General features: G+C 30.8%; 116 protein-coding genes, 2 tRNA genes, 1 other RNA gene, 1 pseudogene and 1 riboswitch. Of the genes and pseudogenes, 107 read left to right on the top strand and 13 right to left on the bottom strand.

Features of this window, described 5'->3' with window-relative positions:
- Nucleotides 1–97: 97 nt before the first annotated feature.
- From ACREVX_RS17000 to folK, 5 genes and pseudogenes are all read left to right on the top strand, one after another.
- Nucleotides 98–187, top strand: a pseudogene (locus ACREVX_RS17000) (chorismate-binding protein); the annotation flags it as partial.
- A 72-nt stretch (nt 188–259) separates the two neighbouring features.
- Nucleotides 260–382 carry a hypothetical protein gene (locus ACREVX_RS06860; RefSeq protein ID WP_431543421.1) on the top strand — a complete coding sequence of 41 codons (123 nt, stop codon included), beginning with the start codon at nt 260–262 and terminating at the stop codon, nt 380–382.
- A 33-nt stretch (nt 383–415) separates the two neighbouring features.
- A complete protein-coding gene (locus ACREVX_RS06855) occupies nt 416–898 on the top strand; it encodes an HD domain-containing protein (RefSeq protein ID WP_431543420.1) in 483 nt (160 codons plus the stop codon).
- Nucleotides 899–947: 49 nt separating this feature from the next.
- The gene (gene folP / locus ACREVX_RS06850) at nt 948–1,778 is read left to right on the top strand and encodes a dihydropteroate synthase (RefSeq protein ID WP_431543419.1); all 831 of its coding nucleotides are present in this window, start codon (nt 948–950) and stop codon (nt 1,776–1,778) included.
- 15 nt (nt 1,779–1,793) lie between these two features.
- Entirely contained in the window at nt 1,794–2,609 is an 816-nt protein-coding gene (gene folK / locus ACREVX_RS06845) for a 2-amino-4-hydroxy-6-hydroxymethyldihydropteridine diphosphokinase (protein ID WP_431543418.1), read from the top strand.
- 138 nt (nt 2,610–2,747) lie between these two features.
- On the opposite strand, the gene ACREVX_RS06840 is transcribed toward folK, so the two are convergent.
- Nucleotides 2,748–3,206, bottom strand: coding sequence for a DUF4883 family protein (locus ACREVX_RS06840; protein ID WP_431543474.1), 459 nt, complete (start codon nt 3,204–3,206; stop codon nt 2,748–2,750).
- A 251-nt stretch (nt 3,207–3,457) separates the two neighbouring features.
- Between ACREVX_RS06840 and ACREVX_RS06835 the strand changes: the two genes are divergently transcribed.
- A complete protein-coding gene (locus ACREVX_RS06835; protein ID WP_431543417.1) occupies nt 3,458–3,970 on the top strand; it encodes an N-acetylmuramoyl-L-alanine amidase in 513 nt (170 codons plus the stop codon).
- Between the two features lie 53 nt (nt 3,971–4,023).
- Here the strand turns inward: ACREVX_RS06835 and fliB are convergent, their stop codons facing one another.
- Entirely contained in the window at nt 4,024–5,247 is a 1,224-nt protein-coding gene (gene fliB, locus ACREVX_RS06830; RefSeq protein ID WP_431543416.1) for a flagellin lysine-N-methylase, read from the bottom strand.
- 231 nt (nt 5,248–5,478) lie between these two features.
- On the opposite strand from fliB, the gene ACREVX_RS06825 reads away from it, so the two are divergent.
- Complete coding sequence (locus tag ACREVX_RS06825) at nt 5,479–5,688, top strand: aspartyl-phosphate phosphatase Spo0E family protein (protein WP_431543415.1); 210 nt, start codon at nt 5,479–5,481, stop codon at nt 5,686–5,688.
- 380 nt (nt 5,689–6,068) lie between these two features.
- On the opposite strand, the gene ACREVX_RS06820 is transcribed toward ACREVX_RS06825, so the two are convergent.
- Nucleotides 6,069–7,847: a methyl-accepting chemotaxis protein gene (locus ACREVX_RS06820; RefSeq protein WP_431543413.1), complete on the bottom strand. Its 1,779-nt coding sequence runs from the start codon at nt 7,845–7,847 to the stop codon at nt 6,069–6,071.
- 806 nt (nt 7,848–8,653) lie between these two features.
- Nucleotides 8,654–8,740, bottom strand: a tRNA-Leu gene (locus ACREVX_RS06815).
- Nucleotides 8,741–9,140: 400 nt separating this feature from the next.
- On the opposite strand from ACREVX_RS06815, the gene polA reads away from it, so the two are divergent.
- The 35 genes from polA (at nt 9,141) to ACREVX_RS06640 (ending at nt 36,677) form a co-directional block, all read left to right on the top strand.
- Nucleotides 9,141–11,756 carry a DNA polymerase I gene (gene polA / locus ACREVX_RS06810; protein WP_431543412.1) on the top strand — a complete coding sequence of 872 codons (2,616 nt, stop codon included), beginning with the start codon at nt 9,141–9,143 and terminating at the stop codon, nt 11,754–11,756.
- 49 nt (nt 11,757–11,805) lie between these two features.
- A complete protein-coding gene (gene coaE, locus ACREVX_RS06805; RefSeq protein WP_431543411.1) occupies nt 11,806–12,420 on the top strand; it encodes a dephospho-CoA kinase in 615 nt (204 codons plus the stop codon).
- Nucleotides 12,413–12,985, top strand: coding sequence for a lytic transglycosylase domain-containing protein (locus ACREVX_RS06800; protein ID WP_431543410.1), 573 nt, complete (start codon nt 12,413–12,415; stop codon nt 12,983–12,985). Before coaE ends, ACREVX_RS06800 begins: the two co-directional genes overlap by 8 nt.
- A gap of 121 nt (nt 12,986–13,106) precedes the next feature.
- A tRNA-Leu gene (locus ACREVX_RS06795) sits at nt 13,107–13,188 on the top strand.
- A gap of 127 nt (nt 13,189–13,315) precedes the next feature.
- Nucleotides 13,316–13,447 (top strand): hypothetical protein, encoded by a 132-nt coding sequence (locus ACREVX_RS06790; RefSeq protein ID WP_431543409.1) that lies wholly within the window; start codon nt 13,316–13,318, stop codon nt 13,445–13,447.
- A 168-nt stretch (nt 13,448–13,615) separates the two neighbouring features.
- Complete coding sequence (locus ACREVX_RS06785; protein WP_431543408.1) at nt 13,616–14,116, top strand: hypothetical protein; 501 nt, start codon at nt 13,616–13,618, stop codon at nt 14,114–14,116.
- A gap of 222 nt (nt 14,117–14,338) precedes the next feature.
- Complete coding sequence (locus ACREVX_RS06780) at nt 14,339–14,851, top strand: GNAT family N-acetyltransferase (RefSeq protein WP_431543407.1); 513 nt, start codon at nt 14,339–14,341, stop codon at nt 14,849–14,851.
- A gap of 94 nt (nt 14,852–14,945) precedes the next feature.
- A complete protein-coding gene (locus ACREVX_RS06775; protein ID WP_431543406.1) occupies nt 14,946–15,656 on the top strand; it encodes a hypothetical protein in 711 nt (236 codons plus the stop codon).
- A 270-nt stretch (nt 15,657–15,926) separates the two neighbouring features.
- On the top strand, nt 15,927–16,187 hold the full coding sequence (locus ACREVX_RS06770) for a DUF4321 domain-containing protein (protein ID WP_431543405.1): 261 nt from the start codon (nt 15,927–15,929) through the stop codon (nt 16,185–16,187).
- 10 nt (nt 16,188–16,197) lie between these two features.
- Complete coding sequence (locus tag ACREVX_RS06765; protein WP_431543404.1) at nt 16,198–16,773, top strand: Maf-like protein; 576 nt, start codon at nt 16,198–16,200, stop codon at nt 16,771–16,773.
- A gap of 17 nt (nt 16,774–16,790) precedes the next feature.
- Nucleotides 16,791–17,471: a RadC family protein gene (gene radC / locus ACREVX_RS06760; protein ID WP_431543403.1), complete on the top strand. Its 681-nt coding sequence runs from the start codon at nt 16,791–16,793 to the stop codon at nt 17,469–17,471.
- A 20-nt stretch (nt 17,472–17,491) separates the two neighbouring features.
- Nucleotides 17,492–18,499, top strand: coding sequence for a rod shape-determining protein (locus tag ACREVX_RS06755; protein ID WP_431543402.1), 1,008 nt, complete (start codon nt 17,492–17,494; stop codon nt 18,497–18,499).
- A gap of 1 nt (nt 18,500) precedes the next feature.
- Nucleotides 18,501–19,349, top strand: a complete 849-nt coding sequence (gene mreC / locus ACREVX_RS06750) for a rod shape-determining protein MreC (protein ID WP_431543401.1) — start codon at nt 18,501–18,503, stop codon at nt 19,347–19,349.
- A gap of 23 nt (nt 19,350–19,372) precedes the next feature.
- Complete coding sequence (gene mreD / locus ACREVX_RS06745) at nt 19,373–19,864, top strand: rod shape-determining protein MreD (protein WP_431543400.1); 492 nt, start codon at nt 19,373–19,375, stop codon at nt 19,862–19,864.
- A 263-nt stretch (nt 19,865–20,127) separates the two neighbouring features.
- A complete protein-coding gene (gene minC, locus ACREVX_RS06740; protein WP_431543399.1) occupies nt 20,128–20,760 on the top strand; it encodes a septum site-determining protein MinC in 633 nt (210 codons plus the stop codon).
- Nucleotides 20,761–20,774: 14 nt separating this feature from the next.
- Entirely contained in the window at nt 20,775–21,581 is an 807-nt protein-coding gene (gene minD, locus ACREVX_RS06735; RefSeq protein WP_431543398.1) for a septum site-determining protein MinD, read from the top strand.
- A gap of 12 nt (nt 21,582–21,593) precedes the next feature.
- Complete coding sequence (gene minE, locus ACREVX_RS06730; RefSeq protein WP_431543397.1) at nt 21,594–21,857, top strand: cell division topological specificity factor MinE; 264 nt, start codon at nt 21,594–21,596, stop codon at nt 21,855–21,857.
- A 115-nt stretch (nt 21,858–21,972) separates the two neighbouring features.
- The gene (gene rodA / locus ACREVX_RS06725; RefSeq protein WP_431543396.1) at nt 21,973–23,088 is read left to right on the top strand and encodes a rod shape-determining protein RodA; all 1,116 of its coding nucleotides are present in this window, start codon (nt 21,973–21,975) and stop codon (nt 23,086–23,088) included.
- A gap of 54 nt (nt 23,089–23,142) precedes the next feature.
- The gene (mgsA, locus tag ACREVX_RS06720) at nt 23,143–23,517 is read left to right on the top strand and encodes a methylglyoxal synthase (RefSeq protein WP_431543395.1); all 375 of its coding nucleotides are present in this window, start codon (nt 23,143–23,145) and stop codon (nt 23,515–23,517) included.
- A gap of 146 nt (nt 23,518–23,663) precedes the next feature.
- On the top strand, nt 23,664–24,053 hold the full coding sequence (locus tag ACREVX_RS06715) for a hypothetical protein (RefSeq protein WP_431543394.1): 390 nt from the start codon (nt 23,664–23,666) through the stop codon (nt 24,051–24,053).
- Between the two features lie 62 nt (nt 24,054–24,115).
- The gene (locus ACREVX_RS06710; RefSeq protein ID WP_431543393.1) at nt 24,116–24,973 is read left to right on the top strand and encodes a M50 family metallopeptidase; all 858 of its coding nucleotides are present in this window, start codon (nt 24,116–24,118) and stop codon (nt 24,971–24,973) included.
- 269 nt (nt 24,974–25,242) lie between these two features.
- The gene (locus tag ACREVX_RS06705; RefSeq protein ID WP_431543392.1) at nt 25,243–27,087 is read left to right on the top strand and encodes a TIGR03960 family B12-binding radical SAM protein; all 1,845 of its coding nucleotides are present in this window, start codon (nt 25,243–25,245) and stop codon (nt 27,085–27,087) included.
- A gap of 50 nt (nt 27,088–27,137) precedes the next feature.
- A complete protein-coding gene (locus ACREVX_RS06700; RefSeq protein WP_431543391.1) occupies nt 27,138–27,782 on the top strand; it encodes a TIGR03936 family radical SAM-associated protein in 645 nt (214 codons plus the stop codon).
- Nucleotides 27,783–27,802: 20 nt separating this feature from the next.
- Complete coding sequence (locus ACREVX_RS06695; RefSeq protein ID WP_431543390.1) at nt 27,803–29,245, top strand: ribonuclease E/G; 1,443 nt, start codon at nt 27,803–27,805, stop codon at nt 29,243–29,245.
- 145 nt (nt 29,246–29,390) lie between these two features.
- A complete protein-coding gene (gene rplU, locus ACREVX_RS06690; RefSeq protein ID WP_431543389.1) occupies nt 29,391–29,702 on the top strand; it encodes a 50S ribosomal protein L21 in 312 nt (103 codons plus the stop codon).
- 2 nt (nt 29,703–29,704) lie between these two features.
- A complete protein-coding gene (locus tag ACREVX_RS06685) occupies nt 29,705–30,037 on the top strand; it encodes a ribosomal-processing cysteine protease Prp (protein WP_431543388.1) in 333 nt (110 codons plus the stop codon).
- A 4-nt stretch (nt 30,038–30,041) separates the two neighbouring features.
- A complete protein-coding gene (gene rpmA, locus ACREVX_RS06680; RefSeq protein ID WP_431543387.1) occupies nt 30,042–30,344 on the top strand; it encodes a 50S ribosomal protein L27 in 303 nt (100 codons plus the stop codon).
- Nucleotides 30,345–30,396: 52 nt separating this feature from the next.
- Nucleotides 30,397–30,993 carry a Spo0B domain-containing protein gene (locus tag ACREVX_RS06675; RefSeq protein ID WP_431543386.1) on the top strand — a complete coding sequence of 199 codons (597 nt, stop codon included), beginning with the start codon at nt 30,397–30,399 and terminating at the stop codon, nt 30,991–30,993.
- Between the two features lie 49 nt (nt 30,994–31,042).
- Nucleotides 31,043–32,326: a GTPase ObgE gene (gene obgE / locus ACREVX_RS06670; RefSeq protein ID WP_431543385.1), complete on the top strand. Its 1,284-nt coding sequence runs from the start codon at nt 31,043–31,045 to the stop codon at nt 32,324–32,326.
- A gap of 103 nt (nt 32,327–32,429) precedes the next feature.
- Nucleotides 32,430–32,720 (top strand): YhbY family RNA-binding protein, encoded by a 291-nt coding sequence (locus ACREVX_RS06665; protein ID WP_431543384.1) that lies wholly within the window; start codon nt 32,430–32,432, stop codon nt 32,718–32,720.
- A 92-nt stretch (nt 32,721–32,812) separates the two neighbouring features.
- Nucleotides 32,813–33,415, top strand: a complete 603-nt coding sequence (gene nadD / locus ACREVX_RS06660) for a nicotinate-nucleotide adenylyltransferase (protein WP_431543473.1) — start codon at nt 32,813–32,815, stop codon at nt 33,413–33,415.
- A 54-nt stretch (nt 33,416–33,469) separates the two neighbouring features.
- Nucleotides 33,470–34,042, top strand: coding sequence for a bis(5'-nucleosyl)-tetraphosphatase (symmetrical) YqeK (gene yqeK / locus ACREVX_RS06655; RefSeq protein WP_431543383.1), 573 nt, complete (start codon nt 33,470–33,472; stop codon nt 34,040–34,042).
- A gap of 4 nt (nt 34,043–34,046) precedes the next feature.
- Nucleotides 34,047–35,318, top strand: a complete 1,272-nt coding sequence (locus ACREVX_RS06650; RefSeq protein WP_431543382.1) for an LCP family protein — start codon at nt 34,047–34,049, stop codon at nt 35,316–35,318.
- 29 nt (nt 35,319–35,347) lie between these two features.
- Nucleotides 35,348–35,728, top strand: a complete 381-nt coding sequence (locus tag ACREVX_RS06645; protein WP_431543381.1) for a RidA family protein — start codon at nt 35,348–35,350, stop codon at nt 35,726–35,728.
- Nucleotides 35,721–36,677, top strand: coding sequence for an RluA family pseudouridine synthase (locus ACREVX_RS06640; RefSeq protein ID WP_431543380.1), 957 nt, complete (start codon nt 35,721–35,723; stop codon nt 36,675–36,677). Before ACREVX_RS06645 ends, ACREVX_RS06640 begins: the two co-directional genes overlap by 8 nt.
- A gap of 102 nt (nt 36,678–36,779) precedes the next feature.
- Here ACREVX_RS06640 and ACREVX_RS06635 read toward each other — a convergent pair whose 3' ends face one another.
- Entirely contained in the window at nt 36,780–38,048 is a 1,269-nt protein-coding gene (locus ACREVX_RS06635) for a serine hydrolase (protein WP_431543379.1), read from the bottom strand.
- A 146-nt stretch (nt 38,049–38,194) separates the two neighbouring features.
- Between ACREVX_RS06635 and ACREVX_RS06630 the strand changes: the two genes are divergently transcribed.
- On the top strand, nt 38,195–38,872 hold the full coding sequence (locus ACREVX_RS06630) for a helix-hairpin-helix domain-containing protein (RefSeq protein WP_431543378.1): 678 nt from the start codon (nt 38,195–38,197) through the stop codon (nt 38,870–38,872).
- A 347-nt stretch (nt 38,873–39,219) separates the two neighbouring features.
- Here ACREVX_RS06630 and ACREVX_RS06625 read toward each other — a convergent pair whose 3' ends face one another.
- Complete coding sequence (locus tag ACREVX_RS06625) at nt 39,220–39,480, bottom strand: hypothetical protein (RefSeq protein WP_431543377.1); 261 nt, start codon at nt 39,478–39,480, stop codon at nt 39,220–39,222.
- Nucleotides 39,481–39,701: 221 nt separating this feature from the next.
- Between ACREVX_RS06625 and ACREVX_RS06620 the strand changes: the two genes are divergently transcribed.
- The 14 genes from ACREVX_RS06620 (at nt 39,702) to holA (ending at nt 52,539) form a co-directional block, all read left to right on the top strand.
- Nucleotides 39,702–40,025 (top strand): hypothetical protein, encoded by a 324-nt coding sequence (locus ACREVX_RS06620; RefSeq protein ID WP_431543376.1) that lies wholly within the window; start codon nt 39,702–39,704, stop codon nt 40,023–40,025.
- Nucleotides 40,026–40,059: 34 nt separating this feature from the next.
- Nucleotides 40,060–41,100, top strand: a complete 1,041-nt coding sequence (locus ACREVX_RS06615) for a V-type ATPase subunit (RefSeq protein WP_431543375.1) — start codon at nt 40,060–40,062, stop codon at nt 41,098–41,100.
- A gap of 36 nt (nt 41,101–41,136) precedes the next feature.
- A complete protein-coding gene (locus ACREVX_RS06610; protein WP_431543374.1) occupies nt 41,137–43,104 on the top strand; it encodes a V-type ATP synthase subunit I in 1,968 nt (655 codons plus the stop codon).
- 36 nt (nt 43,105–43,140) lie between these two features.
- Nucleotides 43,141–43,566 (top strand): ATP synthase subunit C, encoded by a 426-nt coding sequence (locus ACREVX_RS06605; protein ID WP_431543373.1) that lies wholly within the window; start codon nt 43,141–43,143, stop codon nt 43,564–43,566.
- Nucleotides 43,567–43,585: 19 nt separating this feature from the next.
- Nucleotides 43,586–43,894 carry a V-type ATP synthase subunit F gene (locus ACREVX_RS06600; protein WP_431543372.1) on the top strand — a complete coding sequence of 103 codons (309 nt, stop codon included), beginning with the start codon at nt 43,586–43,588 and terminating at the stop codon, nt 43,892–43,894.
- A gap of 42 nt (nt 43,895–43,936) precedes the next feature.
- The gene (locus tag ACREVX_RS06595; protein ID WP_431543371.1) at nt 43,937–44,548 is read left to right on the top strand and encodes a V-type ATP synthase subunit E; all 612 of its coding nucleotides are present in this window, start codon (nt 43,937–43,939) and stop codon (nt 44,546–44,548) included.
- Between the two features lie 47 nt (nt 44,549–44,595).
- Nucleotides 44,596–46,362 carry a V-type ATP synthase subunit A gene (locus ACREVX_RS06590; protein ID WP_431543370.1) on the top strand — a complete coding sequence of 589 codons (1,767 nt, stop codon included), beginning with the start codon at nt 44,596–44,598 and terminating at the stop codon, nt 46,360–46,362.
- A 42-nt stretch (nt 46,363–46,404) separates the two neighbouring features.
- Entirely contained in the window at nt 46,405–47,787 is a 1,383-nt protein-coding gene (locus tag ACREVX_RS06585) for a V-type ATP synthase subunit B (protein WP_431543369.1), read from the top strand.
- Between the two features lies 1 nt (nt 47,788).
- A complete protein-coding gene (locus ACREVX_RS06580; protein WP_431543368.1) occupies nt 47,789–48,409 on the top strand; it encodes a V-type ATP synthase subunit D in 621 nt (206 codons plus the stop codon).
- A 206-nt stretch (nt 48,410–48,615) separates the two neighbouring features.
- Nucleotides 48,616–48,798, top strand: a complete 183-nt coding sequence (locus ACREVX_RS06575; protein ID WP_431543367.1) for a hypothetical protein — start codon at nt 48,616–48,618, stop codon at nt 48,796–48,798.
- Nucleotides 48,799–49,002: 204 nt separating this feature from the next.
- Nucleotides 49,003–49,167 (top strand): zinc-ribbon domain-containing protein, encoded by a 165-nt coding sequence (locus ACREVX_RS06570; RefSeq protein ID WP_165413721.1) that lies wholly within the window; start codon nt 49,003–49,005, stop codon nt 49,165–49,167.
- 228 nt (nt 49,168–49,395) lie between these two features.
- Entirely contained in the window at nt 49,396–49,572 is a 177-nt protein-coding gene (locus ACREVX_RS06565; protein WP_431543366.1) for a hypothetical protein, read from the top strand.
- 151 nt (nt 49,573–49,723) lie between these two features.
- Entirely contained in the window at nt 49,724–51,508 is a 1,785-nt protein-coding gene (locus ACREVX_RS06560; RefSeq protein WP_431543365.1) for a ComEC/Rec2 family competence protein, read from the top strand.
- Nucleotides 51,505–52,539: a DNA polymerase III subunit delta gene (holA, locus tag ACREVX_RS06555; protein ID WP_431543364.1), complete on the top strand. Its 1,035-nt coding sequence runs from the start codon at nt 51,505–51,507 to the stop codon at nt 52,537–52,539. The genes ACREVX_RS06560 and holA overlap by 4 nt, the downstream gene beginning before the upstream one ends.
- 66 nt (nt 52,540–52,605) lie before the next feature.
- Here holA and rpsT read toward each other — a convergent pair whose 3' ends face one another.
- Nucleotides 52,606–52,878: a 30S ribosomal protein S20 gene (rpsT, locus tag ACREVX_RS06550; protein ID WP_431543363.1), complete on the bottom strand. Its 273-nt coding sequence runs from the start codon at nt 52,876–52,878 to the stop codon at nt 52,606–52,608.
- A gap of 260 nt (nt 52,879–53,138) precedes the next feature.
- Between rpsT and gpr the strand changes: the two genes are divergently transcribed.
- The 23 genes from gpr (at nt 53,139) to ppdK (ending at nt 78,234) form a co-directional block, all read left to right on the top strand.
- A complete protein-coding gene (gpr, locus tag ACREVX_RS06545; protein WP_431543362.1) occupies nt 53,139–54,113 on the top strand; it encodes a GPR endopeptidase in 975 nt (324 codons plus the stop codon).
- Nucleotides 54,114–54,388: 275 nt separating this feature from the next.
- Nucleotides 54,389–54,646 (top strand): hypothetical protein, encoded by a 258-nt coding sequence (locus tag ACREVX_RS06540; protein WP_431543361.1) that lies wholly within the window; start codon nt 54,389–54,391, stop codon nt 54,644–54,646.
- A 204-nt stretch (nt 54,647–54,850) separates the two neighbouring features.
- Complete coding sequence (lepA, locus tag ACREVX_RS06535) at nt 54,851–56,656, top strand: translation elongation factor 4 (RefSeq protein WP_431543360.1); 1,806 nt, start codon at nt 54,851–54,853, stop codon at nt 56,654–56,656.
- Nucleotides 56,657–56,735: 79 nt separating this feature from the next.
- The gene (gene hemW / locus ACREVX_RS06530) at nt 56,736–57,857 is read left to right on the top strand and encodes a radical SAM family heme chaperone HemW (protein WP_431543359.1); all 1,122 of its coding nucleotides are present in this window, start codon (nt 56,736–56,738) and stop codon (nt 57,855–57,857) included.
- Between the two features lie 248 nt (nt 57,858–58,105).
- Nucleotides 58,106–59,149: a heat-inducible transcriptional repressor HrcA gene (hrcA, locus tag ACREVX_RS06525; protein ID WP_431543358.1), complete on the top strand. Its 1,044-nt coding sequence runs from the start codon at nt 58,106–58,108 to the stop codon at nt 59,147–59,149.
- A gap of 134 nt (nt 59,150–59,283) precedes the next feature.
- Nucleotides 59,284–59,901, top strand: a complete 618-nt coding sequence (grpE, locus tag ACREVX_RS06520; RefSeq protein ID WP_431543472.1) for a nucleotide exchange factor GrpE — start codon at nt 59,284–59,286, stop codon at nt 59,899–59,901.
- Between the two features lie 80 nt (nt 59,902–59,981).
- Nucleotides 59,982–61,850, top strand: coding sequence for a molecular chaperone DnaK (gene dnaK, locus ACREVX_RS06515; RefSeq protein WP_431543357.1), 1,869 nt, complete (start codon nt 59,982–59,984; stop codon nt 61,848–61,850).
- Between the two features lie 105 nt (nt 61,851–61,955).
- Nucleotides 61,956–63,074, top strand: coding sequence for a molecular chaperone DnaJ (gene dnaJ / locus ACREVX_RS06510; protein ID WP_431543356.1), 1,119 nt, complete (start codon nt 61,956–61,958; stop codon nt 63,072–63,074).
- 58 nt (nt 63,075–63,132) lie between these two features.
- Nucleotides 63,133–64,068: a 50S ribosomal protein L11 methyltransferase gene (gene prmA, locus ACREVX_RS06505; RefSeq protein WP_431543355.1), complete on the top strand. Its 936-nt coding sequence runs from the start codon at nt 63,133–63,135 to the stop codon at nt 64,066–64,068.
- A 72-nt stretch (nt 64,069–64,140) separates the two neighbouring features.
- The gene (locus ACREVX_RS06500) at nt 64,141–64,896 is read left to right on the top strand and encodes a 16S rRNA (uracil(1498)-N(3))-methyltransferase (RefSeq protein ID WP_431543354.1); all 756 of its coding nucleotides are present in this window, start codon (nt 64,141–64,143) and stop codon (nt 64,894–64,896) included.
- Nucleotides 64,893–66,191, top strand: a complete 1,299-nt coding sequence (gene mtaB / locus ACREVX_RS06495) for a tRNA (N(6)-L-threonylcarbamoyladenosine(37)-C(2))-methylthiotransferase MtaB (RefSeq protein ID WP_431543353.1) — start codon at nt 64,893–64,895, stop codon at nt 66,189–66,191. Before ACREVX_RS06500 ends, mtaB begins: the two co-directional genes overlap by 4 nt.
- A 66-nt stretch (nt 66,192–66,257) precedes the next feature.
- On the top strand, nt 66,258–66,608 hold the full coding sequence (locus tag ACREVX_RS06490; RefSeq protein ID WP_431543352.1) for a histidine triad nucleotide-binding protein: 351 nt from the start codon (nt 66,258–66,260) through the stop codon (nt 66,606–66,608).
- A gap of 190 nt (nt 66,609–66,798) precedes the next feature.
- The gene (gene rpsU, locus ACREVX_RS06485; protein WP_216305181.1) at nt 66,799–66,975 is read left to right on the top strand and encodes a 30S ribosomal protein S21; all 177 of its coding nucleotides are present in this window, start codon (nt 66,799–66,801) and stop codon (nt 66,973–66,975) included.
- Nucleotides 66,976–67,333: 358 nt separating this feature from the next.
- Nucleotides 67,334–67,618 carry a sporulation protein YqfC gene (gene yqfC / locus ACREVX_RS06480; RefSeq protein ID WP_431543351.1) on the top strand — a complete coding sequence of 95 codons (285 nt, stop codon included), beginning with the start codon at nt 67,334–67,336 and terminating at the stop codon, nt 67,616–67,618.
- On the top strand, nt 67,611–68,777 hold the full coding sequence (gene yqfD / locus ACREVX_RS06475; RefSeq protein WP_431543350.1) for a sporulation protein YqfD: 1,167 nt from the start codon (nt 67,611–67,613) through the stop codon (nt 68,775–68,777). The genes yqfC and yqfD overlap by 8 nt, the downstream gene beginning before the upstream one ends.
- A gap of 41 nt (nt 68,778–68,818) precedes the next feature.
- Nucleotides 68,819–70,948, top strand: a complete 2,130-nt coding sequence (locus tag ACREVX_RS06470; RefSeq protein WP_431543349.1) for an HD family phosphohydrolase — start codon at nt 68,819–68,821, stop codon at nt 70,946–70,948.
- A 53-nt stretch (nt 70,949–71,001) separates the two neighbouring features.
- Nucleotides 71,002–71,502, top strand: a complete 501-nt coding sequence (gene ybeY, locus ACREVX_RS06465; RefSeq protein WP_431543348.1) for an rRNA maturation RNase YbeY — start codon at nt 71,002–71,004, stop codon at nt 71,500–71,502.
- Between the two features lie 64 nt (nt 71,503–71,566).
- Nucleotides 71,567–72,265 carry a diacylglycerol kinase gene (locus ACREVX_RS06460; RefSeq protein WP_431543347.1) on the top strand — a complete coding sequence of 233 codons (699 nt, stop codon included), beginning with the start codon at nt 71,567–71,569 and terminating at the stop codon, nt 72,263–72,265.
- Nucleotides 72,266–72,438: 173 nt separating this feature from the next.
- Nucleotides 72,439–72,837 (top strand): cytidine deaminase, encoded by a 399-nt coding sequence (locus tag ACREVX_RS06455; RefSeq protein ID WP_431543346.1) that lies wholly within the window; start codon nt 72,439–72,441, stop codon nt 72,835–72,837.
- Nucleotides 72,838–72,885: 48 nt separating this feature from the next.
- Nucleotides 72,886–73,767: a GTPase Era gene (era, locus tag ACREVX_RS06450; protein ID WP_431543345.1), complete on the top strand. Its 882-nt coding sequence runs from the start codon at nt 72,886–72,888 to the stop codon at nt 73,765–73,767.
- A gap of 11 nt (nt 73,768–73,778) precedes the next feature.
- Nucleotides 73,779–74,543, top strand: coding sequence for a DNA repair protein RecO (recO, locus tag ACREVX_RS06445; protein WP_431543344.1), 765 nt, complete (start codon nt 73,779–73,781; stop codon nt 74,541–74,543).
- Nucleotides 74,544–74,698: 155 nt separating this feature from the next.
- Complete coding sequence (locus tag ACREVX_RS06440) at nt 74,699–75,331, top strand: DUF4342 domain-containing protein (RefSeq protein WP_431543343.1); 633 nt, start codon at nt 74,699–74,701, stop codon at nt 75,329–75,331.
- A 266-nt stretch (nt 75,332–75,597) separates the two neighbouring features.
- The gene (ppdK, locus tag ACREVX_RS06435; protein WP_431543342.1) at nt 75,598–78,234 is read left to right on the top strand and encodes a pyruvate, phosphate dikinase; all 2,637 of its coding nucleotides are present in this window, start codon (nt 75,598–75,600) and stop codon (nt 78,232–78,234) included.
- A 70-nt stretch (nt 78,235–78,304) separates the two neighbouring features.
- Here ppdK and ACREVX_RS06430 read toward each other — a convergent pair whose 3' ends face one another.
- A complete protein-coding gene (locus ACREVX_RS06430) occupies nt 78,305–79,384 on the bottom strand; it encodes a CotS family spore coat protein (protein WP_431543341.1) in 1,080 nt (359 codons plus the stop codon).
- A 208-nt stretch (nt 79,385–79,592) separates the two neighbouring features.
- Between ACREVX_RS06430 and ACREVX_RS06425 the strand changes: the two genes are divergently transcribed.
- From ACREVX_RS06425 to ACREVX_RS06315, 23 genes are all read left to right on the top strand, one after another.
- A complete protein-coding gene (locus tag ACREVX_RS06425; protein WP_431543340.1) occupies nt 79,593–80,621 on the top strand; it encodes a deoxyguanosinetriphosphate triphosphohydrolase in 1,029 nt (342 codons plus the stop codon).
- 227 nt (nt 80,622–80,848) lie between these two features.
- Nucleotides 80,849–82,618, top strand: coding sequence for a DNA primase (gene dnaG / locus ACREVX_RS06420; RefSeq protein ID WP_431543339.1), 1,770 nt, complete (start codon nt 80,849–80,851; stop codon nt 82,616–82,618).
- A 22-nt stretch (nt 82,619–82,640) separates the two neighbouring features.
- Nucleotides 82,641–83,738 (top strand): RNA polymerase sigma factor RpoD, encoded by a 1,098-nt coding sequence (gene rpoD / locus ACREVX_RS06415; protein ID WP_431543471.1) that lies wholly within the window; start codon nt 82,641–82,643, stop codon nt 83,736–83,738.
- 167 nt (nt 83,739–83,905) lie between these two features.
- Nucleotides 83,906–84,793, top strand: a complete 888-nt coding sequence (locus ACREVX_RS06410) for a PH domain-containing protein (RefSeq protein WP_431543338.1) — start codon at nt 83,906–83,908, stop codon at nt 84,791–84,793.
- A gap of 11 nt (nt 84,794–84,804) precedes the next feature.
- Nucleotides 84,805–85,494: a tRNA (adenine(22)-N(1))-methyltransferase gene (locus ACREVX_RS06405; RefSeq protein ID WP_431543337.1), complete on the top strand. Its 690-nt coding sequence runs from the start codon at nt 84,805–84,807 to the stop codon at nt 85,492–85,494.
- Complete coding sequence (locus ACREVX_RS06400; RefSeq protein ID WP_431543336.1) at nt 85,485–86,300, top strand: Nif3-like dinuclear metal center hexameric protein; 816 nt, start codon at nt 85,485–85,487, stop codon at nt 86,298–86,300. The genes ACREVX_RS06405 and ACREVX_RS06400 overlap by 10 nt, the downstream gene beginning before the upstream one ends.
- A 51-nt stretch (nt 86,301–86,351) precedes the next feature.
- An RNA gene (gene rnpB, locus ACREVX_RS06395) (RNase P RNA component class A) lies at nt 86,352–86,738 on the top strand.
- Between the two features lie 211 nt (nt 86,739–86,949).
- Nucleotides 86,950–90,777, top strand: a complete 3,828-nt coding sequence (locus tag ACREVX_RS06390) for a phosphoribosylformylglycinamidine synthase (protein ID WP_431543335.1) — start codon at nt 86,950–86,952, stop codon at nt 90,775–90,777.
- Nucleotides 90,778–90,915: 138 nt separating this feature from the next.
- Nucleotides 90,916–91,015, top strand: a riboswitch (purine riboswitch).
- A gap of 129 nt (nt 91,016–91,144) precedes the next feature.
- Nucleotides 91,145–91,624 (top strand): 5-(carboxyamino)imidazole ribonucleotide mutase, encoded by a 480-nt coding sequence (gene purE, locus ACREVX_RS06385; RefSeq protein WP_431543334.1) that lies wholly within the window; start codon nt 91,145–91,147, stop codon nt 91,622–91,624.
- A 53-nt stretch (nt 91,625–91,677) separates the two neighbouring features.
- Entirely contained in the window at nt 91,678–92,385 is a 708-nt protein-coding gene (gene purC / locus ACREVX_RS06380) for a phosphoribosylaminoimidazolesuccinocarboxamide synthase (RefSeq protein ID WP_431543333.1), read from the top strand.
- A 36-nt stretch (nt 92,386–92,421) separates the two neighbouring features.
- Nucleotides 92,422–93,855 carry an amidophosphoribosyltransferase gene (gene purF, locus ACREVX_RS06375; protein WP_431543332.1) on the top strand — a complete coding sequence of 478 codons (1,434 nt, stop codon included), beginning with the start codon at nt 92,422–92,424 and terminating at the stop codon, nt 93,853–93,855.
- Between the two features lie 9 nt (nt 93,856–93,864).
- Nucleotides 93,865–94,863, top strand: coding sequence for a phosphoribosylformylglycinamidine cyclo-ligase (gene purM / locus ACREVX_RS06370; RefSeq protein WP_431543331.1), 999 nt, complete (start codon nt 93,865–93,867; stop codon nt 94,861–94,863).
- Entirely contained in the window at nt 94,851–95,471 is a 621-nt protein-coding gene (purN, locus tag ACREVX_RS06365) for a phosphoribosylglycinamide formyltransferase (RefSeq protein WP_431543330.1), read from the top strand. The genes purM and purN overlap by 13 nt, the downstream gene beginning before the upstream one ends.
- Nucleotides 95,472–95,473: 2 nt before the next feature.
- Nucleotides 95,474–96,976: a bifunctional phosphoribosylaminoimidazolecarboxamide formyltransferase/IMP cyclohydrolase gene (gene purH, locus ACREVX_RS06360; RefSeq protein WP_431543329.1), complete on the top strand. Its 1,503-nt coding sequence runs from the start codon at nt 95,474–95,476 to the stop codon at nt 96,974–96,976.
- A gap of 105 nt (nt 96,977–97,081) precedes the next feature.
- Complete coding sequence (gene purD / locus ACREVX_RS06355; RefSeq protein WP_431543328.1) at nt 97,082–98,326, top strand: phosphoribosylamine--glycine ligase; 1,245 nt, start codon at nt 97,082–97,084, stop codon at nt 98,324–98,326.
- Nucleotides 98,327–98,559: 233 nt separating this feature from the next.
- Complete coding sequence (locus ACREVX_RS06350; protein WP_431543327.1) at nt 98,560–98,826, top strand: ATP cone domain-containing protein; 267 nt, start codon at nt 98,560–98,562, stop codon at nt 98,824–98,826.
- Nucleotides 98,827–99,066: 240 nt separating this feature from the next.
- The gene (locus ACREVX_RS06345) at nt 99,067–99,438 is read left to right on the top strand and encodes an RDD family protein (protein ID WP_431543326.1); all 372 of its coding nucleotides are present in this window, start codon (nt 99,067–99,069) and stop codon (nt 99,436–99,438) included.
- A 17-nt stretch (nt 99,439–99,455) separates the two neighbouring features.
- Nucleotides 99,456–100,811 (top strand): 23S rRNA (uracil(1939)-C(5))-methyltransferase RlmD, encoded by a 1,356-nt coding sequence (gene rlmD, locus ACREVX_RS06340; RefSeq protein ID WP_431543325.1) that lies wholly within the window; start codon nt 99,456–99,458, stop codon nt 100,809–100,811.
- 264 nt (nt 100,812–101,075) lie between these two features.
- Nucleotides 101,076–101,873: a thymidylate synthase gene (locus ACREVX_RS06335; RefSeq protein ID WP_431543324.1), complete on the top strand. Its 798-nt coding sequence runs from the start codon at nt 101,076–101,078 to the stop codon at nt 101,871–101,873.
- On the top strand, nt 101,873–102,370 hold the full coding sequence (locus ACREVX_RS06330) for a dihydrofolate reductase (RefSeq protein ID WP_431543323.1): 498 nt from the start codon (nt 101,873–101,875) through the stop codon (nt 102,368–102,370). The genes ACREVX_RS06335 and ACREVX_RS06330 overlap by 1 nt, the downstream gene beginning before the upstream one ends.
- 87 nt (nt 102,371–102,457) lie before the next feature.
- Nucleotides 102,458–102,868, top strand: a complete 411-nt coding sequence (locus ACREVX_RS06325; protein ID WP_431543322.1) for a hypothetical protein — start codon at nt 102,458–102,460, stop codon at nt 102,866–102,868.
- Between the two features lie 203 nt (nt 102,869–103,071).
- Nucleotides 103,072–105,045, top strand: coding sequence for a DNA gyrase/topoisomerase IV subunit B (locus ACREVX_RS06320; RefSeq protein WP_431543321.1), 1,974 nt, complete (start codon nt 103,072–103,074; stop codon nt 105,043–105,045).
- Between the two features lie 25 nt (nt 105,046–105,070).
- Entirely contained in the window at nt 105,071–108,010 is a 2,940-nt protein-coding gene (locus ACREVX_RS06315) for a DNA topoisomerase IV subunit A (RefSeq protein WP_431543320.1), read from the top strand.
- Nucleotides 108,011–108,064: 54 nt separating this feature from the next.
- Here ACREVX_RS06315 and ACREVX_RS06310 read toward each other — a convergent pair whose 3' ends face one another.
- Complete coding sequence (locus ACREVX_RS06310; RefSeq protein WP_431543319.1) at nt 108,065–108,532, bottom strand: GtrA family protein; 468 nt, start codon at nt 108,530–108,532, stop codon at nt 108,065–108,067.
- Between the two features lie 186 nt (nt 108,533–108,718).
- On the opposite strand from ACREVX_RS06310, the gene ACREVX_RS06305 reads away from it, so the two are divergent.
- Nucleotides 108,719–109,963, top strand: coding sequence for a M16 family metallopeptidase (locus tag ACREVX_RS06305; protein ID WP_431543318.1), 1,245 nt, complete (start codon nt 108,719–108,721; stop codon nt 109,961–109,963).
- Between the two features lie 2 nt (nt 109,964–109,965).
- Nucleotides 109,966–111,735 (top strand): single-stranded-DNA-specific exonuclease RecJ, encoded by a 1,770-nt coding sequence (gene recJ, locus ACREVX_RS06300; protein WP_431543317.1) that lies wholly within the window; start codon nt 109,966–109,968, stop codon nt 111,733–111,735.
- A 69-nt stretch (nt 111,736–111,804) separates the two neighbouring features.
- On the opposite strand, the gene ACREVX_RS06295 is transcribed toward recJ, so the two are convergent.
- The 4 genes from ACREVX_RS06295 to ACREVX_RS06280 all read right to left on the bottom strand — a co-directional run bounded on the left by ACREVX_RS06295 (nt 111,805) and on the right by ACREVX_RS06280 (nt 113,121).
- Nucleotides 111,805–111,987: an alpha/beta-type small acid-soluble spore protein gene (locus ACREVX_RS06295; protein ID WP_431543316.1), complete on the bottom strand. Its 183-nt coding sequence runs from the start codon at nt 111,985–111,987 to the stop codon at nt 111,805–111,807.
- 285 nt (nt 111,988–112,272) lie between these two features.
- Nucleotides 112,273–112,458, bottom strand: a complete 186-nt coding sequence (locus tag ACREVX_RS06290) for an alpha/beta-type small acid-soluble spore protein (RefSeq protein WP_431543315.1) — start codon at nt 112,456–112,458, stop codon at nt 112,273–112,275.
- Between the two features lie 51 nt (nt 112,459–112,509).
- Nucleotides 112,510–112,695, bottom strand: a complete 186-nt coding sequence (locus tag ACREVX_RS06285) for an alpha/beta-type small acid-soluble spore protein (RefSeq protein ID WP_216146287.1) — start codon at nt 112,693–112,695, stop codon at nt 112,510–112,512.
- Between the two features lie 234 nt (nt 112,696–112,929).
- Entirely contained in the window at nt 112,930–113,121 is a 192-nt protein-coding gene (locus tag ACREVX_RS06280; protein ID WP_431543314.1) for an alpha/beta-type small acid-soluble spore protein, read from the bottom strand.
- Between the two features lie 222 nt (nt 113,122–113,343).
- Here ACREVX_RS06280 and murG point away from each other — a divergent pair, with 222 nt between their 5' ends.
- Nucleotides 113,344–114,417, top strand: coding sequence for an undecaprenyldiphospho-muramoylpentapeptide beta-N-acetylglucosaminyltransferase (gene murG, locus ACREVX_RS06275; RefSeq protein ID WP_431543313.1), 1,074 nt, complete (start codon nt 113,344–113,346; stop codon nt 114,415–114,417).
- Nucleotides 114,418–114,610: 193 nt separating this feature from the next.
- Complete coding sequence (locus ACREVX_RS06270; RefSeq protein ID WP_431543312.1) at nt 114,611–115,036, top strand: flavodoxin domain-containing protein; 426 nt, start codon at nt 114,611–114,613, stop codon at nt 115,034–115,036.
- Nucleotides 115,037–115,343 lie beyond the last annotated feature (307 nt).

Here is a 115,343-nt window from a genome sequence, read left to right as displayed (position 1 = left end):
ATTTGCTTGAAGGGGTATAATTCCATCCTGAAGCAGGACTTACAGAACATGGACATGAACTTCTTAAAAATTTTATTAATGAAGTTAAGATTTAAGGGTAGGTGGTGGGATAACTTGGGATTCAAAAAAAGACTTTGAATATGACGAGACCTTAGACAAAGCAAGGGCACTTATACGAGTTCTATAAGATGGTAAATAAATCTATATAATTCATCGCGAAGTTTTACAATTGCGATGAGGGTGCATCTGGGAGGGTATTATGATATTGTTGAATGGTAACTTAAGTCAGGAAAAAATATATTTAGATAGACAAAGTCAGATGATATCACAAATAAAAAGGTATTATGATAGATATGTAGAAAATTATAAGGAAGACGAATAGAGATTACTCTAAAGGGGTGGAAACAAAAATCCGATGAATAATAAAATAGATTTCATTATAGAAAACCATAGCTTCCAGTATAATTTAAGGAAGATTGAAACATTAGAAATAAATAGAGAATTTTGCAAACATGATATGCAGCATTTTTTAGATGTGGCAAGGCTCATGTACATAATAAATTTAGAAAATAATTTAGGTTTGCCTAAATACATAATTTATACTGCGGCGCTTTTGCATGATATAGGTCGTGGAGAAGAGTATGAAAATGGGATTGATCACAATATAGCTAGTGTGCACATTGCTAAAAAAATATTACTAGAGTGCGAATATGATGTAAGTGAAATAGATGAAATTTTGAAGGCTATAGGTGACCATAGAAATGATAATGGAGAGCTTAATACTTTAAGTGATGTATTATATAAGTGTGATAAGCTTTCAAGAAATTGTATTTACTGTGGTGCTACAGATAAATGTAAATGGTCCATGGAGAAGAGAAATTCTAAAATAACATACTGAAAGTTTTAAGTTACATAAAATAAAAAATGACATAGAGAGGACAAAATATATGAGAATAGGCAGCAAGGAGTTTGAGATAGGTAAAAGAACTTACATAATGGGTATTTTAAATGTTACACCTGATTCTTTTTCAGATGGTGGGAAATTCAATGATATTATTTTAGCGGTAAATCACGCGAAGCTAATGGTTGCAGAGGGCGCAGACATTATTGATATTGGTGGGGAATCTACAAGACCAGGACATGATGTAGTTAGCGAGGAAGAAGAAATTAAAAGAGTAATCCCGGTTATAGAGGCTTTAAAGAGGGAAATAAGCGTTCCAATTTCTGTTGATACATATAAAGGCAGAGTTGCAGAGCTTGCCTTAGAGGCAGGGGCAGATATGATTAATGATATCTGGGGATTTAAGAAGGACGCATATATTGCAAAGGTTGCAGCTAAGTACAATGTACCTTGTTGCTTAATGCACAATAGAGATAATAAAAATTATAATAACCTAATAGAAGATGTGTTAAAGGATTTAGAGGAAAGTATAATAATTGCATTAGATGCAGGAGTTAAAAGAGAAAATATAATGTTAGATCCAGGTATTGGGTTTGCAAAAAGCTATGAGGATAATTTAAAAACTATGAACAACTTAGAACAGCTAAATACTTTTGGGTTCCCGATATTACTTGGAACTTCAAGAAAATCCATGATAGGAATTGCACAGGGACTAGATACTAGCGAAAGGCTTGAGGGAACACTCGCAACTACGACTATTGGAATAATGAAGGGATGTCAATTTATAAGGGTACATGATATTAAAGAGAATAAAAGGGTTTGCGTCTTAACAGATGCTATTTTTAGAAGAGAACCTAAGAAAATACCTTATTTGTAAAAAGGAGAGAATACTATGGACAAAATGTACATAAAAGATTTAGAAGTTTACGCTAACCATGGTGTTTTTCAAGAGGAAAAGACCTTAGGACAACGTTTCTTAATTTCACTGGAACTTTTCGTAAGTTTAAGAGAAGCAGGAATCACTGATAACATAACTAAAACTGTTCATTATGGTGAACTTTGCCATAAGGTAGAGGAAGAATTTAAAAAGGAAAGTTATGATTTAATAGAAAAAGCTACAGAAAAAGTAGCCGAATTTATACTTCTAAATTATGATTTAGTTCAAAGAGTAAAAGTTAAAATAAAAAAACCTTGGGCTCCTATTGGTAGGCCCTTGCAATACGCCGCGGTAGAAATTGATAGAGGTTGGCACGTTGCATATATTGGTATAGGTGGAAATATGGGTGACAAGGAGAAGAATGTTAAAATGGCCTTAGAACTTATAAGCAATTCATATCATAGCAAAATAACAAAAATATCAAAACTTTATGAAACTAAGCCAGTAGGATATTTAGAACAGGATGATTTTTTAAATTGCGCAGCGAAGGTGAAAACACTTTTGAGTTCATTAGAGCTTGTAAGATTTCTGTTATCTATAGAAAAGGATTTGAAACGTGAGAGGGTCATAAGATGGGGTCCTAGAACAGTTGATGTGGATGTGCTATTATACGATAATGTTATTAGTTCAATAGACGAGATAATATTGCCTCATCCAAGAATGCATGAGCGGATGTTTGTGTTACAACCACTTAGCGATATAGCTCCATATGTTATTCATCCAATTTTAAATAAAACTATAATTCAATTGAAGGAAGCTTTAATAAAATAATAACATCTTCGAACTAGTTTTGAAGATGAATGAAAGGAGATAAAAGCGCATCATGCTTTTATCTCCTTTTAAAATTCTAAACAAAGAGATTTAAGGAAACAAGGAATTAAATATACATTAAGACTTCTAAATTATAACTTATTCAGGCATAAGATATTTACAAAGGCCATAAAGATTATAGGCTTTGTACATTTTACTTGTGTCAATGTAATCTATAATGAAGTCACCATCCCAAGGAGATATAGATATATATTTTTCATCATAAATATTTACCACATATTTGTTTTCGCTAAAGGTTATGAATATTTTATATATTGGTTTAGCTGGAATTCCTTCCGGTTTAGTTATAAAACTTTCATTAGTTAATGAATTGAAAAATTGTGATACAGTAGTTAAATCTTCTTTTGAAAAATCTTCTTTTCTATAAAAATTCATATATAAGGCATAAAGCTGCGTAGGTGTTTCAAGGGATAAATCTTTCATTAATAGTTGAGTGTAATAATAATTCGTTGGTTTACTTTTATTGAAAATATTACTCTTTAAATTACTTTTATTTAAATTGTAGTTACAACCGAAAAGACTTATAGAAAAAAGCATACACATTATAAGCAAAATAAATTTATTTTTATTAATATTCAAACAAACACATCCTTTAACAACATTGCAAATCTGCAGGTAATCTGTAGCTCTGCAAACAATGAATAACACAGCAGATGATTGACAGCTCTTGTAAATAAAATATGTTGAATAATTAATTTTTAGTACACAAAATCACCACATTTGCATATTTTAAAGTAAGAGCCAAAAATCTGCTTACAATTAATGGTTAAAGTAGAGGAGGGATTATTTTGAAATATGGAATTGATATTGGTCATAACTGTCCACCAGCAGACATGGGATATGTTGGCATTAAAAAAGAAGATGAGTTAAATAGAGAAGTTGGAACGATGGTTATGGAAAAGCTAAAATTACTTAAGCACCAGGTTGTTAAGTGTACTCCTAGAGGTGATTCTAGTTTGACTAATTCTCTTTATAGGAGAGTAATGAGTGCAAATGAAGAAGAAGTAGATGTTTATGTATCTATCCATTTTAGCGGCGGACGAGGACACGGAACGGAAGTATTTGCAATATCAAAAGAGAGCAGAGCAATTGCTAAAAGAGTTGCCATAGAGATTGCAAAATTAGGTTATAATAATCGAGGGGTAAAGAACGGCAGCTTTTTATATGTGCTAAAAAATACAAAAATGCCTGCAATTCTTGTTGAAGGTGGATTTTTAGATTCTAAAGAAGATATGGAGAGATTTAATGCTGGGAACATTGCAGATGCTATTGTAAATGGTTTAATAGGAAGTGTTGTATAACTATATAAAATTAAAATCCTTAGTAGATTAAGATCTATTAAGGATTTTGTACTTTATATAAGTATTTTAGCAAATTCCAGATTATCCAATTTATTTTTTTTAATATAATCTAGAGAGTTAACTAAATAAGTTTTGTGATGTTCTATGGTCTTTGAGAAGGATTGGATAAATTCAACTATATTTTCGCGGCTATCATTTTTATTATATAGACACATCCCAGTTAAATAAAATCTAATAAATGAATATCTTGTTAAAAGCATAATATACCCATCAAATATAGATTCTGTTTCAGAAAATGGAAACATATTGTTATAGATGAAATTCACCAAATAATTTTCGAAAATATAGCTATATTTATTCATGGGATTTTCAGTATAATTCTCAAATGCTTTTATGTATAATTCTGAATTAATATTTCGGTCCTCTCCTTCATCAAACTTGAATGCAGTTATAATTTGATTAGTATATTCTTTAAAAGAGGGACTATCCACTTCTTTAGATACATTTAATAAACCCATCATTATTTTGAAAAAATCTATTTGAGAAATATAATCTAATTTATTCTTTTTATAAGAATGACTAAACGAATTCATGTTATATTCCTTAATAAATTTAGGGATATTATTATTCTTATTTTTAAGTTCTTTTTCTAATATTTTTAAAAAATCACCTAATATATAAAGTCTTTGATTTAAATCGAATTTTCTGTTTTGTATTATTTTAATACTTAAATCTCTAATTTCTTTAAAATATTTTACAGGTGAATTACTATATTTTTTAGATTTAGTATCGATATCACTTGATATTATATGTTTTCCTAAAGGTTCAACACTTTCTTTAAATTCTATTCCTTCTTCTTTTAACAAAAGAATTCGTGCAGCTTCAGGACAAGCAACGTCTAGGGATATTTCATACCATCCATCTATTTTATTTGTTATTCTAGGAAAAGATGTGCAAACATTTGATAGATATTCTTCTCCCAGCTTAGAATAAATTATACAATAATTTTCTTCATCTAAAAAAGGACATCTTCTCGTTCCTTTCTTTAATTTTACTTTTCCGTAATCTACATCGGCACTTAGGTAATCTTCATTATTATGGACGTTTTTTTGAAACATACGCTTCATTTCTTTGTCCTGAACTTTATAATACTGTCTAAATGTAGTCTTATCAATATCGATATCCCATCCAATGCAACAGCTGTCAGTGCAAGTTCCACCTATACATTTAAATTCTTTAAGATATCCTGGATATTTCATTTTTATAATTTTCCCCATTGTATACTTCCTTTACATATGAATTACTTCAAGTTTTTCGCTCCATATACAGTTTACTATAGTATATTAAGTTTGTCAGATGAATTATCATTACCGGTGTATTAAGTTTAATTTTAATAGGAATATTTTTCTGTGTATAATATATTTATTATTGAAATATAAAATTAACCCTTCCAATTTGAGTAAAATGATGTATAATGTAGATACGAACATATGTTTTGGAGGGGTAGTATGAAAATTGTAGTAAAACCAATTGAGGTTATATTTGTAAGGAACACTAAGAGCAGTATTGCACCTTTGTTGAGTACACAAATTGAATTACTTAGAAATAAATTAGAAAAATTAATAGAAGTTACAGAAAGTCTTATCGATAGTGAAGTAATTTCTTTAAGTCAAGAATTGGACAAGCTTATTTTACGGTATTATTTAAGTATAAATTAGCAGGTATGATCATATATGATAGAAACTAAAAAAGTCTATTAATATAGGATCTATTTTTTTATACTTTTAACATATAATAAAAACTGACAAGTTTCATCAAAAAAGCTAAAGTTATTTTATTAAAGATAGATAATATAATAGAAATACTTTTAAAATTATTAATTAAAGGTAGTATTTATAAATTTAAACGGAGGAAAAAAATGAAATTAAGGAAAAAAGTAAAATTGGTTCAGGGAACTCTAGCATTGGTATTGGTAGCATTTGTGGCTATCAAAAGTTTATGACAGGCCAGAAAAAATAAGTCTACATTTCCTTAATTAATATAAAAGGAGTGTAGACTTATTTTATTGCTCTAATTGCTTTAATAAGGTTCTTACAAGTTACATTTTAAATTTGTTTACCAATGCTTCAAGCCCATATGATATATCCTTAAGTTCTTCACTAGAAGTGGATACACCCTTCATACTTTCAAGTTGTTCATCCATAGATGCTGAAACCTCTTGCGTAGCAGCAGCGGCTTCTTGTGATACTGCTGAAATAGATTCAAACGAAATAACAATTTTATTCTTATCCCCATCTACTTTTGAAATATTCTCAGTTAGTTCGCTGATCTTTACTAATGTATTATCAATAGAGGTTTCAATAATCTTAAACGATTGATCTGTTTCCTTTAAAGCTTCTTCTACCTCTTTGACTATTTGATTTCCGATATTCATGTTACTTGTTGCGCTATCTATCTCATTTTGAATTTCATCAATTACCTTACCTATTTCCTGAGCTGAAATAGCAGTTTGTTCAGCAAGTTTTCTTACTTCGTCTGCAACTACTGCAAATCCTCTTCCAGACTCTCCAGCCCTGGCTGCTTCTATAGCTGCATTTAATGCCAAAAGGTTAGTCTGTGCTGCTATTGCTTGAATAGAACTTACAATTTTACCAATTGAACTTGATTTTGTTGAAAGAGTACCAATATTCCTTGAGACTTCCTGCGATGCTGCATTATTCTTTTCAAGTTTATTTTTTAAAACTTTAAAAGTAGCCTCACTACTTTGATTCACTAATTTTACCTCTTTAGAAAACTTTTTTACCTGCGAAGAGCTTTCTACTGAGATATCTATTTCATTTGCGAGGCTAGATAGATTTTCTGCTATTTCTTGAGAATCACTTGCTTGTGTTACAGAACCTTTAGCTAATTCTTCTACAGTTTGTGTAACAGCTTCAATTGAAATAACAGTCTCTCCTGTAGATTGAGACAACTGGTCTGTAAAAGTTAATATCTCATTTGAGTTGTTTTTAATAAGTGTAATAATATTTCTAAGGTCTTCTCTTAAGTTAGTTACAGATTTTCCTATCTGGCCAGTTTCGTCTTTATATGAATTAATTTGTTCAGATAATTCTTTATCGATAACTAAATCAAGATTTGCCATTTTATCTAAAAGTTTTGTAATAAGTAAAATGGGTTTTGTTATCTTTCTACTAAAATACCATGCAAAAGCTGAAGAAATAACTACTAGAAATATGATAATGCCTAGAAGTAAAATTAAGCTTTTTATAAATTGATCATTAAGGTCGTTTTGTTTTGCATTTACAACATTATCAATATCATTAGTATAATTTCCTGTACCAACAATCCACTTGAAAGGTTTAAATTCTAAACTATAACCCCTTTTAGGGAGTGCAATAGTTTCACCTTTTTTAGGATACCAGAAATCAGTAAATCCTCCGCCATCTTTCATGCCATTTGAGATAATATCTTTTATGAGAAATTTACCCTTTACATCTTTAGTATTGTATCTATTTGTTCCTTCTGTACTAGTACCATTTAAAACAACATTTATACCATCTTCAGTATCTGCCCAAAAATATCCATCAGTACCAAAGCTTAATCCTCTTAATTGATTTGCTCCAAGTTTTTTAGCTTGATCAATGGTGATCTCTTTGTTAGTAACTCTTTTATTTATGCCCTCGAGCATTGAAATTGCATTTTGAACTTGATACTTAATTTGGGAATCAAAGTTATCCCTCAGTGTTTTATCTAAACTTGACACCATAGCTTTATTGGTATTGTTATTTTGTATTATTACGTAGGTACCTATAATTGCTGCTGTTAAAATTACTATAGATACAGTCATTAATATTATCTTTGTACTGATTTTTTTCATATTAATCCCCCCATAATTTTTTAAAAACAAATTATAACTTTAACAATTATGTAAAAAGCGAAATAGATTATATTATATTTGGGTATGAGCATTGGACCTATTGCTAATTTAGTAATCAGTAACCTGTTATCAATGCTTCTATCCGATTAATTGATAACAATAACTTAAATTAATACAGCTCCTCTCATTCTTAAACTGTTTCATTTATATTATCGAAACTAAAAGGTCAAATCTTTAGGGTTTTTGTAGAAATTAATTTATAATCTTACAAATAATTAAAGATGGATATTTTATTTTTTTGTATTTGGCGTAGAGCCAACATTTACGATTTAACTATACTAGTAAAATAGATAGTTGAAAAAAATTTAAAATAACGTATAATTGCTTTAACACATATACTGCATCTTAAAATAAGTGAAGAATATTTGTTGAAGAGGTGAGAATATGAATGAAATAATAAAAGAAGAAATATCAGGCAAGGGTATAAATAGATACTATGTTAGAACCCTTGAAAAATTAGGTAAATAGTTTATATTTTAGAACTTAAATCCTGAATTTTAATATTAGCGAGTTTGTCATATAGTATTACATGACAAACTTGACTAAAGGGCTACAATCATTACAATAATATCGATACAAGGCATTGTTGAAAATTAATGTCTTGTTTTTTATTTATATATTTTTTGAAATAGTAAACATGCCGGAGATGATTTAATCTAGTAGTACCAATTATAGTACCAAAACAATAAAAAAGACTGTATCACATAGCTGTTAAACTAAGTGATACAGTCTTTCTTTAAACTATATGGTGCCGAAGGCGGGAATCGAACCCGCACGGTATTGCTACCTCTGGATTTTGAGTCCAGCGCGTCTGCCAGTTCCACCACTTCGGCATGCCTGACAAAAAATATTTTACCATATATTTATAATTAATGCAATAGAAATATATATATTTATTATAAATGTGTATATTTTAAGATTTTATGGTTCTTTTTTACTTGTAAAATTATTTAAAAGGTTTGTTAGTTTTTAGGTCGTAATATGGGCATAATATAGTAGAATCATTTTTAAATGAAAATAAGGGTAAATTTTACTAGAAATTAAGGATATAATATGCTAAAATTTTTAAATGGGGAAAGTCTCATAAAAGAGCCTAGACTGGCATAAAAGTTAGAATAAAAGGCAACATGTAAGTAACACGGAAGTTGATATTTTTAATTACCCAGTATATTATAAAATAGAACATAACGTTAAATATAAAATTATAAACATAGCAGAAAGAAGGGATTTACAATGTCTAAAGAAAGACTTTTAATTTTAGATGGTCATAGTCTTATGTATAGAGCCTTTTATGCATTACCAGCTTTAACAAATTCGGATGGAATATATACTAATGCAGTTTATGGGTTTACATCTATGCTTTTAAAGATGAAAGAGGAATTTGAGCCAGACTATATTGTTACAACATTTGATAGGCGAGCACCTACATTTCGTCATGAGGAATACACAGAATATAAGGCAGGCAGGAAAAAAATGCCTGATGAATTGCAAGGACAGTTCGCTCTAGTTAGGGAACTTTTAGAGAAAATGGCTATAGATATTTTTGAATTAGATGGTTACGAGGCAGATGATTTAATAGGTACATTATCTGTAATTGCAGAAAAAGAAGGCCTTGAGGTTTATATAGTAACAGGAGATCGAGATGCGCTTCAGCTTGCTACAGATAATGTTAAAGTTGTAATAAATAAAAAAGGAATGTCTGAGAAAGAAATATATGATAGAAAACGAATGATAGATGAATTTGGAGTAACTCCTTCAGAATTTATTGATGTAAAAGGATTAATGGGAGATGCTTCAGACAATATTCCAGGGGTACCAGGAGTGGGTGAAAAAACTGCTTATAAGCTTATTAAAGAATATAAGAGTATAGAAAATGTTCTTATGAATATTAATAAAATTAAGGGCAAAAAACTTGTGGAGAATTTAACAACTTACAGTGAACAGGCTATTTTTAGTAAAAAATTAGCTACTATTATTACATGTGTTCCTATGGAAATAGATTTAGAGTCAATTAAATCAAAAGAAAATTACGATGTGCGAGCTGTAAAAGATTTGTTTTATAGATTACAATTTAAATCTTTGATAGATAAAATAGCAGATGATGAAAATTCCACAGAGGAGGTGTTTTCTGCGGATTTTGAAGTAATAGATAAGTTAGAGGGCCTCGAGGCCATAACTCGCGATATTAAGGACACTATTTATATAATTTTTGATATATCTTTTGCCAATGTGTTTTCTAAAATGTGTGTAGATAACATATATATTAATTACAAGGAAAAAAACTATATTGTAAAGGTTAATGAATTATTTGAAGAAAATGAAGAAAAAACTATAAATAATTTAAAAGCAATATTTGAGAGCACTGATATTAAAAAAGTGACTCATAACGTAAAAAGTGCTTATACTGCTCTTAATAAAAAGGGAATTAAATTGCATGGAATGCAATTTGATACGGAGCTCGCAGCTTATTTGCTGGACTCTGCTAAAAAAGAGTATAGCCTAGAAACTCTTATTGATACTAATCTTAGAATTAGTATTAAGGGAGAGGGATTTGAAAAAGAAATTAATAAAGTAGCATTACTAAAAAGACTTTATGAGATATTAGAGGGGAAAATTAAAGAGTATGAAATGGAAGAACTTTTATACAAGGTTGAACAGCCTTTAACAGAAGCTATTTCATATATGGAGGCTGAAGGGTTCACAATTGACAAAGATAAACTAGCAGAACTTGGCGTTAAATTTGCAGTCGATATAAAAGAAATGGAAAGCACTATTTTTGATTTAGCTGGAGAAGAATTTAATATAAAATCTCCAAAGCAATTAGGGAAAATATTATTTGAAAAGTTAGATTTACCTGTAATAAAGAAGACAAAGACAGGATATTCAACTAATGCTGAAGTTTTAGAGGCACTAGTAGATAAACATCCCATTATCACAGAAATTACTAGGTATAGAGGACTCACAAAGATTTTTTCTACGTATATTGAGGGTCTACAAGCGGTTATTGATACAGATTGTAGAATACATTCAAACTTTACACAAACAGTCACCACAACGGGAAGACTCTCAAGTACAGAACCTAATTTGCAAAATATACCCATAAGAAATGAAATGGGCAGAGCTATAAGACATGTATTTATCCCACATAATGATCAGTGCGTTATTTTGTCTGCAGATTATTCACAAATAGAACTTAGAGTACTAGCTCATATAGCTAAGGATGACAATTTAATTGAAGCTTTTATAGAGCATAGTGATATTCATACTAAAACAGCATCTGAGGTGTTTAACGTTCCTATAGATGAGGTTACAAAGCAGATGAGAAGTAATGCTAAAGCTGTAAACTTTGGAATAGTATATGGTATTGGAGAATTTAGTTTGGCAAAGGATTTAAATATATCTAGGAAAGAAGCTAAAACATATATAGAGACCTATTTTGAAAGGTATCCGAATGTTAAAAAATACATGAAAGATATAGTAACTCAAGCTGAGGAAAACAGTAGCGTGACTACAATATTGAATAGGCGTAGATTTATCCCTGAAATAGTATCAACAAATAAAATGGTGAAGGCGTTTGGGGTAAGACTTGCGATGAACACACCTATACAAGGTAGTGCAGCAGATATTATAAAACTTGCTATGCTAAATGTATTTGATAAATTAAAGGATGAGGGACTTAAAAGTACCTTGATTTTGCAAGTACACGATGAACTAATATTAAACGTGTATAAAGATGAACTTAAGCAAGTTGAGGATTTAGTAAAGGATCAAATGGAAAATGTTATTAAGCTTTTAGTACCTTTAGAGGTAGAGATAAGTACTGGAGAAACTTGGTATGATGCTAAATAACTTAGTGTTGACATTTTTAAAATCAACTATAAAAGTGGAGGATAAGAAAATGTTAAAGGTTGGAATAACTGGTGGAATAGGTAGTGGAAAGAGCACTATAACAAATATGTTAAAAGAAAAATGTTTTCCTATAGTTGATGCAGATATTGTAGCAAGAGAGGTTTTTGAAATCTACCCTGAGATGGTTAGCGCAATTAAAAAAGAATTCGGTTGTGAGTTTTTTGATAAAAGTGGAGAACTTAATAGGAAAGAATTTGGAAATTATATATTTAAGTGTGAGATTTTAAGGAAAAAGCTTGAAAATATTATGATGCCTTACATAAGACGAGAAATAAATCATAGAATGAAAATATGTGAGGATGAAAGTTTAAGGCTTTGTTTTTTAGATGCTCCTACTTTAATAGAAAACAATTTTCAAACTAGTATGGATATAACTATATTAGTTTGGGCGAGCAAAGAAGTTCAAATAAAAAGGGTCATGGACAGGGATAAATTAAGCCTAGATGAAACAATGGATAGAATAAGAGCTCAAATGCCAATGGATGAAAAAAAGAAGTTTGTTGATTTGATTATTGATAATGATGGAAGTATTCAAAATACAATGTCACAGTTAGATTCAATTATTACGCAACTAGAAAGGTTAGATGTGGAAAATTATGTTTAAAAAAGTAATAAGTGTTTTATGTATAGTTATTTTGGCTCTTGTTTTAATTAATATAAAAACTATTTTTAAAATGTTTTACCCAGTAAAATATGAAGAGCAGATATTCAAGTATTCAGAGAAGTATAATGTAGACCCTGCATTGGTTATAGCTGTAATAAGAGCAGAAAGCAATTTTGATGAAAAAGCCACTTCTCATAGAGGGGCATATGGGCTTATGCAGATAATGCCTGATACTGCAACTTGGATTGCAGAAAGTATGAAATTAAAAGATTTTAATGTTGAAGAATTACATGATAAGGAAATTAATGTAGATATGGGATGTTGGTACATTAACAATTTAAATACTGAATTTAATGGTAATATAGACTTGGTACTTGCAGCTTATAATGGAGGGCGTGGTAATGTTCAAAAGTGGCTTAAAAATGCAGAGTACTCAAGTGATGGAAAAACATTAAATACAATACCTTATGAAGAAACAGATAAATATGTTAAGAAAGTTAAAACAAATTATAATGTTTATGTGAAAATATATGGTGAGAAGTTAAATAATCTACAAGTTAAGTAGCAATAGTGTATAAAAATATTGACAATTTATATTAAACTGATATATAATCAATCTTGTAGTCATAAGGGTTGCAAATACATATGACTATGAGATTAATCCCTTGTAGTAAAAAAACATATATGCGATAGTGGCGGAATGGCAGACGCGCACGTTTAAGGGACGTGTGGGAGACCATACGGGTTCAAGTCCCGTCTGTCGCACCAAAGATTTTTATTTTTGGATAATTAAGCAAAGGCGGGAACGCCTTTTTTTAGTTAGCTAGATTTATTATTAAAAATATGAATGTTTAAAAGGAATACGGGGAAAATAACATTTAAAGAGGTGTTATTTATGAAAAACAAAAATGTTAATGTTAATGATAAGCAGGATGAGTCAATTAAGAATAAAAAGAGCAAAGAAAGCAATCCAGTAATTATGAATGGTGACAGTAACATGAGAAAACCGGTAAGAGGATTAAAGTAGTTAGAATTATAAATAGCGAGAGTTATAAAGGGGTTGTCTCTTAAAATGATTTTATAATCATTTAGGGTCAGTCCCTTTCTAATATTTACTTGTAAAAATTAGTATCAAAACACGACTTCTAGCATAAATTGATAATGTATTAGTAATATCAGAATAGGGAGGGCAATTATGAAGCTAGAGGATGGAAATATTGAAGATATAGACATGGAGGATGAATATGATATGGTTCCACTAGAACCTATGATGTATGGATGTGGTCAAATGAATATGATGCCAAATATGGAAATGGGTAGGCAGGATTCGAATTTCGGTATGAGGAACTCATGTTGGGGGATGAATCAAAGTGCACCAGTAGATCCATGGGCGAGAGTGAGTCAATTTGATAATGAAATGTTTGAAAGTGGTTTTAATCCAATGGGAACGATTTATGATGAGAAAACTGAAAGTGACTACGAATATGAGAGTGAAGATTCCATGCAACTAGATAAGTATCAAAATAGAGTACCTGTGCAGGGTCAATATAATGATGTCGAATCCATAGTATTTAGAATTGAAAAATATAATCCAATAATATTTAAACGTTTGACTAGATGTGGTATACCATATACAGAGGTGAAACAGATAGTTAGAAGAATTGTTAAATTATCACTTATGCATAGAGATGAATAAAAAGTAGTCTGTGAACAACATAAAAAAAATACACAAAGCATTTATTAAATAACCCTATAAACTTATGGGGTTATTTAATTATAATATTGAAGGAAATTTAGAACAAACGTAGAATCTAATTACTTATAAGGCTGAGTATTAATATTGTAGCTCCGCAGGATATAATTTAATAGTAACAAAAGAAGAAAATTTTAGAAGGAGCAAAAATAAAGAGGTGTAAACATGTTTAACATAGATATTAAGTTTGACGATATTAGTATAGTAAATGTTGAAAAAGAAGATGTGGTTAAAATTAAAAATTGGATTAATAATCAATATGTACATAACATAGATGATGGGCTAAAATATGATATTCATGAATTTTATGAAAGATATCTCGAATATTATGTAAGTGAAGGCGAATTTTTTCTTAAAGTACTATTTACTGGTGAACTTGTAGGAATTATAAAAGGCAGGATAGAGTTTAAAAATCCCAATGAAGTTTGGATTATGTGTTATTTGATAGAACCTAGAATGCATGAGGCTGATGTATCAAGTAGAATCATTAATGAATTTTCAAGGCATTTATATAATAATTATGGGATGTATAATTTCTATGCTTTTGAAAAAGTTAATAATAATGAAATGCTAAAATTATGGAAAAATAATAATTTCAAAATAAGCAGGGTCACAAGTAACTTTTTAGAGATAGATAGCAAAAATAAGGACCTGTTAATATTAAAGAAAATAATTTGACTCAAATATAATATATTTTTGATTTTTCATTCTAAAATGTCTTTATTAGCAATAATATTCTAAATAGAGATCTATTAAGTTAGGGGATGATAAAGTGAGATATACTAGATATAATTATAAGGCACCTAAAAAAAGAAATAATAATTTTATAATTATTATTACATTAACATTAATAGTAGCTATTGCGTTGGGAACGATTTTTTCTAAACTACTACCTAATAACGCAACAAGTGCCGAGGGAAATAGTACCAAAGTAAGTTTGGAAAATGACAGTGTAGATGATTCTAAAACGGCGACCACTAATGTAAAAGATTATGTAGCCTTGCAATGTGGCGTTTTTAGCGTTAAAGCTAGCGCGGTGTTACTAAAAAATAGCTTAACGGAATTTGGTACACCATTTATAATTGAGGAAAATAATATGAGTAGAGTTATATTGGGTATTTACCCAAAAGATGGTATAGATAGCGTGGTTAAGGAACTTAACGCAAAAAAAATAAGTTTTGCTAAAATTAATTATAAATTAAGTGCTGCTGATTCAACTAGTGCTTTAACCAATGAACTTATAAGTGCAGACATAAAAATATTAAACAAACTTTCAGAGAAAAACACTGGAGCGTATACAACCGATGCACTTAAAAAGTGGATGCTAACGCTAAAAGGTGCTGATGAAAAAAGTGGGAATTATAGTAATATGAACGAGCTAAAAGTATATTTAACGGCACTTCCTGTGAAAATTGAAAAGGGAAAAACAGAAGAGGGATATATTTACATTTATAATTTTGTAAAAAAACTAGTGAAAACATAGAAAATCTTTTATTTTTTATAATAATTTTCAAATTAATTTAATTATGATTGAAATTGATGGTAAATGACATAGAATTCTTCAAATTCATAAAAATGCAAATAGATTATTTTAATCTATTTGCATTTTGTGTATTGAAAAAATAGATATTACCTTAATAATTTCATGAAATTAAATTATTAACTTTTTTTGAATAATAATTTTATACACTTGTGCAACAATTTATTAAATGTTAAAATGTATAAGATATATAAGTAAAGTGGGGGGTACAAATTGAAAAGTGCAGAAAAAAGAAATCCGTATTTTATTTTTTTTATAATGATAGGAGCTATTTCTGGAAGTTTTATAGGGGAACTAGTGGGGAATAATATCGGTGCACTCAAATTTTTAAAGAGTACCTTTACCATAGGGATGAGTAATCCTATGCTTATAGATCTGAAAGTGCTTGCAATAAATTTCGGTATAAATTTTAATATTAATATTATGTCTATAATAGGTATTATTTTGGCAATAATATTATATAAGAAATATTAGGAGTGATGTAGTGGATATAATTTTAGCTTCTGCATCGCAGCAAAGAGCTGAACTTTTAAAAAGAATAACTAGTAATTTTAAGGTAATGGCAAGTGATTTTGAAGAGAGTGACATAATATTTTCTGGAAATTGTGGAGATTATGTTATGACTTTAGCAAAAGGAAAAGCTTGGGCTATTAGTAGTAACGTAAAAAAAGCATCTATTATAATAGGGTGCGATACTATTGTTTACTTGCGAGGCAAAGTGCTTGGGAAGCCTAAAGATAATCTTGAAGCTTTTAAAATGCTTAGTGATTTAAGTGGGAATACGCATGAGGTATATACCGGGATTGCTTTAATAAATACTGTAACTCAAGAAATTAGTACTGAATATGTTTGTACACATGTGAAATTTTCAAAATTATCAGAAAAAGAAATAAATAATTACATAGAAACAGGAGAAGCGCGTGGAATGGCTGGAGCTTATGGAATACAAGGAGCAGCATCTTTATTTGTTGAAGAATTAAGAGGTTGCTATTATAGTGTTGTGGGGCTACCAGTGAACAAATTGTATTACATGTTAAGGGAGATGGGGGTCAATCTATAAAGGAGTTGCTTATAGTTATGACTTATAAAATTATGGATTTACCCCAAAATGAAAGACCAAGAGAAAAATTATTAAGATATGGAGCTGAGAATTTATCCAACAATGAATTATTGGCTATAATACTTAGAATTGGCTCAAAAAACGAAAATATCATAAATCTTTGCAGCAGAATAATTTCTGAGTGTGGCGGTCTTAATGGACTTTACAGCTCAAGTGCAGAAGAATTTATGCAGCTTAAGGGTGTTGGAAATGCCAAAGCAACACAACTTTTAGCTCTTATAGAAATTTCAAAAAGATTTAGAAGTTTTAAATCAGGTGAAGAGTATAAAATTACTTCACCAAAAGATATTGCACAGTATCTAATGGAAGAAATGAGATACTTAAAAAAAGAATATCTAAAGTTAATTATGCTAAATACAAAAAACGTAATTATAAGTATAAAAGATATATCTATAGGCAATTTAAATACATCGATAGTTCATCCAAGAGAAGTTTTTTACGAAGCGATTAAGAAGTGTAGTGCTTCCGTGGTTATTTGTCACAATCACCCTTCTGGAGATCCAACTCCTAGCAAGGAAGATATAAATATCACTATAAGACTTAAAGAATGTGGCAAATTACTAGGAATAGAAGTGCTTGATCATATAATTATTGGTAATGGTACTTATACGAGTTTAAAAGAAAAAGGAATGCTTTAGATACGAAAGGAGAAATTATAATGGGAATATTCGGAACGTCTCGTGATATGGGAATAGATTTAGGAACAGCAAATACGTTAATTTACTTGAAGGGGAAAGGAATTGTACTAAGAGAACCTTCGGTTGTAGCTATAAATATAAATACTAATAAGGTATTAGCTGTTGGTGAAGAAGCAAAGCAGATGATAGGTAGAACACCTGGGAATATTATTGCAATTCGTCCTATGAAAGATGGTGTGATTGCAGATTTTGATATTACTGAAAAGATGCTTAGACACTTTATAAATAAAGTTAGTCCAAAAGGTTTTACAAGTCCAAGAATTGTAGTTGGATATCCATCTGGGGTAACTGAAGTTGAGAAAAGAGCAATCGAGGGAGCGACTAAAAGTGCAGGTGCAAGGGATGCATACCTAATGGAAGAACCAATGGCAGCAGCAATTGGCGCTGGGCTTCCTGTAGATGAGCCAACTGGAAGCATGATAGTTGATATCGGAGGTGGAACTACAGAGGTTGCAATAATATCATTAGGCGGTATTGTTACATGCAAGTCGCTAAGAGTTGCAGGGGATGAGTTTGATCAATCAATAATAGCATTTGTTAAAAAACAACACAGCCTAATGATTGGAGAGAGAACGGCAGAAAACATTAAAATGGAGCTTGGGTCAGTATTTGTACTAGAAGATGATGAAATGAGCATGGAAATAACAGGTAGAGATTTAATAACTGGGTTACCAAAAGTTATTGAAGTTTCGCAAAAAGAAGTAAGAGAAGCACTAAGTGAGCCAGTTCAATCAATAATTGAAGCAATAATAACAACCCTTGAAAAAACTCCACCTGAGCTCGCATCAGATATAATGGAAAAAGGTATTATGTTAACTGGAGGCGGAGCACTTCTAAAAGGAATAGATTCACTTATAAACCGCGAAACTCATATGCCAGTGCATATATCTGAGAACCCACTTGATTGTGTTGCTATAGGTGCAGGCAAAGCTCTCGGGAATATAGACGTTATGAGTAAGAGAAGATAATATGAAATTTATAAAAAACAAACTGGCAGTAGTTATCATAATACTGTCAGTTGCCTTTTTATCATTAATTGGGTATAGTGCTAATCGAGAAAAAATGTCTTTCGTGGAGAATGGTGTGGGTGTAACAATAAATTCAGTGCAGGGTGTACTTTATAACGGCTTTTATAAAATAACAAATTCTTTAAAATTTATAACAAATATTTCAGATGTCAAGATAGAAAATGAAAAGCTTAAAAAAGAAAATAGCGAATATAAAAGTAAGGCATTAGATTATGATACCTCTATAAAAGAAAATGTAAGGTTAAGAAAAATTGTAAACTTTTCAGAGCAAAGAGACGAATACAATTATGTTGGGGCTAACATAAAAGGAATTAGTGGAACCAGCTTTTTGGACGGATTTATAATCAACAAGGGTGAAAATAAAGGCATAAAAAAAGGTATGATAGCTATGACTGGGGATGGGCTTGTAGGTCAGGTTACATCTGTTGGTGATAACTCTGCTATAGTTTATTGTTTATCTAACGAAAATATTGCAGTTGCAGCACTTGTTAAAAGTTCGAGAGACAATAATGGTATTGTTAAAGGGTATAAAGATGAAAACAATAAATTGCTGGCACAAATAGAGAATCTGTCTTTAGATTCGGATATAAAAAAAGGTGACGTAATATTAACATCGGGTCTTGGAGGCAATTATCCTGCTGATATTCAAATAGGAAAGGTACTAAGTGTTCATGAGGATAAAAGTAAGGTAATGAAAAGTGCTATAATAGAGCCTTACGTCAACTTCTCAAAGATTGAAGAAGTTTTTATAGTAGTGCCAAAAGACACAAGCGAAGTAAAATACAAGTGAAGTAAAATATTAGGAGCTGTATTATGAAGAAAATATTAACCATAGTGTTTTTATGTATTCTATTTTTAATATTGGATAATACTCTAATGCCTTTATTTAAGATTTTCGGCACATATCCAAGTTTATTATTTATATTTGCAATATGTTATTCAATTGTAAGTTCACCAAAAAACGCAATAATAGTTGGAATTTTTACTGGTGCACTTCAAGATTTGTATTTTTTTAATGGGTTTGGAATTAATACTTTAAGCAATATGCTTATATGTTTAATAGCTGCTAATATTGGTAAAAATATATTTATTGAAAAATCATTTTTGCCAATAATATCATCTTTTATATTAAGTGTTGTAAAAGGGTTATCAGTATTTTGTCTATTGTTTTTGGTAAAACGATATACAGACATTGGGACAATATTTTATCAAGGAATATATAACTTAATAGTCTGTCTTTTTATGTATAGATTTACATACAAACTTTCTCAAAAGGAATACATGAAGACAAATTGGAAATTTTAGTAAAGCGTATTTATGTTAAAATACTAAATAAATAAGAATGTTAAATAAACTCTGGCAAATTTATTTGTTAGAGTTTATTTAGTTATTTTTGGCTAATTGTAAAAATAAAAAAAATTATATTGAAATTAAGCAGGAATTTACATATAATATGTTGAAATAGTAGTTTAGTCACTTTCAAAATTTGAAGGTGCCTTAAGTTCAATTATGGAGCAAAACAATTAATAATTGCTTTTCACCCCAGAGGAGAGCTAGGAGGTAAAAAAATGGTTGCAGATAAAATAATCGTTAAGGGAAATAAAGAGGGATTAAATGTAGTTATAAATATGAATCATTTCAGTGATTTTGATGATATGTTAGAGTCTTTAATTGAAAAGCTTGCGCAAGGAAGACGATTTTATAAAGGTAGCACACTTAAAATTACTACAGAACTTAAATACATAAATGAACGAGAAAGTAGGAAATTAAAGGAAATATTATTTGATGAATTTTTAATTAGTGATTGTATTTTCCAAAATACTGAAGAATCATCTGCAAAAGTATTTAATGGCATATATGAGGGTAAAACAAAATTTTTAAGAAAAACCATAAGAAGTGGACAAAGCATAAATTATCCAGGTAATGTAGTGATAATTGGTGATGTGAATCCAGGATCCGAAATATATGCAGCAGGAAACATAATTGTAATGGGTACGCTTAGAGGGATTGTTCATGCAGGAACAAATGGTAATGAAAAAGCCATAATTGCGGCAGTTAAGCTAGAACCTCAGATACTTCAGATTGGAAGTATTGTGACGAGGTCTCCAGAAGACGAAGATAAACCTCGATATCCTGAGGTAGCAAAAATTAAAAATGGCAATATTATTGTAGAACCATATTTAGCGAACAAATATATATAATGGAGGAATTCAACATGGGAGAATCTATAGTTATAACATCGGGCAAGGGTGGAGTAGGTAAAACAACTACCACAGCAAATATTGGAACAGCTATTGCATCTATGGATAAAAAGGTAGTAGTTATTGATGGAGATACGGGACTTCGTAACCTGGACGTTTTGATGGGACTTGAGAATAGGGTGGTATTTACATTAGTAGATGTTATTGAAAAAAGATGTAGATTAAAACAAGCATTAATAAAGGATAAAAGATTTAGTAACTTATATTTGTTACCAACAGCCCAAACAAGAGATAAAAATGATATAAATATAAAGGACATGCTTTTAGTTGTAAATGAGTTAAAGGAAGAGTTTGATTATGTTATTATAGACTGCCCTGCAGGTATTGAACAAGGATTTGAAAATGCTATAGTGGGAGCAGATAGGGCTATAATAGTTGTTAATCCAGAGCTCACGTCTGTTAGAGATGCTGATAGAGTTATAGGAAAATTAGATTCTAAAGGTATTGAAAGGCATGAGGTTATAATAAACAGAATGGATTATGAAATGACAAGAAATGGAGATATGTTATCTGTAGATGATATTATAGAATGTTTGGCAATTAAATTAATAGGGGTTGTTCCAAATGATAGAAAGGTCACAATATCTACCAATAAGGGTGAACCAATTGTGCTAGATGACAAGTCACTAGCCGGTATGGCATTTAAAAACATTGCAAGGCGAATAATGGGAGACGAAGTATCTTACGCAACACTAGATGGATCATCAGCTAGTGATAGAGGATTCTTCGCTTCTATAAAAAGAATATTTAAAGGATTATAGGAGGGTAAAGTAATGAATTTATTTAAAATGTTTTCGAATAAAATTTTCTCGAAAGATATTGCAAGTGATAGATTGAAACTAATTTTAATACATGATAGAGCAGACTTTTCACCTGATTTCTTAGAACTTATTAAGGCTGACATATTAAAAGTAATTTCAAAATATGCTGAGGTAGAAACCGGAGAAATTGAAGTTAGATTAACAACAACGGAAGAATATGAAGGAAATTCACCAGCACTAATAGCTAACATACCAATAAGGAAAATAAAAAGATAGTATTTCAAAAGCTATGTATAATTAATAAGTTAAACATAGTTTTTTCTTCTTAATATGATATAATCATATTTGGTACGGGTTGCGAAGCAACACGCATATGGAGGTAGGTTAGAACATGAAATTTTTACAAAACCTAAGACTTAATAAAAAACTTTTACGAGAACTAGATTATAGTGCAATTATATTTGCAATTATTATTGTTATTTACGGATGTTTAAACATCTATAGTGCAAAAAAAAGTTCGAGTGGAATTTACTACCCTAAAATGCAAATCGCATTTATGATATTAGGTCTTATTACTGTGTATCTTCTTTTAGTATTTGACTATATGTTAATAGAAAATTATGCTGTAATAATATATTGGGCAGGAATTGCACTGCTAATAATTGGAAGAATTACTGGGCAGGCTACTAATGGTGCAAATTCTTGGATAAGATTTGGAAGTATAGGAATGCAACCATCTGAATTTGCCAAAATTGGGATGATAATAATGCTTGCTAAGAAGTTAGATGAAATGGATGGGAAAATTAATGATTCCAGGAATCTGATTGAGTTATTGTTTTATGCAGCAATTCCAATGATTTTAATTGTTATTCAACCGGATATGGGTATGACAATGGTAAGCTTTTTTATAGTACTAGGAGTATTATATTGTATGGGACTAAATTATAAAATTATACTTGGCGGCATGGCTTCGATTTTAATCTTAGTTGTAGGCGTATGGAATTCACCAATTATGCAAACTTATTGGAAAGGTAGACTCACATCTTTTCTAGACCCTGAGAAAAATAAATTAGGATCTGGTCTTCAACTTGCTCAGTCAAAGCTTTCCATAGGGTCTGGTGGAATTTTTGGAAGAGGATTTGGACATGGAACACAATTTAATTCTGTTCCAGAAAATCATACAGATTTTATTTTCTCGGTTTTAGCTGAAGAATGGGGACTTATTGGTGCATTAGTATTATTATTATTATATGGACTGCTTATATACAGGTTAATAAAAATTGCAAAAGAATCTAAAGATATTTTTGGAACTGTATTATGTGTGGGATTTGTATCTAATTTATTATTTTCAATAATGCAAAATATTGGTATGACATTGGGACTTATGCCTATTACAGGAATAACACTTCCATTTATGAGTTATGGTGGAAGTTCACTTTTAACAAGTTTTATAGCGCTAGGACTAGTGCTTAATGTGGGTATGAGAAGAAAAAAAATAAATTTTTAAATGATAACTTTAAATAATATAATTATGTTTAAGATTACATAGGGGGATAAAAAAATGAGAATAGCATTAGTAGCACATGATAAAAAAAAGGATGATATAATTGATTTTACAAAACGTTATAAGAATATTTTAGAAAAACATGAGTTGTATGGAACGGGAACTACGGGAAAATTAATTAATGAACAAGTTGGGCTTAATGTTACTAGATTTCTATCAGGTCCACTTGGTGGTGATCAGCAAATAGGTGCTAAACTTGCACAAGGTGAAATGGATATGATAATTTTCTTAAGAGATCCACTTACACCTCAACCTCATGAACCAGATATTTCTGCACTTCTTAGATTATGTGATGTGCATTGTGTTCCGCTTGCTACTAACTTAGGGACCGCAGAAGTTTTAATGAGAAGTCTTAAAGATCGTGAATATTAATATTTTGTATTAAAAGCACACTGGAAGCACTGCATATTATGCAGTGCTTCTTTTACGATTAATATATATATTTTATTATTATAGGTAATATAAAGGAGGAAAATTTAATATATATAGATAGTAAAAGAATGTATGGGAGGCAAAGTATGGGTAATTATAATACGCAATATCAAAGCTATTATAATAATTTAGCTAAAAAACAAAGGGGCTCAAATAGTTTTTATAGTGAAAGTAATAAACAAAATAAAATATCAAATTTTTATATAAAAAGATTAACTAGAGAGTTAATAGGGATATTGGTATTGTTTATTGTCGTTTTAATTCTTAAAGTAGTAGTTACACCAAAAACGCAATATGCCTATAATTATTCTAAAGAGGTAATAAATAAACAATATAATTATAATGAATTATATGGCAAGGTAAAGGACATTAAATTTAATGAGGTAGGAGTTATTACTGGTAATTTTTTTGAAAAAGTCAAAAACTCAATTTCTAATGTAAATGGAATAAATAACTCGGATATTAATTTTAAATAATTCAAGTAATTTTGGACAACTTTAGTAATTTCTAGCAACTTAGCAATGGCTTGGAGGATTAATTGATAAGAATAAGTAAGTTATTTATACCATACATTATTTTATTAATAATATTAGGGTTTAAGGGAGAAATAGTCATAGCCTTTATTTTTGTATTTTTACACGAGTTAATGCATTATTTAGCTGCTAGAATCTTAGGATTTTCGGGTTTTGATATAGAAATACTTCCAATTGGAGCTGTACTTAAGGTAAAAGATTTAGATGAGGCAAGCGCTATGGAGGACTTGATAATTTCTTTAGCGGGCCCAATGTTTAATTTATTGATAGCAGTTATTTTTTATATTTTATTTATGGCTTATAATATGCCTTATTTACATTTGATTTATAAAACAAATTTAGCTTTAGGCATTTTCAATCTAATACCAGCTTTTCCTCTAGATGGAGGTAGGGTATTGCGAGATATTCTGAGTATTAAAACTATATATAGAAAAGCTAATCAAATTTCTATTAGAGTTAGTATGGTCCTTGGAAGTATTTTTATGTTTATTTATTTTGTAAGTGTTTCCGCAAATAAAAGCAATTTTAATTTAGGACTAATTTCTATATTTATTTTAATATCTTCAGTTAAAGAGAAGGAAAGGATAGTATATTTGATTATGGGTTATATTATTAAGAAGAAATATAGATTTATTAAAAGAGGATATGTTGAAAATAGAAGTATATCTATTTTTTGTGAAAAAAATTTATTATCAGTACTTGGAATAATTGATAAAAACAAGTATAATTTGTTTACAATACTCGATGAAAATATGAGTGTGCTTGAAACTTTGTATGAGGAAGAAATTATAGAGGCAATAAAAGCATATGGTAATATAAGTTTAATTGAGTACATTAATATTAAAAAATTAAAAGGAATTTAAAATGATTACATCACGATCAGTAATGATTAAATATTTAATATGGCATACTACTAATGACTTCGGAGGGGAATTACATTCCAGCTGAAGTTTTTTTCTATTATATAAAATATATCCTATATAAAGTACTTTAGCTTTGAAATGTGTTTTAAGATATTTTTAATTTTGAAATTTAATGTTCATGTGGTAAAATAAAATAATGTGTTATATGAAATGGTCAAAGCGTCAATGATTGGTATTTATCCTAGAGGAAAAAATGAGGAGTGGTTTTTATGAATAAAATTTGCGATGATATCTTATTTAAGGTCGAAAAGCCTGCTAGATACATAGGTGGAGAACTTAATTGTTGTTATAAAGAAATAGACAAAATTGATATAAGATTTGCTTTTTGCTTTCCAGATGTGTATGAAGTGGGAATGTCACATTTAGGTAGTAGAATACTTTATCATGTATTGAATGAAAGAAGTGATACTTATTGCGAAAGAGCGTTTGCTCCATGGCCAGATATGGAAAAACAAATGAGAGATAATGACATAGAACTATATGCACTTGAGAGCAAAGATTCACTTAAGAAATTTGATATTTTAGGTTTTACTCTGCAATATGAGATGAGCTACACCAATATACTCAACATGCTTGATATGTCTGGCATTACTATAAGAGCCTCACAAAGGGGCGAAAATGAACCTATAATTATGGCAGGGGGCCCATGTGCATATAATCCTGAACCTTTGCACGATATAGTGGATTTTTTTGAGCTTGGTGAAGGTGAAGAAATAATGAATGATGTATTAGATGTTTATAAAAAATTCAAGGGACGTAAAAAAGAGTTTTTACGTGAAATATCCAAAATAAGAGGAGTATACGTACCCTCATTGTATGAAGTATCTTACAATGAGGATAACACTATTCGCGAATTTAGTCCTAAATATGATGATGTTCCGAGTAAAATTCGAAAAAGATTCGTAGTCAATCTTGACGAAGTTGCTTTTCCAGAAAAAATGGTAGTTCCGTATACTGAAATAGTACATGATAGGGTAATACTTGAGACATTTAGAGGATGTACAAATGGATGCAGATTTTGCCAAGCAGGCATGATATATAGACCAGTTAGAGAAAAGAGTACAGCGACTCTTATTGATGATGCTGATAAATTATTAAAAAGTACAGGATATAGAGAAATATCTTTAAGTTCTTTAAGCATATGTGATTATTCAGATATACGAAACCTTATAACGACGCTAATTGAAAAACATAAGGAAGACCATGTGAGTGTATCGCTACCATCAATTAGAATAAATTCTTTCTCTGTGGATTTAATTAAGGAAATACAAAAGGTTAAAAAAACTGGTATAACTTTTGCACCAGAAGCTGGCACCCAAAGAATGCGCGACATTATAAATAAGGGAGTTACAGAGGAGGAAATATTAGAAGCTGCCAGCAGTGTTTTTGCTTCAGGTTGGTCAACTATAAAGCTTTATTTCATGGTTGGTCTTCCTTATGAAACTATGGATGATGTACGAGGTATTGCAGAGCTTTCTGATAAAGTTGTAGCAGAGTACTTTAAAATACCTAAGGAAACGCGTAAAAGGGGACTAAGAGTTACTTCAAGTTCCGCTATATTTGTACCAAAACCATTTACTCCATTTCAATGGGCACCGCAAGCAACAATGGAAGAGGTAGTGGAAAAAATAAAAGCTGTTAAGTATGCTATAACAAGTAAGGCAGTTATTTATAACTATCATGAATCTGTAGTTTCATTTTTAGAGGCAGTAATTGCTAGAGGAGATAGAAGAGTTTGTGATGTTATAATTAGGGCATTTGAAAAGGGTGCAAAATTTGATGGTTGGTCTGAATATTTTAATTTTGAAATATGGAAAGAAGCAATGGAGGAATGTGGCGTTTCAGGAGAATTTTATGCTTATCGTGAGCGAAGTTACGATGAAATACTTCCATGGGACTTCATAGATATTGGTGTTAATAAAGAGTATTTAATTTCCGAGAATGAAAAAGCAAAAAAAGTAGAATTAACTCAAAATTGTATGCTAGGATGTACGGAGTGTGGAGTTAATGTTAATTTTAAAGAAGGGACGTGTTTTAAGGGTTGCGTTATTTAATTAAGTATACTAAAGATAGTGAGATTAAATTTGTTGCTCATCTAGACCTGATGAGAACACTACAAAAGGTAATTAAGAGATCTGAGCTTCCAATAGAATATTCAAAAGGATTTAATCCTCATATGGCAGTGTCCATTGCGCAACCATTGTCAGTGGGAGCACATTCAAATGGAGAATATATGGATGTAGTTTTAGTAAGAGAGTTAGAGGAAAACTACATTATGGTAAAGATGAATGAAAATACACCACGTGGAATCAAGATTTTAGATGTAGTAAAAGTTATTCCAGTAGAAGGCGTAAAGAAGCCATCGCAAGCTATGGCAATTATTGATGCAGCAAAATACACAATTAAATTAAAATGTTTTGATGAAGAGGATATTTTAATATCTATTAAGGGTATTTGTAGCAAGGACGAGTGGAATATTATTAAGAAGACTAAAAGTGGAGAAAAGATGGTCAACATAAAACCATTGGTGTATGAGTTTGATTATACCGTAGATAATTCTATATTTAATATATCCACTCTTATTGCTTGTGGAAGTCGTGACAATTTGTCAGCGAGACTTCTAGCAGATTACATGAGTGAAAATATAGAGTCTATTAATAAGGAGTCTTTTGTTGATATAAACAGGGAAGAACTTTATGCAACTAAAGAGGCTAAGTTAGTTACTCTTAGTGAGTTTTTCAAAAAATAGTACAATAGGAGTAGGTTAAAGTGAAAGAGATATATATTGAAAGACAAGAGGAATTTTTAAGGATAGCTATAAAAGAAAATAATAAATTAAAGGAATGTTTTATAGAACAGGAGTATAGTGGCCCTATTCCCGGGGAAATATATAAAGGTGTAGTAAAAAATATTGTTCCTGCAATTAAGTGTGCTTTTGTAGATATTGGACATAATAAAGATTGTTATATGTATATTGACGCGCGATTTAATAATACTAAGATAAGAAAAGGCGATGAAATCATTGTTGAAGTTTTAAAAGAAGAAATAAATAAAAAAGGTGCTAAAGTTACTAGTGCTTTTGGCATTCCAGGAACGTACTCCGTGGTTGTAAATATAAACAAAGACATCAGCTTTTCTAAAAAAATAAACAATAAAAAATTTGAGGACATGGTGGTAAGTACGTTACATAAACCCTTAGATATAGGGGTTATGATTAGGACAAACGCCTTTGATGTGAGCATTGATATTCTAAATGATGAAGTTAGCGCTTTATATGAAATATATAAAGATATTATTAATCGTGCTAAATATTCATTAAATCCTATGTTGCTATATAGTGATGCTGGGGCACTTAACAGAACTTTGCGAGATATATTAGATAAAAGTACATCGAATATAGTATTAAATGATGAAAGTGATTTTGCATATGCTAAAAAATATACGCAAAGCAGGTCTGATATTGATGTGAAAGTTGAACTCCATAATGAAAGTAGAAATCTTATGGGCTATTATGGAATAGAAAAGGAAATACTAAGTCTTCGTAATCATAGAATATCACTAAAATGTGGTGGGAATATTGTAATTGAGAAAACTGAGGCAATGTATGTAATTGATGTTAACTCTGGTAAAAATGTAAAAAGTCATTCATTACAAAAAACTGCCCAGAGTACAAATATTGATGCTGCAAAAGAGATAACAAGACAAATAAGGCTTCGAAATCTAAGCGGTATTATTATAATAGATTTTATAGATATTGAAGACTTAGATGTGAGAAGAAAAATATTAGATGCTTTAAGAGAAGGTTTTGCAGATGATAAAAATAAGACTGTAATTTATCCTTTTACGCAACTTAATTTAGTTCAAATTGCAAGGCGTAGACGAGGAAAGTCTATATATGAGTTTATTGAGGAACCATGCAAACATTGTTTGGGAAAGAGTACTAGGGTTAAATTATCGTATATAGAGTTTTTAATTAAAAACGAAATAGCTAAGATGCAAGAAGAACAGGGACTAAAAGATATTTATATTGAAATTGATCAGATTTACCAAAATGATATTGCTCTGGACATTTTAGAATTTGTTAAACAAATAGGAGCTCTAGATAGTAAAATTTATGTAAAATATGTTCCTCATTTAGAAAAATTCAAGGTGGAATCGCTAATTTTTGCAAACCAAATAAGGAATTTGTTAGCATTTAAGATATATGGGTAAATGTGCTTTACAAACATATAAATATATGGTAGAATGGCTTTTGTAGGCCGCACACACAAGGTTATAAAACATATTTGCTTTTAAAATAGATATACATAAAAGTATGTACCTGGGATGGCGAGACTGGATCAAGGAGGTGTATTTTATGTACGCAGTTTTAGTTACTGGTGGAAAACAATACAGAATTCAAGAAGGAGACGTTTTATTCGTTGAAAAATTGAATGCTGAAGTTGAAACAACTGTTGAATTTAATGAAATTCTTGCAGTAGGAAAAGAAGATGGTTTAGTAGTTGGGAAACCTCTAGTTGAAGGAGCTACAGTTGTTGCTAAAGTATTAGCACAAGGAAAAGCTAAAAAAGTAGTAGTTTTTAAGTTTAAGAGAAAGTTAGATTACAGAAAGAAACAAGGACACAGACAAGCATATACTAAGATTCAAATTGAGAAGATACAGGCTTAATTATGGTCAAAGTTAAATTTGTCCGCAGGTCTGGTAAAATAATTTCTTTTAAAATAAAAGGTCATGCATTGCCTAAGGAAAAACAGTTGGATATAGATTTAATATGTTGTGCTATTTCAACAATTTCTCAAACTACAGTTATTGGAATTGAGGAAGTTTTAAAAATTAAGGTAAAGTATGTTATAGATGATGGGTTTTTAAATTTAAATTTAGAAGATCAAATTCTAGAAGATATCGAAAGATGTCAAGTTTTACTTGAAACAATGATACTTGGACTTAAGAGTTTAGAAATTACTTACGGTAAATATATAAAAGTAGAAATAGAGGAGGTGTAATACTATGTTAGTTATGAACCTTCAGTTATTTGCTCATAAAAAAGGAGTAGGTAGCTCAAGAAATGGTAGAGATAGTGATTCTAAAAGACTTGGAACAAAACGTGCAGATGGACAATTTGTTCTTTCAGGTAATATCTTAGTAAGACAAAGAGGAACAAAAATTCATCCAGGAAACAATGTTGGAATAGGTGGAGATGACACTCTTTTTGCTAAAATTGATGGAATTGTAAAATTCGAAAGAATGGGAAAAATGAAGAAAAAAGCAAGCGTTTATCCTGTTGAAGTAGAAATGTCTATTGCTGAATAATTTAAGGCACCCTTAAAGGGTGCTTTTTTAAAATTCTCTTTTGGAGGATATAATGGTTAAATTAGATACAGATAGATTACATGAAAATGTATTAGATAAGGACAAATTAGGTAAGAATGACTTAGATAAAGATATAATTTTACTAAGAAAACAAAGACATGATTTTATGAATGATTTACAAGTTATATATGGATATTTGCAAATAAAGAGGCCAAAAGGTGCTTTAGAATATATAGAGAAATTAGCTAAGCAAAATGAGATTATTAGTGAAATTTACAAATTGAAAGATAATAGATTTTCATTATGCCTTGAAACAAACATTAAAAAATTATGGTCAAATGATATAAAAGTAGAAATAGATATCGAGATTGATAGTTTTAGAAATAGAATTTTTCAAAATGAATACAATAATAAAAATAATTTAGTTAATGCTATATTTATGGAACTTGAAGATACTAATCAGAATTTTGTTTATATTTACATATTTGAAGATGAACTAGGTGAAAGTCTACTTATTGCTAATGATGAATCCATGGTAGGCGATATGAGTTGGATGGATGAATGGCAACAAATAGATGGAGATATAGATGATTTAAGAATTTATAAATGCAGTTTTGATAATAACATAGCTTATAGAATTATATTTTAAAAAATTAAAGTTAAAAAAATAGAAAATGCGCTAAGGTAAGGTGAAATATATGTTTATTGATACAGCTAGGATTTTTGTTAAATCTGGGAATGGTGGTAATGGAGCCGTTTCTTTTAGAACAGAAAAGTATATACCACTGGGTGGACCAGATGGTGGAGATGGTGGAAATGGTGGAGATGTAACATTCGTGGTTGATGCGAGTATGACAACTTTATTAGATTTTTCATATGCAAGAAAATTTGTAGCAAAAAATGGAATAGCAGGTTCAGGTTCTAAGTGCTATGGAAAAGCTGGAGAACATCTTTATGTTAAAGTACCAATGGGAACTATTGTACGTGATCTAGAAACAAATAAAATAATGTGTGATTTAGCTCATGATGGTGAAACTTATAGAGTATGCAAAGCTGGACAAGGCGGAAAAGGTAATGTTAAATTTTGTACGCCTACAAGGCAAGCACCTAATTTTGCAGAACCTGGAATGCCAGGAGAAGAGCGATGGATTAAGCTTGAACTTAAGATTTTAGCTGATGTTGGATTATTAGGTTTTCCAAATGTAGGAAAGTCAACATTGCTCTCAGTAGTGTCAAAAGCAAGACCTAAAATTGCTAATTATCATTTTACTACATTGAAACCAAATTTAGGAGTAGTAAGTGTTAAGGGTGCACAACATTTCGTTATGGCTGATATACCTGGAATAATTGAAGGAGCAGCTGAGGGAGTAGGTCTTGGAATAGGATTCTTAAGACATATTGAGCGAACTAGAATGCTTATTCATGTAGTTGATATTTCAGGAATTGAAGGCAGAGATCCTGTAGATGATTTTATGAAAATAAATGAAGAACTTAGGAAATATAGCGTTAAGTTATGGGATAGACCTCAAATAATAGCTGCTAATAAAAGTGATCTGCTATTTGATGATGAAGCATTTGAAAACTTTAAGAAAAAATTGAATGAATTGGGATATGATGATAGCAAAATATTTAAAATATCGGCAGCTACAAATCAGGGTGTAGAAGATTTGATGAAAGAAGCAGCTAGAATGTTATCTACCATTCCGGTTACAGAACTAGTAATTGCGGATGAAGACAAATTCATAATAGAAGAGAAAAGATTTACATACACTATTGAAGTGGATGACCAAGGAACTTTTGTTGTTGAAGGAAGTTTTGTTGAAAGATTGCTTAATGCAGTTAATATAAACGAACCAGATTCTCTCAAATATTTCCACAAGGTATTAAAGAATAAAGGCGTATTTGATGCTTTAGTTGCAAAAGGAATTCAAGATGGTGATTTAGTAAGACTACAGAAATTCGAATTTGAATTCTTATTATAAAATATAAGTAGTGAAAATTCTTATAAGTTGCCAGGCATGTAAATACAGGAACATCAGATTGTTATTTATTTACATGGGGCAAACATGTAGCTAGGAGGATATTATGATTACAAGTAAACAAAGAAGTTATTTAAGAACTATTGCAAACCCATTACAACCTATATTTCAGCTTGGGAAAGCGGGAGTAGAATCAAATTTTTTAAAGCAAGTAGGGGAAGCATTAGAATCTAGAGAGATAATTAAAATTAAAGTACTGAACAATAGCGGGATAACTGCGAGAGAAGCTTCAGATATAATTTGTGAAGCAATAGGAGCAGAGGGAGTTCAATCTATCGGAAGTAAATGTGTACTATATAAAAGGTCAATAAATAAGCCTAGAATTGAATTACCATAAAAGCATGTAATCTTACATGCTTTTTCCTCTATACAAATTAGAAATTGTTCTGTTTTTTTCTTTGGGGGGTATTATAATATAAAGAAGGTGTTATAGTGAAAAAGGCTATTTTTGGAGGAACATTTGACCCTATTCATATAGGTCATGTTCACATTGCCTATGAAGCATTATATAATCTACATTTGGATAAAGTTATATTTATGCCAGCGGGTAATCCACCTAATAAACTCAATAAAAATATTACAGATGCTCAAATTAGATATGATCTAGTTGAAAAGGCTGTGATAAACGAAGAAAAATTTGAAATAAGTGATTATGAAATAAATAAAAAAGAAAATAGTTATACCTATGAAACTCTGGAGCTTTTTAATAATTTGCAAAGTGATGTAGAATGGTATTTTTTAATTGGTACAGATAGCTTAATGGATTTAAGAAATTGGAAAAATGTAGAAAGAATACTTGATAATTGTAAACTAGTAGTTTACAACAGGGCAGGATTCGAAGTAAAAAAAGTGTTAAGACAGAAAAAATATTTAGAAGAAAAATTTAATAATAAAATATTTTTTTTGAATATGCCAATTATAGATATATCATCTACTAATATTCGAAGTAACATAAAACAAGGTAGAAAAGTTGATTATCTTCTTCCTAGAGGCGTAAAGGGAATCATTGACAAAAATCATTTGTATAAATAGGAACTAAATAATCCGTAGCTATTTTCTAAGATTTAGAAGTATAGGAGGATTTTAATGTGGAATGAAAAACAAATGCTTGATTATATAAAAGTGAATTTAAAAGAAAGTAGATTTAATCATAGTTTAAGCGTTAGTGATACTGCGGCACTACTTGCGAAAAGATACCATCAGAATATAGAAAAAGCGCATATAGCAGGTTTAGTACATGATTGTGCTAAGAATTTGACAAATATCCAGCTTATAAAAGTTGTGAGTGATCATAAAATAGAGATAAGTGATATAGAAATTCAAAATCCATCTATTTTGCATGGACTAGTGGCAAGCATAATAGCTAAAGATGAAATGGGAATAAATGATGAGGATATTTTAATGTCAATTAGATATCATACTACTGGCAGGAAAAATATGAGCACTTTAGAGAAGATAATTTACATTGCAGATTATATAGAACCTTTAAGGGCATTTAGTGGGGTAGAAGAGCTGCGAAGTTTAACTCAAATAGATTTAGATGCTGCTATATTAAAATCATTTGACAACACCATAAAATATATTATAAGTAAAAGTGGATTATTGCATATGAATACAATAGATGCAAGAAATTATTTATTAAGTAAAAGCAGAAGGTGAGATTATGAGTAATAATAAAAAACACAAAAGAATAGTAAACTATAAAAGATTTGTAATTGTTACAACTACTGTTATAGTGGCGACTTTTCTATTAGTTTTTGGGTGCTTTTATTTCTATTTAGCTAATTTAAATAACGATGCAGTAGATTTATCAAAACATGACACAACATCTGGACTTAGTGCAGAGCAGCTTGAAAATATTAAAAAAAATGGTGAATCATGCAACATACTGGTTATGGGTGTGGATGTGGGGACTGTTGGTTCTACCAGTGCTGATAATCGTGCGAGGACAGATACAATGATACTTGCACATTATAATGCAGATGACAAAAAAATTAGTATGGTATCCATTCCTAGAGATACCTTAGTTAGTGTTAATGGGAAAAATCAAAAGATTAATGCTGCTCATGCTATAGGTGGGGTTGATTATGCTGTTGCTGCAGTCGAAACTATCTTGGACGTACATATTGATTATTATGGCAAAATTAATTATGAGGGATTTGATAAGGTAATTAATGCTATTGGTGGAGTGGATATGGAGATAACAAGGCAAATGGATTATGAGGATCCTACTCAAGACTTAAGCATTCATTTTGACAAAGGTACAACAGTTCACTTAGATGGTAAAAAAGCTGAGGAATTTTTTAGGTGGAGAAAAAATACAGATGGTTCTGGTTTTGAAAATGGTGACCTTGGTAGAATAGAAAATCAACATTTATTTATATCTAAAGTGATGGATAAAGTAAAAAGTCCTATTATAGTAATTAAAATTCCAAGTATTTTATCAGCAATTAAAAGTTCTGTAGAAACTAATATGGATGCTAATGAAATAATTAAATATGGTTATATATTTGCAACTATTGGTGATGGTAAACTTACTATGGAGACTATTAAAGGTGACTTAAAGGATATAAAAGGTATATCATATGTAGTATATGAAGATGCCAAAAACGAGAAAATTATTTCAGAATTAAATAATGGTCATGTTACTATTAATAAATCAAAACTAAAGATAAAGGTTAATAACGGTACAAAAATATCAGGACTTGCAAGTGATTTTAACACTTATCTTATGGAAAATGACTATAGTAAAGCTATAACGGGAAATGGTGAGGCAACTAGCAAAAGTAAAATTACGGTATATAATGGAGATGAAAGCATGAAAGATGATCTACAAAAAGATTTTAAAATAGATAATATTGAATTTCTAGAATCTAGTAATAAAGAATTTGATATAATAGTTTTATTAGGTGAAGATCATGAACTCATGCATTAATTATAAGGACTTATAAGGGAGAGATAAAAATGGAAAAACAAATAATAAGCACTAAAAATGCACCAGCAGCGCTTGGGCCATATTCTCAGGCTGTAAAAGTAGGTAATTTAATATATACATCGGGGCAACTAGCGATAAATGTGGTTACTGGTGAATTTATAAATGATAATATAAAAAAAGCTACTGCGTTATCTTTAGAGAATGTAAAGGCTGTATTAGAAGAAGCTGGAACAACTATGGATAAGGTAGTGAAAACTTTAGTATTTTTAAAGGATATTAATGATTTTGATCTTATGAATGAAGTGTATGCTAAATATTTTAGCATAAATCCTCCAGCTAGATCTTGTGTCCAGGCAGCTAAACTTCCTAAGGATGCTTTAATTGAAATAGAAGTAATTGCTATTGCTTAATGATAAATTAACCTATATAGTTGGAGCAGATGTTTCTGATGTAAAAATACGGGATTATTTAAAATATTCAGAAAACTTATCTGGTAGATTTATAAAAAGTTCAGGGCTTAGTGGTAAAATAAATGTAAATGATAAGCTAGCTAAGTTAAATTTGAGAATAAATTCCGGAGATAAAATAGAAATTGACATGAAGCGGGATGAACATCAAAACATCGAGCCAGAGAAGATGGAATTAGACATTGTATATGAGGATATAGATCTTATTGTTATTAATAAGAGTCCTGGCATAGTGGTTCATCCGACTCATGGTCATCCTTATGGAACTCTGGCAAATGGAGTTTTATATTATTTTAAGGAAAAAGGGGAAAATTGCATTGTTAGATTAGTTAGTAGACTAGATAGAGACACTTCAGGTCTTATAATAATTGCAAAAAACCAATTTTCACATATGGCGTTAGCTAGAGACATGCATGGAAACGATGTAAATATTAGTAGCAATATGAAAAACAATGATAAAGGCAAAATATTTGAAAAAAGTTATATGGCTGTTGTACATGGTAATATGGAAAATAAGACAGGGACTATAGATCTACCTATTGGAAACCCAAATAAAGATAGTGCAAAAAGAGAAGTTTGGGAAGATGGACAAAGAAGTATAACTCATTATGAGGTTATTGATTCTTTTGAAAATGGGGATTTACTAAAAGTTACTTTAGAAACTGGTAGAACTCATCAAATTCGTGTTCATTTAAGTCATATTGGTCATCCGCTTTATGGGGACAGTCTTTATGGAACTTGTGAGGGGGAGTATATAGATAGGCAGGCACTACATGCTTATAAATTAATCATCCCACACCCTAGGACAGGTGATTCGCTTATATTAGAATCAAAACTTCCTAATGATATAGAAGATTTGGTTAGCAACCTAAAAGCTGAAAGTAACATATAAAAAAGCATGGAATATAAACTAAATTTAGTTTATATTCCATGCTTTTTAATTGCAGCTCCGCAGGAGATGATTTAATCAAGGTGTTACAAATATCGACGTTTACTATCTTTTATTATTTAAGTTACGTACAAATCTATTAAGTCTTTTTTTCCTTCTTCTTTTCTTCTTTATTCCTCTTATAAAAAAGAATAATAATACTAAGATAATCGCAAGATATTTTAGTATATTAAAAAATGGTTTTGAGCCATTTTTAAATGTATTACTTAGTGGAACAATCTTTTTAGTATAATCTATCCCACTAGCTAAATCTAAATTGTAGGAATCATCGCCTAAAGCGATTACAGCCTTACTTATTAAATCACCTTTTTTAACTGACGATATGTTTGGCACTATTTGCTCAGTTTTAACATCTGGGGTCAAAGTAGAATTTTTTTCTTTAACTATATACAGATCTTTTGAGGCTAGTAGTGGAAGCACCGTGCCATCGTCTAAGGTTAAGTTTGATACAACATCATTCTTTTTAAACTGTTTCATAAGCTTAAAATTATCAAATCCATAATTAAGTAATTTTATACTGTCTGGAAAAAATGTTTTTTTAGAGTCATGTATAAGCGAAACTATGATTTTTTGACCATTTTTATGAGCTACAGCGATATAAGAATGTTTTGACTGTATAGTATAGCCTGTCTTGCCACCGATGCTATAAGGATAATAGTACGGGTCGGATTTTTGTATTAGTCTATTCTCATTCCAAAGAGGTCGCTGAAGCTTGGATTTATTTGTTGCCGCCATTAAATATGTAGGAGTTGTTGCTATTACCCTGTACTCATCATGTTTTGTAAGTTCCTGCATAATTAAAGCTAAATCATAGGCAGAAGTTTTATGATTAACATCATATAGACCATTAGGGTTCACAAAATTAGTGTTTTTGCAACCTAAAGAAGCTGCTCTTTTATTCATAAGATCTGCAAACTTATCTGTTGAACCACTTATATATTCAGCTAGAGCGACGGCACAGTCGTTAGCTGAAGGTAATATTAGTCCATATAATAATTCTTTTACAGTTATTTTTTCACCCTCAAAAATATATATTTTTGAACCATCAGTAATTTCTGCATTTTTGCTTACGGTTACCACATCGTCTAAATTAGAGTTTTCTAAGACTAGAAGGATAGTCATTATCTTAGTGGTGGAAGCAGGGGGGTAAGCAGTATCTTTGTTTTTCTCATAAAGTATTCTACCAGTAGTGGCATCTATTAGTGCTACACTATCAGCGGAGACTGTAGGCGCGGCTTCGAGGGCCCTGACTGCTGGGAATGTGTTAAAAATTAAAAAAAGTGACGTTAGTATTAGTGTAATTAACTTCTTCATGTAGTACCTCCAAGTTTTCAACATCTATAGTATATCAAAAAAATCCTTTCTTAGCGATAGTATTTATGTAAAGTTGTCAATAATTCTATATATAGATGAATAATTAGTAAGTGTATGAATGTCACGAAGATTAGCAAGGAGGATTTATGAAAAATAAAGAAAAAATAATTGGATCTATAGTTATTTTGTTCGTAATTATTGTATTTTTAATTGTTGGATATGTTATGTCAAAGCCAAAAGAAAATATTAATGTTACTGATTATGAGAATATGTTTGTAGAAACTGCTAAAACACCAGAAACAAAAGTTGCAGCAGTACAGTCGCAGGTTGAATCTAAGAAAAGTAATAATGCTTTCGTGGAAGAAATTAATATTAAGGTGGATATAAAAGGTGCAGTAAAAAATCCTGGTGTTTATGAAATAAAACAAGGAAGCAGAGTAACTGATCTTATAGAACTAGCAGGTGGGGGAACTAGTGACGCAGATCTTGATGCTACAAACCTTTCCGCAAAACTAAATGATGAGGACTGCATTGTTATTGCACGAAAAGGTGAGGAAGCTAAAACACAAATTATTCAGAATAGTCCTGGAGGTGGAGCTACTTCAACCTCTAAAACAAATGAGAAGGACTCTATCATTAATATAAATACTGCAAGTGAGGAAGAACTTATGACTCTTACAGGCATAGGAGAGGCAAAAGCAGGTGTTATAATTGAGTATAGAGAGCAAAATGGAGGATTTAAGTCTGTAGATGAATTGACGAAAGTAGGTGGCATCGGTGAAAAGACATTAAGTAAGTTTATAGATAAAATAGATATAAAGTAAATAATATACTGAAATGATATGGGGAAATTGTATATTTATATAAATTTAGGATAAGATATATAAATGAGGAACAACAATTTAAATTATGAAACCTAGGAATAAAGAATTCGACAAAATTATCTATATTATTATTGAATAGAGCATTGAAATATGTTATAATCATAATTGTTTACGGGGTTCAGGTAGGTAATGATATTTTTTATTTTTTTTAAATTTTATTGCCTCAATGGACCATAATGAATTATAATTAAACATGTTTTACAATTAAATAGACATATTGCGGCTTAGATACATATTTTTATGTTATCTGAGCCGCTTTTTTATATTAATTCACATAAAAAAAGAGCCTAAAGCTCTTTTTTTTCATTTTCTTCGATAAATTCTATTCCGCTAGGTTCAATTTTATAATTTCCTCTGACTGCTTGTTTAGTTATAAATCTCTTTTTCATTAGAGATTCAAGGGATGATTTTAATAATCTAAGATTACCTTTACCATTTCCTAAATTAATAGCAAGCTTTATTTTGGCAATGCTTTGTGGGGATGATGTTCTATTTTCATAAAGATACTTTATTATGTTATCTTCAATTTCTTTGATGTCATCTTTCATGGGGATCCTCCTTTAATAATATATTTAACCATAGTCTATAAGTATACTACATGAGTTAAAGAAAAAAAAGAAAAAATATTTATTGTACACACGAATATAATGTCGAAAATCGCTTTCGACATTATGGACTAAGGGTAATATAATAAGAGAATAATTATTATGTACAATTATAAGTAAAATTCAAAATAATATATTATTTCTAAAATATTGGGGGTGATGCTTTGAAATTTGTAATGAACAAAATAATGAGTATAGACAAAGATGCTCAAAACTTTAGAAAGAACATTGATGAACTACTTAGTGAAAAACAAGATGAGCTTGAAGCTGAGATAAATAATTTAACGAACAGATTTAACGAAGATTGCAAAAATATTAAGCAAGTTATAGGTAATGAAAAAATAATGGAAGCTCAAAATTTAGCTGAAAACATAAAAAAAGAAAAAGAAAAGGAGTTAGATAAGATTAATACCAAATATAAAGCTAATAAATTAGCTATAGTTGATGAAATATTTAATGACATTTCAGATCCGCAGGAGATGATTTAATAGGGTAATAAAGCTATAATAGGAGTGGAGTTATATGGGAAGTATTGTTGAGTTTAGTGCTATAAATTCAAAAATAAAGGCTTTGATTGGAAAGATGCTAAGTCAAGATCAATATATTAAGCTATTAAATTGTAAAGACTTTATAAGCACTGTTAAGGTATTAAAAGATGAAACGAGTTATAGTGAACTTCTACGCGATTGCAACTTAGATAAACTGCATCGAAGTAACTTAGAAAACATTCTACATAAGCACTACATAAGTACTTATAACACATTTATAAAATATTTTTCAGGTGAATATAGGAAACTTATAAAGGTTCTGTTTCTAAGATGGGAGATAGAAGATTTAAAAGTGATTATTAGAGGCAAATATCTTAATCGAAGTAGTGAGGAAATAAACAGCAGATTAATAGCCAGAAGTTCATTAAATACAATAAACTATGATTATTTATTAGCATTTAAAAATGTAGAAGAAGTAATAGATGGTCTCAAAGGAAGTATATATTATAAGTATCTAAAAAATTTAGCTAAGGACATAAGTGAAAAAGGTTTGTTTAGAATTGAAACAGAACTTGATTTTGTCTATTTTACATCTATTAGGAGTGAACTTAAACATTTAAATACTGAAAATAAAGAAGTGGTTCAAAATATTATAGGTATGGGAGTTGATATTTTAAATTTAGGGTGGATATATAGGGGGAAGACTTTTTATAAGATATCTCCTGAAGAATTATTTAATTATACTATATATAATGGTCATAAGCTTTCAAAGCAAACGATTAGAAAACTTTGTTATGTAAGAGATATGGCAGACTTTCGAGATCTAATAGAAAACACTCCTTATGCATATATATACGAAAAGGATGACTCAATAATTATTGAAAAACACGAACGTGAATTTCGAAAAATATATTTCAAGAAAATTATTAAAGAAAATAAAAATAATATAAGTTTGGTTATGAGCTTTTTTATGATTTATAGGATTGAAATAAGCGATATTATATCTATAATAGAACAAAAACGGTATTCTATTGATATAAAAGAAGGTACAAAGTATATTTCACTTACATTATAATTTATTATTTACAAATTGATTGCAGGAGGTGATTTTTTGTCTATAGAAAAGATGAATATGATTAATTTAGTAGGAGTAATGTCTGATTTTGATAAGATAACTAAAATGCTTGCTTTAAACGGATGCATGCAGCCAGTAAATGCTCTTCAAGAAATAAATTCGTCTGATTTTGTATTAAAAACCACGGATGATAATATAGAAGCTTTAATGGATGTAAACTATATAAGACCTTACGTATCAGATAAAGATTATAATATAAGTTTAAAACATATTGATGTGCTTGAAGGAGCTCAGAACCTCATTGGTATAAAAGGTGAATATATTAAAGAAACTATTTTTGATTTTGAATGCTCCGAAAAAGAACTATCAAGGGTTTATGATGAATATATGGTAATGAATAAAAAGATGGAGGAGTTACAAGAAAAAGAAGAGTATCTTAAAAATACCTATGAGGCATTGGGGTTCTTAAAGAATGTAACTGTCCCTATGGAAGAATTTACTGCTATGAAAAATTTTCGAGTTGATCTATACAAAGTGACTGAGCAAAGCATGATTAAATTAAAAGCAAATTATGAAAATATACCCTCAATAATTGAATCTGTATACACTAAAGATGATTTTGTAATATTTTTATCATTTACGCCTTTGCTTTTGCTAACAGAAACTGAGAGGATTTTTAAATCTGCAAATTGCGAAAAAATATTAGTGCCTGACCATTATATTGGGTTACCAAAGGATGTGGCAGGTGTTATTCGTTCTGAAATAAATGAGATACAAAAGTTGCTGATGAATATTCAAGTTGAACTTAATGTTTTTTTAAGGGTAAATTATAAAACTATAAAAAACATAATAAATAGTTATGATCTAGAACAAAAATCTGAGGAGATTAAAAAAAGTTCAGCTTGCACTAATGAATTCTTTTATCTTTCTGGTTGGATACCTATAAGTTTTATGGAGACTTTAGACAATTTGCTTTTAAGTTTTGACGATAGAATATTAATTATTAAAAAAGAAGCTAATGAAATAACTAATAAAGCAATTACTCCACCAACTATGATTTTAAATAATAGATTATTTAAACCTTTTGAAAGTATGGTTCTAATGTATGGGGTTCCTAGCTACGATGAAATCGATCCTACCATATTTTTGGCAATAACATATACTCTAATGTTTGGTGCTATGTTTGGAGATGTGGGACAGGGGCTAGTGATTCTTTTAGTAGGATTTTTGCTTAAGAATAAGGCAGGTAGAGTTAATTTAGGTGGAGTGCTAGAAACGCTTGGTATAAGTTCAATAGTATTTGGATTTTTATATGGAAGTGTATTTGGATCGGAGACTGTAATTAATGCGTTACTTATTAGACCTATGGAAAATATAAATGATGTTCTTATTGGAGCTATAATATTTGGATGTGGGTTCTTGATTTTTGGTTTTATATTAGGAATTACTAATAGTTTAAGAAGAAAAGATATAGAGCGAGGATTTTTTGGAAAAGATGGGCTAGCCGGATTTATGTTTTATATTGGAGCTATAATACTAATAGTCTCGATAATATATAAAAAACCATTGTTGCCAATAGCTATTTGGATGATATATTTTATTTTCTGGTTATTACTAATACTACTAAAGCAGCCGTTAGCTAATAGTATAAAAGGCAATAAAATATTATTTGAAGAGGGAGCTAAGGATTATTTTATAGAATCAGGTTTTGAAGTAGTAGAAACGTTACTATCAATGTTTTCAAATACACTCTCATTTATAAGAGTGGGAGCATTTGCCTTAAACCATGTAGGTTTATTTGTTGCATTTGCATCTATGGCCTCTATGACTAAAAGCGGGACTGCTTCAGTATTAATATTAGTAATTGGTAATATAGTAATCATAGCCCTTGAAGGATTGATTGTGTTTATACAAGGATTAAGGCTGCAGTATTATGAATTATTTAGTAAGTATTATGAAGGAGCAGGGGTTAGTTATGAACCTGTAAGGGTTAAATTCAAGTAAAATGTATATCACTTATTAGAAGGAGGAATAAATATTATGACTATGTTATTAATGTTAACATTTTGCGTTGTTATAGTTACTATTACTTATGGAGTAGTAGTCCAAAGTAGAATAGAACTATTAGGAAAACAAAAAATTAAAAAGGCACTTAAAATAAATTTAAGTGTGTTTATACCGGTTATGATGGGTGCTTTAATTGTAAATATACCAAGTGTAGCACGTGGTGCAGTGGAGGTTTCCACAAATCCAGCTGCTGGGCTTGGATATTTAGCAGCTGGACTTTCAACAGGACTTGCAACTATTGGGGCAGGGTTTGCTGTAGGCTCTGTTGGGTCCTCAGCCCTGGGCGCAGTATCTGAAAATCCTAAGATTTTAGGAAAAACTCTTATATTTGTTGGACTTGGAGAAGGAATTGCTATATATGGCCTTATTATATCTATAATGATACTTTCAAAATTATAATTTTTTAAGGGAGAGGTACATGAGAAGTTATTTAATAAGTGATAATATAGATACATTTGTAGGTATGAAAATGGTAGGTATCGAAAGTATTGTTCTTCATCAAAAAGAAGAAATAATTGAAACGATTAGGAAAATAAAAAAAGATCCGGAAATAGGAATAATAATATTAACAGAAGCAATAGCTCTGTTAATACCTGATGAGGTTGATAGTATAAAATTATCAAAGGAGAGTCCGCTTATAGTAGAAATTCCTGATAGGCATGGATGGAGTAAGGGTAGTGATTCTATTTTAAAATATGTTAAAGAGGCGATAGGACTAAAATTATAATCAGTATATTAGTAATGAGAAGAAAGTGCAGGAGGATTAGTTATGACCACTATTGAAGATAAAATAAATTTGTTTTCAAAAATAATATATGACAAAGTAAATGAAGAAAAAAAACAAAGGTTAGATGCCTTTAACTTAGATGCCAAGAAAAAAATAACTTTTGAAAAAACAAGATTAGATGATTTAAAGAAAAGTTTACAAAAGGAAGCTAAAAAAAAATCAAATATTAAATCAAATGCAATAGTTGCAAAAGAAAATCTTAATAAGCAAAGAGAAGTGCTCGCACTTAAAGATAATCTAATAAAAGATGCTTTAGAAAGTGTACGCGAAAGATTAGTAAAATTTACTAGCACGATTGAGTATAAAGAGTACTTCATAAGCAGTATAGAAAAAACTTTAAAGGCTGTAGATAAGGGGAGCTATTATATTGAAGTATTAAAAAAAGATTATGATAAATTTAAAAGTGAAATGGAAGTTATTTTAAGAGGGTGCATTGATTATAATATAGAAATAAAGATCTTAGACGATGATTTTATAGGCGGTCATGTGCTAAAAGATCATGAAGGTAAATTTAGAATAGATAGTAGTATTTATTCTGCATTACAAGCAAATAAAGAAAAAATCGGTGTTAGAGTTATGGAAATGCTATCTTAACAAATAGAGTGGAGTTGCTATGTAGCATAATTTAGAGGGAGGAAAACATGGAAGGAAGCATAATCGGAGTAAACGGCCCTGTTATAAAAGCTGAGAATATGCGCGGCTTTAAAATGAGAGAAATGGTTATGGTAGGTTTTAAAAAACTTATCGGTGAAATTATAATACTCGAAGAAGATTACGCAACTATTCAAGTTTATGAAGAAACAAGTGGGCTTAAAATAGGTGAGAGTGTAACATCAACTGGTAGTCCATTATCACTTAAACTTGGACCAGGAATACTTGGAAATATATTCGATGGAATTGAAAGGCCTCTTGAAAAAATAAATAAAATGTCATATGGATTTTTACCAGAAGGCATAGGCCTAATTTCTCTTGACGAGGAAAAACTTTGGGATGTAGATATTAATGTAAAGATTGGTGATGAACTAAAAGAAGGGAATGTATATGCAAGTGTGCAAGAAACCGAATCTATTAAACATAAAATAATGGTTCCACCAGGTGTATCTGGAGTTGTAACATGGACAAACGAAAATGCAGAATATAATATAGAAACCATAATAGTTAAACTAAAGAAAGGCGTAACCGAATACGAACTTAAACTTTATCAAGAATGGCCAGTAAGAACGCCAAGACCTATTAAGGATAAAAAAACTATTTTTAAACCTCTTATTACGGGGCAAAGAATAATAGACATATTTTTTCCACTGGCTAAAGGAGGAACCTGTGCCATTCCTGGTGGGTTCGGTACTGGAAAGACTATAACCCAACATCAACTTGCAAAGTGGTCTGATGCAGACATTATAGTATACATAGGTTGCGGTGAGCGGGGGAATGAAATGACTGAAGTTCTAGAAGATTTCCCTAAACTTATAGATCCTAGAACAAATTTGCCACTTATGAATAGGACTGTGCTTATAGCAAATACATCTAATATGCCCGTAGCTGCAAGGGAAGCAAGTATTTATACTGGCATAACAATAGCCGAATATTTTAGAGATATGGGATATCATGTTGCTATAATGGCAGATTCCACTTCTAGATGGGCAGAGGCACTACGTGAAATTTCTGGAAGACTTGAAGAGATGCCTGCAGAAGAGGGGTATCCAGCATATCTTCCATCAAGAATTGCGGAGTTCTATGAAAGAGCAGGTTATGTAGAAACTCTAAACTCAGAGGAAGGTTCTGTTACTGTAATTGGAGCAGTGTCACCTGCGGGTGGAGATTTTTCAGAACCAGTTACTCAAAATACTAAAAGATTTGTATCTGTATTTTTAGGACTTGATAAAAACTTGGCTTATGCAAGGCATTATCCTGCAATAAACTGGCTAAATAGTTATAGTGGGTACTTATCACTTTTGAAAGAGTGGTATGAGGAAAATGTTGCTGAGGGAATAATAGATTTAAGAGCAAAGATGCTTAAGCTTTTGTATGAGGAGAGTAAACTTTTAGAAATAGTTAAATTGGTGGGCGAAGATGTTCTGCCAGACTCGCAACGGTTAATTATAGAAGTGTCTAAATGTCTTAAAATAGCGTTTCTTCAACAAAATGCCTATAATGATATAGATACCTATGCACCACTTGATAAACAATATAAGATGCTTAAAGTTATAGAATCGCTTTATGACAATGGAAGCGTCGCTGTAAAATATGGAATACCTATTTCTGTAATAATAGACAAAGAATTAATGGAAAAACTATACAAAATGAAATATAATGTACCAAATGATAAACTTTCAATAATAGATGATTTAGAGAAGGAATTAGAAAATCATTTCAAGAAACTTATAGAAAAATATAAGCAAGGTAGATAATAATAATTATCTACCTTAATTTTACAAGTTGGGAGGACCAATATGAAAAAAGAATATTTAATGTTAAATAAAATTCAAGGACCTTTAGTTATACTTTCTAATGTGGAAGATGTAGCTTATGATGAAATTGTTGACATAGTAGTGGATGGAAAGTATAACAAAAGAGGAAAGGTTGTTCAAATTTATAAAGATAAGGCCATAATTCAAGTTTTTGAGACAACAACTGGGATGTCTGTAGACAATACATCAGTTCATTTTAGAGGTGAATCATTTAAAATTGCGCTTAATAAAGATATATTAGGAAGAGAATTTAATGGGATAGGCGATCCAAAAGATAATGGTGGGGAAGTTTATTCACTAAAAAAATATGATGTAAATGGAAGGCCTATTAATCCGGTAGCTAGAAGATATCCTAGAAACTATATACAAACAGGGATATCATCTATTGACTGCCTTGCAACATTAATAAGGGGACAAAAGCTACCTATATTTTCTGGAAATGGAATGCCGCATAATGAACTAGCGGCTCAAATCGTGCGTCAGGCCAAAATATCTAGTTTTGCGTCAGAAGAATTTTGCATTGTGTTTGCAGCTATGGGTATTAAATATGATGATGCTAACTTCTTCAAAAAAAGCTTTGAAGAAGCGGGGGTGCTAGAAAAGGTGGTTATGTTTACCAACTTAGCTGATGATCCCATAGTTGAAAGAATAATAACTCCAAGATGTGCACTAAGTGCTGCTGAATATTTAGCATTTGAAGAGGATATGCATGTACTCGTAATTCTTACAGATATGACTAATTATTGTGAAGCATTAAGAGAACTTTCATCATTAAAAGAAGAGGTTCCAAGTAGAAAGGGCTACCCAGGATATTTATATTCGGATCTAGCTTCGTTATATGAAAGAGCTGGAATGATGAAAGGTAAAAAAGGCAGTATAACGCAAATACCAATACTCACTATGCCTAATGATGATATAACGCACCCAGTGCCGGATCTTACAGGGTTCATAACTGAGGGACAAATTGTTTTGAGTCGGGGGATACAGCAAAGGGGTTATTACCCACCAGTTAACATACTTCCGTCTCTGTCAAGGCTTATGAAAGATGGAATAGGCGCGGGATTTACAAGGGAAGATCATGCGGACGTTTCGAATCAAATATTTGCAGCCTATTCTAGGGTGCAAGATGTAATAGCACTAGCACAGGTTATAGGTGAAGATGAGCTATCTGAGGCAGATAAAATATATATGGATTTTGGTCGCGCTTTTGAAGGGGAATTTTTAAAACAGGATTATGATGAAAATAGGGATATGGAAGAAACTTTAGATTTAGCATGGGAAATTCTTAGCATATTGCCCAAAAATGAATTAGATAGAGTGTCTCCTAAGATTTTAGAAAAATATTATAAATCGGTGGTGAAATAATATGGAGACATTTGCACCAACTAAATCTACGTTAATGGAGGCTAAAAGCTCACTCGATTTTTCTCAAAAAGGATTTGAATTATTAGATAAAAAGAGGAATGTACTTATAAGAGAAATGATGTCTTACGTATCTAAAGCAAGGCATCTTCAAGATGAGGTAAACGTAACTTTTACAAAGGCTTATAAAGCCCTAGAAGCTGCAAATATTAATTCAGGAATAACTATTACAGAAGACATAGCAATGTCGGTAGATGAAGCTAAAGACTATGAAATTTTGTTTAAAAGTGTAATGGGGGTAGAAGTCCCTAAAATTATATTTGACAGAAAAGAAATAAAACCGAAATATGGGTTTTACAGAAGTAGTGCTTCAATTGATGAAGCAATGAAAGGATTTAATGATGTGAAATATTTAACCTATGAGCTAGCAGAAGTAGAAAATGCTGTTTATAAATTGGCTATGGAAGTAAAGAAAACTCAAAAAAGAGCAAATGCTCTTCAAAATATACAGATTCCTAAATTTAAAGAAATAGTAAAATTTATTACAGAGGTTCTGGAAGAGAAAGAAAGAGAAGATTTTTTCAGGTTAAAAGTGGTAAAAAAGAAACATAAAAAAGAAGATTAAAAGAATATTCAAATTATTATAAATGTGGTATAATGATTTTAGAAGAGGAGGAAATCAAAGGGAGTTGTAACTAGATTTAGAGATAATAGTAAAATGATAAAGTTAAGTAAAGGTTTAAGTTAGATAAGATTAGTGTTTAGTTTTAAGCAATATATGTCAAATATATAATTAGAAGTAGCATTTAAATAAATTAAAAGAGGTGGAGTATGGAAGAATACAGGGGTTACCTAATAGAAGTTCTAGAAAACAATGAAAAAGAATATCCATATAAAGCGATAGCAAGAAAAGAAGAAGAGCAAATAAAACACAAGGGATATAGCAAACTAGAGGTTATTGATCTTGTGAAAGGTACTATTAATTTAGCATTAGCTAGGGCATGTAAACAATAAGTAATTCATATTGGTTAAAAGTAATTATTAAAAAGTATTTTGAAAAAAGTATTGCATAATATTAATAATTATGGTATTCTTAACGAGTTGGGATTGCAAAATCAACAACAACAAGATTTGATATGATTAAAACATTACCTTTTTAGGCATATAAAGTAAATCAGATCTTAATCTTAATATAAATAAAAAGGAGAAATGTTTAACATGGCAGATAAAACTATTGTATGTAAAGATTGTTCACAAGAATTCGTATTCACTGAGGGTGAACAAGAATTTTATAAAGAAAAAGGATTCGAAAATGAACCACAAAGATGTCCTGATTGTAGAAGAGCTAAAAAACAACAAAACAATAGAGGATTTCAAAGATAATATTATCTTAGAAAAATTACCTGTAGGAATTTATTCCTACAGGTTTTATTTTTGTGGAAATTTATTGGTTATTGGAATATAAAATGAAAGATACGCAATAATAGGAACATTTTTAGTACAAGCTTAATAATATATACTAACAAAAGAAGTATAATGGAAATAACTTATGAAAAATGATTTAAATGTAAAATATTTGCCTTCAAAGAGAGAGAAAGGGGGGAAATATATATGTGCTTTTGGTGGTTAATTTTATTGCTTGCAGTAGAAGATGATGGATTTGGTGGTAATGGTTGCTGTAACAATAGATGTTGTAACAATGATTGCTGTTGCAACACTATTATTATTAATAACAGAAAACATCACAAAAAATGTCATAAGGGAAATAGAAACGTATGTGGTAACTAAGAATATCATAATATATTTTTAATATACAAATTAAATTTAATAATAAAAGTTATGGAGACTTTGGCAAGTTTTGTTAAAGTCTCCTATTTAATTAGCCAAGCTGATTAATATAAATATTTATTGGATAAGATATTATTATGGGGGTGCATAGATGGCTAGACCTTTAGTATATTATGCAGTAACAATATTTATAGGATGTTTTACTTGTTTGATTTTAATAAATAATCCTATTTTTGGTGTTATTATAGCAACGTTATTTTTAACTGTTATGTATTTTAATATAAGCAGGAACTTTTTTTATATAGTATTATGTTTTTTTCTTATTGGAGTAATAAATTATTACTGTTATTTTAATGTTAACATGCCAACGCAGCAAAAAATAAAAGTGCGAATATCACAAAAAAGTGTTTATTATTGTACCGCAAAGTATGGTAACAAGATAATTGTATTGGAAGGGAACTCTGAGGGACTTATTTTGGGGAGAAATGTTTATCTAAGTGGTAGTTTTATAAAAGTTCCAGAATATGAGCGCGGAATAGTTGGATCATATACAGTTAAAAATTATGAAATCTGTAAAGTTGATCTAACATCGAGGATTGAAGTTTTTAGAAGCAGTCTATATGAAAAATTTTTAAAGTTACTGGGAGAGGAAAAAGCAGCTTTAGTTATGGCTGTGTGTTTTGGAGACAGTACATACATAGAAAAAGCTCAAAAGGAAGATTTCAAAAAGTTGGGTATAAGTCATGTCATAAGCGTATCAGGACTACATATGTCAATAGTATATAAAGTTTTAGAAAGTATTATTGGTTATAAGATTGCTATATTATGTTCCTTTGGATATATGATATTTACAGGAGGCAAGTCATCTACAATGAGGGCATTTATAATGATTTTTATATTAAAGATATCAAGTAAAGTCTATAAAAAATATGACAGCTTATCATCACTTAGTTTAGCCGCAATTATACTACTAATATTTAGACCTTTTTATATTCTAGACATAGGATTTATGTTGTCTTTTCTTTGTGTTCTGGGAATTGTAGTGTATAATAAAAAAATGAAAAAGGTGTTATATAAATTACCCTCTAAACTAAATGAATCTTTTAGTTTAAGTTTGAGTTCTCAAATATTTTCTATGCCATATGCAGTTGTAGCCCTTAAAACGTTTAGTTTAGGATTCCTTTTTAGTAACTTGGTGTTATTGCCATTTTACACAATAGTTGTAGTACTAGGGAATATAGGCATGGTGATTGGGTCTATACATGGATTGTTTAGTTTGGTGAATTACGGGTTGTATACAACGCTTACGATTATAGAATTTATTCAAGAAATTCTTGACCAGGTGCTTCCAGAAATGATTTATTTTTCGTATATAGAAGGTTTAGTTGTATTTGCACTATATTTATGTTATGTTGGAATTAAAAAAGGATATGGACAATTTAGGTATGTTCCATTTTTAATTATTTTCGTAATTGCTTTCCAAAATTATAAGGTTTTTACTGAAATTAGCTATATAAATGTAAATAAGTGTAATATAGTATTAATACAATATAAAAAAACTACAATTGCAGTTACCACAGGTAATGTTGATGTTAAGGATTTAAAAGTGCCTGTTAGAATAGATAAAGTTTTTCAAGATTTTTCTGGTGATTCAACTATAAGGCTAACAGATGGATATGCTATTGAATTAATTAGTCGTGGTAATAAATTAGAAGCTCAGGTATGTTTTTCAGAGGCACTAAATAAAAAACAAATCATGGGATATAATGATGATGCTATATTAGTAAGTGATATGCAAGAGACTTTATCACGTGTAGAGAATGTAGTACTTAAAAATGACGAAACATATGTGCCAGCGGGCACAATAATAAATAAATACATAATTATAGGCAACAAGATTTTTAAATTTGCGCAAGGGCTGGAGGAAATACTTTGATAAACTATGTTGAACTTCAAAAAAAAATTAATAAACATCAGATAGATAATTGTTATATATTTTGCGGATCGGATGAAAAATTAATAAAAGAGAATGTTGCATATATAACTAAAAATGTATTAAAGGAAGATTTTATTGATTTAAACTATTCGAAATTTGATGGTAGCAAAACTGATTTTGAGACAGTTAGTGATGCTTGTGAAACCATGCCGTTTATGAGTGATAAAAAGGTAGTAGTTGTATATAGAGCCTCCTTTTTAGATGATACTTCTGGAACTAAAAAATTAGGGGATTTAAAAAATAAGAATTTTGTTATGCTAAATGAATACTTAAGCAATCCCTCACCCCATTGCATTTTGATTATATATTATACTTTTTTAAGTGACAGAGAAAAACCAAGCAATAAAATTAAAAAATTGGATAAAAAGGCATGTGTTATAAAGGTTGATAAATTAAAAGGCGAATTACTACAAAAGAAGTGTAGGGGGTTATTTGAAAGTGCAGGCGCGAAAATAGGGAAGGTAGAACTAACTTTATTTTGTAGCAGTGTTGATAATAATATGGAGATTATACAAAATGAAGTAGAAAAATTGATATCATATGCATTCGGAAGGGACATTACTAAAGAAGATATTTTCGCAATGTTACCTCAAAAAAGTGACAATGATATTTTTAATTTAGTTGATTACTTGTCTCAAAAAAATATTAAGAGGGCTCTAGATATTTTAAATGAACTTATATATAAAGGGGAGAAGATTCCACTTATATTATTTATGATAGGACGACAATTTAATCTTTTATTTAATATTAAATTAGGAATTGATAGTGGAAAATCAAAAGATGTTTTGGCAAGAGAATTAAGGCTTCATCCGTTTATATGTGAAAAAATGATTTCTCAAAGTATGAAGTTTACAATAAAGACGCTAAAAAGAAATATTGAATTATGTGTAGAGCTAGAAAAAACGTTAAAAAGTACATCTACTGACGACAAGATAAATATTGAAGTTTTTATGATAAAAACAGTTATGTAGCAATAGAATATAAAATTTTTATAATCCCAAAAAATAAAAAACCGGTATAAACCACCGGTTTTTTTATTATGCTGTTACACTTAAAGTGTTTAATTTTGCAGCTAGTCTTGATTTTCTTCTTGCTGCCTTGTTAATGTGAAGTATTCCTTTTGTTACAGCCATATCTAAAGCTTTAACAACGGTTGCATATGTAACCTTAGCATCTTCAACATTACCAGTAACGATAGCTGTCTCAAATTTCTTTACCTTAGTTTTTAAAGCTGATTTAATCATAGTATTTCTAAGTGTTTTAACTGCAGTAACTTTAATTCTTTTTTTTGCTGATTTAATATTTGCCATTCATTTTCACCACCCTTTATTTTAATAACGGTTAACAGTCTTTGGGAAAACTGCATACGAATCTATTTAATTAATCAATTAGTATTATAGCATTAAAATTTAAGTACTTCAAGTAAATTAAGTTATATGTATAAAATTTATTTGAATTTATGCATTAATTAGGTCGTTAAATCATCTCCTGCGGAGCTGCAATATTATTATAAGAATAGAAAACAACTATTAGGAAAAGATAATATTAAAAATTTAGTTGAGGTGAAACTATGATAAATGTAAGAACGGATTTAGCTGTAGAAGCTAAAGAGATATACAAGTCAGAAAACAATGGCGAGATGCCTGGTGTTGATGTAGATGAGTACAGTGATGGCGACATTAAAATTACTAATGTTAGAATAGTAAGTGATGTGGGCGAAAAAATGATGCGAAAACCAAAAGGTACTTATATTACAATTGATATTCCTGAATTTGTTCATTATGATGGTGATGCTATGGATAGAGTTAGTATTGTGATGGGTAAAGTACTAACGCCGCTTATAAAACTAGATGATAGTATGACAGCTTTAGTAGTTGGACTTGGTAATTGGAATGTTACTCCTGATGCTGTAGGACCAAAAGTTGTTTCAAAGATAATGGTAACAAGGCATTTGAAAGAGCTTGTGCCAGACTCGATAGATGAAGGAATTAGACCAGTATGCGCTATATCCCCTGGGGTACTTGGAATAACTGGTATGGAAACTGGCGAAATTATTCGTGGAATAGTTGAGAGGATTAAACCTAATTTAGTAATTTGTATTGATGCATTAGCTTCTAGAAAAATGGATAGGGTAAATAGAACTATACAAATCGGTACTTCAGGGATTTCTCCAGGAGCAGGGATTGGGAATAGACGGATGGAAATCAGTGAAAAAACTCTAGGGGTGCCTGTTATTGCTATAGGTATTCCAACAGTAGTAGATGCAGCGACCCTTGCAAATGATACTATTGATCTAGTGCTTGATGAGATGATTAAATCTGCAAGCCAGGGCAAGGAGTTTTATAATATGCTAAAGTCTATTGATAAAGTGGAAAAACAGAAAATGATTTCGGAAGTATTAAATCCGTATGTGGGTAATCTTGTTGTTACACCTAAGGAGATTGATATAGTTATAAACTCAGTTTCTAAAATTATTGCAAATGGCATAAATATAGCATTACAACCAGCTCTTAATTTAGAAGATATAAACAAGTATCTAAACTAGTAAAACTTAGAACTTTCTTCATATGTATGGTATAAGGTAAAATAAAAATATATTAGAGTAATAATTAGCTTTTTTTAGGATAAATGTGCAGTAGTAATGTGAGAGTATTTCCGCATTACTATTTTTTTTATACTAAGTAACTTTATCTAGGATTATAACATAGTAATTAAATGTCAAAAAGTGAATAATTTATTATAAAAAGTGCATCCTTAATAGGGAAAGGGTAATAATTAATAATTGTTACTTATTAAGGCGAATGGATGGGGGCACCTTTTATGCGTAAAAGAGGAAGAATTAAATATTTTATTGTAATTGTTATTTGGTTTCTTATATTCGCCTATGGATTTATTAAAATTAATATTAATAAGCCGGAACTTGTGAAAGATAAGTCCAAATTTACAATAAGTTTTAAATTAAAACCTGTTGATTTCAGGATAGAGACAAAGGAATATGTTTTTTATATAAATAATGACATTATTTATAACATTAAAGAAAAATGTATTAATATTTATAATGGTGTTTTTTCAAAGTAAATCAAATTTAGCATCTGTAGTGTAAATTTAATCCTTCTGTCGAAATAAAGTATAATGTAAAATCACAATCAGCGTGTTATACTACATATATTATGATATAATTTAACTTGATATTATAAAACTAGTATAATTAAGGAATTTTGTATCTAGATTATGTAAAAACTATGATTAAACGATAGTTAACAATAACGGGGGTAAGAATTAATGCAGAGCAATAGACAAAAATTCATAAGAAACTTTTCAATAGTTGCACATATAGATCACGGTAAGTCTACTCTTGCAGACAGGTTACTTGAGAAAACAGGTACTTTAACTAAAAGGGAAATGGAAGAACAAGTACTTGATAATATGGATTTAGAAAGAGAAAGAGGAATTACAATAAAATCTCAACCAGCAAGACTTGTATATAAAAGGGAAAATGGAGAAGAATATATATTTAATCTTATAGATACTCCAGGGCATGTAGATTTTAATTATGAGGTTTCAAGAAGCTTAGCTGCTTGTGAAGGCGCTGTGCTTGTAGTTGATGCATCACAAGGAATTCAAGCTCAGACCTTAGCAAACTGTTACCTTGCCCTAGACAATGACCTTGATATTGCACCAGTTATAAATAAAATAGATCTTCCTAGTGCAAGGCCAAACGAGGTAATTCAGGAAATAGAGGACGTAATAGGAATAGAAGCTCAAGATGCTCCACGAATTTCAGCTAAAACTGGACTTAACATAGAAGATGTTCTTGAAGCTGTAGTTAAAAAGATTTCACCACCCAGTGGTGATGAAGAAGCTCCACTTAAAGCTTTGATTTTTGATTCTTCATATGATAGTTATAAAGGCGTTGTATGTTATGTTAGAATTAAAGATGGTATAGTTAAAGCAGGAACAAAGATTAAACTGATGAATACAAGTAAAATATATGATGTAGTAGAGGTTGGAGTTTTTGTTCCAAATTATTTTCCAGTATCAGAGCTCAGGGCTGGCGATGTCGGTTATATAACTGCATCAATAAAAAATGTTAGGGATGCACGAGTTGGTGATACTATAACAGAAGCTGCAAGGCCAGCATTAACACCACTTAAGGGATATAAACCAGCTATACCTATGGTGTTTAGTGGTATTTACCCTATAGATGGTGCTAGATATGGAGAACTAAAAGAGGCGTTAGAAAGACTTCAATTAAATGATGCAGCGCTTAGTTTTGAACCAGAAACTTCTATTGCATTAGGCTTTGGATTTAGATGCGGATTTTTAGGGCTTCTTCATATGGAAATAATACAAGAAAGAATTGAAAGAGAATTTAATCTAGATATTATTACCACCGCACCGTCAGTTATATATAAAGTAATGAAAACTAGTGGAGAATTAATAGAAATAACAAATCCTACAAATCTTCCAGAACCTACAGAAATTAGTTATATGGAAGAACCAATAGTTAAAGCGTCTATAATAACGCCATCAGAGTATTTAGGATCAGTTATGGAGTTATGCCAACAAAAAAGAGGCATATACATTGATATGAAATATATAGAAACCACTAGAGTGGTAGTAAATTATGACTTGCCACTTAATGAAATAGTTTATGATTTTTTTGATGCATTAAAATCAAGAACTAAGGGTTATGCATCTTTTGATTATGAATTAAAGGGATATATAACTGCAAATCTTGTAAAGCTTGATATCTTGCTTAAAGGAGAAAAAGTTGATGCTTTGTCAATGATTGTTCCCGAAGAATCAGCTACCCATAGAGGAAGAATTATGGCTGAAAAATTAAAAGAACATATACCAAGACAAATGTTTGAGATTCCAATACAAGCATCTATAAACGCTAAGGTAATTGCAAGAGAAACAGTAAAGGCACTTAGAAAAGATGTTTTAGCTAAATGTTATGGTGGGGATATTTCAAGAAAGAAAAAATTATTGTCTAAGCAAAAAGAAGGTAAAAAAAGAATGAGACAAGTTGGAAGTGTAGAAGTTCCACAAGAAGCATTTATGGCTATACTTAAAGTAGATTAATAGAAGGCGTATTCAAATAATTAGAAAGTTAGTGTAATAGCTTATGTTTATTTGAATGTGATATAAGTGAGGATTAAATATGACAAATGTGGCTTTATATATACACATTCCTTTTTGCAAGCAAAAGTGTTTATATTGTGATTTTCCGTCACTAGCTGGTAAAGAGGATTGTATGCTTGGTTATGCCGTGGCTCTTGGAAAAGAAATAGATAGTATAAAAGATAAAAAAATAAAAACTATATTTATAGGTGGGGGAACTCCCACCTATTTGTCTTTAGAGGGCTGGGCAGTAATAAAAGAGAGTATAATTAGATTAAATGTATGCGAAGATTTAGAATTTACAGTAGAAGGAAACCCAGGAACATTTACTAGAGAAAAACTAAGCTTTTTAAAAAGTATGGGAGTAAATAGGCTTAGCATAGGTCTTCAAGCTTATCAAGATTCGCTTTTAAAGAAGCTAGGGAGAATCCATACTATAAAAGATTTTGAGAAAAGTTTTAAGCTTGCTAGAAGTGTAGGTTTTGATAATATAAATGTAGATTTAATGTTTGGACTTCCTAGTCAAACACTAGAACAGTGGATGGAGAGCTTGCAGAAAGTAACTCAGATGAGTCCAGAGCATTTATCTTGTTATAGCCTAATAGTTGAAGAAGGAACAGAGTTTTATAAAAGATATGAGGCGGGCAAACTTAATCTGCCTGATGAGGAATTAGAAAGAACTATGTATGCAAAGACAATAGAATATTTAGGTAAAAAGGGATACTCGCAATATGAAATTTCTAATTTTGCAAAGGATAACAAATTATGTAAACACAACTTAGTATATTGGGAAATGGGAGAATACATTGGGTGTGGATCAGCTTCTCATTCATTTAGTGAAGGCTATCGGTATAGAAATGAAGAAAATATAGAAAAATATATAGAAAAAATAAATGTGGATAATTGTGCTATAGTAGAAAATACAAAAAACTCTTATAATGACGATATGGAAGAGTTTATGTTTATGGGTCTTAGAAAAATTAAAGGTATAAGTAAAAATGAATTTAAGCAAAGATTCCATAAAAATATAGAAGATGTTTATAAAATAGTAATAGATAAATATGTAAGCAAAGGTTTTATGAAAGAGGATAACGATAATATTTCTTTATCATATGAAGGTATAGAGGTATCTAACGTAATTATGGCAGAATTTATTTTGTGATTTAAATGCTTATAAATAGGTAAAACAGGGTTTTGGAGCTCAAATAGAAATAAAGAAGTTTGTTTTTAATGAAGGTGACTAGGAAATCAAAGAAATATGGAGAAACAGTCATGTAGATTCATATAAACAGTATAAAATGGCTATATTGAAAAATGAGGCTTATTGACAAATATCATAGTAAATGATACTTTTATTATATACTCCGTTAGCACTCAGCGGTAGGGAGTGCTAATAAAAGAGGTGATATTATGGAAATGGATGAAAGAAAAATTAAAATACTTCAGGCTATAATTACAGATTATATAAATAATGGTGAGCCTGTTGGGTCCAGAACCATAGCTAAAAAGTATGATTTAGGTATTAGCTCAGCTACTATAAGAAATGAAATGTCAGACCTCGAAGAGATGGGATATATAGAACATTTGCATACTTCATCAGGTAGAAAGCCATCAGACAAGGGTTATAGGTTATATGTTGATAGGCTTATGGAACTTACAAAGTTATCTACAGAGGAAGAATATATGATTAAAAATCATCTTATAAATGCTGCTCTATATGAGGTTGATAAAATTGTTAAGCAGGCAACGCAGATGCTTGCTATGATTACTAACCTTACATCTATAGTAAAGGCACCTTCAGTTCAAAAAAGCTGTATAAAATATATTCAGCTAATGACTCTAGATGCTGGAAGTATTTTGTTCGTAATCATTACTGATAGTGGTATTATTAAAAATAATGTTATTAAGATCAGTAAACCTATTGGTAGTGCTACCATAGAAAAACTTACCAATATACTTAATTTTAGATTAGGAAAGCTTACAATTCATCAAATAAATTTGGAAGTCATTAACAATTTGAAAAGTGATTTGGCTTTTTATGGAGAAATTTTTGACGGTATTATTCCGGCTTTATATGATAGTTTATCTGATGTTGATTCTTCAGAAGTTTATATTCAGGGTGCTGCAAATATATTTAACTACCCAGAATATAACAATATTACTAAAGCTCGAGAGTTCTTAGTTTTAGTAGACAATAAAGAGAGTATAAACAGTTTACTAGGCACAAACGACATTAATGGTAATATTACAATTAAGATTGGTGGGGAAAATTTTGTTAAGTGCGCTCGTGAATGTAGTATTATAACAGCTGTTTATAGTGCATCGGGGATTCCACTTGGATCTATCGGTGTTATAGGGCCAACAAGAATACCTTATGGAAAAGTTATTTCTGTTTTAACTGAAATAGTTAAAGAATTAAATGATAATATAGCTCAAATTTATAATGATCACTGATAAAGTTTTAAATTAACAGATTTATTTTGAGCCAGAAATGGAGGAAAAGTTTAGTGAATACTAGTAATGAGGAAATTTTAGTAGAAGAAAATGCATCAATACCTAATAATGAGGTTAGTTCATGTGATGAAACAATTGAAACTCAAAGCAATGTAGAAGGGGTAGATAGTTTTGCTCAGGGAGAAAAACCTGAAGAAACTGAAACAGTAGAAGCCGAGGTAGTAGAAGAAGAGGAAGAGTTAAAAGGCGATGAGCCTGAAGAACTTTTAGAAAGTGAAAAAGAGAAAAAAATGAATAAAAAAACTAAAAAAATAGTAGAAGAGAATGCATTATTACGCAGTGAGGTAGATGATTATAAAAATAAATATTTAAGGACAGCTGCTGAATATGATAACTTTAGAAGAAGAACGGTAAAAGAGAAAGAAGGCATATATACTGATGCTTGCGCAGATGTTCTAAAAGAGGTTCTTCCAGTACTTGATAACTTAGAAAGAGCACTTTCAGTTGAAGGATGTGATGAGGAGTTAAGAACTGGCGTTGAAATGACAGTAAGATTGTTTAACGATGCATTTAACAAATTAGGCGTGCAAGAATTAGCTTTAGAAGGTGGGTTTGATCCAAACATGCATAATGCAGTTATGCATGTTGAAGATGAGAAGTACGGACCTAACGAAATAGTTGAAGTATTCCAAAAAGGGTATAAACGAGCAAATAAGGTATTAAGACACAGCATGGTAAAAGTTGCGAATTAATGATTCGAAATATAAAAGAGTATAATAAGTAAAGCAATGATAATTGCGTTACTAAAAAAGGAATATAGGAGGAAATAATAATGGGAAAAATTATAGGAATAGATTTAGGTACAACAAATTCATGTGTAGCAGTTATGGAGGGTGGAGAACCTACAGTAATTTCTAATTCAGAAGGTGCAAGAACTACACCATCTGTAGTTTCATTCCAAGCAAACGGAGAAAGACTTGTAGGCCAAGTAGCTAAAAGACAAGCAATTACAAATCCAGATAAAACAATAATGTCTATTAAAAGAGAAATGGGTACAGATCATAAAGTAAATATTGATGGAAAAGCACATACACCACAAGAAATCTCAGCTTACGTTTTGCAGAAAATCAAAGCTGATGCTGAAGCTTATTTAGGAGAAACAGTTACTGAAGCTGTTATAACTGTACCTGCATATTTTAATGATAGCCAAAGACAAGCAACAAAAGACGCAGGAAAAATAGCTGGACTTGAAGTTAAGAGAATAATTAATGAGCCAACAGCAGCAGCGCTAGCTTACGGTTTAGATAAAATGGATGTTAACCAAAAAATATTAGTTTATGATTTAGGTGGCGGTACTTTCGACGTGTCTATATTAGAACTTGGTGATGGACTATTCGAAGTTAAATCAACTAATGGTAATACTAAACTTGGTGGAGATGACTTTGACGAAAAAGTTGTAAATCATATAGCTGAAACTTTTAAATCAGATAATGGAATAGATTTAAGAAATGATAAAATGGCACTTCAAAGATTAAAAGAAGCTGCTGAAAAAGCTAAAATAGAATTATCATCATCAATGCAAACATCTATTAATTTACCATTCATTACTGCTGATGCAACGGGCCCTAAGCATATAGAAATGAATTTAACAAGAGCTAAATTTAATGAATTAACTCATGATTTAGTTAATTCTACAATAGAACCAATGAAAAAAGCACTTGCAGACGCAGGTTTATCACTTAGTGAAATAGATAAAGTTGTACTTGTAGGTGGTTCAACAAGAACACCAGCAGTTCAAGAGGCAGTTAAAAACTTTACTGGGAAGGAACCTACAAAGGGTGTAAATCCAGATGAATGTGTTGCTCTTGGCGCTGCAGTTCAAGCCGGAGTATTAAGTGGAGAAGTTAAAGATGTTTTACTTCTTGATGTAACTCCATTAACACTAGGAATTGAAACTTTAGGTGGAATAGCTACTCCTTTAATTGAGAGAAATACTACTATTCCTGCTAAGAAGAGTCAAGTGTTCTCAACTGCTGCAGATGGTCAAACATCAGTTGAAATTAACATTGTTCAAGGTGAACGTCAAATGGCTGCAGGTAACAAGAGTTTAGGAAGAGTTACTCTTTCAGGAATCGCATCAGCACCAAGAGGAATTCCACAAATAGAAGTTACTTTTGATATAGATGCTAACGGAATTGTTAATGTATCAGCTAAAGATAAAGGAACAGGAAAAGAAGCTAAGATAACAATTACAGCATCAACTAATTTAAGTGATGATGAAATTGACAAGGCAGTAAAAGAAGCAGAAAAATTTGCTGAAGAAGATAAAACAAGAAAAGAAGAAATTGAAGTTAAGAATAATGCAGAGCAGTTAATATATCAAACTGAAAAAAGTTTAACTGATCTTGGAGAAAAAGTATCAGAAGAAGATAAGAAAGATATTGAAGCTAAATTAGAATCTCTTAAAAAAGTTAAAGATGGAGAAGACACAGCTGCTACAAAGAAATCTACTGAAGAATTAACAGAGGCTTTCTACGCAGTAACTACAAAAATATACCAAGCAGAAGCAGAAGCTGCAAAAGGTGCCGAAGGATCAGATCAAGGCGAGGCTAAAGAGGCACAAGATGATAATGTAGTAGATGCTGACTTTAAAGTAGACGAAGACGATAAAAAAGAAGAAGAAAAAAACGAAGATAAATAATTAAGATTATCAATGTATTTAATAAGGGAGGGGTAAATACCCTTCCCTTATTTTAAGTAAAGTAGTATTATATAAGCATATATATTTTAGGCGGTGAAAATCAGTATGGCAAATAAAGATTATTATGAAATTCTTGGCGTTGAAAGAGGCGCTAGTGAAGAAGAAATTAAGAAGGCTTTTAGGAAGGGTGCATTAAAAAATCATCCTGATAGAAATCCAGATAATAAAGTAGCGGAAGAAAAATTTAAAGAGATGAATGAAGCATACCAGGTTTTATCTAGCCCTGAGAAAAAGGCAAGATATGATCAATATGGATCTGCAGATGATAACGGAGCTGGATTTGGTGGTGGCTCTGATTTCTCTGGATTTGGTGGTTTTGGAGATATATTTGGTGACATATTTGGTGGTGGGTCCTCAAGAAATCAGAATGGACCTAGGAAAGGTGCGGATTTAGAATATAATTTAAATCTTACTTTTGAAGAGTCTGTTTTTGGTATAGAAAAAGAGGTATCCATTACAAGAAATGAAAAATGTAGTGATTGTAGTGGTAGTGGCGCTAAAGCTGGTACAACGCCTAAAACATGTGATAAGTGTGGTGGAAGTGGACAGATAAAAGTTCAGAGAAACACTGCTTTTGGAAGTTTTGCTAGCATGAGTACTTGCGATAAATGTGGAGGTCATGGTCAGATAATTTCAGAACCTTGTAAAACTTGTCATGGCTCTGGAAAACAGAGGAAAAACAGGAAAATTAATGTTAATATTCCTGGTGGAGTTGATACTGGAAATGTTATGCCTTTAAGAGGCCAAGGAGAACAGGGTGAAAAAGGCGGCCCAGCAGGTGATTTATATATAAATATTAGAGTAGCTTCTCATAAAAGTTTTAAGAGAAATGGTATTGATATTCATATAGAATCACATATAAGCTTTGGTAATGCCGCAATGGGAACTGAAATTAAAGTTCCGACAGTAGATGGAGACGTTAAGTACAAAGTTCCCGGAGGTACGCAATCTGGTACTGTGTTTAGACTTAAGGGTAAGGGTATACCTAGAGTAAATGGACATGGAAGAGGAGATCAATATGTTAAGGTTCTTGTTGATATTCCTAAATCATTAAATGATAAGCAAAAAGATGCACTGAAATTATTTATGGAGGCATGCGGTGAGAATGTAGATGATTTTGATGATAATAGAAAATCTTTTGTAGATAAAATACTACGAAAATAATAATAAAAAACTCCGTTTTGTAAAACGGAGTTTTTTATTATAAATAAGGAGAATAACAATGGATAAAGATTGGATTGAAGTAACTATAATCACTAGCAGTGAAGCGGTTGAGGCGGTATCTGCAATGCTATACAATACAGGCGTTGAGGGTGTTTCTATTTTGGATCCTTTAGATTTAATTTATAGGCGTGATCACACTACAGATTGGGACTATTTTGATGAAACTATTATAGATACAAATAGTGGCGTTGTAATTAAGGGATATTATAAAAAAGATGAAAAATTTGAAGATCACCTAAAAGAAATTAAGATAGGTGTAAATAATTTACCAAGTTTTGGACTAGACAAAGGCGTTGGATCTGTTGCGGCAGAAAAGGTAAATGAAGAGGATTGGGAAAATAATTGGAAAAAGTATTATAAACCAATAAAAGTTGGAGAAAAGATAATTATAAAACCTATATGGGAAGAGTATAATAAAAACCAAGATGAAATAATTGTAGAGTTAGATCCGGGTATGGCGTTTGGAACTGGTTCTCATGAAACTACTAGAATGTGTATTAAAGCGCTTGAACGATACGTAGACAATACTTCAACAGTTTTTGATATAGGAACAGGTTCTGGGATATTGGCTATTGCTGCGGCTAAATTAGGGGCTAAGAAGACTATAGGAGTTGATTTGGATCCAGTAGCGGTAGATTCTGCAAAACAAAATGTTAGTTACAATGATATTGCTAACATTGATATACTATACGGAGACTTAATAGAAGTTGTAAAAGGCAAGGCAGATATAGTTGTAGCAAATATTATGGCAGATATAATTATGTTTTTAGCAGATGGAGTTAAATCGGTTATAGAGCCCGGAGGATATTTTATATCCTCAGGAATAATTTTAAGTAAACAAAATGAAGTAATAAATAAGTTAACTCAGTGCGGGTTTAAAGTTGAGGAGATAAATATAGAGGGAGAATGGGTTTGTATAGTTGCAAAATTATAGTAAAATAAGGTACATGAAAAATATAATATAATAATTGTTTGAATGTGCCAAGGCTTAAGGAGAAAATAAATAATGCATAAATTTTTTGTACCAAAAGGTAATATAGATGGCAAACATGCTGTAATTAATAGCGAGGATGTAAAACATATATACAGAGTATTAAGGCTTCAGGTTGGTGATAAAATTAGTGTTAACAACTCTGAGGGCAAAGAGTACTTAGGTGAGATAACTTCTATAGATAAAAAAGAAGTAAATATAAATATATTAGAAGAAAGTGCTATAAATAATGAAAGTCCTGTAGAAGTATACCTATTTCAAGGGCTACCTAAATCAACAAAAATGGATTTAATAGTTCAAAAAAATACTGAAATAGGAATTAAAGCAATAACGCCTATCATTACAAAACGAGTAGAGGGTAAAACTGAACTTAAAGATTTTAAAAAGGTGGATAGGTGGAACAAGATAGCCCTTGAAGCATCCAAACAAAGCAAGCGGAGTTTGGTGCCTCAAATTAATGCTCCTATAGAATTTGAGTTATTGATTCAGCAATTAGAACACATGGATTTGGTTGTAGTTCCATATGAAAATCAGGAAGGGTATGGTATAAAGAAATTAACTCAAAACATAGAAAAAAAGAATATCAATAATGTTGCTATTGTGATAGGCCCTGAGGGTGGATTCGAGGAAGATGAGATTTTAAAACTTAAGGAAATTGGAGCCGAAATAGTTACTTTGGGACCACGAATATTAAGAACTGAGACTGCAGGTTTTGTATGTTTAAGTCTTATAATGTATGAACTCGGGGATCTAGGAGGAAATGCACTATGAAAGTTGCAATCGCTACATTAGGGTGTAGAGTCAATCAGTACGAATCAGAAGCGATGGTAGAAAAATTCAGTAGGCAGGGGTATGAAGTAGTAGAGTTCAATGAAGTTTCTGATGTGTATATCATTAACACATGTACGGTTACTAATATGGGCGATAAGAAATCAAGGCAAATGATAGGGCGGGCAAGAAGGGCCAATAGCTTAGCTGTTATTGCGGTAGTTGGATGTTATGCACAAATAGCAGCGACTGAGGTTGCAAGTATAGATGGCGTTGATGTTGTTTTAGGTAGCAGAAATAAAGGTGATATTGTTTACTGGATAAATAGATATTTAGATGAAAAGAAACAAATTATTGAAGTTCGTGATGTATTAAAGAATCAACAATTTGAAGATTTAAACATTAAAGAATATAAACATAGAACACGAGCCTTTATAAAAATTCAAGACGGGTGTAATAGATTTTGTTCTTATTGTTTAATTCCATATGCAAGGGGAGCAGTATGTAGTAAAAATCCACAAAAAATAATATCAGAAGTTCACGAACTTGCTGCAAACGGCTTCAAAGAGATTTTATTATCTGGTATACATATAGCATCTTTTGGATTAGATTTAGAAGGTGAATGGAATTTAGTTAGGGTTTTAGAGGAAATTGATAAGGTCCCTGGTATCGAGAGAATAAGAATAGGGTCAATAGATCCGACTTTCTTTACTAATGGAGTTATTGACAAAATAAAGTCTCTTAATAAGTTATGTCATCATTTTCATCTTTCTCTACAAAGTGGGTGTGATGAAACCCTTAAAAGGATGAATAGAAGGTATACTGCAGGAGAATATAAAACCTTAGTAGAAAATCTGAGAAAAAATATTGATGGTGTATGTATAACTACAGATGTAATTGTAGGATTTCCTGGAGAAACTCAGAAGGAATTTAATGCTACTTATGATTTTTTAAAAGAAATAGAATTATCGAAAATGCATATTTTCAAATATAGCCCAAGAAAAGGGACTAAAGCTGCTCTAATAAAAGAGCAGATTAATGGAAATATAAAAGAAGAACGGAGTCATATTCTTATAAGACTTAATAATATGCTAGAAGAAAAATTTATGAATAAGTTTAGAGGCAAAGATATGAATGTTTTATACGAGCTAAAATCCGCAGCTGACGATGATGAATATGAAGGTTACACAAATAACTATATAAAAGTTAGGGTAAAGTCTAGTAAAAACTTAGAGTGTGAATTTCACAAAACTAAACTGATTGAATGTAGAGATGACCATATGATTGGTAAAGTTTAATAAATATACAGGATAATGAAATTAAATGTTGAATATTATATTATAGGATGAAAAGGGGGTGAGCATGTGGAAAAAGATGAATGTATTTTCTGTAAAATAATAAAAAAACAAATTCCTAGTGATATCGTTTATGAAGATGACAAAGTTATAGGGTTTAAAGATATAAGTCCTGAAGCACCTGTACATGTTGTAATTATTCCAAAAAAACATATAGCAGACTTAAACTGCTTAGAAAAATATGAATCAGAAATAATTGGGCATATATTTATGGTTGCAAGGCAAATTGCGAAAACACTAGGGGTAGCTGAGGATGGATATAGAATTGTTAACAATTGCGGTAGGCAAGGTGGGCAAACTGTTGGGCATCTACATTTTCATTTATTGGGAGGCAGGATGCTTAAATGGCCACCTGGTTAAAGCATAATAAATTTTATAAAATGTTAAAAATTTTACAAAATAATACAATTAAAAAGGGGATTTAAATAACATATTAGCAATGAAAATGTTGACATTATGTAAAATTGTGTTGTATAATAAAAAATGTGCTATTTAGGTCCCGTATTAGCTGTTTTTAAATTGAATTAAGCTAGCGGAGGGAGGGATAATAATGTCAGAAATTAAAGTTGGATCAGATGAGACAATAGAAAATGCCTTAAGAAGGTTCAAGAAGAAATGCGCTAGAAGTGGAGTGCTTGGAGAAGTAAGAAAAAGAGAGCACTATGAAAAACCAAGTGTTAAGAAGAAGTTGAAATCAGAAGCTGCAAGAAAGAGAAAATTTAAATAAAATTTTTATAATGGAATGATGCAAGATCCATTTTATCTTTTTAAATAATAAAATCTTGTAGAATACCTTCCTCAGCAGTAGATAAAATCATAAATTATAGAGCTATTCAGAAAAGCAGTGTTAGGACCTAGAAATAGTGGCATGGAGTGTATGAAAAATAACATTTGTCTTATTGCAATGATTATGGGAAAAGCAATGACAAATTTGTTAATGAAAAAGTAAATAATATTTGAATAAATAAAAGACTCAGCTTTTGCTGGGCCTTTTTTTTATGAAAAACTTATTAAATTTAAAAACTGTAATTTATCAGGGCTTTTTCTCATAAATTTAATATGAAGTATTTTGTGAGGTGAGTATTATGGATAATAAGTTTTATAAAGCAAAAGAAATTATAGCCAGCAAGCTAGAATTGCCAAGAGATATTTTATTAGATTTACCCAAGATTACTATTTTATCTAATAATGAAATAAATATAGAAAATCATAAGGGTGTAGTGATTTTTGAAGAAGAAGAAATAAAAATAAATTCAAATGCAGGTCCAATATCGATATATGGAAAAAACTTTAAAATATTATTTATAGGAGGAAACACAATAACTTTAAGCGGAAACTTTAAGTCAATCGTGTATGAAAGCTATGAATAATTTAAAAAAATATAAAAAAGGTATTATCACAATGGAAATTCAATCATTAATACCAGAAAAATTTATAAATTTGTTATGGAAAAATGGTATTATAGCTACGAATATAAAAAAAATCAATATAACAACTGTAGTTTTAGAAGTGAAACTAAGTCAATATGGCGAAATTAGCAAAATAGCAAAACGTACTAGTACAAGGGTTAAAATTATAAGAAGAAGTGGAATGTCATTTTTTTTAATAAAATTAAAAAGTAGATTTTCACTTTTACTCGGAGTTGTTTTATTTGGTAGCATAATATATTATTTGTCTACATTTGTATGGAATATAGAAATTAATACTGAAAATTATATAAGCCCATACGAACTGCGTAATCAAATAAAAGCTTTTGGGATAAGACCAGGCCAGCCAAAGAAAAATATTAATGTTTACGAGCTTGAAAACAAAATCACAAGAGCAAATGATGAAATTATGTGGATAAAAGTAAGGATTGACGGTGTTAAGCTGAAAATTGATATAATAGAAAGACAATCACCACCTATTATAGTTACGAACCAAACACCTTGTAATTTAGTTGCTAGTAAAGATGGCATAGTAACTAGGGTATTTACTACTGAGGGTACAGCTATAGTGCTTGAAGGGGATGTAGTGCAAAAAGGGGACATACTAGTTAAGGGTGAACAAGGCAAGGAAGAAAGTGTTTACCCAGTACATGCCCGCGGGCAGGTTATAGTAAAAACTTTTTATGAGGAGACTAAAGAAGTTCTATTTAATAATATATCAAAGGTGAAAACCGGACATAGTATAAGCAATTTATACCTTAAAATTGGAAATAAAAAAATTTATCTCAAAAATACCGTTATTCCGTATAGTAATTATGATAAAATAGAAAATAACGATAAAATTATAAAAAAGGAAACATATAATGAGACCGAGGAAAAAAATATACCTGGCGATGAAGTTAAGGCTAAAGAAGAAATATATGCTGACATATTAAAAAATCTAGACAAAAGTGTAAAGGTTATAGACAAAATTTATAATGTAAAAAAGGATAAGGACAAATATATAATAAAAGTAGTGGTTGTTGCACAAGAAGATATTGCTTCTGAGGGGGCTATTGTAGCGCAGGAAAATAGTGTATCTGAGGATAAAAAGCAAAATTAATATATTTGTAATTTACACAAGAAAAAAAGTGGGGGCGGGTCATGAAAAAAATTAGGGGACTTTTAAATATTAATAAAGCTAAACCATACCTGATTTTTATAGTTACAGTAATTGTGTTATATTCTATTTTAGTAACAACACTTGTTCAAAAGAAGTACTCCTTAAATGTGGGGGACATTGCAAATGTGGATATAAAAGCTTCTAGAGAAGTTGAAGATGAAGCATCTACTCAAAGGAATATAACTAAGGCTGTAGACAGCGTAGGAGAAAAAACAATTGAGGTTCCAGTAGGTGATGAAGCTGTAAATAATATTAAAAAATTGTTTGGTGCAGTGAGTGCGTTAAATATTATTGGGACTAGTGAATCACCTACAAATACTAGTAAAGAAACTCCAGAAAAGCTGTTAACAGAAAAGGAAAAGATAACCTTGCTTAAAAAGAACAATCCAATTACTAATTTTACATATGAAAAATATCAATTCTTAATAAACTTAGAAACAAATCAAGCGACTGAGCTAGAAACTTTTCTTGAGGAAAAGGTAAAGGTCTTATATGATGTAGCCACAATAAATGAAAATAAGCCTGAAGAAATTAACGTGGCGCAAGGCATTATTTCGTCAGCTTTTACTAATTCAAATTTAACTAAAGATATAAGAGATATAGGTGTATCTATTGCATATTCACAAATTCGTCCTAATACAATTTATGATAAGGTAAGTACAGATGCAGCAATAGATGCAGCAAAGAAAAGTGTTAAACCTGTTATGATAAAAAAGGATCAAATAATAGTAAAAGATGGTGAGCCGGTAACCTCTGAGCAAAAGGTGCTTTTAGAGTCATTAGGCCTCCTAGACAATACAAATAAGTTTGAGTGGTCATTATATCTAAGCTTAGCATCACTTGTATGCTTAGTAGTAATGCTTCAATGGTTTTATTTGTACAAGTATCATATAGAAATATTTAAGGATGTTAAAAAATTAATTATGATTAACATCCTTACTATAATATCTATATTACTTGCTAGAACACTAGGTATAATTTCTTTATTTGTAATTCCACTAGCTTGCGTGCCAATGCTTATGACTATTTTAATTAATGATGAAGTATCTATATCACTTAATGTTTTGAGTTGTATTCTAATAAGTGTTGCAGTTAATTTTAATTTTGAAATTACAATGCTGGCAGTACTAAATTCTATTGTAGGGGTAATTGTTGTCAAGAAAATGCAGCAAAGAAACGATATTTTATATTCAGCCATATATATTGCAATGATTAACGTTATGGTGTATCTTTCTATGGGATTTTTGCTAAGTAATAGTATAATTGATGTATTAAAAAGGGCAGGGTTGGTGTATCTTGCTGGTGCTATATCTGGGGTCTTAACTATAGGATTTTTACCGATTTTCGAAAGCTTCTTTGATGTTGTCACTACAGTAAAACTTCTAGAATTGTCAAACCCTAATCATCCGCTACTTAAAAGGTTACTTTTAGAAGCGCCAGGAAGTTATCATCACTCTGTACTTGTAGCAAACCTTGCAGAGTTTGCAGCTGAGGCAATTGGTGCCAATCCTGTCCTTGCAAGGACAACAGCGTATTATCATGATATTGGTAAGATTAAGAGACCTTATTTCTTTAAAGAGAATCAAGTAGGAAATGATAATCCACATGATAAAATAACGCCAAATTTGAGTACACTTATAATTATTTCACATGCAAAGGATGGACTTGAGCTAGCAAAAGAATATAAAATACCTAAGGTTATTCAAAATTCTATTGTGCAACATCATGGAACAACTTTAGTTAAGTATTTTTACGTTACTATGAAAAACTTAAGTGACAATCCAGATGAAATTAAAGAAGAAGATTTTAGATATTCAGGTCCAACTCCAGAGAGTAAGGAGACCGCAATTATAATGCTGGCAGATGCAGTGGAAGCTGCGGTAAGATCAATTCCAAATCATACAAAAGGTAAAATTGAGGAAATGGTTAATAATTTAATAAAAGATAGGCTTAATGATGGACAATTAGACAATTGTGATCTAACTTTAAAAGATCTAGAAAAAATACGTAAGGCATTTTTAAAAGTGCTTTCAGGAATATACCATGAGAGAATAGAGTATCCTTTGGATAAATGGCAAAAGGAAAAAGAAGATGACACTCAAAACAAATAAAGGATGAATCTTTTATTTGTTTTGATTTATCTAGTAGAGGAGTAATAGCAAGTATGATTTTTATAGATAATAGGCAAAATAAAATTGAAGTTACGTCAGAACTTGAAACTACTATAAAAGATGTTATAGAGTATACGCTAAAAGAAGAAAAACTTATTATAGATAATGAAGTTAGTGTCATATTTATTGACAACGAAGAAATAAGGGAAATAAATTTAAAACACAGGGGAATAGATAAAGTTACAGATGTATTATCATTTCCGATGCTCAATTATCAGGGTAATAAGGTGTTTAAAGATATTTATGTAAATTATAAATTTGATCAAAGTGATTTATATGATAATAAACTAGTAATTGGTGATGTGGCATTATCACTAGAAAAAGCTATGGAGCAAAGTGCGGAGTTTGGGCATACATTTATTCGTGAATGTGCTTATCTTACAGTTCATTCGATTTTACATCTGCTAGGATATGATCATATTGAGGAAACTCCAAAAAATGTTATGAGGGAAAGGGAAGAGGAGATATTAAGTAATTTTAAAATATCTAGGTGAAATATATTTATGGTTATGAAAATTTGCCAAGTTGCTCGAGAATATTTTTAGAGGTGGTTAAAGTATGAAGGTTAAAAAATTAGTTGATAGTTTTAATTTTGCTATAGAAGGAATTATATATTCCATTCGTACACAAAGAAACATGAAAATACATATGTTTACCACATTACTAGTACTTACTGCCACATTTTTTTATGACTTGTCAAAAATAGAACTTTTAATTATAACAATGACTATAACATTAGTAATAGTTGCTGAAATGATAAATACAGCAGTAGAATGTGCCATAGATGCAACAACAAATTTTTATCACCCATTAGCCAAAATTGCTAAAAATGTTGCTGCTGGTGCGGTACTTGTAACAGCTATAAATTCAGTTTTGGTGGGATATGTAATATTTTGGGGTAGAATAACTCCATTTAACAAGTCGGTGATGTTAAAACTTAAAAAATCTGATCCTGACATGATATTTTTTGTACTGGTTATAGTTTGTATTGCCACAGTTGTAGTTAAAGCAATTTATGGGGAAGGAACGCCGCTTCGTGGTGGAATGCCAAGTGGTCACAGTACCATAGCATTTTCTCTGGCAACAACAATAACATTACTTAGTAATGAGCCTTTAATTATGGTGTTATCATATATTATTGCCGCAATTGTTGCTCAGAGTAGGGTTGATTCAGAAGTCCATTCTACTATAGAAGTTGTTTTTGGTGCTGTTTTTGGAACTCTTTTAACGTTATTACTTTTTAATGTTTTAGGATGATTAATTTTTTGAAATTTTAAAAGGTCTAAATAACGCTAAATATTATTGAAATATTATTATTTAATGTTATAATTGTTATACGTGATTTTACGTGACTTTACGTGACTAACGTAAATGTAATTTTTATATGCATGTAATTTTCATTGTTAAATTATTTTCATAGGGGTGTATTAATGGATTATAGAAAACTTGCTAAAATTGCAATAGACGCTAGAGAAAATGCATACGTTCCTTATTCGAAATTTAAGGTAGGGGCAGCAGTTTTGATGGCTGATGGATCAATATATACTGGCTGCAATATAGAAAATGCGTCATATGGTGCTACTAATTGCGCTGAAAGAACTGCAATTTTTAAAGCTGTGTCTGAAGGGCATAAAGAAATCAAAGCTATCGCCATAGTTGGTGATATGTCAACGAATACTTATCCTTGTGGCATCTGCAGACAAGTTATAGTAGAATTTGCCTCAAAAGATATTGATATTATATTAGTGAAAAATGAAGAAAATTATATAATTAAAACTATGGAAGAGATATTACCAGGTGCTTTTACTAAAGGAGATTTATTAAAGTAGGATAGAAAATGTAAACTATTTACTTAAGATAAACCAAGAGGAGGAAATATGTTTAAATCAGGGTTCGTAACTATTATTGGAAGGCCAAATGTAGGTAAATCTACATTAATAAATTATATTATGGGGGAAAAATTATCAATTGTGTCTAATAGACCCCAAACTACAAGAAATAACATACAAACTATTTTAACAACTAAAGAATCTCAAATAATATTTGTAGATACTCCAGGAATTCACAAACCTAGGCATAAACTAGGAGAATATATGGTTAAAGTAGCAAAACAGTCTGCGGATGAAGTAGATGTTATATTATTTATAACTACACCTGGTGATGAAATTGAAATGGGAGATAAACTTATTCTTGAACAGTTTACTGGTAGTAAGATACCAGTGTTTTTATTAGTTAACAAGATTGATGAAAATACTCAAGCGAGGGTAGCTAAAACTATTAAGAGTTATTCAGAGTACTTTGATTTTAAAGAAATAATACCAATAGCTGCTATAAAGGGTAAAAATGTCAACATTGTTACTGAACTTGTAGCGGAAAATATACCAGAGGGACCTTTATATTACCCAGAAGATATGATAACAGATCAACAAGAAAGATTTATCATCACTGAAATTATAAGAGAAAAAGCTCTGAAATTATTATCTCAAGAAGTACCTCATGGAATAGCAATTGAAATTATTTCTATGAAAAGGGATAAAAATAACATTTACAATATTGAAGTTAATTTGCTTTGCGAAAAGGATTCTCATAAGGGTATAATAATTGGGAAAGGTGGAAAAACTTTAAAACAAATTTCTACTTATGCAAGACAGGATATAATGAAATTTTTAGAAGAAAAGGTATATTTAAGATTATGGGTCAAGGTAAAGAAAGAGTGGAGAGATACTTCAAGTCTCTTGAAAGAGCTTGGATATAAGTAGGGGATGATCTTGTGGCAGTCTTAAAAACTAGAGCAATAGTTATAAAAACACAAGAGTTTAAGGAAAACGACAAGCTAGTTTGGTTGTTTACTGAAGAGTTGGGCAAAATAACAGCTATAGCTAAAGGTGCAAGAAAAAATAAAAGTAAATATGCAGCATCAACATTACCTTGCTGTTATGCTGAGTTTGTCCTTTTTAAAGGCAAAAATCTATACACAATAAATGAGATTACGATTATAGATTCTTTTCAACAATTATTAAGGAACCTGGACACAATTACTTATGCCTCTTATTTTAATGAATTAATCGATATAGCAATTGAAAATGATGAGGTTAATAAGGAACTTTTTAAAGAATTAGTTACAGCATTTTATTTTATAAAAAATGATGTTATGGATATAGAGGTTTTAGCTAGAGCCTTTGAAATCAGGATTCTAAAGGCAACGGGGTACGGTTTAAATTTTAGCAGATGTGTTAAATGTGGAAACAAAATCACTATGTCTAACAATATTGATTTGACATTATATGGACCAATTTGTAAAGATTGCGAAATGCTAAATAGTATATATATATCAAATCCTACATATAATACATTAAAATTCTTAAACAATTTCGGTATGGATAAAATTAATAGACTTATTGTTTCAGAGTCTACCAAACTGGAATTGTATAAAATTTTAGCTTTTATTATTTCAGAAAATTATACTAGAAAGCCAAAAAGTTTAGAAATGTTTGGATTTTTAACGACATTTCAAAATGAAAAAAACGTGCTTTAAGAAATTTAAAGCTACAAGCAACATTATAAAATAATTCTAGAGGGAGTACAAAACTCCCTCTAGAGTTGTAATGCTATCAAGATGATGATTAAGGGAATATAGCAATGAGTAATTGATATGTGCTCTTAGGCAAATTATAAGGAGGATGATTTTAAATGGAAACAATTACGTTGGAGAAGATTGATATTGTCAAAGAGAGAACAGGAGTTTCATATACTGATGCTAAAGAGGCGTTAGAAGAATGTAATGGTGACGTAGTTAACGCTTTAATTTATATTGAAGCAAAACAGAAAATAGCAAATAAATTTAATATGGATGATATGTATACTACTAAAGAAGAATTTTTAACATGGATGAAAGAAACTTTAAAAAAAGGAAATGTAACTAGAATAAAAATCAAAAAAGACCAAACAGTTATTATGGATATTCCTGTTAACGCAGGTATTGCAGTAGGAATTGTTGGATATTTCATCATGCCTACACTTCTCGCTATAGGAGTATTTGCAGCAGTAATCACAAAGGTTACAATTGAAATAACGAAAGCAGATGGAACTGTAGAAGTTGTTAATACTATAATCAAAAATACAGTTCAAGATGTAAAAGGTAAAATGAACAATATGAGTGAAGAAGTAAAAGAAAAGTTTAATGAAACAAAAGACAGTTTTAGTAAAGGTAGTAAAGATAGCAAAGATAGCAATAATGAAAATGTATATCAATATACTGTAAAGTTTGAAGAAAAAGAAAAACAAGAGCAAGAAGAAAAACAAGCAGATAAACAAGAAAAATAATATGTAGCTCCGCAGGAGATGATTTAAAGCTCCGCAGGAGATAATTTAACTAACGAAAAGCCAGCAACTATTAGTTGCTGGCTTTTCGGGGTCAATAAAATAAAGGGAAATAAAGGAAGTGTTGAAAAGTCATACATTTTATTGGAAAAACGTGATATAATACTATGAATGGTAGGCAAATCATATTGTAACATTAATGGAAACGTTTATAACATATACCATTATAACCTATTATATATAATCTAGGATGGAGGAGTTGTGTGCAAATGGAAAATAAAAAGTATGTATACCTTTTTAGTGAAGGTAGTCAATCAATGAAAAATCTTCTGGGTGGAAAAGGAGCAAATCTTGCAGATATGACGAGCCTTGGAATTCCAGTTCCACAGGGATTTACAGTTACTACTGAAGCTTGTAACAAATACTATGAAGATAGTAAATTAATAACACCGGAAATCGTTTGTGAAATTCATGCTAAAATGACTGAACTTGAAAACATTACAGGGAAAAAGTTTGGAAGCATGCAAAATCCATTACTTGTATCAGTTAGATCTGGAGCGAGAGCATCAATGCCTGGTATGATGGATACAATATTAAATCTTGGATTAAATGATAATACTGTAGAAGTTCTGGCAAAGGCAACAAATAATACAAGATTTGCTTACGATTCTTATAGAAGATTTATTCAAATGTTTGCTGATGTTGTTATGAATGTAGAAAAAAGAAATTTTGAAAATATAATGGATAAGATGAAAGAAGAAAAAGGTGTAAAATTTGATACAGAATTAGATGGTGATGATTTAAAAATATTAGTTAAAAAATTTAAAGAATTTTATAAAGAAAATAAAGGTGAAGAATTCCCAAGTGACCCAGAAAGGCAATTAATAGAGGCAATTTCTGCAGTATTTAGGTCATGGGATAATCCGCGCGCTAATGTATATAGAAGATTAAACGATATTCCAAGTGAATGGGGGACAGCCGTAAGCGTTCAAGAAATGGTATTTGGTAACAAAGGCGAAACATCAGGAACGGGTGTTGCTTTTTCAAGAAACCCATCCACAGGGGAAAATAAAATATATGCTGAGTACTTAATGAATGCACAAGGTGAAGATGTTGTTGCAGGGATAAGAACGCCACAAGATATATCTATGCTTGAAAAAGATATGCCAAAAGTATATGACCAGTTTATTAAAATAGTTAATACACTTGAAACACACAACAAAGATATGCAGGATATGGAGTTTACAATTGAAGATGGAAAATTATACTTTTTGCAAACAAGAAACGGAAAGAGAACGGTTCAAGCTGCACTTAAAATTGCTGTAGAACTAGTTGAAGAAGGCATGCTCACAAAACGAGAAGCAATAATGAAGGTTGAGCCAAAACAACTTGATTCACTACTTCACCCTAACTTTGATATAGATGAATTAAAGAAGTCTATAGTAATTGTTAAAGGGTTACCAGCATCTCCTGGAGCCGCTTGTGGAAAAGTTTATTTTACAGCAGAAGATGCAAAAGCTAAACATGAAACTGGAGATAAGGTTATTCTTGTTAGGCTTGAAACCTCACCAGAGGACATTGAAGGCATGGTTGCTGCAGAAGGTATATTAACAGTTAGAGGAGGAATGACATCACACGCTGCGGTTGTTGCAAGAGGAATGGGTACTTGCTGCGTTGCTGGTTGTTCTGAGTTAAAAGTTAATGAAGAAACTAAGAGTTTTCAAATTGGACAAACGGTGTATCATGAAGGTGATTTTATTTCAATGGATGGAAGTACAGGAAATGTATATGCAGGAGCAATTAAGACAGTTGAGCCTGAAATAAATGGTTACTTTGAAATATTTATGAGTTGGGCTGATGAAATAAGAAGTTTAAAAGTTAGAACCAATGCTGATACTCCAAAAGATACAGCACAAGCAGTTAAATATGGGGCTGAAGGTGTAGGATTATGTAGAACAGAGCATATGTTCTTTGATGCTGATAGAATAATGATTATTAGAGAAATGATTGTTGCTAAAGACGTGTATTCAAGAAGGGTAGCGTTAGAAAAGCTATTGCCAATACAAAGAGGAGATTTTATAGGAATCTACGAAGAACTTAAGGAAAGACCAGCTACAATAAGGTTCTTAGATCCACCACTTCATGAATTTTTGCCGCATGCTGATGAAGATATAAAGGAACTCGCTAGTGACATGGGAATAACTTTTGAAGAATTAAAATCTACTGTTGAATCATTACATGAAGTTAACCCAATGATGGGACACAGAGGATGTAGACTTGCAGTGTCGTATCCTGAGATAGCTGAGATACAAACTAGAGCGGTTATTGAAGCAGCTATAGATGTTAAGGCTAGGAAAGGATATAATATTGTTCCTGAAATAATGATTCCTTTAGTTGGGGAAGTTAAAGAATTAAAATATGTTAAAGATATAGTAGTAAGAGTTGCTGATGAAATTATAGCAAAGGCAGGTAGTGATTTAAAATACATGGTAGGTACAATGATTGAAATACCTAGAGCAGCACTTACGGCTGACTTAATAGCAAAAGAAGCTGAATTCTTCTCATTTGGAACAAATGATTTAACCCAAATGACTTTTGGATTTTCTAGAGATGATGCTGGAAGTTTCTTAAAAGATTATTATGAAAAGAAAGTTTACGAGTTTGATCCATTCCAAAAAATAGATCAGGAGGGTGTAGGTAAGCTTATTGAAATGGCAGCACGACTTGGAAGAGAGGCTAGGCCAAATATAAAATTAGGAATATGTGGAGAACATGGTGGAGACCCATCTTCCGTTGAATTCTGTCACGATGTCGGACTTGATTATGTATCATGTTCACCATTTAGAGTTCCAGTTGCAAGACTTGCAGCTGCTCAAGCGGAAATAAAGAACCCTAGAAAAAAATAATTATAACAATGGAATATAATAAATAATTTCAAAATAAAAAGCCGCCCTTATGGCGGCTTTTTATTTTGAATTATTTATGTTGATCTAAAGTTATTTTAAACTTATTTTCAATATAACTTTTAAATTTTTCAATAAAATCTAACTGGTATTGATTTTTGTTTGTTGCATTATTCAATAAATTTAAGAATGCTTTTTTATTACATTTATTAATATTTCCATAATAATCTCTTGATATTTTCCAATATCTTTGAGGGAAAGCTAAATAAACAAGAATATATTTATAATCATCCAAGGTTAAAGGTAATATTTTATCATACAATTCTAAAAAACTTATTGCAAGCTCTAAATCCCATTTTGTACTGTCTCTTTTAAGTAGACGACGCAGAGAATAGGAAATATCATGGGCACAATAGTCATTTCTACATTTATCAAAATCAATTACCCATATTTCATTATTAGTGTCAAAGATAATATTCTTATTAACATAATCAAGGTGGCATAGTGATTTTGTAAGGTTATTTAAATTTATGTCATAAGCAATGTCCGTTGAACACTTAGCGAGAGTGCTACTTGTTTCAAAATGTTCAAGATATAGTTTTGAAAAAGCATCATTATAGTTATAAGCTAAATTAGAAAAATTAAGAAGGCTTATATAGTGTTTATACATGGATGTACTTAAAGAACTGTAGTCTTCTTTCATGGAACTACCGCATATAGGCATAAAGTTAATACTTACTTTATGCATATTTGCAAGATTAGTACTGCATACTAAAATATGATTGATATTATTATAATCACATTTTACTCCAACAATCCAGGGGGTAAGTATAAATAGCATATTATTATAGTTTACAAACCTGTTATTATTGTTTGTTTTAAGTATCCTAGGTACGTGAATATTATTTCTGTGCAGCCATTCTATAGCTGAGTATACAAATAACAAATCTTTTATTGAATAATAAACTTTTTTCAAACAATAAGATTCACCGTAGTAATCTACTTTGTATACAGCCCTTTGTTTATCAGTATCTTTAAATTTTATTTGAGATATATCAGCATTTGTTAAATTATATTGAGGTAGAATGTATTTTTTTACATTTTCTTCAGATAATAAATCTATGTTATTAAAGTTTTTAGCCGTAGAGGGCATCTTAACACTCCTAAAAATTATTACATTATAATAATATTAATAAAATATTAATATTATACGTCTATAAGAAAAAAAGGGAAATTAATTTAACATGTAGAATATTAACTATGGTAGCTTTAAAAAATAAAACTCAGTGGGAATTTAAATCTCCTTCTGAAGTCGTTATACTGTAGCTCCGCAGGAGATGATTTAACTTAGGAGGAAATTTATGAACATTCGCCAAAAGATAGAAAATAATGAAAATAATAGCATTATAGGATATGGGGCGTTATCCTTAAATTCAAAGGGTAGGGATAAATTAGAAGATAGAGATGATATAAGAACATGTTATATGGTTGACAAAGATAGGATAATATACAGTAAATCATTTCGTAGACTTAAACATAAGACTCAAGTATACATAAAGACTAGTAGTGATCATTATAGGACGAGACTTACACATACTTTAGAAGTTGCGCAGATTGCCAAAACTATAGGGCGAGGCATAGGACTCAATGAAGACCTAATAGAAGCTATAGCAATGGGGCATGACATAGGGCATGTACCTTTCGCACATAATGGGGAAGAAGTGCTTAATAATATTTTGCCACAAGGATTTAGGCATAATGAAAACAGTATTAGAGTGCTTACAAAAATAGAAAAATTGGGGGCAGGGCTTAATTTAAGTTTGGAAGTATTAGATGGAATTCTTAATCATAGTGGATTTTCTTCTGAAAGTCTAAAGGCTGCTACTTTAGAAGGGCAAGTTGTTAGATATAGCGACAAAATTGCATACGTAAATCATGACATAGATGATTCTATAAGAGCTGGATTATTAACAAATTCAATGTTGCCAGTGACTGCAATTAAAATACTGGGATCAAAACATGGAAAGAGGATAGATACTTTAGTTAAAGATTGTATATATAACACCATAAATAACTTAGATAGAGGAGATATAAGTATATCGCTTAGCCCAGAAGTTGGAAGTGCATTAGGAATTTTAAGAAACTTTATGTTCGATAATATATACAAAGGTGAAATGTTAAAGGAAGAAAGGCAAAAAGCACAATTTGTAATTACTAATGTATTTACATATTACTACAATAATCCACATTCTATGCCTGAATTTTACAAAACTATAGTTGAGAATGAAGGTTTATATGCAGGAGTAGCGGATTATATTTCTGGTATGAGTGATGATTATTGTTTAATGCTTTTTAATAATTTGTATGTTCCAAAATTTGTTATATATTAAAATATAAGGATAGATATTGAGGGTTTAAGCTATATTTATAAAAAAAAACAAAGAAAAAAAATAAAAAACAAAAATAATGAAGGAAATTTGCATTTTATAAAGAATATAGTATAAGCGAACAAAATTATTATGAAAGAAAATGAAAAATAAAAAAAAGAAGGATAATTAAGATTTTTGTCGAATAAAAGTATAATGTGAATTTATATAAGTAAGGTGGTAATAATCTATTGATTGCTGAAGATGTCATCCGAAAAATAAAGGAACAAAATGATATTGTGGATGTAATATCTGAAAGAGTTAAACTAAAAAAAACAGGAAGAAATTATACTGGGCTTTGTCCTTTTCATAATGAGAAGAGTCCGTCGTTTACTGTATCTCCCGAAAAACAAATTTATAAATGTTTTGGATGTGGGGAAGCTGGGAATGTAATTAGTTATATTATGAAGGATAGGAATGTAACTTTCCCGGAAGCTGCAAGGATACTAGCCGAGAAGGCTAATATTAGTATAGGGGTAGACAGTGATGAGAATAGTGCGCAAAAAGCCATGTACGATAAAATGTACAAAATTAATGTGGAAGCTGCTAGGTATTATTATGACAATTTGAGAAAGGATAAGAAAGCTGAAACATATTTCGCTTCTCGCGGTATTACGCAAGCTACTATGAGAAAATTTGGTTTAGGGTTTTCTTTCGATAAATGGGATGGATTGTTATTATACCTAAAAAAGAAAGGTTATTCGGAACTTGATTTATTTAATATAGGGTTAATTACCAAAAGTCCAAAAGGGTCATATTATGATAGATTTAGAAACAGGATAATGTTTCCTGTGTTTGATTATAAAGGTAGTGTCATTGGATTTGGAGGAAGGGTTTTAGATGATTCAAAACCTAAATATTTAAATTCACCAGAAACGCCTTTATTTCATAAAGGGTTAAATCTTTATGGACTCAATTTTGCACTCAAAAACAGTAAAACTCGAATAATAATAATTGTAGAGGGGTATATGGATTGTATATCACTTCATCAACATGGGTTTTCTAATGTTGTTGCGTCGCTTGGGACGGCACTTACTATTAACCAAGCAAAATTATTAAAGAGACATGTAGACACAGTTATAATTTCTTTTGATGCTGATTTTGCTGGTCAAGCCGCAACTTTAAGGGGACTTGAAATATTAAAGGGTGAAGGGTTTGATTTAAGAATTCTTATAGTTCCAAAGGGTAAAGATCCTGACGAATATATAATAAAAAACGGAAAGCAGGCCTTTCAAAAACTGGTAGATAATGCTCTTCCTTTAATAGATTATAGGATTAAAAGAGCAACTGATGGAATAAATTTTACAAATAGTGAAATGATAATACAGTATGTAAAAAAGGTCACTGAGATAATTATAGAGTTGGATCCTGTGGAAAAGGATGTATATATAAAAAAGGCATCTGAGGAGACAGGGATCAAAGAACAAGCAATATATGACTTATTAAGTGAAGAAATGAATAAAAATTCAAAAAAAACAAGAAAATTGAATATACAACAGGATTTTGGACAAAAATTATATTTAGAGCCTGCTTATATTAAGGCTGAAAGAAATTTATTGAAATTTATGTTTATTAGTGAAGAAAATTGTGATTATGTTACTAGCAATATGGATTTAGAGCAATTAGTACTTCAAAGTCATAAAAGTATATATAGTTTAATTGTTGAATATAAAAGTTTAACAAATACTGAAAAAATTAAAAATATAGAGTTTATGTGCAATGATATAGAGTGTACAAAAGAATGGATAAATACTATGGAAGTTGAGTTTTCTGGAAATGAAGAATATCATAAAAAGCTTATAAATGATTGCATTAAACAACTGAAAAAATTCAAGTTAGAGGAGTCGAAAAAACAAATTATGAATAAAATTAAAGAGTATGAATCAAAAGGATTATTAGAAGAATCTATAAAACTTGCTCAAGAACTTGTAGAATTACAAAGAAAATTAAAAGAAATATAGTATTAAGAAAGGAGGTAATATGATGAAGGATAAAAGTTCAAAAATGACTATAGTCAAAAAACTTATTGAAAAAGGCAAAAAAAAGGGATCCTTAACTTATAAAGAAGTAATGGATGAACTTTATGAAATAGATTTAAGCCCAGAACAAATAGAAAAAGTTTATGAAGTTTTAGAATCAATGGAAATTGATATTATAGGGAATGTGCATGAAGCAACGGCGCCTGCTACAGGAGCTCAAGCAGAAGCTGAACCAGAAGTTGAAGAACTTGATGTTAGTATCCCAGAGGGTATTTCTATAGATGACCCAGTTCGTATGTATTTAAAAGAAATTGGAAAAGTTTCTTTATTATCGTCGGCAGAAGAAATTGATCTTGCAAAAAGGAATGAAGAGGGAGACCTTGCTGCTAAGAAGAAACTTGCAGAAGCTAACTTAAGACTTGTAGTAAGCATAGCTAAGAGATATGTTGGACGAGGAATGTTATTTCTAGATCTTATTCAAGAAGGTAATTTAGGCCTAATCAAAGCTGTAGAAAAATATGATTATAGAAAAGGTTTTAAATTCAGTACTTATGCAACTTGGTGGATTAGGCAAGCAATAACTAGAGCAATAGCCGATCAAGCAAGGACAATTAGAATACCTGTGCATATGGTTGAAACTATAAATAAGCTTATTAGGGTTTCAAGGCAATTGCTACAAGAACTTGGACGTGAACCTCAACCAGATGAGGTTGCTGAAAAAATGGAAATGCCAGTTGCGAAAGTTAGAGAAATTATGAAAATTGCACAAGAACCAGTATCTCTTGAGACTCCTATTGGTGAAGAAGAAGATAGTCATTTAGGTGATTTTATTCCTGATGATGATGCCTTAGCGCCTGCAGAGGCTGCTGCATTTACAATGCTAAAGGAACAATTAATTAACGTTTTAGACACACTTACCCCTAGAGAAGAAAAGGTTCTAAGATTAAGATTTGGACTTGATGATGGTCGCGCGCGAACTCTTGAGGAAGTTGGTAAAGAGTTTAATGTAACTCGTGAGAGAATTAGACAAATTGAAGCCAAAGCTCTACGTAAATTAAGGCACCCAAGCAGAAGTAAAAAACTAAAAGATTATTTAGATTAAATAATCTCCTGCGAAGCTGAAATGTCGTTAAAAATAGACTGTCAAAGATTATTATATCTTTGGCAGTCTTTCTGTTTTTTAGATCACTGTAAAGATCCTTGTAAATATGGAATAACATTTACAAGGCTTACTTAAATATGATATAATATGCGTTAGAAGGTGATTAAATGGATAGTTATGTAACAAGGCGAGGTCACGGTTTATGGTTTATAATTCTAATGACGGTATTATATAATATATTAATCTTATTTTTACTTAATTTTACGAACTCATATATTGTAGGGATTTTATTAAAGATTTTATTAGTGTTCTGTAATGTATATCAGGTATATTACATAGCTCTGTTTGTTTCACTTAAATGCACTATTGATGGAGAAAATCTTGGAATTTATGCTATTTGGACATTAAGAAAAGTAATTATTCCATTGAGTGAAATTGAAGGATACACATTGTCAACAGGTACAATTAAAGGAGTTAAACTTTATGGGTTATCTGCGAATGGTTTTGCCATGGGCAAATTTGTAATTGACAAAATTGGGTTATCTAAAATGTTAGTCACAGATAACAAAAATGTTTTTTACATAAAAACTAAACAAATAAGTTATGCAGTATCACCGCTAAATTATAAAAAGTTTGAAGAGAAATTAATAGCTAATCATATAAATAGCGTAGAGTGTGAATATAAAATGAATAATAGTTACAATCTTCATAAGGATAAACACTTTATAATACCTTTAACTTTAGTAAGTATAGTAATACTAATATTAACACTTAATCCACTTATATTATATTTAAAAGATGTTATACCTACTATTATGCCATTAAGTTTTGACGAAAAATTCAATCCCATAAAAATGGGTACAGGTAAGCAATTTGCATTTACACAAATGGTTTATGGAGTATTAAATATGGCATTGCTCTTTTGTATGTATTATGCAAGTTATTTTTGCGCAAAATATGATAGGAAATCGGCATATAAATATATTTATTTATCTCTATTTGTGGCGATAATATTTTTAATTTTACAATTTAGAATATTAATTAATTTTAGATAAGGATGAAGAGTATGGACATTAGCGAAAGATTAAAAAAAATTGCAAATATGATAGAAGATTGTGATACTATTGTGGATGTAGGCACGGATCATGGGTATGTTCCTATTTATTTAGTTAAGAGAGGCGTGATAAAAAAAGCTATTGCGTCTGATATAAATAGAGGGCCAGTTCAGAAGGCTAAACACAATATAATACTTAATAAAACATTCAGGCAAATTAGTTGCAGACTTGGAGGTGGTCTCTCCACAGTTAAAATTGGGGAAGTCCAGGTAGCAATTATTGCAGGAATGGGTGGTAATTTAATAAGAGATATCATGGAAAATGACTTAGATATTGTTAAAGAATTTAAATATATGATACTTCAACCAGTTCAAAATGCTGAGGTGCTTAGAGAATATTTATATACTACTGGATATAATATTCTTAATGAGGAAATTTGCGTTGAGGATGGAAGGTTTTATGAAATTATTAAAGTAAGATATAACAATAAACCTAAAGTGGTGGAGAAGATATATTATGAGATAAGTGAGGTATTATTAAATAAAAAGCAGCCAGTAATGCAAAAGTTTATAGAATATAAATTGCAAAAATATTTTAAAATATATGACACTTTAAATGAAGAAACCATATCGTCGAAAAACAGAAAAGAACAAGTTTATAATATTTCTATCAAACTTAAGGAGTTTTTAAAATGTTTTTAAAAGTTAAGGATATTGAGGATATTATGGAGGATTACGCACCGGAGTTCTTAAAAGAAGATTATGATAATGTAGGACTTATGGTTGGAGATAAAGAGGCCATAGTTACAAAAATCTTAATCGCTTTAGATTGTACAATGGATATAATTGATGAGGCAAAGGAAAAAGGATGTAATTTTATACTAAATCATCATCCGCTTCTTTTTATTAAACCTAAAACTATTACAATGAATACTTTAGTTGGGGAAAAAATTATAAACCTAATTAAAAATGATATAAATGTATATGCTAGCCATACAAATTTAGATTCAACTAAGGGTGGGATTAATGATATTGCAACTGAAATCTTAGGATTTGATAAATATACTATTATTGAACCAGTGGGAAATTGTAATAATGGAATTCCTCATTTTGGTTTGGGTAGACTAGTGATGTTGGATGAGCCTATAAGTCTTGATGTTTTATGCGATAATGTTAAGAAAGCCTATAATACCAAATATATACGGTATGTAGGAAAGGGTGATGATTTAATAAAAACTATTGCTATAATAAATGGTAGTGGAGAAGACTTTTTTGAAAAGAGCATAGAAATGGGTGCAAATTGTATTATTACTGGCGACACTAAATACCACGCTGCTTGTAATTTGTTAGAGGAAAAGGTAGCGATAATAGATGCTGGACATTTTGCATCGGAGTGGACGCCATTTAAAATATTTGGAGAAAAGTTTAAAAATATATTATTGAAAAATGGATATAATAATGAAGTTGTATTTTCTGAGAAAACTTTTGACCCATATAAAATCAAGTAATACTGAAATTGTAATTGCTTTTGATTAAATAGTATGATATCATAGGTTTTGCGAGTAAGTCAGACAATCGCTGCTAAAGTATTGCATGCAGTATTTTAGGAGAGGAACGTCCGAGCTCCATAGAGCAGGGTGCTGGGTAACCCCCAGTGAAGGCGACTTTAAGGAAAGTGCAACAGAGATATACCGCTAAAGGTATTTTAAAGTTTAGTTTACTAAGTTTTAAAATATACTAGCAAGGATGGAAAGGTGAGGTAAGAGCTCACCAGCGCACTGGCGACTTTGCGGCTATGTAAACCCCACTTGGAGCAAGATCGAATAGGAGAACATTATGGGGCTGCTCGTCCCGTTCTCGGGTGTATCGCTTGAGCCTATTGGTAACAATAGGCCTAGATAGATGATTGTCTAATACAGAACTCGGCGTATAGATTTACTTGTACCAAAAAACATTCACTTTATAGTGAATGTTTTTTTTGCGTGTAAAAAGTTGAATTTAGAAGTTTTATGGTATGCAAGGAAAATTAAATATGCTTTATTTATAAAATAGACTTTTATAATTGAGTAAACTATACTATAATCTTAATATAACGAATTATAAAATATATTTAATGAGTAATATTCGTATAAATTTTAATTTTTGGAGGTATTAATCATGGAAAATAAGATATATAGGTTATATGTAGAGAAAAAAGCGAACTATGATATTGAAGGTAAAAAAATATTAAGAGATATAAAAGTTAATCTAGGTATAACGGGTCTTGATGGTCTTAGACTAGTTAATAGATATGACATTATGGGAATATCAGATCAGCAGTATCATTTATCAATAAACACAATTTTTTCAGAACCTACGGTAGATAATGTGTATGAAGAAGAATTAGATATTCAAAATGGAGAAACAATGTTTGCTATTGAATTTTTGCCTGGTCAATATGATCAAAGGGCAGATTCTGCATCGCAATGTATACAAATTTTAACCCAAAAGGATAAACATATAGTTAAAACTGCGAGAGTTATTGTATTAAGTGGAAAGATAACTAAAGTTGAATTAAATAAAATTAAAGAATATTGCATAAATTCCGTAGATTCTAGAGAAGCAAATTTGGAAAAGCAAAAAGATTTAGAGCAAATTTTTGATGAGCCAAAGCAAGTTAAGATATTAGAATCTTTTATTAATAAAAGCGATATAGAACTTGAGGAATTCTTGAAAATTAATGGGCTTGCTATGAGTTTTGAGGATCTCAAATATTGCAGCGATTATTTTAGAGAAACCCAGAAGAGAAACCCAACTATAACAGAGATAAAAGTTATAGATACATATTGGTCAGATCACTGTAGACATACTACTTTTAATACTGTAATTGAGGACGTTAGTATTGAAGAAGGGAAATATTCTAAACCAATTCAGGCGGCTTATCAGCAGTATTTGGATACTAGAGAGTTTGTTTATGGTACTTCTACAAGTCGTGATGTAACACTTATGGATATGGCTGTTATCGGAATGAAAGATTTAAGAAAACAAGGGAAATTACAAGATCTTGATGTTTCAGACGAAATAAATGCTTGTAGTATAGTTATTGATGCAAATATTGATGGAGAAAAAGAAAAGTGGCTTGTAATGTTTAAAAATGAAACCCACAATCATCCTACTGAAATAGAACCTTTTGGTGGCGCGGCAACATGCCTTGGTGGATCAATAAGAGATCCATTATCAGGTAGAAGTTATGTATATCAAGCAATGCGTGTTACAGGTTCAGGGGATCCTAGAGCGAGAATTTCAGATACTATAAAAGGTAAACTTCCTCAAAGAAAAATAACGCTTGAAGCTGCCCATGGATTTAGTTCTTATGGGAATCAAATAGGACTTGCAACAGGACTTGTTTCTGAAATTTATGATGAAGGATTTGTAGCTAAAAGAATGGAAGTTGGAGCGGTTATTGGAGCGGCGCCGTATAAAAATGTAATAAGGGAGCAACCGTTAGCATCCGACGTTGTTATACTTCTAGGAGGAAAGACAGGTCGTGATGGGTGCGGTGGAGCTACAGGGTCATCGAAAACCCACAGTGAGAGTTCAATACTAACATCAGGTGCAGAAGTTCAAAAGGGGAATGCACCTACAGAGAGAAAAATTCAAAGATTATTTAGAAATGCTAATGTTACAAGACTTATAAAAAGATGTAATGATTTTGGTGCAGGTGGAGTATCAGTAGCAATTGGTGAACTTGCAGATGCCCTTGTAATAAATCTAGATAAAATTACTAAGAAATACGATGGACTTGATGGTACTGAGCTTGCAATCTCCGAATCACAAGAACGTATGGCTGTTGTTGTTAGAAAACAAGATGCTAATATATTTATAAAACTTGCAGAGAAAGAAAATTTAGAGGCTGTAGAAGTCGCGCAAATAACTGATGATAACAGGCTAAAAATGGTATGGAAGGGAGAAACTATTGTTGATGTAAGTAGAAGTTTCTTAGAGACCAATGGAGTGAAGCAGCGTGCAGATGTTAAGGTGCCTGCCCCAAAAGAAAGTGAATATTACTTTTCAAAGGATGATACATATAATATAGGAGAGTCAAAATCAATAAAAACTTTATGGAATGATACCTTATCAGATTTAAATGTTTGTAGTAACAAGGGATTATCAGAAAGATTTGATAGCACTATAGGGGCAGGATCAGTACTAATGCCATTTGGTGGAAAATTTCAGAAAACACCAATTCAATCTATGGTTGCAAAACTTCCTGTACTTAGAGGGGACACAAATACGGGTACAATAATGGCTTATGGATATAATCCTAAATTATCAACATGGAGTCCATTTCATGGAGCAGCATATGCCGTAATAGATTCTGTAACAAAGGTCGTAGCAAGTGGAGCAGATTATGAAAATGTTAAACTTACATTCCAAGAGTATTTTGAAAAATTATCTAAAGATCCTCAAAAGTGGGGCAAACCATTTTCAGCACTTTTAGGAGCTTTTCGCGCACAAAAAGAATTTAGCATAGCAGCTATTGGTGGAAAAGATAGTATGTCAGGCACTTTTAATGATATGAATGTACCACCAACTTTGGTTTCCTTTGCGGTAGACGTTATAAACACAGACAAGGTTATATCTCCAGAGTTTAAAAAAGTAGGTAGTAAGGTTATTTTAGCTAGTGCTAACACAAGCGACGATGGATTACCTGATTTTGAAGAACTAAGGCAGAACTATAAATTAGTAAAGAAGTTACTAGATGATGGAAAGGCATTATCAACTTATGCTGTTGGAACGGGTGGAGAGGTAGCCGCTATATCTAAAATGTGTTTTGGTAATAATATAGGGTTCACTTTTGAGAACGATATTGATGTAGAGAGTATATTTAAAGAGGATTATGGAAGCATAATAATGGAAATAGATAGTGATAGTGTTGAAAATTTAATTAAAGAAAACTCAAATATTAAGTTGTTAGGAATTACTGATGCTAAACCATTTATTAAGTTACTGGGAGAAACTATTAGTTTAGAAGAAGCACTAAGTAGCTGGGAAGGTCCTCTAGAAAGCGTATTTAATACAAAAGTTAGTCGCTTAAAAGAAGATGTCAAAAAAGAAGTCGCTATATCAAAAGATGATATAGCCATTAAAAGTTATAATAATGATAAAAATCAAAAAACTATATATGCACCTAGTATTAAGATAGCAAAACCTAGAGTTATAATTCCTGTGTTCCCGGGTACCAATTGTGAATATGATTCTATGAGAGCTTTTGAAAAAGCTGGCGCACAGGTGGAAGTTATGGTGTTAAATAATTTATCGTCAAGTCATATTGAAGAATCTATAAAGGTAATAGCAGATAAAATAAAAAATTCTCAAATTGTTATGCTTCCAGGTGGATTTAGTGCTGGAGATGAACCAGATGGTTCTGGTAAATTTATAGCAACATTTTTTAGAAATCCTATTATACGCGAAAGCATAAATCAGTTATTAGAAAATAGAGATGGATTAATGCTAGGAATATGCAATGGATTCCAAGCACTTATAAAACTTGGACTTTTGCCTTATGGGAAAATAACTGATATAACAACCGACAGCCCAACATTAACTTATAATGAAATTGGCAGACATGTATCTTGCATGGTACAAACTAAAGTAGTTTCAACTTCGTCTCCTTGGTTTAGTAATTTAAAAGTTGGAGATATACACTCAATCCCAGTATCACATGGTGAAGGTAGATTTGTAGCAAATGATGATGTTATTAAAAAATTATTTGAAATGGGTCAAGTCGCTACTCAATATGTAGACTTTGAGGGCACACCAAGTTATGATATAAACTTTAATCCAAATGGTTCAATGCATGCTATTGAAGGTATTACTAGCTTAGACGGAAGAGTTTTTGGTAAAATGGGTCACTCTGAAAGAGTTGGTAAAAATATTGGAATTAATATACTTGGTAATAAGGATCAAAAAATATTTGAGGCTGGAGTAAATTATTTTAAGTAAAATACGAACAATACATTTTAAAAAAGTAGTTAAACCTTTATTTATATAAATAAACACGAACAATATTACTGGAGAGAATATTAATGTATTGACTTAATAATGTATAAATGTTACCATTAAAACATATTAAACATATAAAATATAAATAATTAGTTCATCGATATATTTCTAGGAATAAGGCTTAGAAGTTTCTACGAGAGGCCGCTCGCTTCTCACTATTGGTGGATCTTGAATTGACCTTATAAAAGGGCAGGTATTTTGTCCTTAGTTCAAGATTACGCCATAAAAAAAGTTTTTTTGTGGCGTAATCTTTTTTTATTGTTTTTTATAAAAGTTGAATAATTTGTATATTTAGGGAGGCAAACTAATGAAGGTAGGAATTATTTTTGGAAGTAAATCTGATATAGATATAATGAAAAATGCGGCAGCGGCACTTAAAGAATTTGAAGTAGAGTATGAAGTGCATATACTGTCAGCTCACAGAGTACCTGAAAGATTATCACAGGTAATAAGGGAAATGGAAAATGAAGGCGTTGAATGCATAATTGCAGGGGCAGGACTTGCAGCGCATCTTCCAGGAGTAATCGCATCTCAAACAGTACTTCCAGTGATTGGAGTTCCAATTAAGGCGGCTCTTGGAGGCATAGACTCATTACTTTCAATTGTTCAAATGCCAAAAGCTATTCCCGTAGCTACTGTTGGAATCAACAACAGTTATAATGCCGGAATGCTTGCAGTTCAAATCTTGTCTCTTAAATATGTGGATCTTAAAGATAAATTAATTACATATAGAACGGAAATGAAAGAAAAATTTATAGCAGAAAATGAAGAACATATCGAATTATAAAATGAAATTATAAAAATAAATCATAAAAATTAAATATTAAGGAGTGGTTGTAAATGGGAGAATCAGTATTATTATATGAGGGAAAGGCTAAACAAATATTCAGCACAGACAATAAAGACGAGATTAGAGTATACTACAAAGATGATGCAACAGCATTTAATGGTGTTAAAAAATCACAAATTGAGAAAAAAGGAGTTTTAAATAACAGTATAACTACTATGTTATTTGAAATATTAGAGAAAAAGGGCGTAAAAACTCATTTTATTAAAAAAATAAGCGAAAGAGAACAACTTTGCAAAAAAGTTGAAATAATACCTTTAGAAGTAATAATAAGAAATGTAGCAGCTGGTAGTATGGCAAAAAGGTATGGTATAGCAGAAGGAACGAAGCTTAAAATATCAGTAATTGAATTAAGTTATAAAAATGATGAGTTAGGAGATCCACTTATAAATGATTATCATGCAGTAGCTATGGATCTTATTACTTTCGAGGAACTCGGACAAATATATAAAATGGCTTTCGCAATAAATGATATTTTAAAGGAAGTTTTCCTTAAACAAGGAATTGATTTAATAGATTTTAAAGTAGAATTTGGAAGATATAAAGGAGAAATAATTTTGGCAGATGAGATATCACCAGATACTTGCAGATTTTGGGATGTTAAAACTGGAGAAAAACTAGATAAAGATAGATTCAGAAGAGATTTAGGAAATGTTACAGAGGCTTACGAGGAAATATTAAGCAGAATTAAGCAAAGCTAAGTGATGTTTATAAAAGAATAAAGAGGAGGTATTTCTTTGAATAAAGCTGTAGGATTAAACGAAGTAATTATAAATGATGAAGACAAGTTTAAAGACGAATGTGGTGTTTTTGGGATTTTTGCAACTGATAAAGACTTAGACGTCGCTACTCTAACTTATTATGGACTTTATGCTCTCCAACATAGAGGAGAAGAAAGTGCTGGAATAGTTTTGTCTAATGGGGTAAGTCTTACTTGTGAAAAGGCCATGGGACTTGTATGTGATGTTTTTAATGAGAAAAAACTTAAAGAAATGAAGGGTTACTCAGCTATTGGTCATGTTAGATATTCAACATCTGGATGTAGTGAAGTTAAAAATGCACAGCCACTTTTAAGTAAATCTAAACTTGGAGACATTGCTATAGCTCATAATGGTAATTTAGTAAACGCTGAGGTAATAAGAGATTTGCTTGAAGATTGTGGCTATATGTTTCAAACGTCAATAGATTCAGAAGTAATATTAAACTTAATTGCTAGAGGCGCAAAAAGAGGTATGGAAAAAGCTGTAGTGGATGCAATACAAGCAGTTAAGGGTTCTTATGGAATAGTTATGCTTACAAGGGATAAACTAATAGGTGTTAGAGATCAAAACGGTATTAGACCTCTTTGCATAGGAACTATAGGCAACAGTTATGTTATTGCATCCGAGAGTTGCGCACTTGATGCGGTAGGTGCTGAATTTTTAAGAGATGTTAAACCTGGTGAGATAGTAATAATTGATAAAAACGGACTTCAATCCATTAATTTTGCTGAGAAAACTAAAAATGGAACTTGTTCATTTGAATATATATATTTTGCAAGACCAGACAGTACAATTGATGGAATTAATGTGTACACTTCAAGAGTGGCAGCTGGAAAGCAGCTGTATAAAGAATCTCCAGTAGATGCAGATATGGTTATAGGAGTTCCAGATTCAGGCCTTGCGGCAGCGATTGGATATTCTGAGATATCTGGAATACCTTTTGGCATAGGCCTTATAAAAAACAGATATGTAGGTAGAACATTTATAAGCCCGACTCAAGAAATTCGCGAACGTGCAGTTTCAGTAAAATTAAATGCGTTAAAGATAAATGTAGAAGGCAAGCGAGTTATACTTATAGATGATTCAATAGTTCGCGGAACTACTAGCAAAAGATTAGTTGATATTCTGCGCAAAGCTGGAGCAAAAGAAGTTCATTTTAGGGTTTGTTCACCAGTAGTAAAATATCCATGTTATTTTGGAATTGATACACCTTATAGAAAAGATTTAATTGGATCTAATACCACAGTTGAGGAAATAAGGCAAGATATATGTGCAGATAGCCTAGGGTATCTAAGTATAGATGGATTACTTAGTACATTAGGACATACTGAATTTTGCTTAGGCTGTTTTAATGGTACATATCCAGTATCAGCTCCATATGAAGATGAACAAGAGAGAATAGAAAGGTAGGGGATATTTATGATAACTTATAAAGATGCAGGTGTTAATATTGAAGAAGGATATAAATCAGTAAAACTTATTAAAGAATATGCAGCGGCAACATTTACAAAAGGTGTTTTAAATCATTTAGGAAGTTTTGCTGGTATGTTTGAAATAGGAGAAGGTTATAAAAATCCTATTTTAGTTTCAGGTACTGATGGAGTAGGAACAAAACTTGATATAGCTTTTAGAATGAAAAAATATGACACTGTAGGAATTGATTGCGTTGCTATGTGTGTTAATGATGTCCTTTGTCATGGTGCAAAACCCCTTTTCTTTTTAGATTACATAGCTTGTGGTAAATTAGATTCTAATGTATCATCAGAGCTTGTTAAAGGCGTATCTGATGGATGCATTCAATCTAATTGCGCGTTAATAGGCGGCGAAACTGCTGAAATGCCAGGGTTTTATAGAGATGGCGAATATGATATGGCAGGGTTTACTGTTGGTATAGTTGATAAGCACAAAATTATTGATGGGTCTGCTATTAAAGACGGTTATTCACTTATTGGAATTGAGTCTTCAGGCCTTCATAGCAATGGGTACTCACTAGTTAGAAAATTAATACCAGATTTAGATAAAGATTTTAATGGAGAAAAAATAGGTAAAACACTCTTAACTCCAACAAGAATTTATGTGAAAACTATATTAAATCTTTTGGATAAATTTGATATAAAAGGAATGGCACACATAACAGGTGGTGGTTTTTATGAAAACATACCAAGAATGTTTAATGGTGATTTCACAGCAGTAGTAGATAAAAATAGTTTTAATAGACCAGATATATTTAATCATCTTATTTCACTTGGTGTAACAGAAGAACATATGTTTAATACTTATAATATGGGAATTGGATATGTATTATGCGTTGAAGATAAAGATGCTCAAAAAGTTATAAAAACTATTGATGATTTAGGTGATAGAGCATATAAAATTGGTCATGTTGAAGCTGGAGGTGGCGGAGTTTGCTTAAAATAGCCGTACTGGTATCAGGAAGCGGAAGCAATCTTCAAGCTATAATAGATAATATTGAAAGCGGAAACCTCGATTGCTCCATAGAAGCAGTAATCAGCGATAAAAAAAATGCTTATGGAGTTGAAAGAGCAAAATCTAAAAATATAAATACTTATATATTAGATAGAAAACAATTAGGCACTGGGCTTTCAGATGAAATATTAAGGATTGTTGACGGAAAAGTAGACTTAATAGTGCTTGCTGGATTTTTATCTATACTTCAAGGGGAACTTCTAGGGGTTTTCAAAAATAAAATTATTAATATTCATCCATCCCTTATACCATCTTTTTGTGGTGGTGGGATGTATGGATTAAAAGTTCATGAAAAAGCTATAGAGATAGGCGTTAAATTTTCTGGGTGCACTGTACATTTTGTAGATGAAGGTACAGATTCAGGTCCGATTATAATCCAAAAGGTTGTGGACGTTTATGCTGCGGATGATGCAAAAGATTTACAACAAAGGGTACTTGCTCAGGAACATAAGGCATTACCAGAAGCTATTAAGTTAATTAGTGAGAAAGCAATAAAAATTGATGGAAGAAAAGTATTAGCTATTGGAAAGGTGGAATAATAATGATTAAAACAGCACTTATTAGTGTTTTTGATAAAAATAATGTTTTAGAACTTGCAATATCACTTCAAAATAACGGTGTGGAAATTATATCTACAGGTGGAACTTTTAAATATTTAAAAGAAAATGGAATAAAAGTTTCGGAAATTTCTGATGTTACAGGATTCGAAGAAATATTAGATGGGAGAGTTAAAACATTACATCCAATTATTCATAGTGGAATACTGGCAATTCGTGATAATAAGCAGCACATGGCAACAATTAAAGCTAAAGGTATAAACACTATTGATATGGTAGTAGTTAATCTTTATCCTTTTTTTGATAAGGTTTCGCAAGATATAAGTTTTGAGGAAAAAGTTGAATTTATCGATATCGGTGGACCAACAATGCTCAGAGCAGCAGCGAAAAACTTTAAGGATGTTATTGTACTTAGTGACACTCATGATTATAAAAACATTATAGAAAAGATGGATGCTAAAGAAAAAGTAGATTTTGACACTAGAAAACACCTAGCAGGCAAAGTGTTTAATTTAATATCAGCATATGACTCAGCTATTAGTAATTTCTTACTTGGAGAAGATTCATATACAGACTATCTTTCTATATCATATAAAAAACAAATGGATCTGAGATATGGCGAAAATCCTCATCAAAGTGCAGCTTATTATGTATCTGCTGCGGGAAGTGGTGCAATGAAGGATATCCAGCAACTGCATGGCAAAGAATTATCTTATAATAATATAAAAGATATGGATATTGCATGGAAGGTAGTATGTGAATTTGAAGAAACTGCTTGTTGCGCGTTAAAACACAACACACCTTGTGGAGTAGCCACAGGTACAAGCGTACTTGATTGTTATAAAAAGGCACATGATTGCGATCCAATGTCTATTTTTGGAGGTATTGTTGCATTTAATAAAAAGGTAGATAAAGTAGTAGCGCAAGAACTTGCAAAAATATTTCTAGAGGTAGTCATAGCTCCAGATTTTGACGATGACGCACTAGAGGTTCTAGAAAAAAAGAAAAACATAAGAATTATAAAATGTTTAAGCAAAGCAGTTGGCACAAAGAATATAGTTAATGTGGATGGCGGAATATTAGTGCAAAGTGCAGATAATAAATTAATGGAAGATATAAAAATAGTTACTAAGAAAAGCCCAACAGATAATGAAATGAAAGATATGATATTTGCTATGATAGTAGTGAAATATGTTAAATCAAACGCTATAGTAGTGGTTAAGGATGGAGTAACTAGGGGCATTGGCGCTGGGCAGGTAAATAGAATATGGGCAGCAGAGCAAGCATTAGAAAGAGCAGGAGATGGTACAATCCTTGCATCAGATGCATTCTTTCCATTTGGAGATGTTGTTGAGCTTGCTGCAAAATATAATATAAAAGCGATTATTCAACCCGGTGGTTCTATTAAAGATATACAATCAATAGATGCGTGTGATAAAAATGATATTTCTATGGTGTTTACTGGAATAAGACATTTTAAACATTAAGATAAATTAGTCGTTAAAATAGAATTTTAACGGCTTAAGTTCATGATGGAATAACTTAGTTATTCCATCAATTTTAATTTATATAGATAAAGGGGATGGATTTATATGAAAGTGTTAATTATTGGGTCAGGTGGACGCGAACATGCTTTAGTCGTAAAGACATTAGAGAATTCTACTGTTTCGAAAGTTTATTGCGCTCCTGGTAATGGTGGAACTAGTCGCGAGGAAAAGTGTGAGAACATTAATATTACAAAAATGGATGAATTATTAGCGTTCGCTATAGATAATAAGATAGATATTACAATAGTTGGATCAGAGGAATGGCTTGTACAAGGGATTGTAGATAAGTTTAAAGAAAACGGACTAAACATATTGGGACCAAGTAAAAAAGCTGCACAACTTGAGGGAAGTAAATCTTATTCTAAAGAATTCATGAAAAAATACGGCATAAAAACAGCTGAATATGAAGTTTTTGAGAAAGAAGATGAAGCTATAGAATATTTGAAAAACTGTAAGTATCCTGTAGTAATTAAAGCAGATGGCTTAGCTGCAGGTAAAGGAGTAATAATCTGTAATGAGTTTGCCACAGCTAAAAAAAGTATAAATGATTTTATGGTATTAGATATATTTAAAGGCAGTGGTAAGAAAATTGTGATTGAAGAGTTTTTAGAAGGTGTAGAAGCATCAATTCTCTCTATAACAGATGGCAAGGTTATAATTCCTTTTGTATCTTCAAAAGATCATAAACAGATATTTAATAATGATAAAGGACCTAATACTGGTGGCATGGGAGCAATAGCTCCAAATCCATATTGCAATAAAGAAGTATTAGATGAATTTTACAAAAATATACTAACTCCTACGCTTATTGGAATTCAAGAGGAAGAGATGGACTATACGGGCATAATATTTTTTGGAATAATGATAACTAAAAAAGGTGTATATTTGCTTGAATATAATGTAAGATTTGGAGACCCTGAAACACAAGCAGTTCTTCCACTTATGAACAGTGATTTTATAGAGCTCGTAATTTGCGCTTTAAAAGGAGACCTTAAAAACTTTAATTTACAATGGAATGATGGGTTCTCTTGTTGCCTAATTGCAGCATCAAAAGGGTATCCAGGTAGTTACAATAAAGGAATTGAAATATGTGAAATAGACAAATTAGAAGGCAAGTTATTTCTAGCAGGAGCGATTTGTGATGAAGGAACTATGAGAACAAATGGTGGAAGAGTACTAGGAATAACGGGGTTTGGTGGAACACTAGAAGAGGCAAGAGAAACGGCTTATGTTGACATGAAAAAAATTAAATTTGATGGAATGTATTATAGAAATGATATAGGAAAATAGAATTAAGAAAATATAGATTATAAGTGAAGGCGAGTTCTCTCCTTAGGTAATAAATTATCTTTTAAAATGTGAGTGTCATATTTTTGGCACAGTATTTATTAAAATAACTTGAATATTGTGAGTACATTCTATATGATAGTAATATATTAGTAAATTTTAGGAATGAACATAGAAAAAGGTAATAATATAACATTTAATTGTAAAGGATATTTATTGAATAGGAGATGATAAGTGTGAAAGTTTTAAAAAGAGATGGTAGAGTTCAAGATTTTGATTTAAGTAAAATAAAAACTAGTATATATAGGGCTTCCGATGATGCCGATCAACCTTTAAATGAGTCAGATATTGATAATATTGCTGAAGATGTTGAAATAAGTATTAAAGCTCTTCAAAAGGATACTATTAGTTTTGATGTTATTCATGAATTAGTGCTGGCTAAATTAGAGAAATCAGGGTTTAATACATTATCTAAATACTATAACCTAGGAAGTTTGGAATAATACAAGTGAAATGAGATCAAATATCTAATTAAAGAAAGAAGAAAACCTTATAAATACTGGTTTTCTTCTTTCTTTAATTAGTGTCATTTAAAATAATTCTGTGAGCATTCAATAAGCTATTGATTTATAGGACATAAATACGTATTATGTATAGTGGGAGTAAAAAATTATAAAATTTCCACCATTAAGGAGTTAATAAAATAAACGTTATTATAAATAACGATGTTAGGAGGATTTGACATGCTAGAACAAAACGAAAAAACGGAAAATGGGAAAACTATTGAAGATTTAAATAATATAGACGATAAATACTCAAGGAGAGGTGAAGAACTTATGGAATCAAAGGGTAATAAAGGGATAAAGCCTAGATTTATAGATGCATTTAAAGCTAGTTTCATAGATATAATACTTGTAGGGGTTATAACAACTGCAGGAGTGTACGCGGCTGATATGTTGCTTAAATTATCAGGATTTTCTATAACTCAGAAATTTCAAATGTCATTTATAGTTTTTGTAGTTGTTATGTTACTATACATGAGTATCATGGAAAGTTCAAAAAAGTCTGCCACAATTGGTAAAAAAATAGCTGGGTTAATTATTACAAGAAGATAGGAGTTTGAGTAAATAATATGCAAAAAAGAAAAGAATACGAATTTTATATAGAAAACTTAGAATTCCCATCACAAGGAATAGCATATCACGAAGGTGAAAAAGTTTTGATAAAAAACACATTGCCAGGACAAAAGGTAATTGCTAAAGTATCAAAAAAGAAAAAAATAGGTGTTGAAGCAAAACTTGTAAAAATACTTGAGGATGTAGACTATAAAATTGAGCCTAAGTGTACTATTACAGAATTTTGTGGTGGTTGTAGTCATCAATTCCTTTCTTATGAAAAACAATTGGACTTCAAAAAACAACAGGTATTAAAGCTGTTTGAAGAAGCAGAAATAGAAGATTTCGAATTTTTAGGTATAGAAAGAAGTCCTGAAGTATTTGAATATAGAAATAAGATGGAATTCACATTTGGAGATTTTCTAAAAAATGGCGAACTAACTTTAGGTATGCATACAAAAGGCAGAAGCTTTAGCATTGTTACTGTTGATGATTGTAGAATTGTGGATGTGGATTTTAGAGAAATTTTAAAACTAGTATTAGGTTATTTTAAAGAACTAAAATTGCCACATTATAAAGTAATGGAGCATGAGGGTTATTTAAGGAACTTAGTTGTTAGAAAGGCAAAAAACACTGGTGAGATTTTAGTGAATATTGTAACTACAACTCAGATAGATTTTGATCTAAGTGAAATAACAAATTTTCTCAAAGAATTAAAATGTGATGGAACTATTACAGGAATAATACATACATCTAATGATTGTTTATCGGATATTGTTCAATCTGATAAAACTGAAATATTATTTGGAAGAGATTATATTATTGAAAAATTATTAGATCTTAAATTTAAAATTAATCCTTTTGCTTTTTTTCAAACCAATACAAAAGGAGCAGAAAAGCTTTATAGCTTAGTTAGAGACTTTTTAGGTGATTCTAGCGATAAGGTAGTATTTGATTTATATTGTGGAACTGGGACTATAGGGCAAATTGTTGCAGCTAAAGCTAAAAAAGTTTTGGGAATTGAATTAATAGAAGAAGCGGTTGCAGCGGCTAATGAAAATGCCAAAATTAATGGATTAGATAATTGTGAGTTTATAGCTGGTGACATTGCAAAAGTTATAAAAGAGGTAAAATATAAGCCGGATAGTATTATTTTAGATCCTCCAAGAGCAGGAGTTCATCCTACAGCACTTGATTATGTAATAAAATTTGATGCAAAACATATCGTTTATGTTTCTTGTAACCCTAAAAGCCTTGTAGTTGATTTGAAAGAAATGATTGACAGAGGATATAAGGTTAATAAGGTAATATTAATGGATATGTTCCCGCACACACCACACATTGAGACTCTTGTGGATATAGTAAAAATTTAATTTTAATAAACCATTGTATAGCTAAGGAAAGAGTTTCCTTAGCTATATTTTTTAGAATAAGGGGTTACTATAATGCAGTTTAAGCAAATGGATTAACTAGATTCGAATTAATAAGTATGAGGTTAGCCATTTGTGTGTTAATATGTAATATGTGTACGTAAAATTAAAATTAGAGCATTAATATGATATACAAGGTTTAGAGAGGATGTGAATATTTAGTGAGAAGGGGGACGCAACACGTGCCAATTCTCACTAATGATAAATATGTTAAATGAAATGGATAGACAATACCTTAAGATAGCTGATAAAATTATTAAAAAAGGATATTATGATCAAAATCGTACGGGAGTTGCAACGTATAAACTTCCTCATCAGATTATGCAATTTGACTTAGAAGAAGAATTCCCAATACTTACAACTAAATTTGTTGCATTTAAAACCGCAGTAAAAGAATTACTTTGGATATTTAAAGACCAATCAAATGACGTTAAAAAACTTCAAGATCAAAATGTACATATATGGGACGAGTGGGCAGACGGTGACGGAACTATAGGCAAAGCTTATGGATATCAAATAGCTAAATACCACCAAATTGATCTTCTTATTGAGGCTTTAAAAAATAATCCTCAAGACAGAAGAATGATGATGAACTTATGGAATATAGAGGATCTTCCTGAGATGGCACTTCAACCTTGCTGCTTTTTAACTTTGTGGGATGTAACCGGCGGAAAACTAAATTGCATGTTAGTACAAAGGTCTGGAGATATGGCTCTTGGAGTACCATTTAATACAAGTCAATATGCTGTTTTGGTTCATATGATAGCTCAAGTTACGGGCCTTAAGGCGGGACTATTTACTCACGTTATAAACAATGCACACATATATGAAAATCATATTGAAGGTTTAAAAGTACAACTTTCAAGAAAAGAAGAAGCGCTAGAGGCACCTAAGTTTTGGATTAATCCGGAAATTAAGGATTTCTATGATTTTACCCCTGAGGATGTTAAACTTATAGATTATAAGCACCTTGGAAAAATAAATATGGGGAGCGTGGCTGTATAATGCTTACATGTATTGTTGCAATTGGAGAAGATTTTGCTATAGGTAAAGAGAGTAACCTGCTTTGGCATTTTTCAAAGGATCTAAAAAGATTTAAACAAATTACAACTGGACATACCATAATAATGGGAAGGAAAACATTCGAATCGCTTCCTGGTATACTGCCTGGCAGGCATCATATAGTTATTACTCAAAATAAGAATTTTGTAGTAGATGATGATAGGGTGACTGTCTTACATTCTAAGGAGGAATTATTATCATCTTTAAAGGATGATAAAGAATACTTTCTTATAGGTGGAGGAGAGATTTATAAGTTATTACTTCCTTATTGTAATAAAATACACTTAACGAAAGTAGAAAAAACATATGATGCAGATACATTTTTCCCAAAGCTGAATTATTTGGAGTGGAGCAGTGAACTTGAGGAAATCGGATATATTGATGAGAACCAAACAATACCATATAGTTTTTTAACATTAGAACGTAAGGCTACAACTTAATATTTCAACAATTTTCTTAATAAATGTACCCTTTTTTATTTGAATCGCATACTTAAGTAGTATAAATTCAATTAAGGAGGGTACGTTATGGTAGAAATAATTATACAATATGTGTTAATTATTCTTTTAGTAGCAGGTCTTGCTTATTTAGCTTATTTGTTAAAAGATAAAGACATTAATCTAAAAGAAGATTACTTTGGTCTTGCTTATATAATACTTGGTTCGCTTGCAACTAATGAATCCACACCTGAAAATGCGAAGAAAATTATTAGAATTGTTTCAAAGGCAGTGCAGTTTGTAGAAAATAACTATAGAAATAGCGAGAATACATTTAAGGAAAAAGAAGCTATTAAGATAGCAAAAGGTTGGACTACCTCGTTAAACTTTCAAATTAATGTGGATGATGAAAGTTTAAAATATTTGGTGAGAATCGCAGCGGCATTATTGCCACCAACTAATAAACCAATAATAATAGAAACTTTGGCACCAAAATTATAGGTAATTAAATGAATGGCCGGCAGGAGAAAGTTACTTCGCCGGTCAATAACTTTGTAAATAAGTAGGTTAAAACGCTATAAAAAAACTAAAATATCATCATAAATAGAAACTAACGTTCTATTTTTTTATTTAAATCTCTTTACCTTTTGCCAAAGAACATATAGAATAACAAATGTGTGATAAAATTTTACTGGAGGATTTTTATGATTTTAGGGAAATTTACGAGTTTAGACAATGAGGAAATTCAAACATATGATGTAACCGACCTAACTTCTCTAGAAAAGTTAGAGCCTGTAAGAATAAGACCAGGTATGTATATAGGGTCTACAGGAAGCAAAGGTCTACATCATTGTATATGGGAAATTTTAGATAACTCTATAGATGAGATAGCTAATGGTTATGGCGATAGAGCTGAAATAATATTAAATATAGATAAAAGTGTTACTATTGTTGATAATGGTAGGGGAATTCCTACAGGAATACACCCTATAAAACATAAATCTGGAGTGGAAATGGTATTTACCGAGCTTCATACTGGGGGAAAGTTTAATAATAAAAATTATAAAATATCCGGCGGTCTTCATGGCGTTGGAGCTGCAGTTGTAAATGCATTATCAGAGTGGTTACAAGTTGAGATAAAGCAAAAAGGAAAAGTTTTTACTCAAAGGTTTGAATATGCTTATGATGATGAGCTTAAAAGGCTTATGCCTGGTACTGCAGTGAGCACGCTTGATATAGTTGGTGAAACAAAAGATACAGGTAGTAAAGTTACCTTTATGCCAGATAAGGATGTATTCACCACTTTAGAATTTAATTCTGATTTTATTGATGAAAGATTACAAGAACTTGCGTTTCAAAATAAAGGAATTACTTTAGTATTTATTGATAACCGAAACGAAGGAAATGAAGTAAAAGAGTATCATTCTGACAGAGGCCTTTTAGATTTTATTGATTATCTTAATGAGAGTAAAACTTTGCTTCATAAAGCTCCCGTGTATTTCCAAGGTGAGAAAGAAATAAACGGCATCCAATTATACGGAGAAATTTGTATGCAATTTACTGATTCTACTACAGAGTACATTGCAAGTTATGTTAACAATATACCAACAACAGAATCAGGAACTCATGAAACTGGATTTAAAACAGGTATGACAAGGGCTTTTAAAGAAGGAGCTAAGAAACTTAATCTTTTAAAAGAGAAAGATAAAGAATTTGAAGGTGCCGATTTAAGAGAAGGAATGACAGCAATAGTAAGAATAAAAATTAGTAATCCAATATTTGAAGGCCAAACTAAAAGTAAATTAGGAAACAATGAAGCATATAGCATGATGAATGAATTATGTTTTGTTAAAATTTTAGAATGGATAGAAGACAACAAAGAGATGGCTACTAACATAATAAATAATGCTATTTCTTCAGCATCAAGGAGAGATAAGATTAAAAAAATTAATGAAGCTGAGAGAAAAAAAATAGGTAAGGGAGCATCACCGCTTGCAGGTAAAATTGCGGTATGTACGTTAAAGGATACGGAAGTTACAGAATTTATAGTGGTTGAAGGGGATTCAGCTGGTGGAAGTGCTAAGCAAGCTCGCGATAGAAGGTTTCAATCTATAATGCCCTCTAAAGGTAAAATTATGAATACTGAGAAACAAAAGCTAGAGAATGTTTTAGCTAGTGAAGAACTTAAAATATTCAATACCGCAATTGGGACGGGAGTTCTTGAGAATTATCATGAAAAAGATTTGAAGTATGATAAGATAATTATATTAAGTGATGCGGATGTTGATGGATATCACATTAGAACATTATGGATGACTTTTATTTATAGATATATGAGGCCGCTAATTGCAAATGGGCATCTGTATATGGGAATGCCTCCACTTTATAAGGTCTATAAGCAGACTAAAAACGGCGAAGTAGCAAGTTATGCATATAGCGATGAACAATTAGAAAAGACAAAAAAAGAAATTGGAAAAGGAGCTTTAATCCAAAGATACAAAGGTCTTGGAGAAATGAATCCAGATCAACTTTGGGAAACTACGCTAAATCCAACTACTAGGACCCTTCAGCAGGTGACTATAGAAGATGCAGCAAAAGCAGAGAAGATGGTTTCACTTCTAATGGGAGATGTAGTCGCACCTAGAAAAAGTTACATGTATAAATATGCTGAGTTCTAACGATAATTTAGGAGGGATTTATTAAATGGCAAAAAAAGTTGAAGTACCAAAAGATAATAATATAATAATGACACCAATAGAAGAAGCAATGCCAGATAATTATCTTCCATATGCTGTAGAGGTTGCCCGAGAACGTGCACTACCAGATGTACGTGATGGATTAAAACCAGTACATAGAAGAATTCTTTTTGGAGCATATATGTTAAGGGCCTTTCCGGACAAGCCTTATTTTAAATCAGCAAGAATAGTTGGAGATATTCTTGGTAAGTATCATCCACATGGAGATTCTTCAGTTTATGGGGCTATGGTAATACTTGCGCAATCTTTTGCAACGAGAAAACCATTAATAGATGGACATGGAAATTGGGGAAGTCAAGATGGCGACAATGCAGCTGCTATGAGGTATACAGAAGCACGGCTTTCACCTATTGCCCTTGAAATGATAAGGGATATAGATAAAGGCGTTGTGGAAATGGTAGATAATTATTCGGGTGCAGAAAAGGAGCCATCTGTTCTTCCATCAAGGTATCCTAATTTGCTAGTAAACGGAACATTTGGTATTGCTGTAGGAATAGCAACTAATATACCACCTCACAATCTTGGTGAGGTAATTGATGGACTACTGGCTTATGCGGATAACACTGAAATTACAACAAAACAGCTTATGAAACACATAAAAGGACCAGATTTGCCAACAGGGGGCATTTTAATTGGTAAAAATGCTATAGAAAGTGCTTATGAGACTGGAGAAGGTAAGGTAACGTTACGATCTAAAATGAGTATTGATGTTCTAGAAAATGGACGTTTTGGCATAGTCATTACAGAGTTTCCATATAGAAAAAATAAGGCGAAATTATTACAATCTATTTCTGATATGACCGCAGATAAAAGACATTCAAGATCTCTAGAGTCAATTGTTGATATTAGAGATGAATCTGATAGAACTGGGCTTAGGTCTGTAATTGAATTTAAGAAATCCACAAGTAAAGAAGTTGCAACTAAGGTACTTAAATATCTAATGAAGAAAACAGAACTTCAATGTAATATACCTTTTAATATGGTAGCACTAGCAAATGGTAAACCTCAAACTATGTCGCTTAAAACAATACTTATGCATTACTTAAATCATCAAAAGGATGTAGTAACTAAAAGAACCCAAAAAGAACTTGAAGTTGCAGAAAATAGATTTCATATTGTAGAAGGTTTTATTAAAGCAATCGACGTAATGGATGAAATTATAAAAACAATAAGGGCTTCAAAATCTAAAAAAGATGCAGGCCTTAACCTTATTGAGAAGTTTAAATTTTCAGTTATTCAAACTGAAGCAATACTTGAACTTATGTTATACAGGTTAACGGGTCTTGAACTGAAGATATTTATGAAGGAATATAGAAAACTAGAACTTTTAATTGCCGGCTATAAAAAAATTCTTGGAAATGAGAAAGAACTTTTAAAAATAATAAAATCAGAAATCATGGAGATAAAAGAAAAATATAATGATCCTAGGCGAACAAAAATCATTGAAGATGATAACGAAGCTAAAATAGAGGTAGATGACTTAATAGTAGTAGAGGATATCATGATTACTTTATCTAACGATGGTTATATAAAAAGAATTCCAATGAAATCTTATAATAGGTCTAATATCAACATAGAGGATATAGAGTATAGAGAAGGAGATTTTAATACATATTTACTACAGACCAATACTAAAGATACGTTAATGATCTTTACTGAGAACGGAAATATGTATCAAGTAAAAGCAGATTTAGTGCCAGAATATAAGTGGAAAGAAAAAGGTGAGAGGATTGATACGCTTATTCGCGGAATTGATTTAATTAAGGAAAGAATTATAGCTGCTTTTCTATCCACAGATTTAACCCCTGGGAAAGAATTTATTTTCTTTACAAATAAGGGTAATATAAAGAAGACTAGTTTAGATAAATACAGTACAAGTTATTCTAAATTATCAGCTTTAAGGTTAAGAGAAAATGAAAAACTTTTCGATGTTAGGTTAAACACCGCAAAAAGAAAACAAGCGTATATAAATATATCTACAAAAGAAGGGTTAGAATTTTCTTTAGATGAGCCAAAACTTTTAAATGTAGATAGAAATGTAGTAGGAACGCAACTATTTAATCTTAATCAAACTGACCAAGTAATAAAATTAGAATTTACAAAAGAACATGATTATAAAATATTTAATATCAGTATAAATCCTAAAGGTGTTATAAAAGTTTCTAGTAGAAAGAGTGCGGCTAAGTTGAGCACATATACCAAATCATCTTCTATGTTACTTATATTTACTTGGAAAGGAATTGTTCATAAATTACCTAGCTATATGATTGAGAATATCGATAAAAAAGGTACAGATATTAGTAATTTGCTTGATAATTTTGATATCGATGATAAAATAGTTGAAATAATATCTATTGATGATTTTGCACGAGACGAAAGTATATACTTCTTTACAAAGAGAGGGATTGCAAAAAGGTTAAAACTTAGTGAAATAGACGGAGATTTCCGATCGTCTCTAGTTTATAAACTTAAAACGGAAGAAGATAAATTAGCTTTTGTAAAAATCAATAAAGATAATGTGGAAAAAGATGTAGTAATTGTTACAAAAAAAGCAATGTGCATAAGATTTAATGTGAATTCCATTAATTTTATGGGCAAAGGTGCATCAGGGGTAACAGGAATAAGTTTAAAAGAAAATGATGAAATTATATTTGTAGATTTAGTAGGAGCTAAGGTTAAAAATGGAGATTGTCCTGATAAAACAATTGAGAATACTATGGATGATCTAAGTTTAATAGTTTGTTCATTTAAAGGTGAAAAAAAGACTATAAAACTGGGTGAAATAAACGTTCAAAATAGAGCTGGCAGAGGTAAAAACTTAACAAGTGCGTTACTTGACGATTATGTGGAAAATGTTATATTGGTATCTGAAAAAAATCACAAGTAAAACATATTTGCAAATAAAAAAAGACATGTACTTAAAGTTAAATAAAACTTAACTTTAGCGTGTCTTATTTTCATTAAAAACAAAAAACTTGTTAATTAAAAATCCGAAAAATCCTATGGTAATAGAATCTGTTAAAATACATATGTTAAACCACAAGTGATTTAATTTTATTATGTTAACTCCTGTTGGGAAAAAATGTATTAAAGGATTTTTACTTGTTAGTATTACTAGCATACAGCTATTAAGAATCATGCCAAATAGTAACACTGAGGCATATTCAAAGTAAGTCGAATTATGGGAATTTTCTGCAAAAGTGAACTTTTTATTTAAGCAATAACCGCAAACGGAATAAACACTAAATGCAATGATGTTAAAAACAAATAACATTTTTCCATGAGTTATACCTGTTGAAAAGGACAGGATGTTTAATATGAAAATGTCTATTATGGTGTTAATAGCACCAATAAAAGCATATTTAATAAATTGAGTTAAGGATTTATATGTTTTATTTTTATTATTCATAAAATATTATTCTTAAATGAAATATGTTTAAGAAACTAGCCACCACCTTTTCATAAAAAAAATTATGTCAAAATTCTTATTTTGATTGTATTATTATATTTAAACTAATAATAGTGTATACCAAAACAAAAAAAAATAAAACAAAAACATACAAATATAAAAAGAATATAAAACGAAGGTGATTATATGGAAAAAATAATACTTGAAAATGGGCTTAAATTATTATACGAGAAATCCAAAAATAATTTGACTTCCTTTACAATAGGATTTGATGCCGGGGCAAATGTTGAGGAAAACCAGCAGCTAGGAATTGCTCATGTGGTGGAACATATGCTTTTTAAGGGTACTACTTCAAGAACCGAATATGAAATAAACAAATTATGCGATGAAACTTTTGGGCAATGCAATGCTATGACAAACTATCCATACGTTGTATATTATGGCACCACCTTAGATGTGGATTTTGAGAAGGGTCTTGAAATTTACGCAGATATACTTGTTAACCCTTTATTTTCTGATAATGGATTTAAAGAGGAAATAGAAGTGATTTGCGAAGAATTAAAAGAATGGAAGGACGATTCGGCGCAGTTCTGTGAAGATACCATGTTTTATAATGGATTTGAAAATAGAAGGTTAAAGAATTTAATAATAGGGACGGAGGAAAGCGTACGAAACATAACAATAAAACAAATTAAAAACTTTTATGAAAAATATTACAGATTAAATAATTGCGTTATAAGTATAATATCACCTATGAATATAGGCGAAGTTTCACAAATGGTTGAGAAGTATATGGGCAATTTAAATTCTAATTTAGATAGTAAAAATGAAGATAAAGAATATACATATGAAAATAACAAACAGGGTACTTATTTTGAATATAGAGATGATCTTCAAGGTGCCAAAATTCAATATTGTTTTTCAATTCATGAATTAAATACAAGAGAAATTAGTGCTCTTAAATTATTTAATTTAGTTTTCGGGGATGGTACAAGCAGTATATTGTTTGATGAGGTTAGGACTAAAAGAGGCCTAGTATATGATATTGGAAGCATTATTAAAAACGAAGTTGGAATAAAACTATTTACAATATCTTTAGGAACTTCTATGGAAAATGTGAGCAGGGCTATAGGAATCATAAATACAGAACTAGAAAAAGTTAAAGAGCTTAAGGGCGTCTTTGATGAAAAATGTATGTTTAGGTTATGTAAAAGTTATAAATTAAGAAAGATGTTAGGCCTTGAAAAATCTATTCAAACTAGCATGAATTTATGTGTATATGAAGTTATGTATAGAGGGAGTATTGGAATATTCTCGGAATTTGAGGAGATGGATAGCATTAGTGAAGATGAAATAATGGAAGTAGTAAATAAAGTTTTAGTAAATGCAACGATACAAGTACTGATGCCAAATCTAGGAAGTAGGCTATAAATATGGAGAAAAAGTGGTTATTACGGAATACAACTAGAGACATAAGTTCTTTAGCGAAAATCTCAGGAGTAAGTGAAGTTACTGCTAAAATTTTAGTAAATAGAGGATTTCATAATGAAATAGATATAAAAAAGTTTATGAGGGCTAGTTTAGATGATTTATATGATCCATTTTTAATGAAAGATATGGATAAAGGGACTGATTTAATTAAACTAGCTATTGAAAACAAAGAAAAAATTGTGGTTTATGGAGATTATGATGCAGATGGTGTTACGAGTACTGTTATAATGTTCAAAGCATTAAAAAAATGTGGTGCAAACGTAAAATATCATGTACCGGATAGGGAACATGAAGGTTATGGTATAAATAGCGATAGGATAAGAAAACTACATGACGAAGGTTTTAACGTAGTTTTAACTTGCGATAATGGAATTGCTGCCATCCAGCAAGTTGAACTTGCAAAACAACTAGGCATGATCGTAATAATAACTGATCACCACGAACTTCAATTTGAAGAAAATACTTTAGGTACAAGGATTTTTAAGATTCCATGCGCTGATGCGGTTATTAATCCAAAACAAAAAGAATGTAATTATCCATTTAAACAATTATGTGGTGCAGGAATTGCTTTTAAATTTGTTGAAGCATTGTATCTAAAATTTGGTATTGACAAGAAGTTTGTTAACGAATTTATAGAAATTGCAGGAATAGGTACGATTTGTGATGTTGTAGATTTAATAGATGAAAATAGAATAATTGCTAAAAATGCTTTAGCGATGTTAACAAACACAAAAAATATGGGATTAAAATATCTAAAGGAAATTTTAAGTATAAATGACAAAGAAATAAAATGTTATCATGTTGGTTTTCAAATAGGACCATGTATAAATGCTACTGGTAGACTGGAATCAGCGGCAACCTCTGTGGAACTTCTATTATGCGAAGATGAAAATAGAGCAAAAGATTACGCTAAAATATTATTTGAGCTTAATCAAAAAAGGCAAGAGATGACAACGAAAAATGTCGAAGAGGTTATAGAACTCATTGAACATTCTACTTTTAAAAATGATAAAGTTTTAGTGATTTACAAAGACACTATTCATGAGAGTATTGCAGGCATTGTAGCGGGCCGAGTTAGAGAAGCTTTTAACGTGCCAACAATTATTTTAACTAAAGGGAAAAAAGATCCAAAAGGTTCTGCAAGATCTATTAATGAATATAATCTGTTTGAAGAATTAATAAAATGTGAAGAGCTACTTGAAAAATTTGGAGGTCATCCAATGGCAGCAGGTCTTTCTATAAAAGAAGAAAACATAGAAAAACTAAGGAAAAGGTTAAATGAGAATTGTATCCTTACTTATGATGATATTATTCCTAAGGTAAGAATAGATCAAAGAATGTCACTGGCCAAAATAAATTACGAGTTGGTTAATGAATTAGAACTTTTAGAGCCATTCGGTAAAGGAAATCCGTCTCCACTGCTTGCAGAAAAAAATGTAAGTGTTTTAAAAATAGATATCCTAGGCAAAAATGCTAATACATTAAAAATAAAATTTCTAATGCCTGGCCTAAATAAATGGATTTATGGAATCTGTTTTAACAGAGTAGAAGAATTTATAGAAATGCTCAAAGATAGGTACTCAGAGGATTATTTGAGCTATCTTCAAAGTCCAAGGGGAATGAAACTAGACTTAATTTTCTCACCTCAAATTAATGAATATAATGGACGGAAATCTATTCAATTAAAGATTTTAGAATTTAAACTTAGCTAAATCAGCACCTTAGGTGCTAAAAAAACAATGGCTCACATTATTTATGAGCCATTGTTTTTTATTTAAAGATTATAAATTTCTTTCGTACTGTTCTACCATTTTTTTGACCATTTGCCCACCAACAGAACCACATTCTCTTGAAGTTAAGTTACCATTGTAATCCGAAAAATTAACCCCTAATTCTTTTGCAGTTTCCATTTTGAATGAATATAATCCAGCTTTAGCTCCAGGTACTAATTGTCTGTTTGCCATTGTTAATCACTCCTCTATAAATTTATTTGGGTCATGATAGTATCTTGTGCATAAATCAGATATATATAATAGAATAGTTAAGGGAAATAAGCCAAGTAGAACATCGAATACTAATATTCACCAACAGACAAATTTGCAGCTAAATTTTGTTTAAAAATATAAGTCAAAATATATTCAATTTGATAATTATAAATAAAAAATGTACGTCTATGTAATTTAGCTAAAATAAAAAAGTTAAGAGGTATATGGCTAGCATATACCTCTTAACTAAGCTAGAATTTTATATTATAAGTTTTTCTCGTAAGCTTCTACCATTTTTTTAGTCATTTGTCCGCCAACAGATCCGTTTTCTCTAGATGTAAGATCACCATTGTAACCTTCACTTAAATTAACTCCAACTTCTTTTGCAGCTTCCATTTTAAATTTGTTGAGTCCAGCTTTTGCTTGTGGTACTAGTGTTTTATTTGACATTGTAAACCACTCCTCTTATAATTTATTTTTTAACTAGTTTAAAACTTTAACTTATAAATTCTTTTCGTATTGTTCTACCATTTTTTTAGTCATTTGTCCGCCAACAGATCCGTTTTGTCTAGAAGTAAGATCGCCATTGTAACCTTCCTTTAAATCAACTCCAACTTCTTTTGCAGCTTCCATTTTAAATTTGTTAAGTCCAGCTTTTGCTTGTGGTACTAATGTTTTATTTGACATTTTCAATCACTCCTTCTATGATATATTTTGGTTCTGATAGTATCATGTGCAGAAATTAAAAATATATAATAGAGTATTGGAGGATAATTAGGAAAATATAATATTATAAATTATAAATTACCAATTTTTCTAATATTTTAATATAATATAAATAATTAGATTATTTTATTGCTTAGGCCAAATATCTAAATTAAGAGGTATATGACTAGCATATACCTCTTAATTAATTTTAGATTATAGGTTTTTCTCGTATTGTTCTACCATTTTTTTAACCATCTGTCCGCCTACTGATCCATTTTGTCTTGAAGTAAGGTCACCATTGTAACCTTCCTTTAAATCAACGCCAACTTCTTGAGCAGCCTCCATTTTAAATTTATTAAGTCCTGCTCTTGCCTCTGGTACTAATTGTCTATTTCTACTTGTCATAATAATTGCCTCCTTTTTATTTTAAAATTATTTGATGATAGTAGTTTATCCGGATAATATATTTTTATTTTAGTGAATTGAAGGGTAGTTTTGAAAATTATATATGGTTTATAATATTATTGTAAACGTATTTTTTGATAAATCTAGAACTTTTTATATAAGTTAGTATATAATGATGTAGAATATACTGAGAGAAACATGTTTTTTAAAAGGAGTGTTAAAGTGGAAAAACACAAAATAATAATGACTGGTGGCGGTTCTGCAGGGCATGTAACACCGAATCTTGCACTTGTACCAAAACTTAAAATGTTGGGTTATGAAATTGAATATATTGGTACAAAAGAAGGAATTGAAAGGAAAATAATCGAGGATGAACATATAAAATATTATCCTATATCTAGTGGGAAACTACGAAGGTATTTTGATGTGAAAAATTTTACTGATCCTTTAAAAGTAATTAAAGGGATTTTTGAAGCAAAAAAAATAATTAAAGAATCAAAACCGGATATTATATTTTCTAAGGGCGGGTTTGTTTCTGTGCCTGTTGTGCTTGCTGCATTTTTTAACAAAGTTCCAGTTATTGCGCATGAATGTGATATTACACCGGGACTTGCAAATAAATTAGTAGCGCCTTATTGTACAAAAGTATGTGTGACTTTTCCAGAAGCATTAAATGAGATAAAAAATGGAAAAGGAGTAGTAACTGGTAACCCTATAAGGCGTGAATTATTCGAAGGAAGTAAAGTAAAAGCAATGGAAATATGTGGCTTTAAAAATAAAAAACCAATATTAATGATTATTGGTGGTAGTTTAGGATCTAAAGTTATAAATGAAGTAGTGAGGGCAAGTCTTAAAAAATTAAATTTAGATTATAATATTATCCATATTTGTGGTAGTGGTAATATTGATAAATCACTACAAGGTAAAAATGGTTACAAGCAGTTTGAATATACAAAAGACGAATTACCTCATTTATTGGCTAGTGCAGATATTGTGGTGTCAAGAGCTGGAGCAAATGTGATTTTTGAACTCCTAGCATTAAAAAAACCTAATCTGCTAATACCATTGTCCGCTAAGGCAAGCCGTGGTGACCAAATACTTAATGCAAGATCTTTTGAAAAAAGTGGATATAGTTTGGTTATTCAAGATGAGGAGTTAACACCAGAAAATTTAGAAATAAAAATAAAAGAATTATATAAACAAAGGAACAAATATATTGAAAATATGAATCACAGTGAAACTTCAAAAAGTATTGACTTGATAGTAGACTTAATAGAAAAATACAGGAAAAGGTAAAGAAAGTACACCCTTATGATTTTATAGAAGTTAGACCAATAATTGTTAGAATATAAGGGAAATATAAGGACTATTAACAAAATAACATCATTTCACATTAATTATAACAAAAAACTTGAATATTTTTTGTTTTGATGTATAATTAAGTAGTAACAATAACTATCTATAAATATGAAAGTATGGGGTGATAGCAATGAAAAAATTGACGATAATTTATTTGAGCAACGGTGGGAATGTTGAAGTTTTAGCTAATCATATAGCTAAGGGTGCAAAGGATGCAGGTGCAGAAGTTCTAGTTAAACTAGTTAGCGAAGCTACTGTAGAAGACGTAACTGGTGCAGATGTAGTTGCATTTGGAAGTCCATCAATGGATAATAATAGAATTGATCAAAAAGAAATGCAGCCTTTTATTGATAAATTTAAATTACTCCCAGTTAATAATATGGTTACAGGTTTATTTGGATCATATGGTTGGGATAATGGAGAATTTATGGAAAAATGGATAAGTTTAATGGGTGATTATGAATTTAATGTTACACAAAGCTTAACCGTTAATGAAGCTCCTACTAATGAACAATTAGCTTTAGCTGAAGAAATGGGAAAAAAATTGGTTAAATAAAATTTAAATACATAGACTATAAAAGTCTATGATGATTAGCTAATGTCAAAAGCGTTAGCTAGTCTTGCATGAAGTTAACTAGAAAGTTATTGTTCCTAATTGTAAAGTTGTTTTTAATTCAATACTCTTACTTACAATTTCAATAAAAAATTATAAACACATTTTTAGAATATCATTAAAGAAAGAAGGCTTATTAAATGAGAAAAACTAAAACTATGGACGGTAATACAGCTGCAGCACACGTTGCTTATGCGTTTACCGATGTTGCAGCAATTTACCCTATAACACCATCATCAACAATGGCTGA

Source organism: Clostridium sp., assembly GCF_050717545.1.
In the GTDB taxonomy this organism is placed as follows: Bacteria; Bacillota; Clostridia; order Clostridiales; family Clostridiaceae; genus Clostridium_AD.
This window is presented reverse-complemented; position numbering and strand designations above follow the sequence as displayed.

Excerpts from the sequence above, each read along its gene's own strand:
- ACREVX_RS06860 (WP_431543421.1), top strand. The coding sequence starts at position 260 with ATGATATTGTTGAATGGTAACTTAAGTCAGGAAAAAATATATTTAGAT.
- ACREVX_RS06855 (WP_431543420.1), top strand. The coding sequence starts at position 416 with ATGAATAATAAAATAGATTTCATTATAGAAAACCATAGCTTCCAGTAT.
- folP (WP_431543419.1), top strand. The coding sequence starts at position 948 with ATGAGAATAGGCAGCAAGGAGTTTGAGATAGGTAAAAGAACTTACATA.
- folK (WP_431543418.1), top strand. The coding sequence starts at position 1,794 with ATGGACAAAATGTACATAAAAGATTTAGAAGTTTACGCTAACCATGGT.
- ACREVX_RS06840 (WP_431543474.1), bottom strand. The coding sequence starts at position 3,206 with ATGCTTTTTTCTATAAGTCTTTTCGGTTGTAACTACAATTTAAATAAA.
- fliB (WP_431543416.1), bottom strand. The coding sequence starts at position 5,247 with ATGGGGAAAATTATAAAAATGAAATATCCAGGATATCTTAAAGAATTT.
- ACREVX_RS06825 (WP_431543415.1), top strand. The coding sequence starts at position 5,479 with ATGAAAATTGTAGTAAAACCAATTGAGGTTATATTTGTAAGGAACACT.
- ACREVX_RS06820 (WP_431543413.1), bottom strand. The coding sequence starts at position 7,847 with ATGAAAAAAATCAGTACAAAGATAATATTAATGACTGTATCTATAGTA.
- polA (WP_431543412.1), top strand. The coding sequence starts at position 9,141 with ATGTCTAAAGAAAGACTTTTAATTTTAGATGGTCATAGTCTTATGTAT.
- coaE (WP_431543411.1), top strand. The coding sequence starts at position 11,806 with ATGTTAAAGGTTGGAATAACTGGTGGAATAGGTAGTGGAAAGAGCACT.
- ACREVX_RS06800 (WP_431543410.1), top strand. The coding sequence starts at position 12,413 with ATGTTTAAAAAAGTAATAAGTGTTTTATGTATAGTTATTTTGGCTCTT.
- ACREVX_RS06790 (WP_431543409.1), top strand. The coding sequence starts at position 13,316 with ATGAAAAACAAAAATGTTAATGTTAATGATAAGCAGGATGAGTCAATT.
- ACREVX_RS06785 (WP_431543408.1), top strand. The coding sequence starts at position 13,616 with ATGAAGCTAGAGGATGGAAATATTGAAGATATAGACATGGAGGATGAA.
- ACREVX_RS06780 (WP_431543407.1), top strand. The coding sequence starts at position 14,339 with ATGTTTAACATAGATATTAAGTTTGACGATATTAGTATAGTAAATGTT.
- radC (WP_431543403.1), top strand. The coding sequence starts at position 16,791 with ATGACTTATAAAATTATGGATTTACCCCAAAATGAAAGACCAAGAGAA.
- ACREVX_RS06755 (WP_431543402.1), top strand. The coding sequence starts at position 17,492 with ATGGGAATATTCGGAACGTCTCGTGATATGGGAATAGATTTAGGAACA.
- mreC (WP_431543401.1), top strand. The coding sequence starts at position 18,501 with ATGAAATTTATAAAAAACAAACTGGCAGTAGTTATCATAATACTGTCA.
- mreD (WP_431543400.1), top strand. The coding sequence starts at position 19,373 with ATGAAGAAAATATTAACCATAGTGTTTTTATGTATTCTATTTTTAATA.
- minC (WP_431543399.1), top strand. The coding sequence starts at position 20,128 with ATGGTTGCAGATAAAATAATCGTTAAGGGAAATAAAGAGGGATTAAAT.
- minD (WP_431543398.1), top strand. The coding sequence starts at position 20,775 with ATGGGAGAATCTATAGTTATAACATCGGGCAAGGGTGGAGTAGGTAAA.
- minE (WP_431543397.1), top strand. The coding sequence starts at position 21,594 with ATGAATTTATTTAAAATGTTTTCGAATAAAATTTTCTCGAAAGATATT.
- rodA (WP_431543396.1), top strand. The coding sequence starts at position 21,973 with ATGAAATTTTTACAAAACCTAAGACTTAATAAAAAACTTTTACGAGAA.
- mgsA (WP_431543395.1), top strand. The coding sequence starts at position 23,143 with ATGAGAATAGCATTAGTAGCACATGATAAAAAAAAGGATGATATAATT.
- ACREVX_RS06715 (WP_431543394.1), top strand. The coding sequence starts at position 23,664 with ATGGGTAATTATAATACGCAATATCAAAGCTATTATAATAATTTAGCT.
- ACREVX_RS06705 (WP_431543392.1), top strand. The coding sequence starts at position 25,243 with ATGAATAAAATTTGCGATGATATCTTATTTAAGGTCGAAAAGCCTGCT.
- ACREVX_RS06700 (WP_431543391.1), top strand. The coding sequence starts at position 27,138 with ATGAGAACACTACAAAAGGTAATTAAGAGATCTGAGCTTCCAATAGAA.
- rplU (WP_431543389.1), top strand. The coding sequence starts at position 29,391 with ATGTACGCAGTTTTAGTTACTGGTGGAAAACAATACAGAATTCAAGAA.
- ACREVX_RS06685 (WP_431543388.1), top strand. The coding sequence starts at position 29,705 with ATGGTCAAAGTTAAATTTGTCCGCAGGTCTGGTAAAATAATTTCTTTT.
- rpmA (WP_431543387.1), top strand. The coding sequence starts at position 30,042 with ATGTTAGTTATGAACCTTCAGTTATTTGCTCATAAAAAAGGAGTAGGT.
- ACREVX_RS06675 (WP_431543386.1), top strand. The coding sequence starts at position 30,397 with ATGGTTAAATTAGATACAGATAGATTACATGAAAATGTATTAGATAAG.
- obgE (WP_431543385.1), top strand. The coding sequence starts at position 31,043 with ATGTTTATTGATACAGCTAGGATTTTTGTTAAATCTGGGAATGGTGGT.
- ACREVX_RS06665 (WP_431543384.1), top strand. The coding sequence starts at position 32,430 with ATGATTACAAGTAAACAAAGAAGTTATTTAAGAACTATTGCAAACCCA.
- yqeK (WP_431543383.1), top strand. The coding sequence starts at position 33,470 with ATGTGGAATGAAAAACAAATGCTTGATTATATAAAAGTGAATTTAAAA.
- ACREVX_RS06650 (WP_431543382.1), top strand. The coding sequence starts at position 34,047 with ATGAGTAATAATAAAAAACACAAAAGAATAGTAAACTATAAAAGATTT.
- ACREVX_RS06645 (WP_431543381.1), top strand. The coding sequence starts at position 35,348 with ATGGAAAAACAAATAATAAGCACTAAAAATGCACCAGCAGCGCTTGGG.
- ACREVX_RS06635 (WP_431543379.1), bottom strand. The coding sequence starts at position 38,048 with ATGAAGAAGTTAATTACACTAATACTAACGTCACTTTTTTTAATTTTT.
- ACREVX_RS06630 (WP_431543378.1), top strand. The coding sequence starts at position 38,195 with ATGAAAAATAAAGAAAAAATAATTGGATCTATAGTTATTTTGTTCGTA.
- ACREVX_RS06625 (WP_431543377.1), bottom strand. The coding sequence starts at position 39,480 with ATGAAAGATGACATCAAAGAAATTGAAGATAACATAATAAAGTATCTT.
- ACREVX_RS06615 (WP_431543375.1), top strand. The coding sequence starts at position 40,060 with ATGGGAAGTATTGTTGAGTTTAGTGCTATAAATTCAAAAATAAAGGCT.
- ACREVX_RS06605 (WP_431543373.1), top strand. The coding sequence starts at position 43,141 with ATGACTATGTTATTAATGTTAACATTTTGCGTTGTTATAGTTACTATT.
- ACREVX_RS06600 (WP_431543372.1), top strand. The coding sequence starts at position 43,586 with ATGAGAAGTTATTTAATAAGTGATAATATAGATACATTTGTAGGTATG.
- ACREVX_RS06595 (WP_431543371.1), top strand. The coding sequence starts at position 43,937 with ATGACCACTATTGAAGATAAAATAAATTTGTTTTCAAAAATAATATAT.
- ACREVX_RS06590 (WP_431543370.1), top strand. The coding sequence starts at position 44,596 with ATGGAAGGAAGCATAATCGGAGTAAACGGCCCTGTTATAAAAGCTGAG.
- ACREVX_RS06585 (WP_431543369.1), top strand. The coding sequence starts at position 46,405 with ATGAAAAAAGAATATTTAATGTTAAATAAAATTCAAGGACCTTTAGTT.
- ACREVX_RS06580 (WP_431543368.1), top strand. The coding sequence starts at position 47,789 with ATGGAGACATTTGCACCAACTAAATCTACGTTAATGGAGGCTAAAAGC.
- ACREVX_RS06575 (WP_431543367.1), top strand. The coding sequence starts at position 48,616 with ATGGAAGAATACAGGGGTTACCTAATAGAAGTTCTAGAAAACAATGAA.
- ACREVX_RS06570 (WP_165413721.1), top strand. The coding sequence starts at position 49,003 with ATGGCAGATAAAACTATTGTATGTAAAGATTGTTCACAAGAATTCGTA.
- ACREVX_RS06565 (WP_431543366.1), top strand. The coding sequence starts at position 49,396 with ATGTGCTTTTGGTGGTTAATTTTATTGCTTGCAGTAGAAGATGATGGA.
- ACREVX_RS06560 (WP_431543365.1), top strand. The coding sequence starts at position 49,724 with ATGGCTAGACCTTTAGTATATTATGCAGTAACAATATTTATAGGATGT.
- rpsT (WP_431543363.1), bottom strand. The coding sequence starts at position 52,878 with ATGGCAAATATTAAATCAGCAAAAAAAAGAATTAAAGTTACTGCAGTT.
- gpr (WP_431543362.1), top strand. The coding sequence starts at position 53,139 with ATGATAAATGTAAGAACGGATTTAGCTGTAGAAGCTAAAGAGATATAC.
- ACREVX_RS06540 (WP_431543361.1), top strand. The coding sequence starts at position 54,389 with ATGCGTAAAAGAGGAAGAATTAAATATTTTATTGTAATTGTTATTTGG.
- lepA (WP_431543360.1), top strand. The coding sequence starts at position 54,851 with ATGCAGAGCAATAGACAAAAATTCATAAGAAACTTTTCAATAGTTGCA.
- hemW (WP_431543359.1), top strand. The coding sequence starts at position 56,736 with ATGACAAATGTGGCTTTATATATACACATTCCTTTTTGCAAGCAAAAG.
- hrcA (WP_431543358.1), top strand. The coding sequence starts at position 58,106 with ATGGAAATGGATGAAAGAAAAATTAAAATACTTCAGGCTATAATTACA.
- dnaK (WP_431543357.1), top strand. The coding sequence starts at position 59,982 with ATGGGAAAAATTATAGGAATAGATTTAGGTACAACAAATTCATGTGTA.
- dnaJ (WP_431543356.1), top strand. The coding sequence starts at position 61,956 with ATGGCAAATAAAGATTATTATGAAATTCTTGGCGTTGAAAGAGGCGCT.
- prmA (WP_431543355.1), top strand. The coding sequence starts at position 63,133 with ATGGATAAAGATTGGATTGAAGTAACTATAATCACTAGCAGTGAAGCG.
- ACREVX_RS06500 (WP_431543354.1), top strand. The coding sequence starts at position 64,141 with ATGCATAAATTTTTTGTACCAAAAGGTAATATAGATGGCAAACATGCT.
- mtaB (WP_431543353.1), top strand. The coding sequence starts at position 64,893 with ATGAAAGTTGCAATCGCTACATTAGGGTGTAGAGTCAATCAGTACGAA.
- rpsU (WP_216305181.1), top strand. The coding sequence starts at position 66,799 with ATGTCAGAAATTAAAGTTGGATCAGATGAGACAATAGAAAATGCCTTA.
- yqfC (WP_431543351.1), top strand. The coding sequence starts at position 67,334 with ATGGATAATAAGTTTTATAAAGCAAAAGAAATTATAGCCAGCAAGCTA.
- yqfD (WP_431543350.1), top strand. The coding sequence starts at position 67,611 with ATGAATAATTTAAAAAAATATAAAAAAGGTATTATCACAATGGAAATT.
- ACREVX_RS06470 (WP_431543349.1), top strand. The coding sequence starts at position 68,819 with ATGAAAAAAATTAGGGGACTTTTAAATATTAATAAAGCTAAACCATAC.
- ybeY (WP_431543348.1), top strand. The coding sequence starts at position 71,002 with ATGATTTTTATAGATAATAGGCAAAATAAAATTGAAGTTACGTCAGAA.
- ACREVX_RS06460 (WP_431543347.1), top strand. The coding sequence starts at position 71,567 with ATGAAGGTTAAAAAATTAGTTGATAGTTTTAATTTTGCTATAGAAGGA.
- ACREVX_RS06455 (WP_431543346.1), top strand. The coding sequence starts at position 72,439 with ATGGATTATAGAAAACTTGCTAAAATTGCAATAGACGCTAGAGAAAAT.
- era (WP_431543345.1), top strand. The coding sequence starts at position 72,886 with ATGTTTAAATCAGGGTTCGTAACTATTATTGGAAGGCCAAATGTAGGT.
- ACREVX_RS06440 (WP_431543343.1), top strand. The coding sequence starts at position 74,699 with ATGGAAACAATTACGTTGGAGAAGATTGATATTGTCAAAGAGAGAACA.
- ppdK (WP_431543342.1), top strand. The coding sequence starts at position 75,598 with ATGGAAAATAAAAAGTATGTATACCTTTTTAGTGAAGGTAGTCAATCA.
- ACREVX_RS06430 (WP_431543341.1), bottom strand. The coding sequence starts at position 79,384 with ATGCCCTCTACGGCTAAAAACTTTAATAACATAGATTTATTATCTGAA.
- ACREVX_RS06425 (WP_431543340.1), top strand. The coding sequence starts at position 79,593 with ATGAACATTCGCCAAAAGATAGAAAATAATGAAAATAATAGCATTATA.
- rpoD (WP_431543471.1), top strand. The coding sequence starts at position 82,641 with ATGAAGGATAAAAGTTCAAAAATGACTATAGTCAAAAAACTTATTGAA.
- ACREVX_RS06410 (WP_431543338.1), top strand. The coding sequence starts at position 83,906 with ATGGATAGTTATGTAACAAGGCGAGGTCACGGTTTATGGTTTATAATT.
- ACREVX_RS06405 (WP_431543337.1), top strand. The coding sequence starts at position 84,805 with ATGGACATTAGCGAAAGATTAAAAAAAATTGCAAATATGATAGAAGAT.
- ACREVX_RS06400 (WP_431543336.1), top strand. The coding sequence starts at position 85,485 with ATGTTTTTAAAAGTTAAGGATATTGAGGATATTATGGAGGATTACGCA.
- ACREVX_RS06390 (WP_431543335.1), top strand. The coding sequence starts at position 86,950 with ATGGAAAATAAGATATATAGGTTATATGTAGAGAAAAAAGCGAACTAT.
- purE (WP_431543334.1), top strand. The coding sequence starts at position 91,145 with ATGAAGGTAGGAATTATTTTTGGAAGTAAATCTGATATAGATATAATG.
- purC (WP_431543333.1), top strand. The coding sequence starts at position 91,678 with ATGGGAGAATCAGTATTATTATATGAGGGAAAGGCTAAACAAATATTC.
- purM (WP_431543331.1), top strand. The coding sequence starts at position 93,865 with ATGATAACTTATAAAGATGCAGGTGTTAATATTGAAGAAGGATATAAA.
- purH (WP_431543329.1), top strand. The coding sequence starts at position 95,474 with ATGATTAAAACAGCACTTATTAGTGTTTTTGATAAAAATAATGTTTTA.
- purD (WP_431543328.1), top strand. The coding sequence starts at position 97,082 with ATGAAAGTGTTAATTATTGGGTCAGGTGGACGCGAACATGCTTTAGTC.
- ACREVX_RS06345 (WP_431543326.1), top strand. The coding sequence starts at position 99,067 with ATGCTAGAACAAAACGAAAAAACGGAAAATGGGAAAACTATTGAAGAT.
- rlmD (WP_431543325.1), top strand. The coding sequence starts at position 99,456 with ATGCAAAAAAGAAAAGAATACGAATTTTATATAGAAAACTTAGAATTC.
- ACREVX_RS06335 (WP_431543324.1), top strand. The coding sequence starts at position 101,076 with ATGTTAAATGAAATGGATAGACAATACCTTAAGATAGCTGATAAAATT.
- ACREVX_RS06330 (WP_431543323.1), top strand. The coding sequence starts at position 101,873 with ATGCTTACATGTATTGTTGCAATTGGAGAAGATTTTGCTATAGGTAAA.
- ACREVX_RS06325 (WP_431543322.1), top strand. The coding sequence starts at position 102,458 with ATGGTAGAAATAATTATACAATATGTGTTAATTATTCTTTTAGTAGCA.
- ACREVX_RS06320 (WP_431543321.1), top strand. The coding sequence starts at position 103,072 with ATGATTTTAGGGAAATTTACGAGTTTAGACAATGAGGAAATTCAAACA.
- ACREVX_RS06315 (WP_431543320.1), top strand. The coding sequence starts at position 105,071 with ATGGCAAAAAAAGTTGAAGTACCAAAAGATAATAATATAATAATGACA.
- ACREVX_RS06310 (WP_431543319.1), bottom strand. The coding sequence starts at position 108,532 with ATGAATAATAAAAATAAAACATATAAATCCTTAACTCAATTTATTAAA.
- ACREVX_RS06305 (WP_431543318.1), top strand. The coding sequence starts at position 108,719 with ATGGAAAAAATAATACTTGAAAATGGGCTTAAATTATTATACGAGAAA.
- recJ (WP_431543317.1), top strand. The coding sequence starts at position 109,966 with ATGGAGAAAAAGTGGTTATTACGGAATACAACTAGAGACATAAGTTCT.
- ACREVX_RS06295 (WP_431543316.1), bottom strand. The coding sequence starts at position 111,987 with ATGGCAAACAGACAATTAGTACCTGGAGCTAAAGCTGGATTATATTCA.
- ACREVX_RS06290 (WP_431543315.1), bottom strand. The coding sequence starts at position 112,458 with ATGTCAAATAAAACACTAGTACCACAAGCAAAAGCTGGACTCAACAAA.
- ACREVX_RS06285 (WP_216146287.1), bottom strand. The coding sequence starts at position 112,695 with ATGTCAAATAAAACATTAGTACCACAAGCAAAAGCTGGACTTAACAAA.
- ACREVX_RS06280 (WP_431543314.1), bottom strand. The coding sequence starts at position 113,121 with ATGACAAGTAGAAATAGACAATTAGTACCAGAGGCAAGAGCAGGACTT.
- ACREVX_RS06270 (WP_431543312.1), top strand. The coding sequence starts at position 114,611 with ATGAAAAAATTGACGATAATTTATTTGAGCAACGGTGGGAATGTTGAA.